The organism is Cytobacillus depressus, from assembly GCF_008923245.1.
GTDB classification, from domain to species: domain Bacteria; phylum Bacillota; class Bacilli; order Bacillales; family Cytobacillaceae; genus Cytobacillus; species Cytobacillus depressus.
Genome location: NZ_WBOS01000017.1, coordinates 1 through 103,356, shown reverse-complemented (window position 1 = coordinate 103,356; position 103,356 = coordinate 1). Strand labels below are relative to the sequence as shown.

The window sequence follows — 103,356 nt, the reverse complement described above, 5'->3', positions numbered from 1 at the left end:
ATGGATTCATGTCCATTTACATATCGTTCAACCGCTTGGATTCTTTGTTCAACTTTTAATTTTGCCATAAAAAAACCCCCGTAAAAATTAGATTAGTGTCTAACTTTTACGGGGCAGTTCAAAGCAGTTGTATGCTTTTTTTTGTCTAGCTCCAGCGCCTACCCCCGACGTACAGGACGTACTAGTGTCGACAATGTGACAGGACGTCGCGCTTTTGTCGACCTAGAGGTCATAAGCCACTCCGCTCAGAAAGGTAAAGAACAACCTTTCCGTTCGGAGCGTCTTATGCTTGTCGGGGGTGACCGAGGCGCTTCCGCATTTCTTACTTGCTTCTAAAGTCATAATATATTAATCTAAATATATCAAATTTTTTGAATATTATTGACCACTTCTGTATTTAAATGATAATATAACGATATTATTACGATAGTTATGTTATTTATCATATGAATTGTGGTTTAGTTTTTTTACCAAGATACATGGTAGTCCACACTGCTATTTATACAGTGTTCATAATTAAAAAAAGGGGGTTTTTCTAAATGAAAAAATCATTAAAAGCATTTTCTTTAGCGGTAGCAGCAGGATTGCTCGTATTGAGCGGATGTGGGAAAGAGGCAACGAAAGATGCTCCATCAGATGTAAAAGAAAAAGAAAAAGAAGTGTTTAAGATTGGTATTACACAATTTGTTGCTCATCCTTCTCTAGATGCAGCAACAGAAGGGTTTAAAAAGGCATTAGAGGATGAAGGATTTAAGGATGGAGATAAGGTTGAATATAATTTTCAAAATGCGCAAGCGGATATGAACAATACGCAAACAATTGCCAATAACTTTGTAGGGGATAAGGTTGATCTAATCTTTGCAAATGCAACACCAAGTGCGGTGAGTGCATTAAATGCTACGAAGGACATTCCAATTTTGTTTACGTCTGTGACCGATCCTGTAGGTGCTGGACTTGTTGAAGCATTTGATAAGCCAGGAAATAATATCACAGGAACAACGGATAATCATCCAGAAGGAACAGCGAAAACGATTAACTTTATTATTGAGGAAGCTGGAGCGAAGACGATTGGTGTGATCTACAATGCAGGCGAACAAAATTCCGAGGTTCAAGTGGCTGAAGTGAAAAAGCTTGCTGAAGCGAAGGGAGCAACGATAGTTGAGGCCTCTGTCTCCACATCTGCAGAAGTGAAACAAGCGGCAGAGTCTTTAGTTGGCAGAGTTGATGCGATTTATGTCCCAACAGATAATACAGTCGTATCTGCTTTAGAGTCCGTGATTTCTGTGGCAAACAATAAAAAGCTTCCATTATTCGTGGGCGAGCTTGACTCAATGAAACGTGGAGCAGTAGCGGCAAGCGGTTTTAGCTATTATGATCTTGGCTATCAAACGGGGAAAATGGCTGCGGAAATTTTAAAAGGAAATAAAAAGCCTTCAGAGATTCCAGTTGAGCTCCCAAGCAGTTTAACATTAATGATTAATAAAAAAGCGGCGGAGGAGCAAGGACTAGAAGTCAAGGAAGAGTGGGGAAAAATTGCAGAATTTTTTGATGGCGAATAATAGAGGGTGTGATTCATAAATGTTCACAGCAGTATTTGGAGCGTTTGAAGCTGGAATCATCTATGCAATTATGGCACTCGGAGTATATTTATCCTTCAGAGTGCTAGATTTTCCAGATTTAACAGTAGACGGAAGCTTTGTTACAGGAGCGGCTGTAGCTGCAACTTTAATAGTCGGTGGAATGAATCCATTTTTTGCGACGATCCTCGCTCTTATTGCAGGATTTGCTGCCGGCTGTATTACTGGAGTACTTCATACATTTGGTAAGATCAATGCACTACTTTCCGGAATATTAATGATGATTGCGCTCTATTCTATTAATCTCCGAATTATGGGGAAATCAAACGTTCCGCTATTAAATACAGAAACCGCAATGACAAATGTGAGAGATGCTTGGGATAAGACAGGATTAGACTCAATTTTTAATAGTATTATATCCGCTATTGGGCTTGGTGACAGCTTACCAAGGACATGGGGAATATTAATTATTATGGCAATCGTAACGGTTATTATCAAATTCTTAACAGATAAGTTTCTACAAACGGAAATTGGTTTAGCAATCCGGGCGACAGGCGATAACAAAAGGATGATTAGAAGTTTATCGGCTAACACTAATTTAACCGTCATTTTAGGACTTGGGATATCGAATGCAATGGTTGCTTTTTCCGGTGCGTTAATTGCTCAGCATGGCGGATTTGCCGATGTTGGGATGGGGATTGGAATGATTATTATTGGCCTAGCCTCCGTTATTATTGGAGAAGCATTGTTTGGGACGAAAACGATTGCGAGAACTACTTTAGCAGTCATTGGGGGAGCCATTATTTATCGAATTGTTGTAACGCTCGCATTAAGAGTTGATTTTCTTGAACCGGGAGATATGAAGCTAATTACAGCAACCATTGTAATTCTTGCCTTAATTATGCCAAAGTTCATCGATTCTGCTAAGGAAAAGAAACGTAAAGCGAGAAAGCAAGCTGAAAGCATGAGCGGTATCTCTTCCGAAAGAAAGGGGGAGGCAGATGCTTGAACTGAAACAAGTTCATAAAGTGTTTAATGAGGGGACACCTGATGAAAAAATTGCGCTAGACCATATTAATCTGACGTTAAATGCCGGGGACTTTGTTACAGTCATCGGTAGTAACGGTGCCGGGAAATCAACATTAATGAATATGATATCTGGGGTCATGATTCCGGATTTCGGGAAAGTTTCAATTGATGGCAAAAATGTCACAATGATGTCTGAATATAAGCGGGCGAAGTTAATCGGCCGAGTCTTTCAAGATCCAATGGCTGGAACTGCACCAAGCATGACGATAGAAGAAAATTTGGCAATGGCTTACTCGAGAAATAAAAGGAGGACTTTAAGAAAAGGAGTGACAAAAAAACGTAAGGAATATTTTCAGGAGGTGCTCGAAACCCTTCATCTCGGCTTAGAAAATCGATTATCGGCAAAAGTCGGATTATTGTCAGGCGGAGAAAGGCAAGCGCTCTCGTTATTAATGGCTACTTTTACAGAGCCGGCTATTTTATTACTAGATGAGCATACGGCGGCGCTTGATCCTGCAAGAGCCGAGCTCATTACCCAACTAACTAGGGATATTGTTGAAAAATACAAGCTTACGACTTTAATGGTCACTCATAATATGCAGCAAGCGTTAGATTTAGGCAATCGTTTAATTATGATGGATAAAGGGCAAATTATTCTCCAAGTTGATGAGGTTGAAAAAGGTAATTTAACAATTGAAAAGCTTTTGAATGAGTTTCAGCGGATACGAGGCTCGAAAATGGCAAGTGACCGGGCGCTTTTATCTTAAAATCTACTATGTATAACTAAATCGTCGTTGCTTTCGTTGAGCAGGCCTAAATGTACGAAGTAATCACCAGCGCAGCGAAATGAAACCATTTTATATATTTATCTAAAGGATTAATTAGGCATTAGCTGCTAATTAATCCTTTTTATTTGGAATAAAACATATGATTGATTAGAGGGAATTTTTAAAGTTTTCACAATTTATTGACTATCAATTATACGAAATGGTATTATATCGTTAAATAAACGTCATACATATTAATGTGATGGATTTGGGGGGATTGAATGAAACCAGGTTTGCATGCTGGTTATTCGATAACGATAGAGACAGAGGTCACACCTGAAATGTTTGCTCAATTTGAAGGGGAAGTTGTCCATCGGACCTATTCAACGGTTACGATGATTTACCATTTGGAATGGGCATCAAGACAAATCATTTTACCTTTTTTAGAGGATGATGAAGAGGGAATGGGTGTGTCTGTTTCGGCAAAGCATCTTGCCCCAGCCCCTCAAGGATCAAAACTAAAAATACAAGCGGCTTTTATCGAAATGAAGGAAAATCAAATCATAACGGATGTGTTTGTTTTTATGGGCTCGAAGCTTATAGGCAAAGGTGAAGTCATTCAGGTGATTCTTCCTAAGAGTAAAATTGACCGATTGCTAGGACGGCAGGAAATAATGAAGGAGGATTTGTCATGAACATGTTCGCAAAAATAAAAGAACATGAGCAGGTTGTTTTTTGTAATGATGATTTGACAGGCTTGAAGGCAATTATTGCGATTCATAGTACAAAGCTCGGCCCTGCATTAGGGGGCTGCAGAATGTTTCCCTACTCAAGTGAGGAGGAAGCACTTGAGGATGTTTTGCGATTATCAAAAGGAATGACCTATAAATGTGCGGCATCAGACGTTGATTTTGGCGGCGGCAAAGCAGTTATTATTGGTGACCCGAATAAAGATAAGACGCCTGAGCTATTTCGGGCATTTGGCCAATTTGTAGAATCATTGAATGGGCGATTTTATACAGGGACAGATATGGGGACTACGCCAGAAGATTTCATTCATGCATTAAAGGAAACGAACTGCATAGTTGGTGTTGATGAAGTGTATGGAGGTAGCGGGGATTCTTCAATTCCAACTGCTCAAGGAGTCCTAAATGGAATTCAGGCCACAAATAAAACTTTAACAGGCTCCGATGATTTAAGCGGCAAAAGCTATGCCATCCAAGGACTTGGAAAAGTAGGATATAAAGTAGCGGAAAGGCTGCTTGAAGAAGGTGCCGACCTATATGTGACAGATATTAATCAGCAAGTAATCGATAAGCTTTTATTAAAAGCAAAATCGCTTGGAGCTTTAATAAAAGTATTATCAAGTAATGAAATTTATCAGGCCAATGCAGAAATATTCATCCCATGTGCAATGGGTGGAATTATTAATGATTTGACAATTCCTGAGCTCACTGTAAAAGCGATTGTTGGCTCTGCTAATAACCAGCTTTTAGAGTTACATCATGGCCAAGTGTTAAAGGAGAAAGGGATCTTATATGCACCTGACTATATTGTAAATGCCGGCGGCCTTATTCAAGTTGCTGACGAGCTTTACACCCCAAATAAAGAAAGAGTCCTGCAAAAAACAAAAGCGATTTACAACTCCTTACTTCATATTTATGACTATGCTTTTGCCAAAGGTTTAACAACTGTCGAGGCCGCCAATCAATTTTGTGAAAAGCGGATTGAGGCAAGAGTTCGAAGAAATAGCTTTTTTTCTCATATGAAACGACCAAAGTGGGCGGTTAGAACGTAATTTTTCCAACATAATCACGATGTCTAATGTGATAATCTCTAAATTCCTAAAGAAAATGCAAAGGGTGAGAGAATGGAGAGACAGTTTCCGATATTACAAATAATGGATCCGAACGGGCGAATAGATAATCTTGAATATGAAGAAATGATTACTGAAGAACTGGCTAAAAACTTTTATCGGCAGCTAGTCAGAATCCGTCTTTTTGATCGGAAGGCTGTAAGTTTACAGCGGCAAGGCCGAATTGGCACATATGCACCATTTGAAGGGCAGGAAGCGGCACAGGTTGGAAGTGCATTCGCTTTAGATGGGGCGGACTGGATGTTTCCTACGTATCGGGATCACGGAGCAGCATTAGCATTTGGACATTCGTTAAGAAATGTTCTTTTATTTTGGAATGGCAGAAACGAAGGCTGCATACCCCCAAGTGGTAAAAGGATCTTTCCTCCTGGTATTCCGATTGCGACACAAATCCCTCATGCGGCTGGTGCAGCTTTAGCAGAAAAGAAAAAAGGGTCAAAGCAGGCAGCCATTGCTTACTTCGGTGATGGGGCGACATCAGAAGGTGATTTCCATGAAGGACTGAACTTTGCAAGTGTATTTAAAGCGCCGGTCGTCTTTTTTAATCAAAATAATCAATATGCGATTTCAGTTCCGATTGAAAAGCAAATGAATTCAAAAACTATTGCCCAAAAAGCATTAGCCTATGATATGCCGAGTGTAAGAATAGATGGGAATGATGTTTTTATCGTTTATTTTGAGACGTTAAAAGCGTTAGAGCGAGCGAGAACTGGCGAAGGACCAACATTGATCGAAGCTGTTACTTGGCGATATGGAGCTCATACGACTTCTGATGATCCGACGAAATATCGTGATCAAACGGAGAGTAATCACAGGAGAAATGAAACAGACCCAATATTGCGATTAGAAAGATGGATGAAAAATGAAGGAATCTATGATGAAAAATGGGTGCTCAATTTGGAGAGGGATGTGTTAAAGGAAATAGAAGAAGCAGTTTTAGAAATGGAAGCGTTTTCACCTGCAAACCCATCCGATATTTTTGATCATGTCTTTGCTGAGCCGACATGGCAAATATCGCAGCAAAAAGAAGAGTATTTAAGATTTATAGGGGGTAAGAATCGATGAGCACGGTAGTCAAGACGAAATCATTGACACTCATTCAAGCGATTACAGATGCCCTTGATACGATGCTAAAGGAAAAGCCGGAAGTATTGCTCTTAGGGGAAGATATCGGAAAAAATGGCGGTGTATTTCGGGCAACAGACGGTCTGCAGGAAAAGTTTGGGGAAGGGCGTGTAATGGATACTCCTTTAAGTGAAGCTGGTTTTGTGGGTGCGGGTATCGGAATGGCAGTGAATGGATTTTTACCGGTGATAGAAATTCAGTTTTTAAGTTTTATATATCCTGCCTATGAGCAAATCATGACACATGCCTCACGTCTTCGCATGAGAACAATGGGACATTTTACTGTGCCAATGGTCATTCGTGCCCCATATGGAGCCGGTGTGAGAGCTCCTGAAATCCATTGTGATAGTCCGGAAGCGATATTTACACATATGCCAGGTATTAAGGTTGTTTGTCCATCCAGTCCATATGATGCAAAAGGTTTGCTAATTGCCGCTATCGAAGATCCAGACCCTGTTTTATTTATGGAGCCGATGCGCTGTTATCGGGCGGGCAGAGAGGAAGTCCCCGAGGAAAAATATACGATTGAAATCGGAAAAGGCAAAATCCTCCTTGAAGGAGAGGATGTCTCCATTATTACTTGGGGAGCGATGGTCCCGATTGTCATGAAAGCTGCTGAAGAAATGATGGATCAAGGGGTGAGTTGTGAAGTAATTGATTTAAGGACTTTATATCCGATTGATAAAGATATCATCGCTTCCTCCGTACAAAAGACGGGACGGACTGTCATCGTTCATGAAGCACATGCAACAGGCGGTGTTGGAAATGATGTTCTAGCAATTATTAATGATACGTCTTTTTTATATCAAAAAGCACCGGCAGAGCGGGTAACTGGATTTGATGCACCAGTTCCATATTTCGGATTTGAGGATCATTACTTACCTACTGAAGCACGAGTAAAATTTGCCATTGAAAAAGTGATGGCATTTTAGGAGTGATGGAATGGAAGTTAAATTACATGATATTGGCGAAGGGTTGACCGAGGCTGAAATTAATTGCTTTTTAGTTAAACCAGGCGACTTTGTTCAAGCAGATGAACCAATTATTGAAATACAAACAGATAAAATGACGGCTGAAATTCCTGCACCTCGCGCAGGGGTGATCCGTGAATTTAAAGTAGAGCCGGGGCAAACGGTTTCTGTCGGAACAACATTATTAATCATAGAGGAGATGCAGGCCAAAAGATCCGGATCCTTAGAGCGAGTTTTCTCCATTCCTAAAAAGTCGGAGTCATTTTTTAGCGTACAGGAACGAAAGAAAAGGATTCTCGCTTCACCATTCACAAGAAAAATAGCGAGAGAGAATGGCGTTCCTATTGAGAACATTATAGGTTCAGGACCAGCTGGACGAATTACAGATGAAGATGTTTTAGGCTATATGAATGAACAGCAGCAAACTGTCGAAAGCAATATTCAAGCTGAATTGATGCTAAACGAGGCAACAGTAGAACACCTCCCTTTGAACAAATATACTTTGCCATTTAGAGGAAGAAGAAAACAAATTGCTAAAAAAATGGTCCAATCTAAATACACGATTCCCCATTGTACTCATTTTGAAGAAATTGATGTAACCGAGATCATTCAGTTTCGAGCAGACATAAAAAAGCTCAACCAAAATGTTTCGGCAACCGCTTTTTTCATGAAAGCTTTATCCATATGCCTGAAAGAGTTCCCTATATTTAATGCACGACTAGATGAAGAGAATGAGGTGATTGTTCTTCAGCCAGAGCTTCATATCGGCGTCGCCGTTGATACAGAGGATGGGCTCATCGTCCCAGTTATCCAAAATGTCGAAAACAAATCCATCCGAAATATTCAAAATGAAATGAAAAGGCTAACGGAAAAAGCGCTAGCAAACCAATTAAGCGTAAAGGATATTTCGGGTGGAACCTTTACCATTAGCAATGTCGGGCCACTTGGTGGAAGCATCGGTGCCACACCGATTATTCAGCATCCAGAAGTTGCACTCATTTCTTTCCATAAAACAAAAAAGATGCCTGTTGTCACAGATGATGATCAAATTATTATTCGCCAAATAATGAATATTTCTATGTCTTTTGATCATCGGGTCGCTGATGGCGCAACGGCAGTTAAGTTTACAAACCGTTTTGCTCAGTTGATGAAAGATCCTAAAATGTTATTGCTGGAGTTGGTTTAGATGGTTGTTGGCGAGCTAGCTCACGAACGTGATCTTATCATCATTGGCGGAGGACCTGGCGGATATAATGCAGCAATTCGTGCCACTCAGCTTGGACAATCTGTTACACTCATCGAAAAAGCTGAGCTAGGGGGAGAATGCCTAAATAAGGGCTGTATTCCATCGAAAATACTGACACATGCCGCAGACAAAGTCGCTTCCTTTCGAGATTTTGATGACTTAGGAATTGAAAGCGATGGGATACGATTCAATATAGAAAAATTACAAGCTTATAAAGATAAAACGATGAGTCAGCTCCGAGAAGGTGTTCGATCTCTATGTAAAGCAAATAAGGTGGAAATCATTAAAGGGTCGGCATTTTTTCTTTCAGAGGATCGGATAGGTGTTGAAAATGGGGAGCAATATGAAGTTTACCGTTTTAAACATGCGATTATTGCTACTGGAAGCACGCCTAAAGCACCGGAAGGAATTGAAATTGATCATAAGCGGATTCTTGATTCTTGGTCCATAACCGAAATAAAAATGGTTCCGGAAAAGCTGCTCATATACGGAAATGATTATATTGCTTTAGAAATCGCGATGGCCTATAATGCCCTTGGCTCACAGGTAGTCCTAATCATCGAAGAAGACGATTTTAAATTTGATTCTTCAATCAATCGTGAGCTCAAGCGAGTATTAAAGAAGAATCAAATTCAAGTAATAAAAGGCAGTATTGTGACGAATGCTTACGTAAGTGAGGAAGAGGTTACTATTCATATAGTTAATAAAACAGGAGAAGAAGCGATAACAGGCACACACTTGTTTGTCTCTAGTTTTTATATTCCAAACACAGACTCAATCGGAATCAATCGAATCGGCATCAAAACGTGTGAAAACGGCTTTATTTTAGTAAACGAGGAGTGCCGGACATCATGTAAACATATTTTTGCGATTGGAGATGTTACTGAAGGCCCTAATCTAGCTGTAAAGGCAATTAAACAAGGAAAAACAGCAGCAGAAGTGATAGCCGGTATTCCTTCTGAAACCGATTTGCGCTTTTTGCCTATCGTTGCACATACTAGGCCTCCCATTGCCTCTGTTGGTCTAACTGAGGCAAAAGCGATTAATCTAGGACATTCTGTAGCATCAGCTATTTTTCCATTAACAAGCAGTGGGTATGCTTCCGTTTTAGGAAAGAAAGATGGCCTGATAAAGGTTATCTTTGATAAGGATGATCACTTTTTACTTGGTATGCATATTTTTGGATTTGGAGCAGTAGAACTAATTTCAAGTGGAGTTTTTTCATTAGAAATGGCAGCGAGGGATGAAGACTTTTCGTTTCCGTTATACCCGCATCCGAGCATAAATGAAGGGATCGCTGAAGCGGTTGAGGCCATAAAAAAACAAGCCATTCATCTTTCACCAGCGATGAAAAAATCTTTAAAAATCTAAGATGTATACTTTAACGCATAAGTGCATTGTAGCTTTAATTTGTGTTCTTGAGAATATTTCCATCATTCATATAATATTAATTCAGAATATTAATAATTTTTGAATTGGGGGAATTCGAATGAAAGAAAAGCAAGCTGTCGGCAAACAAAAAGGAGAGGATTTCTTTCCCGTTAAAGAAGTGGATTACTTAGAAATTTACTCTGGAAATGCGAAGCAATCATGCTATTATTTTTGCTCGGCGTTCGGCTTCAAGCCGGTGGCCTATTCCGGACTTGAAACGGGCAACCGTGAAACCGTTTCCTATGTTCTCCAACAAAGAAAAATTCGCCTTGTCATCACTGGCACATTAACAGATAGCAGCAGAGTTTCTTCTTTCGTGAAAAAGCATGGAGATGGTGTGAAGGATATCGCATTAACAGTTGATGATGTAGAAAAAGCGTATAAAGAAGCTGTTTCAAGAGGCGCCATTGAAATCATGCCACCTTTCGAATTAAAGGATGAGCATGGGACTGTTAAAAAAGCGGTGATTGGCACATATGGAGATACGATCCATACGCTAGTTGAGCGAAATAATTATCAAGGCGTCTTCATGCCAGGGTATGAACCGCTAGAGTTGACTGTTCCATTTGAAGACGCAGGATTTATCGGCATCGACCACGTTGTCGGCAATGTAGAGAGAATGGAAGAATGGGTAAATTATTATGCGAATGTCATGGGCTTTAAAGAGATGACTCATTTCACTGATAAAGATATAAGCACGGAATATTCTGCGCTTATGTCAAAAGTCATGCACAATGGCGGGCGAATTAAATTCCCGATTAATGAGCCGGCAATCGGGAAAAGGAAATCACAAATTGAAGAATATCTTGACTTCTACAACGGACCCGGTGTTCAGCATCTCGCTCTATTAACTGAAGACATCGTTAGTACAGTCAGTATATTGCGTAAAAATGGCATCGAATTTTTAAATACACCAGCTACTTATTATGAAGCCTTATCTGAGCGTGTCGGGAAAATTGATGAAGAGATTGATAAATTGAAAGAATTAAGTATTTTAGTTGATCGTGATGATGAAGGCTATCTTCTGCAAATTTTCACTAAGCCAGTTGTTGACCGGCCGACATTATTTATTGAGGTCATCCAGCGTAAAGGTGCTAGAGGATTCGGAGAGGGGAACTTCAAAGCTTTATTCGAATCGATCGAACGGGAACAGGAAAGAAGGGGAAATCTATAAATATATGGCCAAAATACTGACAAAAAGTGAGCTTGAGCAAATACAATCTTATCCTATTGGCCTCTCACCAGAAAAGTTAAAAGAGAAATACGGTTTAAATATTATTCGGAAAATGTCTGATAATGAAAATATTTATGGCTGTTCCCAAAAGGTGAAAGACGCGATGAAGGAACAGCTGAATTCACTTCATCTCTATCCAGATGGTCACACATCCGCATTAATAAGGCGGCTGGCTAAATTTTATCAAATAAAAGAAGATCAGCTGCTAGCAGGGAATGGGTCAGACGAATTAATCAGGCTGTTAACACGGGCATATATTAATAAAGGTGATGAAGCGATCATGGCTGATATCACCTTTCCCCGGTATGAAACAAATGTTGTAATTGAAGGGGGAAAAGCAATTAAGGTCCCATTAATAAATGGGGTTCATCATTTACCATCCATGCTTGAAAATATAACAGCAAAAACAAAAATGATCTTTATTTGTAATCCTAATAACCCAACTGGAACGATTGTCGGAAAAGAAGAGCTGGCCGAATTTATCAAGAAGGTTCCAGCACATATATTAATGGTTTTAGATGAGGCATATTACGAATATGTGACTTCAGATCAATATTTGCACTCCATTCCCCTTCTTGAATCCCATCCTAATTTAGTTATCTTGCGGACTTTTTCTAAAATATATGGGTTAGCAGGCTTACGGGTCGGATACGGGATGATGAATAAACAAATCGTAAAGGAACTTCATAAGGTGAAGGATGTTTTTAATGTCAATCAAGTTGCACAGGTGGCTGCGATTTACGCACTGGAAGACCAAGATTTCATTCGGGACTGTGCGGAGAAAAATGCTGTAGAAAGAGCTTATGTTTGTGAGCAGTTAAGAAAATTTGGTTTGCCATTTTTCCATTCACAAACGAATTTTATTTATGTGTACAGTCAAATTCCAGTGACAGAGCAATTAATTACTAAAGGGTTTTTAGTCAGACAGATGAAGCTTAATGGCTATGCTGATGCCTTTAGAATGACGTTTGGTAATCGAAAAGATAATGAAGCATTTGTAGAAGCGTTAAGCAAAATTTAAAAAGATCGGGCGGTGTAAAGATGGAGATAACCCCAAGTAATCTTGAGTGGAGAGAGGCATATAAACTTTTAGTCGGTTCCATTTTGCCTCGCCCTATTGCTTTTGTTACAACGATTGATCAAAAAGGTGTTGTCAATGCGGCTCCTTTCAGTTTCTTTACGGCCATATGTGCGGATCCTATGCTCATTTGCTTTTCCCCGATGAGAAGAGGATCCGACAGTGCAAAAAAGGATACACTCAAAAATATTGAAATAACAAAGGAGTTTGTCATTAATATCGTAAGTGAGGACTTCGTAGAACAAATGAATATTTGTGCGACAGAATTTCCTGCTGAAACTGATGAAATGGCTATTGCTGGTCTGACAAAAGTGACAAGTGAAACAGTTAAACCGCCACGGGTGAAAGAATCTAAAGTTCATCTTGAATGTACATTATACGATGTCCTTCATTTTGGTGAACATAAGGGGGCTGGCAGTCTCGTTATTGGAAAGGTTGAACATGTCCATGTAGCAGATGAGCTATATGATAAAGGAAGAATTAACTCTGAAAAACTGAAGCCTATTGGTCGTCTTGCTGGTCAAATGTATACCAAGCCAATGACAGATGTATTTGAATTAGTAAGAAAAACAAATCCAGGGTGATGCTATGAAATTCGTAACCTTCCAAAAAGAGGATGGGTCCATTCGCGCTGGATGGATGAAAAATGACCAATTTGTCATTGATATGCATGAAGCCTCCAATGGGGTGCTGCCGAAAGACATGCTTTCATTTGTGGAAAATCACACATTTTTTTTAAACTATTTGTCTTCCCTTTCTGATAATGAGAAGGGTGTTTACTCTCTTGAAAATGTTTTACTTAATGCCCCGCTGCCAAATCCGAGGAGCTTTCGAGATTTCTATGCATTTGAAGAGCATGTAAAAACCGCCAGAGAGAGCCGTGGTTTAGAAATGATGCCTGAATGGTATGACATTCCTGTCTTTTATTACTCCAACCATCTAGCGATTAAGGGGCCAAATGAGGCGATTGTCCGGCCAAAACAATGCAATTGGCTTGATTATGAATTAGAAATTGCGTGTGTAATTGGCAAAGAAGGGATGAATATTAAAGCTGAAAACGCGGACGAATATATTTTTGGCTACTGTATTTTGAATGACTGGAGTGCAAGAGATATTCAGAGAAAAGAAATGAAGGTAGGTCTTGGGCCTGCGAAGGGCAAGGATTTTGCGACAACCATTGGTCCGTATCTTGTGTCAAAAGATGAATTAGAAGAATATCGGGTTGAGAACGGCTATGACTTAACAATGACTGCGAAGGTGAATAACGTCCTTCTTTCAGAAGGAAATATGCGAGATATTTACTATTCATTTGCTGAAATGATTGAAAGGGCTTCAGATGGGGTGAATTTATATCCTGGTGATTTAATTGGATCTGGTACAGTCGGAAGCGGCTGTATATTAGAGCTTGGGACCGATGTTCATCGCTGGTTAGAACCAGGGGATGAAGTAGAGTTAGAAATAACCGCTCTTGGATCATTAAAAAATACGATCATTTAAAAGTGAGGTGGAATAATGTTTTATCGGCAGATGGGGAAAATCCCTCACAAACGCCACACGATGTTTAAAAAAGAAGATGGCAGTCTTTACAGAGAGCAAGTTATGGGTACAAAAGGTTTTTCAGGAACCCAATCCATTTTGTATCATCATTATTTACCGACGGAAGTTGTACGATCAGAATTAATTGGAAAGTACCTACCTGAATATGAGGACCAAACCTCATTAAAACATCGTCATTTAATGACTGATAAAATTCAGAAAAAAGGGGATGCGCTCCAAGGAAGAGAGTATTTGTTAGGGAATGATGATTTGCTCATTGCGACAGCAAAAATAAATCAGCCGATGAAAAGTTTTTATCGAAATGGCGATGGCGACGAAATGTTTTTTATTCATTATGGAACAGGGCTCTTTGAAACGATGTTCGGAACGATAACGTATCGTCCGGGTGATTATGTCATTATTCCGATTGGAACGATATACCGTTTTATTCCGGATGCGAATGAAGAGACAAAAGCGCTAATTGTCGAATCCTTTAGTCAAATAACATCACCAAGAAGATATCGAAATGAGTTTGGTCAGCTCTTGGAGCATAGTCCGTTCTGTGAGCGGGATGTTCGAGGGCCGGAATTCCTAGAAACATTTGATGAAAAAGGGGAATATGAAGTCATAACGAAGACAAGAGGTTACCTCCATTCTCATATCCTGAATCATCATCCCATAGATGTTGTAGGCTGGGATGGATATTTATATCCGTGGGTCTTTAATATAGAAGATTTTGAGCCCATTACAGGGAGGGTTCATCAGCCGCCTCCTGTGCACCAAACTTTTGAAGGGCATAATTTCGTTGTTTGTTCTTTCGTGCCAAGATTATTTGACTATCATCCCGAAGCCATTCCTGCCCCGTATTACCATAGCAATGTAAACAGTGATGAGCTCCTCTACTATGTAGAAGGGAATTTCATGAGCAGGAAGGGGATTAATAAAGAATCAATCACTCTCCATCCGAGCGGAATTCCGCACGGGCCACATCCGGGTACGACTGAAGCAAGTATCGGGAAGAAAAAAACTTTGGAGCTTGCTGTCATGATCGATACGTTTAAACCGTTGAAAGTGGTTAAACAAACGAAAGCAATTGAAGATGAGAAATATATGTTTACTTGGGTTTAACTATAGAAGAAATTGAAAGCCACGCAGTCATTTACAACAATATTACTTTCACAAACAAATAAAAAATCCCGACTGATCTTTTTAATAGTAAAGATTGTCGGGATTTTTTATTTCCACCGTGTTCATTCCTCCAAATTCTAAATATATAAAGATTAAAAGTAGTGGGCAAATGGAAAAAATCAGACTGGTCGGGTTAAAGGGGGGTGTCTTTTAGGTGTAATTTAATTTCTGCGAATTTTAATATTTCAAATTGGAATTATGTCACTAATTGATTCGAGGGATATACGCTGTACGTAATTCAGCGAATAAATAATTTAATGAATTTTCAATAAGATTATGGAAAAATATTGCATTAAATAGTATGATTCAGCTATGGATATTAGACATCTGATAGGGACTGTGTGTTATTTTTTCTACTGCGGAAGGGATGAAGTGCCTAATATTTACGTTAGCAACCTTTTAATACTTTTTTGTAATATCCATTTGCCTAAACGGAAAAATTAGAAGGAGAAGATGTTATGAATTACAAAAATATGACTCTGGATGATTTAAAGAATCATCTTATTTTTGAAGGCAAGAAAGGCTATCCTTTCTTCATTGCTGGCACGGTTTATTGGCTTGTTATGTTTAGTTTAGGCTTCTTTATTGAAAGCAAGTCACAGCTTGCCCTCTGCTATCTGGTTGGCACGTGCAGCATTTTTCCGCTGGCAATTGCTGTTAGTAAGGTGCTAAAGGTTAATCTTTTAAGCAATAATCCTTTAGGAGTATTAGGCGGTATTGTTGGCGGTATTCAGGCGTTCTTCCTGCCCGTTTGGATAGTGATCTACATCGAACAGTATGAATTGATCCCAATGGCAATCGGAGTATTAGGCGCTTCGCATTTCCTTCCGTATTTATGGGTATACAAAAGTAAAACATATTGTATTTTTACGATAACAATGGCATTGATTTCTTTTATTTTCGGTTATATTTTGATCAGTCAGGCCTTTCTTCTCTTACCTATTTTGCTATCTATTCTTTATCTTTTGACAGCGATTATTTTATGGCAGGAATCAAAAGCATTTATTTTAGTTCAGGAGAAAAATACCTTGGCAAAGTAAACACAAAATCCCTTAATGCATATCGATCATTAAGGGATTTTTCGTTGTGTGCTCGGCATGGGTGCAGGCTCTAGGAGTTTGCATTATAGGATTCAAGCTTAATTTATTTGGTAGAAGAGATAAGATTCGAAGGAGAGGGGACAACTCTCTTCTTTGTTTTTTCATTATGTTGTGGCAGTTTAGTTTATTTGGGCAACAAGCCTATGTTTTGCAAATTTTACATGTTTATGAAGGGAAAGAAAAGAGGTATTTTCTCTATTTTTAAAAGATATAGAAAATTATGAAAATATATTGACAAAAAATCTATGTACAATGTATGATGTATACATTATATGGAGTGGATTTATGATTAATAGTCTGAAAATTACGCCTATTGGGAAAATAAGGATAACAATATGAAATTATCTACGGTGAAATAAAAAATGCGATTTTCAATGGGAGCATTTTAACGAAAACAATGGCATCTATTGACATAGTTGAAGAGAAGTAATAATCGTTATCACAATAATAACGTTTTGGAAAAGGAGATGTAAAATGAAAGCTATAACATTACCATTAACTGTTAATAGAGAAGAAAAAGAGATTACAATTAACAATGTATATTGTATTGGCTACGCTGGGCGCAATATCGAAAAAACAATGGAGCATATTGTCGAGTTGGAAAAAATCGGAGTACCGCGTCCGTTAGAAATCCCAACTCTTTATCCAATTCGCAGAAATAGTCTTAACCAAACGGAGGAAATTGAAGTATTAGGTGGAAAATCAAGTGGTGAAGCAGAACTGGTTTTAGTATTCGGAGATTTAGATGATGAGGTATATATCACTGTAGGTAGCGACCATACGGATCGCTCATTAGAAACGATTGATATTAATCAATCAAAACAAATTTGCGATAAACCGCTGGCTCAAAAGGCATGGAAGCTTAACGAAGTAATTGATCACTGGGACGACCTTACTTTAAATTCACAAGTTTATATAGACGATAAATGGCAATGGCAGGATTATCAAAGAGCGAAGATCAGCGAGATCATTCCTTTGGATGAAATAAAAGCCTTTCTCAATAAGAAGAATATATCTATGAGAAATTGCGTCATTTTCTCAGGAACAGTACCGCTTTTAGAAGGATTTAAATATGGCAGTGGATTTAAAATGACATTTATCGATAAGGTTCGAAATGACGAAATACATGCAGAATATGCAATTACTCGATTAGATATGGAGGTGTAAAAGATGAAAATTTCAATTTATCAAATGGAAATTATCCCCGGTAATCCATCGGAAAATCTCAAGAAAGTCCACGCCTGGATTGAAAAGGAAGTGAAGATATCCGCGCCGGACCTAATTGTACTGCCAGAAATGTGGACAACCTCCTACACTTTGGAGGACATCCATCTTTATGCAGACGATAATGGCCAAACGATAGTACCTTTCCTTAAAACTATCGCCAAAACTTTTAACATCAATATTATTGGAGGTTCATTTGCAAATAAGGTAGATGGAAAGGTCTATAATACAGCGGTTGTAATAAACCGACAGGGAGATACAGTCTATCAATATGATAAAGTTCATTTGGTTCCAATGCTAAACGAGCCTAAGTATTTGGTGGGAGGCCAGAAGGTTCCCGAAGTTTTCAAGCTTGATGGAATTAAGATGGGACTCATCATATGTTACGACTTACGATTTTCGGAAATTATCCGTCCGCTTGCATTGGAAGGAGCCGAAGTTTTGTTTATCGTCGCAGAATGGCCTATAGACCGTCTTAACCATTGGAAAAACATTCAAATTACACGTGCTATTGAAAATCAAATGTTTGTTGTATCATGCAACAACGTTGGCTCGTATCAAACCTATACTTTTGGTGGTAACTCCATGGTCATTAATCCTTGGGGAAATACATTAATACAAGGATCTACTACAGATGAAGAATCGCTATTTATTTCAATTGATGTTGAAGAAACATTGGAAGCTCGAAAAGAAGTACCAGTATTCTCTAGTAGAGTACCCAATTTATATAAACAAGGTTTATAAGATTGAAAATAATAAAGTAAATTTAAGTCGAAAAACCAAAATAATGACAATTTGATAGGGGGAATGTTAATGAATAAAATTGCGGAAGAAAGGGTTCATATTACTGCAAATGATACAGCTCATATTGATCGTAGTAAGCAACAAAAAATTGCAGGAATTTCAAGTGTATTAGGATCAACTATAGAATGGTATGATTTCTTCCTATACGGAACAATGGCTGCTATTATATTTCCACAGTTATTTTTTCCGCAACACGACCCATATGTTGCAACTTTGTTAACTTTTACAACTTATGCTGTTGGTTATGTCGCAAGACCAATAGGGGGAATTTTATTTGGACATTTAGGGGATAAAATTGGTAGAAAAATTTCTTTAGTAGCAACCTTAATTTTAATGGGAGCTGTAACTGTTCTTATAGGTTTATTACCTGGATATGAACAAATAGGATTTTACGCCCCTATTTTAGTTACAGTACTTAGATTTTTACAAGGAATTGCTATTGGAGGGGAATGGCCAGGGTCAGTCCTTATTTCGATGGAGTGGGGAACTAATAAAAATAGAGGTTTTATGGCCGCTTTGCCTCAAATTGGAGTCCCTCTTGGATTAATCCTAGGAACAGCTATAACATCTCTTTTTATTAATATTTCTGGCGATAGTTTCCAAACGTGGGGTTGGAGAGTACCGTTTATTTTTAGCATAATTTTAGTGGTTATTGGATTAGTCATTAGATTCAATTTATTAGAAACTCCTTCATTCCAAAAAGCCCTTAATGAAAAAGAATTACCAAAACTACCCTTTGTTTCTGTATTTAAACATTATCGTAAGCAAGTAATATCCGGAGTATTTTCAAATGTTAGTAGCGATATTGCTTTTGGAGTGTTTGCCTTTTATACTACGACATACGGAATAACATTTTTAGGGCTAGATAAATCAATATTCGTTAACGCAACACTTATAGGTGCAGTAGTAGCAATGTTTACAATCTTTACATCTGGATATTTAAGCGATAAAATAAGTCCTAAAAAAATCCTTGGATTTGGTAATATATTACTTATCTTGTGGGCTTTGCCGTATTTCTATTTACTAAATACTAAAAGTACAGGATTAATTTTCATAGCAGTTATTATAGCATTTTTCATTCATTCCATAATGTGGGCACCTCTGGCTCCGGTTATTGCCTCTAGTTTTCCTGCACATCTTAGATTTAGTGGATCAGCTATAACCTTTATGTTTAGAGGTTTGATTGGAGGAGGACTTGCTCCATTAATTTCTACTTTTCTACTTAAAAAGTTTGATAGTGGCTACGCTATTAGTGGGTATATTATCTTAGCAGCATTAGTAGCATTATTTGCACTGAGGTATGTAGATATTAAATATCAAAAAGAAGATTAATTATTTCTTTAAAAATCAATGACTTAATACAATGGGACATAACTAATTGTTTACAATCAGTTACGTCCCATTGCTTTTTGACTATTGGCGCTTTTCTATTTTTACTATTGTTTGTTATTAAGTAATTCTTTTTTATTCTCTATTACTAGTTCGGAAAAATCAGTAATGTTAAAAGATTCTGTTAAATCAATTGATTTTTCTCGATTTACTTATTATGATTACTTTATACTTAATTAAAAAGTAATTAGCATATTATTGTATGAAATATAAGGTATTAATGAATGATGTGTTAACTTTATAAAGGATATATTTATAAAAGTATTTTCCTCTTAAAGGAATGATTAAATTGGAATTTAGATTTAGTGCTGCTGGAGATTCGTCAATCTTGATGGAACTCGATGTTGGTATCGATGAAGTAACTAATAAACGAATTATTAATTTATCAAATCTTATTGCAAACGAGGCCGAAGAAGGTTTTGGTGAAGTAATTATTGGATATCGGTCTTTACTCGTTCAATACAATCCTTTACGTTTGTCTTATCGACAAGCTATCGAGAAGCTTAAACGTTTGGAAATCACTAAGGACAATAGCTGTTATGAGAAAAGAAGACATATTGAGATTCCTGTTCTTTATGGTGGAGAACAAGGACCTGATCTGGAAAGTGTAGCTATCCATAACAACCTTTCACCAAAAGAAGTTATTTCTATCCATAGTGGAGCCTGTTATCTAGTATATTTTTTAGGCTTTACTCCTGGTTATCCTTTTATGGGGGGAATGTCAAAAAGAATAGCTACTCCTCGATTAGAAAGTCCTCGTATCTCGATTCCTCCAGGAAGTGTAGGCATTGCAAATAATCAAACTGGTATTTATCCTGTTGAAAGTCCGGGTGGATGGAGATTAATAGGCCAAACTCCCATACGTTTGTATGATTCGCAGGCAAACCAGCCATTTTTACTCCATGCAGGGAATAATGTTACTTTTAAGGAAATACAGATCGATGAATTTAAAGAAATAAAAAAACAAGTCGAATACGGAGATTATATTCCTATGATTAAGGTTGAAAACAACAATAGTATAGGTACTAGTTCTAAGAGAGGAGGAATTAATAATTTTTGAAGTAATTAACCCAGGAGTATTTACAACAGTTCAAGATTTGGGGAGGGTCGGATACCAAAAATATGGACTAGCAGTATCTGGATCGGCTGATCATTATTCTCATAGGATGGCGAATATTTTAGTGGGAAACCCTGAGTCTTCAGCAGTGTTAGAGGTAACCCTTATGGGTTTAAAGATGAAAACTCTAAAGCAGACTGTTATAGCGGTGACGGGAGGAGACCTTACTTTTACAGTTAACGGAGTTCCTGGCCCAATGTGGAGTTCTGTGAAGGTAAATGAAGGGGATGTTATTCATTTTGCTGGATGCAGGTCTGGTTGTAGAGCATATATAGGCGTAATTGGAGGGATTTCGGTCCCTAAGATATTAGGAAGCAGGTCCACAGATACAGTTGGAAAGATTGGGGGAATAAAAGGAAGAGCTCTTAAAAAAGGAGATGTTATTCCTTTTAAGGAGCAATCACTTCTCCGTTTTCAAGGGGTAAGGCGTCGTTTACCGGAGAATTTAATACCTACTTACACTAATACATTCCACTTACGAGTAATACTTGGCCCACAAGAGGAAGCCTTTAAGGAAAAAGCGATACATACTTTCTTTTCCTCTACATATAAGGCCACTAAAGATGTTAATCGAATGGGGTGCCGGTTGGAAGGTCCTATAATTGAACATACAGCAGGTGCAGATATCACATCTGAAGGGATCTTTTTCGGGGCAATTCAAGTCCCTAAAAATGGACAGCCTATTGTTTTTTTAGTCGGAAGGCAAAGTATAGGAGGGTACACGAAAATAGGGGGAGTAATTACTGTAGATCTGCCGAAATTAGCCCAAGTAAAACCAGGAGACAGTATAACATTCGAGAGAATTACAGTAGAAGAGGCTCATGCTTTATTAAAAGAAAAAGAACATGATTTTTCTATTTTGAAGAGTTATTCTTATAGTTGATTCTTAAGGAGAGTGTAAAATGAGGACAACAATTGATTTGAATTGTGATATGGGTGAGAGTTTTGGAATTTACAAACTTGGTTTCGACGATGAAGTGATTAAGTTAATATCATCTGTAAATGTTGCCTGCGGTTTTCATGGTGGCGATCCTAACATTATGGATTATACTGTGGCCATGGCAAAAAAATACGGAGTTGGGGTTGGGGCTCACCCAGGATTTCAAGATTTAGCCGGTTTTGGGCGTCGTAATATTGACGTAGCAAGAAAAGACCTAATGAATTCTATTATTTATCAAATTGGTGCACTTGATATATTTTGTCAGAAACATGATACGCCGCTCCGTCATGTGAAGCCCCATGGTAATATGAATAATATGGCAGATTCAGATGAAGAAATGGCCACAAACATAGTGGATGCTGTACTTACAGTTAGACCAGATTTACCCATTATGGTTAAGCCTAACTCTCAATTACATTTGGTAGCAAAAGCAAAAGGATTACCTTTTATTTTAGAATTATTTGCCGACCGAGCTTACAATAACGACTTTTCTCTAGTATCTAGAAAATACGAAGGAGCTGTAATTACTGATCCTGAAAAAGTAGCGGAAAGAGTAATCAAAATGGTGATAGAAGGTAAAGTTACTACCTTTAATGGTGAGGAAGTAGAAGTGCAAGGAGATACTATATGCGTACATGGAGACACTCCTACAGCTCTAGACATGATTAGAATTATCAAACAAAGGCTTGAAAGCATAGATATCAAGATTGCCCCATTTTCGGTTTGACTTCTAATTTAAGAATTTAGTTGAAGTGGCAAAGGTTGGATTTATTCCTATTAAAATAAGAATAAAATTTTTATCTCATAACAAGCTACCTAAAGTTAGATTGACATACGAAAAAAATCAACACAAAAATATTTATTAGCCGTTCTTATACAGGACGGCTTTTCATTTTGCAAACTTATTTTTTAGTGATTGCTTTTTTATAGACTAGTAGCCTTTATGCTATGTACTTAACCTTCAGGAGCTTCTGATTGTTTAAACATCAAAGATTAGAACATCCTATGGCATCTCGCTTCGGTCAAAAATAGGCGATAATTTTGAAGAATGGATCTTCATCCGTATAAGGAGACCTTGGTAAACAATTTATAAATTGAATAGTAAATGTTATCGGCATTTCCTTGTAATGAGGAATGTTTTTTTTGTCTAAAATTAAAAGGGGATTTATAAAACAATAAAAATGTAGTTAAAATCAATAATAATTTATTGTAAAACGATAAAAATTGTACTAAAATCAAATTACCAATAAAAAGGTGAGGTGCTTTTTATGAAACGAGAAACACTCTTTTTAAAGATAGCTGTTTTTCTGATTGGTACTCCAATCCTTGCTTTGTGCATATTCTTAGTTCCTAATATCGCGAAATATTCAGCAGAATTGTATCCAGATATTGCTTATATGAAATATCTCATATTAATCGTCTTATATTCGGCGGCGATACCTTTTTACTTTGCTCTGTATCAGGCTTTAAGACTTTTAAACTATATTGACAAGAACATTGCTTTCTCAGAATTATCTGTATGGTCTCTAAGGAAAATTAAATATTGTGCAATCACTATCAGTATCTTGTATGCGGCAGGAATGCCACTCTTTTATCTCGTTGCGGAGATTGACGACGCCCCAGGTATCATATTAATTGGATTGGCCGTTATATTTGCTTCCATGGTGATTGCCGTCTTCGCTGCAGTTCTCCAAAGACTTTTACAAGAGGCTATTAATATAAAATCAGAAAATGATTTAACGGTCTGAGGTGAAAACAATGGCAATTATAATCAATATTGATGTGATGCTGGCTAAAAGGAAAATGAGCGTTACAGAACTTTCAGAGAGGGTAGGAATCACGATGGCTAATCTTTCAATCTTAAAAAATGGAAAAGCAAAAGCAATTCGATTTTCAACTTTAGAGGCGATTTGTAAGGCTTTAGAATGTCAACCAGGAGATATTTTAGAATATCAAATTGATGATGACAACCAAGATTAATAAAGATGGCCTGATTAACATTGAAAAGGAAGATTTCTATTCCACTTTTTCAATGAATAAAAATCATAAAAGAGGGGTTAATCATGAATTTAACCATTCAAAATGATTCTCAGAAAAAGACTTTGAAGGCACAACTTATGAGAGCAATGAAACAACTTGTTCGTTTTGGTTGGGAGCAGGCGCTATCATGTTTGTTTCCTGTCGTTATTTTTGCCTCTTTGGCGTTGACAAAAATCATGCCACTTCCTTTCCTGCCACGGTATGACTGGCTGCTGATCATCTGCCTTGTAATGCAATGGTGGATGGTGCGTTCGGGACTTGAAACAAGGGATGAACTAAAGGTAATCACTATGTTTCACATCATTGGCTTAGGACTTGAAATTTTTAAGGTACATATGGGCTCCTGGGCTTATCCAGAGGAAGGATATATCAAAATTTTTGGAGTGCCTTTGTATAGCGGGTTCATGTACGCAAGCGTAGCGAGTTACCTTTGCCAGGCGTGGAGAAGGTTGAAAGTTGAACTGGTTAAGTGGCCACCGTTTTTGGTCGTTGTCCCTCTTGCTGCTGCGATTTATTTGAATTTTTTCACCCACCATTATTGGATAGATGTTCGTTGGTGGTTATCTGGACTTGTTATGATTGTCTTTTGGCAATCATGGGTCACATATGAGGTTAGTGGAACTCGTTACCGTATGCCACTTGCTCTTTCATTTGTGCTTATCGGATTTTTTATATGGGTAGCCGAAAATATCGCAACATTCTTTGGAGCTTGGAAATATCCAAACCAAACCTATGCCTGGAGTCTCGTTCATTTAGGAAAGTTAAGTTCATGGCTCTTATTAGTAATTGTTAGCTTCCTTATAGTAGCAACGTTAAAGCAGGTTAAGGGGAAATTCTAGTTCTATTTGCAATCTCTTTAGAAAAATGGTATTCTATATAAGAATTATTTTTGTTCGGTGTAAAGGATAGTATAAGTTGAACTTTTCGTCTTGATGATCACTGAGAGCAAGGATAGTATAACAAATGTGTGTGTTAACACACTAGGAGGCAACAAAAATGGAAAATGGTAAAGTAAAATGGTTTAACAGCGAAAAAGGTTTCGGATTCATCGAGCGTGAAGGTGGAGAAGACGTATTCGTTCATTTCTCAGCTATTCAAGGCGAAGGTTTTAAAACTTTAGAAGAAGGTCAAGCTGTAACTTTCGATGTTGAGCAAGGTCAACGTGGCGCTCAAGCAGCAAACGTTCGTAAAGCTTAATATTAACAAATCAAGCAGGCTCTTTATAGAGTCTGTTTTTATTTTTCTTAAAAACAAGGAAACCCCACTCATAAATGAGTAGGGCACATGTAAACAGTAAATCAAATGGTAAACAAAGTATATCATATAATCACGAATTCTGCTAATTACCATAAATAACGATTGTTTAATTGTGTGTCAGCCCATGTTATAATGGGATACTTAGGATAATTACGACTTTTACTCATAATTGAACGGATGCCTTGCCAAAAAAAGCCTCCGCTAAAGCGTAAATATGGAGGTGTAAAAGAATGAATAAACGATGGACGATCGGAAAGATTAAAGAATTTGTTGAGAACAATTCCGAAAGCAAGTTACTAACAACGGAATATCACGGTTTTTCTCAAAAGTTACTTTTTAAATGTGCATGTGGCAGCAATTTTGAAAAGACATTTACAAAATTTAAAAATAATCATCAACGTAAATGTGACGTGTGCCAACCACCAAAAGCATCACGCTAAAACGTATTGCGAATAAACGAAGTGCCGATTTTTATACTACTTTCTTTTCTAATCACGTTTCTTTTCTCCTAATGGTTAGAAAAAAAGAATCCCGACGAACTCTATGTGTAAGAGTTATCGGGATTTTTATATTTTTGAGGGAATAATAGTGTTACATAAAAAAGTGATTAGATTATAGCTTTTGAGACCATTCCTCTACATTCCAAACCTTTGTAATCCAAGCCTCGTAAAAGTCAGGTTCGTGGCAAACTAAAACAATCGTTCCTTTATAGGCTTTCAGTGCGCGTTTTAATTCTTCCTTTGCCACAACGTCAAGGTGGTTTGTCGGCTCGTCAAAGAGAATCCAGTTGCTATCATTCATCATAAGCTTACATAGGCGGACTTTAGCTTGTTCGCCACCGCTTAATTGATTTAAAGGACGAGAAATATGTTCGTTTTTCAAGCCGCATTTGGCTAAGGCCGCGCGCACTTGATGCTGATCCAACGAAGGGAAGTCATTCCAGACATCATCGATCGGTGTAATATTTCCCGCCTTTACCTCTTGTTCAAAATATGACGGATAGAGGAAATCTCCTCGTTCAACCTTTCCGCTGATTGGCTGAATTTTACCAAGCATTGTCTTGAGAAGTGTTGATTTTCCCACTCCATTACAGCCGACAATTGCGATTTTCTCGCCGCGTTCTATAGTGACAGCCATTTTAGGTAGCAATGGATGAGTATAGCCAATTTCAAAATCTGTCCCTTCGAAAACGTAGCGACTGCTGCCGCGAGACTCTTTAAATTCAAAAGTAGGCTTCATTGCAGTCTCAGGGCGCTCGATTCTTTCCATACGATCAAGCTGCTTTTGACGGCTTTTTGCCCGGCCAGTCGTTGAATAACGTGCTTTGTTTTTCGCAATAAAATCCTCTTGCTTTTTAATAAATTCCTTCTGTTTTTCATACGCATTAATATGCTGATTTTTATTGATTTCGGCTAGTTCAAGGAATTTATCATAGCTTGCTGTGTAGCGAGTAAGCTTAGAGAACTCAAGATGGAAAATCGTATTTGATACTTGGTTCATGAACTCCGTATCATGTGAGATCAGGATAAATGCATATGGATATTCTTTTAAATAATTTGATAACCAGCGAATATGCTCCACATCTAAATAGTTCGTCGGCTCGTCCAGCAGCAAAACTTGAGGCTGTTCTAATAGGAGCTTTGCGAGTAAAACTTTTGTACGCTGGCCGCCACTAAGAGCTGAAACATCTCTGTCTAGCCCAATTGCATCTAATCCAAGTCCACGAGCTGCATCTTCAATTTTGATATCAAGCGTGTAAAAACCACCAGCATCTAATCGATCTTGGATTTTACCCATTTCTTCTAATAATTCTTCTAGTTCCTCAGGTGTTGCGTCCGCCATTTTTGCAGTGACGTCATTGAGTGCTTTTTCTTGTTCGAATAGCGGCAGGAACGCATCTCTTAATACATCACGCATCGTTCTGCCCTGTGTTAAAACGGTATGCTGATCGAGATATCCGTAATGAACGCCAGGTGTCCATTCGACACGTCCTGTATCGTGAATGAGTTGCCCAGTAATAATATTCATTAAAGTGGACTTCCCAACGCCATTTGCTCCGACTAAGCCGACATGATCCTCGGCGAGAAGGCGAAAAGAAACCTCTTTAAATAATGTTCGATCTCCAAATGTATGACTTAATTTTTCTACATTTAATAAGCTCATTCAAAAACCCTACTTTATTGAAATTCTCCATTTAATCATAATACAAGATTTTTTCATATTAAACTAGCATTTTTAGCTATCGGGAAGAGGGAAAATGAATGGTAAAAAAAGAAAAAAGATGGATAGAGAATTGTAAAGAGCGATCTTTTATTAATTCCAAATTAAAAATTCGTATACAATAGACTAGTTCTCTGTTTGTATTTTTTTGCTGTTTAATGGAAGGAAGCAAGAAAGCAGAATATGATCTTGTAAAAATGACAGCAGATATGTTAGAGAAGCTTCGTAAATAGGATGAAATGCAAACCAAAAGGCAGCAAATGAAGCTGCCTTTTTCTATATGTTTGGAAAGGTTAAATTGAAAGTACAAAATCATATTATTGATTTGAATATTATTGTATATAAATAACTGAATATTTCTAATATAATAATTTTTAGTTTTGAATTGATGGCTATAGTTAAAAAATATATTGGTTTAAATGATTAATCTATTTGAACAGATCCAAAAATATAATATATTAAGAAAATTCAATTGACATTATTATTCTATACCTTTATATTTTTATTATAGAGAAATAAGGAAGTAGCTATTTTTGTTTATTTCATTGTTATGGAAATATAGCTATTTATAATAAAGGAGGGGATACAATCAGCAAAAGCTGATATCAAACTTGATTAAGTAAATAGGCGGTTGATCTCATAGGTAAAGATGTAATTTACTACTTAATTAATAGCACTACCAATCATTAAGTAATAATTTTTGTATGCGCTTTCATTTGGTGGCATACTCAGATTTCAAAACTATCTTTACAAAAGAGAGATTCTTCCTTTATTTGTATGGATACCTAGTAAACATCTGGACTTTTGAGCTTAGTCTATTATTGAAAAATGTGCGATCTTTTAGTTATTCGTTTTGTGTTTAATAAACAATTGCAAACAACCTTGAAAATAGGGAGTGTGAAATCTATGCAGGAACAACAATTAGAGAGAGGCCTAAAGAACAGGCATGTCCAACTTATCGCTATTGGCGGGGCGATCGGAACGGGATTATTCCTTGGGGCAGGGAAATCTATTCATTTAACAGGACCGTCAATTTTATTTGCTTATATGATTACAGGCATTATTTGCTTTTTAATCATGCGCGCACTTGGAGAGCTCCTCTTAAGCAATTTGAAGTATCATTCTTTTGTTGACTTTGTACAGGATTATTTAGGTAATATGGCAGCATTTATCACCGGCTGGACCTACTGGTTTTGCTGGATTTCAATCGCAATGGCTGACTTAACAGCGGTTGGTCTTTATTTTCAGTATTGGTTCCCTAATGTACCGCAGTGGATGCCGGCTTTAATTGCGCTTGTCGTGTTGCTCGTTATGAACCTTGCAACTGTAAAGCTTTTTGGCGAAATGGAATTTTGGTTCGCATTAATTAAAATCATCGCGATTCTAGCACTAATTGCTGTCGGGATTTTTATGATTATTACTGGCTTTACCTCGGGTGCAGGCACAGCTAGTCTATCGAATTTATGGAGTCACGGCGGAATGTTCCCGAATGGCATAAATGGCTTCATTCTCTCATTCCAGATGGTAGTGTTTGCGTTTGTTGGTATTGAGCTCGTGGGACTGACAGCAGGTGAAACGAAAGATCCAGAAAAAGTAATTCCAAAAGCTATAAATAGTATCCCAATTCGGATAATTATTTTCTACATTGGTTCACTTATTGTCATTATGAGTGTTTATCCGTGGAACTCGATTAACCCAATGGAAAGTCCGTTCGTTCAAGTTTTCGTAGGGCTAGGTATCGCTGCAGCCGCTGGTATCGTGAACTTTGTAGTCCTTACATCCGCAGCATCGGCAGGTAATAGCGCCGTTTTCAGTACAAGTCGGATGTTATATTCACTTGGCAAAGATAATAATGCACCTGTACCGTTTGCGAAACTTGATTCCCGTAAAATCCCTTCCAATGCATTGCTCTTTTCAACTGGCATCATTCTAATTGCAGTTGCTTTGAACTATATAATGCCAGAAGGAGTATTTACGCTAATTACAAGTGTTTCTACAGTATGCTTCATATTTATTTGGGGAATTACTGTCATCAGCCATTTGAAATACCGTAAAACAAGACCAGATCTTGCAAAAGTAAATAAATTTAAATTGCCGCTTTATCCATTTTCTAATTACTTGATTCTTGCTTTCCTAGCGTTTGTTCTTGTCGTGCTTGCGCTTGCGGATGATACTCGTGTAGCCTTGTTCGTAACTCCTGTTTGGTTTATCATGCTGGTTGCCATTTATAAGATAAAGCAATCGAAGGCAAAACAGGTAAACAAAGGAAATGCAGCTTAAAGCGTTGAATTACAAAAATTAAATATAGTACGGATGATAGTTGTAGGAGAGTGTAATCGTTATTGCCACCGAAGGAGCAAGTTCCAATAATACCCTTGGAATTAATCTCTCAGGTAGAAGAACTACAACTGGACGTTACTCTGGAGAGTGCGTGTATTAAACGCCACCAAAGGGGAAGACTCTTTTAAAGAGTTAAACTTTCAGGTAAAAGGACAGAGAAGGGGGAGAGCGCTACAATACCTTTTTCTGTCCTTTTTTGCGTTCAAAAAAATGAAAGCAAAACGTATTGTTATCCGCAGGCTGCTATATTTCAACCAGCTTACCGTTTACGGAGTTCCGGGGACAACCGGAACTTAATTAACATTCAATTGTTATCACTAGCTTTTAATGTAGTCGTTAAAGTTAAGGATTTTAAGACAATTTTGTAAGGGTATATTGTTATTCATAAGGATTCTCCTTATTGTTAGAAGTCATCAGGTAATATGTCTATCTGGTGGTGTCAGCTTCTACAAAAAGAGAATCCTTTTATTTTGTCTAAAAATCTGTTTTCTTACAAAAGAAGGTTTATGATCATATAATGTTTTTCGTTTACCAGGCTAGTGGGTTATTAGGTAGCACACCAAAAATGAGATGAATCTTCATCGCATCTTCCCCCCATTCCTTGATATGATAGTGGTAAATATGTTTCAAAAGAAGAATGTTAGGGTGGGTTACATATGAAAATTTTGCTTGTGGAAGATGATAAAACAATTGCAGCGGGTTTGGAATATTCACTCCAACAAGATCATTTTACTACCGTTCTTTGCTATGATGCTGAGTCGGCTAAGAAGGTGCTGGCCGAGGAGTTAAAGCGAATTGATTTATGCTTATTTGATTTATCATTACCAGACGGGAGCGGGTATGAATTATGCCAAATTGTTAAAGATCGAAGTGACATTCCTGTCATTTTTTTAACGGCGATTGATGATGAGGTGAATGTTGTGATGGGCCTTGATATGGGGGCTGACGATTATATTACAAAGCCTTTTCGCATTCGTGAGCTATTATCACGGATTAAAACCGTTTTACGAAGATACAAGAAGTCACATCAACCGAAAGCAATGATCGAAATAAAAAATATCCGAGTGAATACGCTTGAAGGCAAGGTGTTCAAAAATGGGGAAGAAGTAATATTGACTGCTTTAGAATATAGGCTCTTACTTATTTTTGCTAACCATATTGGGCAAGTGCTGTCACGAAGTCAGTTGTTAGAACAGATTTGGGATGTAGCGGGAGACTATGTAAATGATAATACATTGACGGTTTACATAAAAAGGCTCCGAGAGAAGTTAGAAGATCATCCGCAACAGCCAACCCTTATTAAAACAGTTCGTGGTTTAGGATATAAGGTTGGTGATTAGCATGCTGCGTAATAGAGAAATTCGTATTTTTTTATTAACAATGTGTGCAATCAGTACAGTGGCAGTCGTAATATCTGCCTTAATTTCACCAGTAGCTACGATGCTTGTATTCATCACCTCTGCGCTGCTAATTGGGTGTAGTTTGATTTTTACAAGGTGGAGATATCGTGAAATCGAAAAACTTTCGAGCTATTTGCGGCGAATTAGTGGCGGTGATTATTCTCTAGACGTACGTGATAATTATGAAGGGGAGCTTAGTATTTTAAAAAATGATATTTACAAAGTGACCATCATGCTATCTGAGCAAAGTTCCATTTTACAACAAGATAAAATCCAGCTCACTAATGCTATTTCTGATATATCTCATCAGCTAAAAACTCCGCTTACCTCCATGATGGTCATGGCAGATTTATTAAATAATTCACAATTACCTGTCGCAAAAAGAACGGAATTTACACATAATATCCGGATTCAGCTTGAGCGGATCGAGTGGTTAGTGTCTTCATTATTAAAGCTTTCAAAAATTGATGCCGGAACCGCTCAATTTAAAAAAGAGCCAATCATGTTAGAAAAACTCATACAAAAAGCACTTGAGCCTGTTCTTATTCCAATGGATATTAAAGAACAAGCTATTTCGATTACAGGTGAAGCTACAGTTTCGTTTCTTGGCGATTTGAATTGGACAAGAGAAGCCTTGCTTAACATATTTAAAAATTGTGTGGAGCACACTGGAGAAGGCGGCGTCATTACAGTGTCGTTTTCAGAAAATGCCTTGTATACGGAAATTATCATTGCTGACAATGGGAAAGGAATACGAAAGGAGGATCTGCCTTATATTTTTAAGCGTTTTTATAAAGGCAAGAATGCCAGTGAAGATAGCGTCGGGATCGGGCTCGCGATGGCCCACAGCATTATCACTAGTCAAAATGGTGTTATCGATGTAAAGAGCGGGAAAGATCAAGGAACAGAATTTCACATTAAATTTTATAAACGAGTGATTTAATTTACAGATCATCTAATTTTTGCTCAAGAGATTGCTTATAAAAGATGTAAAGTGACTAAATTGTCACTTTCCTAGTCACTAGAAAGTCATTTTAGACAGATACACTGTAATCATCAGCAAATTATGGAGGTTTTAAGGATGGAAATTTTAAAAATAGAACATCTGTCTAAAGTGTACGGAAAAGGTGAAACGGCGGTTAAAGCGCTTAATGATGTTTCTTTTTCAGTTAAAAAGGGTGAATTTGTCGCCATAATCGGCCCATCTGGATCGGGGAAATCGACACTGCTGCATATGCTTGGTGGCGTAGACAAACCTACAAGTGGAAAGGTTTTCGTTGATAACACAGACATTTATAGTCTTAATGAAACACAGTTGGCTATTTTTCGCCGACGACAAATTGGTCTTATTTATCAGTTTTACAACCTTATTCCGGTTCTGACGGTTGAAGAAAATATTACGCTCCCATCCTTACTTGATGAACATAAGGTGGACAAAGAGCAGCTTAATAAGCTTGTGAAAACATTAAATCTTGAAGATCGCTTACAACATCTCCCGAACCAACTTTCAGGTGGACAACAACAGCGAGTTTCGATTGGTCGAGCACTCATAAGTAACCCAGCTATTATGCTCGCAGATGAGCCAACTGGTAACCTCGATAGTAGAAATAGCCGTGAAATTATAGATTTGTTAAAAATGTTTAATAAAACATTCAATCAGACGCTAATCGTCATTACCCATGATGAACGGATTGCCTTACAAGCGGATAGAGTCATTGCAATCGAAGATGGAAGGATTGCCAAAGACGAGGTGAATCGTCTGTGAATATCGTTTATAAACTTACCTTAAGGCATTTAAAAGAAAATAAAAGGCGAACTCTTGTTACGATCCTTGGAGTCATTATTTCGGTTGCTATGATCACAGCCGTTACCACACTTGCTGTCTCCTTTTTAGACTTAATGAAAAGGCAAACAATAGCAAATGAAGGTGAATGGCATGTTCTTTATAAAGATTTGAATAAAGATCAGGTTGCAGCGATAAAGAATGATGAGGCAACGAAGAAACTTGTCATTTCTAGGGATCGCGGCTATGCCCTCTTAGAAGGCGGACGAAATGAAAGTAAGCCATATTTGTTTATTAAAGAATATAATCTTGAAGGTTTCAAACAATTTCCAATAGAATTGAGTAAAGGACGGCTCCCACAAGCCGCTAATGAAGTGGTTATTTCAGAACATATAGCGACGAATGCGCAAGTGGAATTTGGTATTGGCGATCAATTGACACTTGACGTGGGTGTAAGGTCATCAGATGAAGATGATGATACGTCATTAGATCAGAATGCCTCCATCGAGTTTGAAGATGGTAAAATTTCTGAGACATTAAAAAATACGAAAACAAGAAACTATACGATTGTAGGATTTATTAAACGTCCTACGTGGGAGCCGACATGGGCACCGGGCTATACGATTATTTCCTATTTGGATGAAAATATAATTGGAGCGAATGATCGTGTAAATGCAACAGTTATTTTAAAGAAAGTAAAAAAGTCATTATTCTCACATGCTGAAAATTTAGCAGACAAAAACGGAATAGCGACGATCAAGTATAATGATCAATTGCTTCGCTACTATGGAGTGACAAAAAATGAGGCTTTAAATAAAACGCTTAATTCTTTATCAGCCATAATAATGACAGTTATTATTATTGGTTCCGTCTCGTTAATTTATAATGCATTCGCAATTTCTGTTTCGGAGCGGTCTCGCCATTTAGGCATGCTTGCGAGTGTAGGTGCAACGAAAAGGCAAAAGCGGAACTCGGTGTTTTTTGAAGGAATGATCATTGGGCTCGTTAGTATTCCTTTAGGGATTATCTGTGGCCTAATTGGAATCGGCATTACTTTTTATTTTATTAATTCGATGATACAAGGTGCGCTAGGAGTGTCTGAAAAATTAATCGTGACTGTCACACCATTCTCCATTATCGTTGCTTGTGTGATTTCGATCTTAACGATTTTTATTTCAACGCTCCTACCAGCGATGAAGGCGTCCAAGATTTCAGCGATTGATGCGATCAGGCAAACAACTGAAATTAAACTCACTAGAAAAGCTGTGAAAACATCGAAGTTGATTCGAACATTATTCGGAATCGAAGCAGAAATTGGCTTAAAAAACTTAAAAAGAAATAAACGCAGGTACAAAGCAACGATATTTTCACTCGTGATTAGTATCGTGCTATTTTTAACCGTCTCCTTTTTTACCGCGAATTTAAAAAAATCACTCGAGCTTTCACAAGTAGGTGTGAATTTTGATATTGAAGTAGCGAATGGAAGCGAACATGTCTTAGATGATGAATTGATACACTCCATTGCTGACCTTAATGATGTAACAGAATACAGTGTTGTAAACGAGTTTTTTTTGAACACATGGGTTGAAGAAGCGTCAGTCGCTGCTGAATTGAAAAAATTGGGAATGTATAAGGCGAATCTAAAGGATGGAAAATATGATTACTATGTTCGCTTAAGTTCATTAAATGATGAGAGCTTGAAGGAATATGCGGTTGCTGTTGGTGCAGACTATGAAACGCTAAAAAACCCAAATCATCTTTCAGCGATTGTCATTGATACGATTCCTTATCAAGACATGGGCACAGGGAAGTTTGTTGAGACGAAAGCTTTAAATATAAAAAAAGGTAAAAGTCTTGATTTAGTTAATCGAGACTGGGAAAGAGAAAAAGAAAAAGAAAAAGATACGTATTTCAATAAAGTGGAAGTTGTTACATTGACAGATCAATTTCCTATGGGGATTATGCCAGCTGGAATAGGTGGATTAAATATCATCGTCTCAGAACAGGTTATGGACAATTTATTGGGTGAATCGGCTAAGAACGAAATAAATAGTTTTCTCTTCCTAAAAAGTACAGATCCAATGAAAACGCAGCAGGAAATTGAGGAAATGAAAGACTATAAGCTGTATGTTCATAATGTGTATCAATATCGCAAGCAAGAAGAGCAGATGATCACAATTATGTCAGTATTTACGTATGGTTTTATCGTATTAATTACGGCTATTTCGATAGCAAATATCTTCAACACAATCTCGACCTCCATTTCACTACGGAAACGAGAATTTGCCATGTTGAAATCTGTTGGCATGACGCCAAAGGGTTTTAATAAAATGATCAATTACGAAAGTATGTTTTATGGAATCCAGTCATTGCTCTTTGGCTTGCCGATTAGTGTTGTAGTGATGTATTTGATATACAAATCATTGATGCACAGCTTTAGATTCGGATTTGCATTTCCATGGCTTAGTATTCTGTATGTTATTGCTGCCGTATTTGTTATTGTGTCTTCTGCAATGCTCTACTCTAGTGCCAAAGTAAAAAAGGAAAATATTATTGATGCTTTAAAGCAGGAGAGTATATAATTTTTAAATCTTTTTTTATCAAATATCGAAATCCACATACAAAAGTAGGTGGTCGTTCAAGTAATAAAAAAGATGTCTACTCAAGTATTGATAAATGCTTGAGTAGACATCTTCTATTTTATAGTGGTCGTTGTACTTTATGTAGCTTCCTCATGTTGCAGGTTTTGGTGCAACGAATTCTCATTTAATAAAACTATCTTTCTTTCTTTCCCTCAATCCCAATTTCATTTAATGGAATGCCTATCGCATTAGCCACTCCTTCTCCATAAGCAGGATCCGCTTGATAGCAATGTTTGATATGGCGAATCTGAATATGTTTTTCAACTCCATTTATATTACGAGCCGTATTTTCAAACAATACTTGTTGTTGTTCTTTGCTCATTAGATTGAAAAGGCGACCAGGCTGCTCAAAATAGTTGTCATCATCTTCTCTGAAATCCCAAGACCCGGCATCCCCTTGGAGAGCAAGAAAAGGTTCTTTATACTTCGGCTGTTCTTTCCATTCTCCATAACTGTTTGGTTCATAGTGAAGGGAACTGCCTTTGTTGCCGTCCACTCTCATGGCTCCATCACGATGGTAGCTATGGAAAGGGCATTTTGGCTGGTTTACAGGAATTTGGTGGTGGTTAACACCTAAACGGTATCGCTGTGCATCTCCGTAAGAGAATAATCTGCCTTGTAACATTTTATCAGGTGAGAAAGCAATTCCAGGTACAACATTCGCTGGTGTAAAGGCAGCTTGTTCAACTTCAGCGAAATAGTTTTCTGGATTGCGATTAAGAACCCATTCTCCAACCTCAATAAGAGGGTAGTCTTTCTTATACCATACCTTTGTTAAATCAAATGGATTATCAGGATGTGTTCTTGCTTGTTCCTCTGTCATGACTTGAATATACATTTTCCATTTCGGGAAGTTTCCATTTTCGATATTTTCATATAGATCCCTTTGATGGCTTTCACGATCTTTTCCAACAAGTACTTCTGATTCTTCGTCAGTTAAATTTTCAATGCCTTGCTGTGAACGCATGTGGAATTTCACCCATACTCGTTCATTTTGATCATTAATCATACTAAATGTATGGCTGCCGAAGCCATGCATTGTACGGTAAGACTTCGGAATCCCGCGGTCACTCATAACGATCGTAATTTGATGTAAAGCTTCCGGAAGTGACGTCCAGAAATCCCAGTTATTATTCGCGCTGCGCATATTCGTACGAGGGTCGCGCTTAACAGCATGGTTCAAATCAGGGAATTGCATAGGGTCTCTAAAGAAGAAGACAGGCGTATTATTACCGACGAGATCCCAGTTACCTTCTTCCGTATAAAATCTCATCGCGAATCCACGAATATCACGCTCCGCATCGGCTGCTCCTCGTTCACCAGCAACAGTAGAGAAGCGAACGAACATCTCAGTTTGTTTCCCAACCTCAGAGAAAATCTTCGCTTTCGTATATTTAGAAATATCATGAGTAACTGTAAAAGTCCCATATGCACCTGATCCCTTGGCGTGCATACGTCTTTCTGGAATTACTTCTCTGTCAAAATGTGCGAGCTTTTCAATCAACCAAACATCTTGGAGAAGTACAGGGCCTCTAGGGCCTGCTGTCATTGAGTTCTGATTATCAGCAACAGGTGCGCCTGCTGCGGTCGTCAATTTCTTTTGATTATCATTGTTATTCACGAAAAATAACCTCCTCATGTGATAATAATTATTATTTAATAACTTAAAAATAATAATAACACTTACTAAAAGAAAATCAATCCTTATTTATAATTAATATAATTAGGTAACCGATATAAAAAGGTACTTTGTGTAATCTACTATTTCCAATTGACAGTAGTTGTCCTAAATATCGACACTACTATATATATTTTCGAACTTGGCTAAAAGAACCTTATTTTTATAAAAAAATGCTATGTAATTTTCTTCATATATTCTGCATGGATTTTCTTCATGTTTATTGTATTTGGGATAAAAGGGGGGAGTTTCGTTCATCATTTTCATGTAAAGGTAACTTATTGAAAATGGACATACTAAGCTAAATGAAATTTGAAAGTAAAAAAAACTGTCCTCGATGTATATACAAAATGAAATAATATGATAAAGTAATATATAAGAATCCTTTATATATCTAGCTTTAGAGGTTGATTAACTGTCTTTTTGGAAAAGACATTTGTTTTTGGCAAAGCGACAAATAGGAAATAATTATGGTATAGGGGGCTTTATTTATGAGTAAAACATTAGATGCATTTCTAAAAGAAAATTTAGAAGATTTAAAAGGGAAGGGTTTATATAATGTCATTGACCCGTTAGAAAGCCCGAATGGTCCAATGATCAAAATAAACGGCAGAGAGCTTATTAATTTATCTTCCAATAACTATTTAGGACTCGCTACTGATAATCGATTAAAGGAAGCGGCGAATACAGCTATTCAAACATATGGCGTTGGTGCTGGAGCGGTCCGAACGATTAACGGAACATTAGACATTCATGTAAAGCTTGAAGAAAAGCTTGCTGAATTTAAACATACAGAGGCTGCAATCGCCTATCAATCTGGCTTCAACTGTAATATGGCTGCAATTTCCGCTGTCATGGATAAAAATGATGCCATTCTTTCTGATGAATTGAACCACGCTTCAATTATTGACGGCTGCCGTTTATCGAAAGCGAAAATCATTCGCGTTAACCATTCCGATATGGAGGATTTACGAGCAAAAGCGAAAGAAGCAAAGGAATCAGGTCTTTACAACAAGATTATGGTCATTACTGACGGTGTTTTCTCAATGGATGGGGATATTGCTAAGCTTCCTGAAATTGTCGAAATTGCGGAGGAGTTCGATTTAATTACATATGTGGATGATGCGCACGGCTCAGGTGTTTTAGGTGACGGCGCCGGAACGGTCAAGCATTTCGGACTTTCTGATAAAATTGATTTCCAAATTGGCACACTTTCAAAAGCCATCGGTGTTGTTGGCGGATATGTAGCCGGTAAACAAGAGTTAATTGACTGGCTAAAGGTACGCAGCCGCCCATTCTTATTCTCCACATCGCTAACTCCAGCAGATGTGGCTGCAAGTATTAAGGCTATTGAAATCTTAATGGAAAGCACTGAATTGAATAAGCAGCTTTGGGAAAATGGAAATTACTTAAAGGCTGGTTTAGAAAAAATTGGATTTGATATTGGTGAAAGTGAAACACCAATTACCCCATGTATCATAGGGGACGAAGTCAAAACTCAAGAATTCAGCAAAAGGCTAAATGAAGAAGGCGTGTATGCAAAGTCTATTGTGTTCCCAACCGTTCCAAAGGGGACAGGACGGGTAAGAAATATGCCGTCTGCAGCACATACGAAAGAAATGCTAGACAAAGCCATTGCGATTTATGAAAAAGTCGGAAAAGAAATGGGCATTATCTAATTTAATAAGTTGAAATTGTGAATAGAGACTACTCGTATTTTTCACAGAGGGAAGGTTTGGAGAATAAATGAAAAAGATTTTTATTACTGGTGCATTAGGACAAATCGGTTCAGAGCTCACGGTAAAGCTTCGAAATATTTATGGAGCAGACAATGTCATTGCTACGGATATTAGAAAAAATGATTCTGAAGCTGCTCTTTCAGGTCCATTTGAAGTTGTCGATGTTACAGATACGAAAACAATGATTGAAATGGCAAAGAAATATCAAGCTGATACCATTATCCATATGGCTGCTTTACTTTCCGCAACGGCTGAAAAAAATCCAGTATTTGCATGGAATTTAAATATGGGTGGTCTCATGAACGCTCTTGAAGCAGCACGTGAATTAAATTGTAAGTTTTTCACGCCAAGTTCAATCGGAGCATTTGGACCAACAACACCGAAGGACAATACTCCGCAGGACACGATTCAGCGTCCAACGACTATGTATGGAGTAAATAAAGTTGCTGGTGAATTACTTGCAGATTATTACAATTATAAATTCGGCGTAGATACAAGAGGCTTAAGATTCCCAGGATTAATCTCTTACGTAACACCTCCTGGTGGCGGCACGACAGATTATGCTGTGGAAATTTACTATGAAGCCATCAAAAACAAGCGCTATACTTCTTATATTGATAAAGGAACGTATATGGATATGATGTATATGCCTGATGCATTAAATGCCATTGTCGATTTAATGGAGGCAGATCCATCAAAACTGAAGCATCGTAATTCCTTTAACGTCACAGCGATGAGCTTTGACCCAGAAGAAATTGCTGCTGAAATTCGTAAACATATTCCTGAATTTGAAATGAGCTATTCTGTTGATCCAGCTCGTCAGCAAATTGCCGACAGCTGGCCGAATTCAATCGATGCAACGGCTGCAAAGGAAGAATGGGGCTTTAAGGCAGAATATGATCTTGCGAAAATGACGAAGGATATGTTGGAAAAGTTAAGTAAATAAAGGGAAAGGGACTGTCCGATAAGTCCTTAAAATAAAGGAAGTGGAGAAAAGCTAAATGCTATTTCTCCACTTCCTTTTGTATTTTATTGACTTTTTCTGCGTTTTCATTATTTCGAAAAGTAACGTCATTAGTTTAAGTTTTTAATAAAAGAAATTAAAGTACTGTTCAGCCTATAAAATAATTAAATTATCAATAATCTCCAATGCTATATTTCATAGCCGCTTATATAGCATTGTTGATACTATTTACATACACGTTTACGCTGTGGAACCGGATGAAATCCAAATACAAGAGATTACCAACGCCGCATCCGAAAGAAGGGTAAAAATTCATAAACTAATTTTGAAATTCCTCTATTGACAACCATTAGTGGTCTAATTGTATTATTAATGTAAGCGTTTTCGCGGGAAACCTACAGTCTAACAGTAAACCTAAATAGAGAATAGTCATATTAACTTGTAATACTAAGTATATTTATTATTACTAACTTCGGAATGCTTAGTTTCCGAAAAAGGCATAAGAAATGATTACATCACTTAATTATCTAGACATCTAATAGAGGATCAGGTACATGTAACTGAGCTTGCAATATGGTCCAATTTTGAGAAGACTTCTGCAAACTTTGTTTGAGGAAATCAATTTAGTGCCCCATAAATAATTGGAAAATACACTAAATTGTTATAGTTCATCTATTTCAAGAGGAGTAACATCTTCAAATTCCATGTAGCTAAAATTAACTATTACTTTACAACGGATTGTCTTGTTCAAAAAAGGAAGGGAATAATTCCAATGGATAAATTAATTAATAAAATGCCTATATATAAAGTTATCTATAACACTATAGCAGAGAAAATCCATAATTCTATATATAAAGTTGGAGATGCTCTACCCTCGGAAAGTGAATTGGAAAAAATGTTTCAGGCAAGTCGTACCCCTGTTAGACAAGCATTAAATAAACTTGAATCCGATGGATTAATTTATCGTTCGCAGGGAAGAGGATCGTTTGTAGCAAATTTCAAACCAATTGGTCATTGGACGACAATGACAGGTTTTAAACATAAGTATATGAAAGATTGGAAAAAAATCTCGGCAAGAACAATTGAGGTTACTAAAACAGTATCTCCTTATTATGCCAGTGTTCTTGAAATTAACAGCCAGGAAGAAATGATTCATCTTAAACGGATTCGTATGGATAACGGTGAACCTGTTATTTATTTGGAACATTATTTACCCCCTCATTTATCAATCGAAATGTTCCAAAAAGATCCAACTTTTATCTCTATTGATCAGTTATTTAAAGATGAAAAAGATATTGAGTTTACTACTATAAATGAGGAATTAGAAGCCATATTAGCAGACACTTATTTAGCAAAACATTTACAAATCAATGAAGGGTACCCGATTTTAAAAAGTACAAGAATTTCTTTTGATCATCAATCTAATCCAATTGATGTAACAGTCATTTATCTTAGATCAGAAAAATGGAAATATGCCATTGAATTTAACAAAGTGATGCAATGAAAAAGCAAAGTAGCTATTATTACTCCTCTAAGTCAGTTTAATGGGGAACCACTAAAACGAGATAAAAAAGGGGGTGAAATATGGTTTAGACCAGTAGTTGTTCTATTAGGTATTCATTTATTTTGATGTTAGTGGAATGAAAAGAAGAGAAACGATGATATTTTTTTATTTTATTTATTCATAGAAGCCAAAAATAATAATCTATTGGGGGTTTTATGAAAGTGGTTAAACTGACGAATGAAACGTTATTTAGTAATGAACTACTAGCGGAAATTAGAGAGAAATTTGCTTTTATTGATGTGGATCCTCTTAAACAAAAGAAGCGATTGTTTTTTGATAATGCTGGAGGATCCTTTAAATTAAAGAGTGCAAATAAAAAATTTACACAGTTTGATATGATTCCTGATCATCCTCAACGCGACCATGAAGCAGCCAGATATTTATCTGAGATTGAGCAAAAGGGGATAGACGATACACGAATCATATTTAATGCAAAAAAGGGCAGTATCGCAACCTACCTTACTGCTTCTAAGGCCATTTTTGAAATTACTGGTGTGATTGCTGAAAATATTGAGGGAACAAACATTGTTACTACTGAATTAGAGCATCCATCTGCTTTTGATGCGGCAAAGTTATATGCAAATAAGTTGGAAAAGGAATTTCGGGTGGCTAAGACAAATCCTGTAACTGGGGGAGTTGATGTTGAAGAAATAACAAAGCTTATTGACAATGAAACTTGTCTTTTGAGTGTGATTTACGCATCAAATATATCAGGTGCTATTTTAGACATCGAGACTATTGTAAAAGAAGCAAGAAAGATAAAGCCGGATCTATATATTATTGTAGATGCTGTACAGCATGCTCCACACGGTATAATTGATATAGAAAAAACTCCTGTGGATGCAATGAACTTTGCGCCATACAAATTCTTCGGAGTAAGAGGTTGTGGCATTGCTTACCTTTCCGAAAGAGCTGCCAATCTCCCGCATCATCGTCTATTTGGAAAGGCTGACGGTGATTTACAACTTGGCAGTCCGATACCGGGTCATTTTGCCTCAATAAGCGAGATTGTAGAATATGTGTGCTGGATAGGAAGTGAATTTTCAGATGCACATGATAAAAGAAGTTTATATGTAGAAGGAATGACTAGGATAGCTCTACATGAAAGATCACTTCTAGAAATAATGCTTAACGGAACAAATAAAATTAGAGGGTTGAGAAATATTTCAGGGGTGACTGTCCATCTTGATTATAAAGATTTGTCCAAAAGGGATTTCATAGTTGCTATAAGTATAGAAGGTCTAGGTTATAAAGAAGCTGTCAGTCAGTATGGAAATGAAAATGTTATAGTGTATGATCGTGTAGCTACAAGCATTTATTCTAAAAGAATGCTAGAGTCATTTGGAATGACCGGTTCAATAAGGGTATCGCCTTTACATTGTAATAGTGTGGAAGAGATAGAAGAATTTTTAGAAATAACACAGAAAATCGTTGAAAGAAATGCAACTGTTTTTCGTTCTTAATAATTATAATTTGCTTAATATTCCGTATATAAAAATTGAAATAAAAGAGAAGAGAGGGATTAATAATGAATTCAATAGAAGAAAAATTTTTAAAACTTGGTGCTGAATATGCACCCGGACAAGAAGTACGACAGAACACAGATGAAATTAAACTGCGTGGCGAGAAGATTTCTGGTACACCGGTTGACTTTTCGCATGGTGATGTTGATGCTTTTGAGCCAATTCCAGGTACATTAGATGACTTCATCGAAGGTGTCCATATCGGTGGAAAGCAAGCCTATACCGAGTATCGAGGAAGTATAATGATCCGGGAAAATTTAGCCGAAAAGCTTTCAAAATTTACGGGTACAACGATTAACGCAGACCAGAATGTTATTATTACTCCAGGAACACAAGGGGCACTGTTCCTTGCAATGGGATCTACTATTGCTAGAGGCGACAAGGTAGCAATTGTTGTGCCAGACTATTTTGCCAATCGAAAATTAGTTGAATTCTTTGAAGGTGAAGTCGTTCCCATTCAGATGGACTATTTCAAAACAGACACATGCGCAGGTTTGGATTTAACTCAGCTGGAGGGCGCTTTTAAAGCCGGTGTCAAACTCTTTTTGTTCTCTAATCCGAATAATCCTACAGGTGTCATCTATTCACCGGATGAAATCCGCGAGATTGCGGATTTAGCACAGCAGTACGGTGCAACAGTCATCGCTGATGAACTATACTCCCGCCAGATTTTTGAGGGACGGCCTTATACACACCTATGTGCGCAGAAAAATATTAATCCCGAAAATGTAATAACCATCATGGGACCATCAAAAACAGAGTCGTTAAGTGGGTACAGGCTTGGTGTAGCATTCGGATCAGCTAAAATTATTGACCGTATGGAGAAACTGCAGGCTATTGTATCTCTTCGTGCAGGTGGCTATAGCCAGGCCGTATTGAAATCTTGGTTTGCTGAGCCGGAAGGATGGATGACCCGACGAATTGCCCAGCACCAAGCAATTCGTGATGATTTGCTTGCGAAGCTGAGCGCTGCTGGGGGATTTAGAGCGAGAGCCACAGAGGCAGGCAGCTATCTCTTTCCGAAAATTCTTGAATTTGGGGTACCAATAAATGAATTCGTTAAGATTCTTCGCCTCCAGGCCGATGTTATTGTAACCCCTGGTACAGAGTTTGGCCCACAGTTCGCTGATAGCTTCCGCATCAACTTTTCGCAAGATCATATAGCGGCAGTTTCTGCCATTGACCGTGTCATTAAAGTTGTGGAGCAGTATCGAAAATGAGTACGTATGGAGCAAAAACTAATCCAATTCCGCAGGGGAAATATGTTCCAGCATCACGGTTTGGAAGTCTTGTCTATACAGCTGGGATGACACCTAGGAACAATGGAGAACTGATTCAAATCGGAAAAGTCAGTGTCGAGCAGTCGGTTTCCACCTATAAAGCAGCAGTTAGGCAAGCGGTGGCCAATGCACTTACTGCAGTTAAGAATATACTTACGGATCAAGAACGGGTGGAGCAGATACTTGCGCTCACCGTTTACATTAATGCGGAAGAGACATTCAAAGCGCATTCCAGTCTAGCAGACTTTGCTTCTGAATACCTATACGAAGAATTGGGGAATGCAGGTATAGGGAGCCGGGCCGCGATAGGTGTTGCGTCATTGCCAGGTGATGCACCGGTTGAAATTCAATTGATTGCAGCCGTTTCTACATGAGGATATTAAAGAAATACAGGATACTCTATGAAATCGAGTTTTCAATGAAGGAAGATAGTTAAATAGTTAAATGTAATATAACAATTAAAGGCGCTCAAGTTTGAGCGCTTAGAACACATAATTGATATTGGCTACTTCTCCCCGGTTAAATAAAAACGCTGTCACAAAACGAAGAAAATAAACTGAATATTTCGAAATTATTTACGCAACACTTGTGATTTTAAAAATTGAGAAAATACAACTATGTTCCATTCTCCAAGATTAGAAAAAATATTCTAAATTACTAGGAGGATTTATAATGAAATGGTGGTTTAAGAGACAATTATATACCCAGATTGCTGTATGCACGATAATAGGAATAATACTAGGGTTAATATTAGGTCCTAAATCAGTAGTTTTAGAACCAATTGGCTATATTTTTATTAGTTTACTTAAGATGTTAATTGTACCGCTAACCATTTGTTGCCTCATTTCTGGGATCACAAAGATGGAAGATATCCGTTCATTGCGTTCAGTGGGAAGCAAAATTGGTGTTTATTTTATCGTTACAGGTATTATAGCTACTGCAATAGGAATCGCAATCGCAAAAATTATAAATCCGGGAAAAGGCACTGTCGGACTTTTGAAAACGGGAGAAACAGTGGATGCTGTGGAATTTAGTTTTCTTAATCAAATTGTAGGCTGGTTTCCAACTAACATCGTTCAAGCGATGGCTGAAACGAACATGCTTCAAATCATTATTGCCTCTATATTTATAGGAATTGGGTTATTATCTTTGGGCGACAAAGCTAAAGGTTTAAATAAGTTAGTTAATGAAGGTGCGGATTTGATGATAAAGATCACAGAATTTGTCATGTATATTGCACCATATGGTATTTTAGCTTTGGTAGCCAATATGACTGGAACATTAGGAAGTAAGATGCTTGCAGAAGTAGGCCGATTCATTGTAGCAGATTATATAGCTCTCCTCATCATATTATTTATTGTTTATCCACTGTTTATTAAATTAATGGGGCGCAAAAATCCACTCACTTTTTATAGGAACATATCACCAGCGATGTTAGTAGCTGCGAGCACTACTTCAAGTAATGCAACATTACCAGTATCCATGAGAGTAGCAGATAAAAATTTAGGAATTCCGGAAAAAATTTATGGTTTTACACTTCCGCTCGGCGCAACAGTTAACATGGATGGAATGGCTGCAGCTCTAGGTGTAATATCCGTTTTTGCAGCTAACTTATATGGTATCCCCATTACATTCGGCTTGATTCTCCAGTTTGTATTTCTTGGTTTAGTACTTTCAATTGGTGCAGCGGGTGTAAAAGGAGCGGGTGTTGTAATGTCTACAGTATTATTATCAACACTGGGGTTTCCACTTACATTGGTCCCAATATTAGCCGGAATATGGCCAATCATTGATATTGGCCATACGACAACAAATATTGTTGGTGATTTAACTGGAACGACAGTTGTCGCATCTCGATTAGAAATGATGGACGAAGAAATATTTAATCAGGTTGAGTCAAAGGTTTCCTAATTTCCCATTTAAGTCTGAACCTACTAAATTTAAATCGAAACTTAAATTAATAAACTTTTGCTTAGGATTGTCAAGCGTGAAGGAGCATGCTCTATACCAGGAGAATCACTTGTTTTTCTTAATTCTCAAAATAAATATCAAGGAAACTTTTCCCCTGAAGGTATGAATTAATATCATTAGTATGTATTAAGATTAGGTATTTGTAAGGAAAATGTAGCATCCTAATAAGATTTAACCTAAAAAGTCGATTCCGATACGATAAGGAATCGACTTTTTAAGTTACTAAAACCCTCAAAACAACTGGATTTCTTAAAAAATTCATAAATAGATTTAATGGCTTCCATATATTTCTTCTACTCCTTCTAATTGTTCCATTATAGTGCCTAAAATGGACTGGAGGAACAGTACCGAGGCCCCTAATAAAAACTCCATTGTTAATAATTTAATTAAGGAAATAAACCTTTAAACATCTTGATAATCTAGTCTAAAAATACAGGGTCGTTATGTATAGTATGTAATCAGGGGTGCATAGGTAAATGGTAAAGAATTATAGGTAGCTGTTGGATCAGGTGTGATAGGAAGAGGAATCGCTTACTTAGGAGCAACGGCGGGATTTCAAGTAATTTTGGTAGATAGAATAGAGGTTAATTAATCTCATAAATTAAAAATGGAATAAGCTATCTAGTAAATCAAGTGAAACTGACCTACTAGATAGCCTATTTTATATAGTAATTTCAAATATTTCCTTAAGAAATTTCTGTTTTTCTGCTTCTGTTAGATTCCATTTCGTTTTTTGATTATTTTTTGTTTCAGTAACGGTTAGGTCATTTAGAGTGATACGGCCTGTTTTTGTCGCAATTGTTACAATATCGCCATGTGTAAAACTGGATTCCGGAGAATGTTGATTATAGAGACAGCCTTCTGTAAAATCCGTTAATTGCTTAGGTGAATCTGAAAAGCGATAGAGTGTTTTCCACCCCAACTCCTCTAACCGCTGTAAATAATAGAAATCTTGCTCTTCTTTTATGACCCGATACGTTCCACTGACATCTGTTCGTTCCTCTCTTGTTAACGGAAGCGGCTGACGGACAGAATCTCCGAATCCGACATCTATAAGAAATGGCTGATCAAGTTGAACGATTATGGCTGCATGTGTATTTGGTTTTGCCCATCCGTTTGGCTTGTTCACCGTACAAGCGATAAGGTAAGAGCGAAATCCAAGGTGAGTTAATAAAAGCTGAAAGAGGCCATTTAATTCATAGCAATACCCGCCGCGATGCATACCGATAATTTTCTCGTAAATCCTTCTTGTATCAAGCAGGATTTCAACTTTTCTTGTTACATCTAAATTTTCAAAAGGGATGTTTTCCATATGATTTCTTTGCAATTCAGATAGAAAGTCGATTGTTGGGTACTGTTCTCCATCAATAGCCAATCGATTTATATATTTTTGAAAGTCCATATTCATCATCCTTCAAAAATGATTTAGAAATTCTCTATTATTTTACTAAGATCAATTTTTCCAGTTTAGGAAGGACCTCTCCTATGATAGAAGCAGATGACAATCCAGCTTCATGTAATTTCGCAATATAATCTTGTGCTGAATCCTTGGGCATTGACACGAGCAACCCTCCAGAGGTAATTGCATCACATAAAATCAATTGGCTTTCGTAAGGAATGTTTTCATACTGTACTTCATTTTCAAGCCATTTATGATTAGCTTTTGACCCGCCCGGAACAATTCCATCTTTCGCAAGTTCATATGTACCATCCAATAATGGAACTTGACTATAATCGATTTCCAAACTAACATGGCTTCCTCTTGCCATTTCACTGCCGTGTCCAAGCAACCCAAAGCCGGTAATATCGGTGACAGCATGTGGCGTAAAGGTCGTTAAAATTTCGGCTGCCATTTTATTTAACATCGCCATTGTTTGCGTAACGGCAATTTCTTGATCGCGGGAAACGACACCTCTTTTAATACCTGTCGTTAAAATCCCTACGCCAAGTGGTTTTGTTAAAACAAGAGCATCTCCTGGTTTTGCACCGACATTTTTCCAGTAGCGCTCTGGATGGACGATACCGGTCACAGACAAGCCGAATTTGGGCTCTTGATCATCGACTGAATGTCCACCAACTGTAACAGCACCAGCTTCTTGCACCTTATCTCCGGCACCTCTTAAAATTTCCGCCAGAATATCAGGACCAAGCTTTTTAACAGGATATCCGACAATATTCAGAACAGTTTTTGGCTGACCACCCATCGCATACACATCACTTAGTGCATTGGCTGCTGCGATTTGTCCAAACATGTATGGATCATCAACAATTGGCGTAAAATAATCAACCGTTTGAATTAATGCAATGGAATCGGTTAATTGATACACACCTGCATCATCTGATGTTTCATGGCCGACTAGCAACTCCGGCACAGAATCTTGCTTTGGTAAAAGACGCAAAACTTGCGTCAAGTCCTCAGGACCAATTTTGCAGCCTCAGCCAGCTTTCGTTGACAACGACGTTAACCGAATTTTTTCCTGCTCGCTCACGATACCACCTCCAAATTCAGTATACCTTTAATTGAAGATAAAATCACAAAATACAATCTGATTTATTGCGGAAAAAAGCGGTTTATACTAAAATGACAAACATATATAGTGTGAAAATTAAATCACCTTACTAGAGGAGGTCGCGCGTTGAAAAAGTATAACGTCAAAATCGAATTTTGCATGATGTGAAACTATGCGCCGAAAGCCGCGCGTGTCGCGGAAGAACTGTTTACTCATTTCCGTCATGGCATTGTAAAGATGGAACTCATCCCTAGCAAAGGCGGGGTGTTTGAAGTGAGCGTCAATGGGGAAAAAATTTATTCAAAAGACGAAACAGGATTATTCCCGAAATCCGGGCAAATTATTGAAATGATTCAGGAAGAACCTTCAGCTTAAGCCTTCTTCTATATGAGGAAGGTTTATTTAATTTTGCATTTTTTAAATGATATAATGTGACCAAGATTGGAGGGAAATCGGTGAAAGAATGGCTCAAAAATATCCCCGCCGTCCATGAACTGCAAAGGGACGAACGTTTTATCCTTTTGGCGGAAAATAACGGGATTCATTTTATACATATGACGGGCGAACTGAAAACAGTGCTTGCGGAAGCTCGGGAAGAGATACTTACTGAAAAATGGGATGGACCAGAACCTGGAACAAATGCATTTTTGGAATTACTTTTTACAAGGTTACAAGAACTGATCGCCAAAAAATATCGTCCTACAATGAAGCGAATTATTAATGCGACTGGAACGATTCTTCATACAAATTTAGGCCGGGCTCGTTTAAGTGAAAATGCGGTGAGGCATATGAATGAGATTGCACTTCATTATTCGAATTTGGAATACAATATAGAAGAAGGCGAGCGCGGGTCAAGGCATCGACATGTAGAAGAGCTCATTAAAGAGCTGACTGGTGCTGAAGCGGCAATGGTTGTAAATAATAATGCGGCAGCGGTCTATTTAATCTTAAAGGCATTTGCTGAAAATAGAGAAGTGATTGTATCAAGAGGCCAGCTTGTCGAAATTGGCGGATCGTTTAGAGTCTCTTCGATTATGGAGGAAAGCGGGGCTTGTTTAGTTGAAGTTGGCACAACGAATAAGACACATTTAGTTGACTATGAAAAGGCAATTACCGAACAGTCTGCGATGATTTTAAAGGTACATACGAGCAATTTTAAAATCATTGGTTTTACGCAATCAGTAGCAACAAAGGAATTAGCCGGTTTAGCGAAAGCGAAAGGCCTTATATTCTACGAAGATCTAGGCAGCGGGGCCCTTTATGATTTTAGCAGTTATGGAATAGGTGAAGAACCGATTGTGAAGGAAGTATTGAAACAGGGAGCGGATATTGTTTCATTCAGCGGGGACAAGCTTTTAGGCGGTCCACAAGCTGGCATTATCGCCGGTAAAAAAGAGCTTATTCAGCTTTTAAAAGAACATCAGCTTGCCCGTGTGTTAAGAGTGGATAAGATGACTCTTGCAGCACTTGAGGGGACATTGATTGATTATTTAAAAGGAGAAAATGGCATAAAGAATATCCCTGTTATCAGAGATATATTACTTTCAAAAGAAGCTTTAATGGAAAGAACTGAAGCTTTTATTGAAAAACTGCGGGACATTACTTCACAATTCACTATGGCAATAAAGGAAAGCTTCGGTCAAATAGGCGGGGGGACGATGCCAGAAGTTGAGCTTCCTTCTGTTGTAGCTGTCATTAAGCATAATCAATGGACAGCAGAACAGGTCGCGAAGAAATTACGAACAGAATTTTCACCAGCAATTATTGTAAGAATTCAGAGAGATGAGGTATTAATAGATTTAAGAACGGTTAGTTTAGAAGAGGAATTATATATTTTAGAGGCATTTCAAGCTTTTTGAAGCATCTTGATCAAAGCGTTTCCCAATATACATGGGGAACGCTTTGATTTTTTTACATATCGTGGCTTGAATTATGTTTCTGCCGTGTATGGTTGCGGTTTTTTACCTTTTTTGAGCCACTTAACGGTTCAGGCTGTCCAGAATTAACTTTTGGAGCATTTCTTCTCATATCTTTACTGTCATTTTTGTTCATTGCTTTCATCCCTCCTACAAATAGCATGGAAGGATGAGATAAATTTATACAGAATATTTTTTGAAAGACTGCACAATTTAACTTTATTCAGCAGAATACTTCACCTTTGTAGGAAGTAAGTTGAGTATCTATTCAGAACGGGTTCAAGCCCAGCTGAATAAAGTTAAGCCTCCGGCGAGCCTTTCGATTTTTCAAGGAAATTATCGAGCCGCTCAGGTAAATCTGAGCGTAAATACGCTAAGGCGAATTTGATTTATATACATTTTCTTAAAGGAGTGAACAGGGGATGCCGTATAATAAGAATAAACAACAAGCATTTCAGGCTGCCCAACAGGGGATGGAGGATGCACAAGAGCTTTATTATGAAATCGTCAAGGACTCAGCTAATTACGGGCATCAGCTAAAACATCTAAAGCAAGAAGTAAATGAGGCATATGAATCAATTGAAAATGCACTTGAAGTTGCATCTGAAACCCAAAGAACACAATTGGAAAAATTCCAAAAAGACTTAAGTAAAATGGTTGTAGAAGTAAACCAATATCAGTAGAAACTACGAAGGAAGCGAAACTTAATTCGCTTCCTTTAGTTATTGATTTTTCTTCCGCTTCTTATTATTTTGTTTTTGCGCTTCAGATAATGGTTCGTTCGCGAACTCCTCGTTATAGCCTGCACCCATGCCTTGTCCCTTTGCTGCGTTCATTCCTGGGATAATGTGATTTGATTTTCTTTTCGCCACTTCACTCACCTCCGCTTACTATCATTTGTAGAGAAATCTCAAAATATGTTACTTTCCAAACGTTTTCATACAAAATTTTCAATTAATAAATTTCGTAATATAATAAGCAAGGTAAACGATAAAGAGTGTATGCGTAATTATTTTCCGAAAAAATGAAGCTATCGCAAGATCTTTTCCATTAATATAAGTATAACTTATCAAAAACAATAACTTTCTTGATATTTACTTATATTGCATATTGTATTAATATTATTCGTGAGGGGAGTAAGATGGACAGAAATGCCATCTTTTCGACAATTACCTATACTATTAAATTTTTAATTTGCAAAAGGGGGATGAACCCATGGTAAAACATGATGTATTTAATGCTCGTAAATCATTTGAGCTAAACGGGAAGCGCTATCATTACTATCAATTAGACGCATTAGAAAAGGCTGGCGTCGGCAATGTATCTAAATTACCTTATTCAATCAAGGTATTATTAGAGTCTGTTCTTCGTCAACATGACGGTCGAGTGATTACAAAAGAGCATGTTGAAAACTTAGCAAAATGGGGCACAGATGAAGTTAAAGAAGTAGACGTGCCATTTAAACCTTCACGTGTTATTCTGCAAGACTTTACAGGGGTTCCAGCAGTTGTGGACTTAGCTTCCCTGCGTAAAGCAATGGCAGATATGGGTGGAGATCCTGATAAAATTAATCCGCTTAAGCCGGTAGATCTTGTTATTGACCACTCTGTTCAAGTTGACCAATTCGGTTCACCTGAAGCACTCGAAGCGAACATGAAGCTTGAATTCGAACGAAATGCAGAACGCTATCAGTTCTTAAGCTGGGCACAAAAAGCGTTTGATAACTATCGTGCTGTACCGCCTGCAACAGGTATTGTTCACCAAGTGAACTTAGAATATCTTGCAAGTGTTGTTTACGCGATTGAGAATGAAGATGGTGAATTTGAAGCATTCCCAGACACTTTAGTAGGGACAGACTCCCATACTACGATGATCAACGGAATCGGTGTTCTTGGCTGGGGTGTTGGTGGAATTGAAGCTGAAGCAGGAATGCTTGGACAGCCTTCATACTTCCCAGTTCCGGAAGTTGTAGGGGTAAAACTGACTGGTGAACTTCCAGACGGCGCAACGGCTACTGACTTAGCTCTAAAAGTTACACAAGTGCTTCGCGCTCATGGCGTTGTTGGGAAATTTGTTGAATTCTTCGGTCCTGGTATAACAGCTCTACCACTTGCTGACCGTGCAACAATTGCAAATATGGCACCAGAATATGGGGCAACTTGCGGATTCTTCCCAGTTGATGAAGAATCACTTGAATATATGCGTTTAACTGGCCGTTCTGAAGAGCAAATTCAATTAGTTGAAACATATTCTAAAGAAAATGGCTTGTTCTTCGATCCATCTTTAGAGCCAGTTTACACAAATGTTGTTGAAATTAATCTATCTGATATCGAAGCTAACCTTTCTGGTCCTAAGCGTCCGCAAGATTTAATTCCTCTTTCAGCAATGAAGATGGAATTCAATAAAGCATTGACAGCTCCACAAGGAAATCAAGGCTTTGGATTAGATGGGAAAGAAATCGATAAAGAAGTAACAGTTACATTCAATAATGGCGATACGACAGAAATGAAAACAGGTGCTGTTGCCATTGCTGCTATTACTAGCTGTACAAACACTTCTAACCCATATGTGTTAGTTGGTGCAGGTCTAGTAGCGAAAAAAGCAGTTGAGCTTGGCATGGAAGTTCCAAAGTTTGTGAAAACTTCATTAGCACCAGGTTCAAAAGTAGTAACAGGTTATCTTCGTGATTCTGGCCTTCAGCCTTACTTAGATCAATTAGGCTTTAACATTGTTGGTTATGGCTGTACAACATGTATCGGTAACTCAGGACCGTTAAAAGATGAAATCGAAAAAGCTATTGCTGAGAACGATCTTCTTGTTACATCTGTCCTTTCTGGAAACCGTAACTTTGAAGGACGTATCCATCCGCTTGTAAAAGCGAACTACTTAGCTTCACCGCCATTAGTTGTCGCTTATGCACTTGCTGGAACAGTGGATATCGATCTTCAAAAAGAAGCAATTGGCAAAGACAAAAACGGAAATGACGTATTCTTTAAAGATATTTGGCCGACAACTGCAGAAGTGAATGAAGTTGTGAAACAAACGGTTACTCCAGAATTATTCCGCAAAGAATATGAGAATGTGTTCGGAGATAATGCTCTATGGAATAAAATTCAAACGAGCAGTGAGCCGCTTTATACGTTTGACGAAACATCAACATATATCCAAAATCCGCCATTCTTCGAAGGATTAAAACCAGATCCAGACGAAGTTAAACCGTTAAATAGCTTACGTGTTGTTGGTAAGTTTGGCGATTCAGTAACGACTGACCATATTTCTCCTGCTGGTGCTATCGGTAAAAATACACCTGCTGGAAAATATTTGATTGAGCATGGAGTAGAGGTTCGTGACTTTAACTCTTACGGTTCACGCCGTGGAAACCATGAAGTGATGATGCGTGGTACATTTGCGAATATCCGTATTCGCAACCAAATTGCTCCTGGCACAGAAGGGGGCTTAACAACGTACTGGCCGACTGGCGAAGTCATGTCTATTTTTGATGCTTGCATGAAGTATAAAGAGGATGGCACAGGTCTTGTTGTCCTTGCAGGTAATGACTACGGAATGGGCTCTTCACGTGACTGGGCAGCAAAGGGAACAAATCTATTAGGAATTAAAACTGTTATCGCTGAAAGCTATGAGCGTATTCACCGTTCAAACCTTGTATTAATGGGTGTACTTCCACTTCAGTTCAAAGACGGTGACAGTGCTGAAACGCTTGGCTTAACAGGTAAAGAGACAATTGATGTACAAGTCGATGAAAATGTAAGACCTCGTGACTTAGTGAAAGTGACTGCTACAGATGAAGAAGGCAACAAGAAGGAATTTGAAGTCCTTGTTCGCTTCGATTCAGAAGTAGAAATCGATTACTACCGTCACGGCGGCATCCTGCAAATGGTTCTTCGTGAAAAATTAGCAAACTAATTCCATAATAAAAAGCGTGTATTTTCAAATTTGAGAGTACACGCTTTTTTGCTTTTTCATAAGCACTTATTTTTACAATATCTCTAGTCTTTTGTATGTTATAGTAAGAAGTTCTAATTGGAGGAGAAGCCATGGGTGCTTGGATGGTTGGGCCATTTTTAATTAAATATGAATGGATCTTGTTATTAATGGCAGGATTATTTTCATATTTTTTTATGAAAAGTAAAACAAAATCGGATCGGACTTTTCAAGAATATTTTTTTAATACGATACTAAATGCAGTCATTTTTGGATTTCTTATCTTTAAATTCAGCACTGTTTTATTTCGGCCGTCGATTCTCTTTGATCAGCCGTTATCTGTTCTCTATATGTCGGGGGGCATAAAGGGGATTTTACTTGGTCTATTCATTGCTATCATTTATATTTCCTTTAAATGCTACAAAGGAAACTGGGCTATCAAAAGCTGGATGACGGTTATTGTTTACGGAATTGTCACATTTTTCATTGCTTTATGGACGTTGCGAACCTTATTTTTTCTATTTATTAGGTTACAATACGAGTAAATAGACATTAAAGGTGTTGACTTGCGAATGATAAAAAAAATTTTTGCAGCATGTATTCTATTTGGAGTAATGGGGGTAGCGGTTGTACAAGCAATGGAAAAAGATGAACCCAAAAGTGATCATCTGACAGGGCTAAACGTCGGATTAACAGCACCAGATTTTGAATTAAAAACATTAGAAGGAAAGACAGTTAAGCTTTCTGATTTTCGAGGAAAAAAGGTCATGTTGAATTTCTGGGCAACTTGGTGTCCTCCATGTAAAGCGGAAATGCCAGCTATGCAAAAGTTTAACGAAGAATCCGGTGATAAAATCGTAATACTGGCAGTTAATATTGATCCTGAGTATGATGTGGCAGGTTTTGCAAAGCAAATGAATATTCATTTCCCAATCCTTTTGGATGAAAAGGATGAAGTAAATAAAACTTACAAAATCTTAACAATCCCAACGACATTTTTCATTAATGAAAAAGGGATGATTGCCCATAAGCATTTAGGTGCGATGACGATAGAAATGATGAGGGAATATTCAAAATAAAGTTTTTTAAGCATCAGTTAAGAACTGATGTTTTTTCTTATCAAAAATTTTCGGAAATTTGTAATAATTATAACGTTTTTTGACCATAATAACGGATAATATAGTATTAAAGGAAGGTGAGACAAAAATGAGAAAACCTAGAAGACGCTCATTCGCCGATCTTGTTTTAGAAAATAAGCACCAAATTTTAAAAGATGAAGCTGCTATGGAGAAAATCGAAGCACGTTTAGAGGAAAAACGCTTAAATAAAGCAGAATAACATTCATTACCATAAATGAACCCCTCCTCAAGTGTACATACTTTAAAATGAGGAGGGATTTTTATGAGTAATCCAAAAGGACACCCAGGGAATTATAACCCTAACCATATTGGTACACAGCCACGCAGTTTTGGAGGAAATAAGGGGAAGAAGATGCAGAGCAATACAGGTGGAACCCCTCAAGTAATCCAAACAAAAGGTGAATAAACAGAAAAGCGGAAGCGGCTTGAACAGCCCCGACAAGCATAAGACAGGCCAGCGAGAAGGTTGCTCTTTAACCTTCTTGATGGAATGGCTTATGACCTCGAGGGGCTAGCCGCTGGAGCTAGACAAAAACTCAAATCATTACATCTTCCATAGGAGGTTATTTATTTATGGCTTATGAAAATAAACCTAAACCAGATGACCGCAGTGATAACGTTGAAAAACTGAACACGATGGTTGAAAACACAATTGAAAATATGAATGATGCTGAAGAAACATTGCAGTTTACGGATGGCGAAGAGCGAGCAAGAATTGCTGCGAAAAATGAGCGCCGTAAGGAAAGTATTGCGGCCATGAAAAGTGAAATTCAAGATGAGACTCAAGCAAGACAGAATGGATATCAGTAAATAATTAATCGCGAAGACCTGGTTTCTAAATCAGGTCTTTAAGTTTTTTTAGACATGAATAAATGTGATATGATAAAGGTGGAATATAGACAAAGAAGTGATGATGGATGGAACAGTTGAGACAGAGAAATTTACATAACGATCAAATCAAGCAATGGGAAGAAGAGCTGCAGAAAAATGGCTTCATTAGAAATGAAGCCTCATTATTAGCCTTGATAAAAAACATAGATCAGAATGAAAATAAAGAACTTATAGCCGATGTGTTGACCCTTGCCGGTCTTTCAAGACTAGCAAAAAATGATCAGGATTCTTTAGGACTTGCATGGATTAGAAAAGCTTATAGCTTAAATTCCAATCAGGAAAAAGCAGGTATATTTATCGAGCAATTAGAGTGGAAAAATAAAGAAAATCTTTTACATATGTTATCCTTTCCTCCTATTCGTGAAACGGATAATAAGCAAGCAAAACTGCAAACCGTTGAACAAATTAAAGAAATTAGCCAGAAATTTCTCGAAAAAGTGGAGGAAGAAAAGGATCAGCTTGAGAAGCTAAAGTTCAAATTAACGGATCATCAACTTCTTGAGCAATATTCCAATATGGAAGAGCTGTTAGACAATGCTCAAGAGGAAGTATTCATTCTTTTAAAAGCGGCAGATGAGTATGTTCAGTCTGTTGTCGGTGTGTTTTATCATTCTGCCTATTATACAGAAATGAAGGAAGCATTAGAGCGGATTGAAGAAATAAAAAATGAATGGAATCTCCTTTTTGCGGATAAAGAAAAGGAAATTGAGCCGGATCTTACCCCGATTGAAGAGCTCGAACAGCTGATTGGTCTTGAAAAGGTGAAAGGGCGAATGAAGGACTTTTACCAGTTTCTTAAATATCAAAAGGAACGGAAAGCACTCGGTTTTCAATCGAAGGATGAAAATAGTTTACATATGGTTTTAACCGGTAATCCGGGAACAGGGAAATCAACGCTAGCAAGATTGTTGGCTAAAATTTATCATGAGCTTGGTGTATTAACAAAAGAACAAGTGGTGGAAGTGGACCGCTCACAGTTGGTTGGAGCATTTGTCGGACAAACAGAGGAAAACGTGCGTGCTGCGGTGCAAAAAGCGATTGGCGGTGTCTTATTCATCGATGAAGCCTATAGTTTGAAGAAAGAAGGACAGACAGGGAGTGACTACGGGCAAACTGTGATCGATACACTTGTGTCGTTAATGACGGGCTCTGAATTTGGCGGGAAATTTGCTGTCATTTTGGCAGGCTACCCAGAAGAAATGCGCCAGTTTTTAGATGCTAACCCTGGACTTCGCAGCCGCTTTCCACAATCGAATTTTATTCACTTGACGAATTATAATAATGAGGAATTAATGCAAATTGCTGATAAACTCGCCATTGAAAATGATTATGTTTTAACAGATGAAGCGAAGCAGGAGCTTGAGAAAAGGATTGAGCTGGAACGGGTCGATGATTCGTTTGGGAACGCTCGCGCTGTTAGAAATATTGTTTTAGATGCTATATTCAAAAAAGGGGCTAAATTCGCCAATGAGCCTTCCATAATGGACTTTTCATTATTGGAAAAAGCTGATTTTGAACGATCAGCTCACAAGGAGCCGATCCAGCCAAAAAATAAATTGCAAAATTTAATTGGGCTTGATTCCGTGAAAAATGAAGTCAATATGTTAATGTCTTTCGTGAAGATGCAGCAAATTAGAAGGGAAAAAGGTTTGCCTGTTGTTCCGATTCAGCTTCATTCCACTTTTATTGGGAATCCAGGTACAGGTAAAACAACAGTTGCAAAAATTTATGCAGAGCTTTTACAAGAGTGCGGCTTTTTAAAGAGAGGGCATTTAATCGTTGCCAGCCGCGCTGATTTTGTTGCTGGCTATGTTGGGCAAACAGCAATCAAAACGAAGAAGAAAGTAAAGGAAGCTCTTGGCGGAGTATTATTTATTGACGAAGCTTATTCGTTATTTTCGCAATCTAAGGGAGATTTCGGCAAAGAGGTGATTGATACACTCGTTGACGAAATGACAAAGCATAATGAGAATTTAGTCGTCATCCTTGCTGGATACCCGAAGGAAATGGAAGAACTGCTCCAAAGTAACCCAGGATTAAAATCAAGATTTAAGAAGTTTTTCTACTTTAATGATTATACGGCTGTAGAGTTGCTGCAAATTATTATTTCATATGCGGCAAACTATCAATACGAATTAACAGAGCATGCGATTAATTTTTTAGGAGAGGCATTACAAAGTATGCGTGTAAACGGAAATGGCCGCTTTGCGACTAATTTAACGGACGAAGCGATCCAGTTCCAAGCATTGAGACTCTTATCAGATGAGCCGAATGAGCAGTCGCTCAAAAATGTTTCTATTCTTGATAAGGCCGATTTTGAAAAGGCTATCAACCGAATGGGGGAATAAGGATGTTAGTGTCAACGAAGGAAATAGAAGTAAGATATGCAGAAACCGACCAAATGGGTGTCGTTTATCATGCAAATTATTTAGTCTGGATGGAAGTAGGACGAACACAGCTGATTAAAGATTTAGGCTTTAATTATGCGGAGATGGAGAAGGATGGCATCATTTCACCGGTATTAGATATTCAAGTTTCTTATAAGAAGCCCCTTCGCTATGGGGAAAAAGCAATCGTAAAAACATGGATTGAAGAGTATGACGGACTTCGAATTTGCTACGGCTATGATATTTATACAGAAGAAGGCGAACTGGCTGTTTCGGGATTGTCCAAGCATGTATGTGTTAAGAAGGAAAGTTTCCGTCCGATATCTGTAAAGAAATATTATCCAAATTGGCATGAAGCCTATGAAAAAGCAAAAAAGCAAACCGTTAATGTGTAAAATTTTATCCAATTATTAGTTTTAAGGAGAGATGCATCTTTGGCATTTGGCATAAAAAAAGAAGAACTGAACGAATGGAAGCGAAAAATCGACCGAGGAGAGATCGCATTTCTAACTCACTATTGGCTAGATGATCGCTTTCCAGGCTGTAAGACCGTCACCAAGGTGGGCTGTAGTGATATGAATAAACTGGTTGAATGGGGAAAGAAGTATGATTTGAGAGCTGAATGGATCCATCAACGGAAGGACGGCTATTCGCATTTTGATCTTATAGGTGAGAGGCAAGCCGAGATTCTTGAAAGAGAAGGATTATTAGAGCAAATTTGGAAAGTAAAAAAGAGATAGCCCATTTTTATACACCTTCTCTTGATTTTTAACGAGGAAAGGCATAATAACTTATATGAAAACCCTTTTCATTCTCCCAAAATTCAGGTGAATGAAAAGGGTTTTTTAGATGTATTTATAGTCGGGCTCTTTCGCCATCTCATTAAATTCCACATGAAGATCATGATTGTCGAAATACCACAGATCTTTTTCTTCAATATAATAGGTAATGCCGTTCTTTATTGTTTCTGCACCGGCAATAACTGGCTCATCTTTCGCTATGCCTAATGAAAAGCCTTGCTGAACGGTACTGCAGCCTCCATAGCGGGCAAAAAAGCGCACATAATCTCCTTTATTTAAAAACATTTCTTCTTCAAACCAAGCTGCCGCTTTATTGCTAATATGTATTTTCAAAATAATTCCTCCTTAAGTCTTCAACAATTAGTTATTTAGCCTATATATGGAATAATCCCACTTAAAATCATTAAAATGTTGAAAAAGAAATGCCAAATGATTGCAGGAAGCAGGCTGCCAGATCGAATGGTAACACCAGCATAGAAAATTCCGCCAATTGCAAAGCCAAGACATACGAACCAAGAGTAACCAAAGGCAAGGTGAGAAAGTCCAAAGCCAATTCCCGAAAATAAAACAGCGGCTTTTTCACCAGCTAAATCAACGAATCTCGTTAATACGATCCCTCTCCATAGAATCTCCTCCAATATGCCATTAACAATTGAGAAAAATATGATAAATAATAAAAAGGATGGGTCCATTAGATTCATATTTGAAATAGAAATGAAAGGAATAAAAACTACAAAATTAATAAAAAAAGCAATAAGTAAAAACAATTTTATTGAAACCGTATGAAATCCCTTCCATATGAAAGGAAATGAAATCTTAGCTTGCCAGTTTGGCTTTTTTACATAATGACTCCAATTACGATTAAACTTTTTAATGACGTACGCCATAAAAAAGATGGGAATTAATAATAAACCACGATTTAATATCATTAGTGAGCTAATATTAAGTGGTAGTTTATCAATAAGCCTGTCCCCGTATAATAATACTAAATAACCGAGTGAATACGCAATCATCGCCCATACAAAAACTCGGGTCTGAATTGAGGCAATCGACATAAAAATGATCATTGCTAATAGTACAGTAAAAGTGATATAGAATTGCTTATTTTGAGTTAGGATCATGATGACAACAAATAAGAATAGCTGCACATATCTTAAGACGTCTGTTTGCCTTCGCAAAACCGTCATTACTGTCATCCTCTCGCTTAACATTTCATGAATGTTTATCCAATAAAATTACAGATTCCCCATCATATGGTGCTGAATTTCCTGATATTTTTCTGTGGCGTTTTTTAAACCGAAATTGCCAGCTTCATTGAGCGGAACGACACGATAATTTTTCAAATTTTGATGAGATACAAAGGTAGGAAAAAAGGCTGGATTGGCTAACTGAATGGTTACTCCATTTTCATCCCTTATTTTTGTGACCTCAATGGTAGTCATGCCGCCAATGTCTTTGTAATCCCTATTTTGTCCGGAAAGAAAGTTTCCTAATGAATAAACAATGAGGGCATCGCGACCGTCCTCAGTCTTCATCCATTCCATTGGCTGTAGTACATGTGGATGATGACCGAATAAAACGTCCACTCCTTCATTAATTAAAAATTTCCCTAATACTTTTTGTTCTTCTGCCGGGTACCGCTGATACTCATTTCCCCAATGAAGACTCATGACAACAACGTCCGCTTTTTCTTTGGCGTGATGAATCTCGGCCTTCATTGCCTCCTTATTAATTAGATTAACAAGATAATCTTTCCCTTTGGGAATGGGAATCCCATTCGTCCCATAAGTGTAGGAAAGATATGCTACTTTAATGCCTTTTCTAGATAATATAACGAGTGATTGCTGTTCCTCGTGATTTCGATAGGTACCGACATGTGGAAGGCGAATTTTATCCATATAGTCAATCGACGCAATCAACCCTTTCTCACCTTTATCAAGCGAATGATTGTTGGCTGTTGAAACAATATCCACTCCAGCATTGATTAAAGCATCTCCCACTTCTTGTGGACTATTAAAAAGTGGATAGCTGGAAATGCCAAATTCTGTTCCGCCTAAAATCGTTTCCTGATTGGCAAGCAGAAGATCGGGCTCTTGGAGTTTTTTTGCGACATGCTTGAACATCGGATTAAAATCATATCCAGTTCCTGTTCTAGCATCATTATACACCCAATCATGAATAAGAATATCACCAATAGCCCCAAGTGAAATCGTTTCTTCAAAATATTTTGGGCTAACACTTGCTTGCTTTGCCGCATGTACATGGATTGGCAGATGGACCATTTCTTTGTTTTGTGTTTCATTATACATTCTAATAATAAGGGTAGTTGATAAAATAATTAGTCCAAAACAAAAAAGCACTGAAAGAATAATGGATGATTTGCTCTTCATATAGTTCTCCTTATCAAAAGATCTAAATATACTATAATACAAAATTAGGAATCTTTCGACATATATTCCACGAGATTAGTTAAGAGCATTTCTTTAAAAATTAAAATGGAGAAGGGGTATAATAGGACAAAGAGGTGATTACAATGATTAAATTAACAGCTAGTGCCGCTAATATTCTTGCTGATGCGATTCAAAAAGAACAGAAAGATGAAGCGGAAAAACTGTTCGTCCGCTTATCTATGGGGATTGGCTGAGGGGGCCCTCAGTTAAAGCTGTCTCTGGAGGAGCAGCCTTTAAGTCATGATAAAGAGTTTGAAGTAGATGGGATTCATCTATTAATTCACGAAAGAGATTATGTGTATTTTGATCGGACGAAGCTTGATTATGTTAATGATGTTTTTGGGATAGGCAAGTTTCAATTAATAAAATTGTGAAGCTGCTATCCAGACAGTTAGGCTCTCCCGACTGTTTGGATAGCTTTTTTGTTTCTGAAAGCTATTCCTTATGGTAGGCAAGGAACGAGATTGAAATACCTGTAAAACCGTTAGTTAGGTGTGAGAAATGAATTCTTCTTCCTTTACCTAAAACCAGCTAATAAAAAGCTTCATATGTTAATTAATGCAATAAATGTTTTTTCATTTTTTTATGAACTTTAGATTCGATTTTGTCTAAATGTTTTTCCTTAAGGTAATTTATAGGTTGAGGATTAAACCACATAATCTCTCCATTATGATAAAGACCTTTTAAATTTTTTCCTTTATGATTTAATACAAACTGATATCTTTCAGAGAATTGGTTTTTAAATAATGTTTTTTCGATATTAAAATTAGACAACATAATAAACAACCTCCAATTTTTAATGCTTATATATATTCATTTAATGTTTTTTTATAAGTTATTATCTTGTTCCTTGTTTCAAATGATAGACTCCTTAAATGAGATAAATATAATAAGAACATTAAAAATTGATGAGATGATCACGTAATAACAACAATAAAAAAAGGTGCATTAGATCAGAAGTGAGAAAAAGTAGGCAATGAAAAATTAGAGTAAATAAAAGTAGGTAAGAGAAGGAAGCAACTTTGAATAGTTAGATAATAAACACATAGACTTACGAACGAATAAGAAGTTTGATATTCTATATAATAAGCCAATATTTATAATAATTGTCATTTGTTGATAAAAAAGATTGGCTTTCATGGAATGACGATCAAATTCCAAATGTGTACAACAATTAACATCGAAGAGTGAATTACGTCCAAAAGGGGGACATGCTTATGATTCCAGCAAAAATCGATCCCATATCTACCACTACATTCAGAGAAAAAGGCGTGGAATCCATCGTCGATTGGTTCGATCTACATCAACAATCGTTTTATACACTTGGTTGGTGCTATCTGAGTAATCAGCAGCAAATGGAAGAGCTTTTTTACCGGTCCATTATTCAAGTCCAAAAGGAATGGCCTCGATTGAAAGGGAACTCACCATTCGAAACGTGGGTTACATCCATTTTCATACATAATTGTCGAGAGCTTTCTCGTGATAGAAGTTTACAAGCTTCGGAGGAAAGCGAAACACGTAAGGATTTATTTAAAGCATTTGATCAATTGCAACAGGACGAGAAAGATGCGATGGTCCTAACATATGTACAAGGATTCTCTCGGGAGGAAGCGGCACATCTTCTCCATGTTTCAGCAGAAAAGTTGAAAGAGCTTTTGTTTTCCGGAATTCAGTCAATAAGAAATGAAATGTGGTCCGGATCAACCTTTCATGGCTGCAGGGAGTATCAAAAGGATTATCTCGATTACTTAGAAAGAAAGATGGATCGGTCGAAAAAGATTGATTTAGAAGTACATATTTATCATTGTCAAGAATGTCAGGAGGATCTGGCTACCTTTCAGGATGTTATGATTACGATGTTAAATCTTACTGATAGGATTGAAGTGCATATGCCATCTGGCTTCATAGAGAACGTCAAAGATAGGCTGATAGCAAAGGAGAAGCAAAAACAACAGAAGCGTAAGAAACTTAAAAAAATCGGCCTTGCATTTGCTAGTGTTTTCGTATTATTGGTGGGGATCGGTTTCTTTACAGGGGCGTTTACGTACCTCTACTATGGATGGACAGAAGAAGATCAGGAATTGCGTGCCTTTCTTCAGCATGGTCTCGGTCAAAGGCTGAACTTGGAAGCGGAAAGCGATGGAGTGAAAGTGAAGATTAAGAGCGTCATTGCTGATGATTTGCAGACGCTTGTTTATTATGAAATCGAGGATTTAAATGAAGACAATCAATTTATGTTAGGCTTTAGTGATGGAATTTATGTATGGAATGAGTTTGAAATCATGAACAATGAAACATATCCGAACTATTATCCTCCTGACATAGAATCAGAATTAAATAATAAAGAAAAGAATGTGTTTCAAGGAAAGATGGCTTTGTTGCCACTTAAAACAGATAAGGGGACAATCGAACTCAAGATTACGAAGCTTCAGAAATTGATTCGTGATCCCTCTGGGCGTCATGGTTATGGGGATTACGAGAACATTGAAAATAAAACAGGGGATTGGAGCTTCGAAATACCTGTAACCAAACAGTCTTCCACTGAATACGCATTAGACGAAGAAACAGTAATAGAGGGGTTTACGGTTCGATTTGATAAATTAATTATGGCTCCTACAGCGACGGTACTTCAATATGGTGTAAATAATGAACAGCCTGAGAAGCGGATCGTAAATTTTAATTTTAATTTTAACAATCTAGAGATGAACAATCAAAAAGTGAAAGCCCATATGTACGGCAACTCTTTTATTGGTTCCCAATATAATGTGAATTGGAAAACCATTCAAATGCATTTTGATCCTTTTTTTGGAGAAAAACCAAAAGAAGTGAACGTTCACTTTGAAGCTGTTTATTTAAACTTTGAAGACGCATTTATCATAGAATTGGGCGATATTCAGGAATATCCGTTTGACTTTGAATATGCGGGCAGTACCATCTCCATAGACAGACAGGAAGTTGGACAATCTACCAAGATTGTATTAAGCAATCATGACATTGAGAATCGCGCATATGAGACGCTTGATTTCAATATTGTAAATGAGCATGGAGAGCAACCTAATACTTCAATGGAGTGGGACTTTGAAGGTGTGCTTGTTGATAAAAACGGGGTAGAATACGATATGAACAAAGCCCCATTCTCATATGAAGAAATCGAACAGCCTCGTTATTTCCAAACTGTTCAAAGCATTCGGTTCGACAATAACGATGCGACCTCCGTGAAACTTGTTATTAGTGGATACAGTACAACGAAATATTTAGATGATGTTGTAAAGATTTCTTTGGAATAACAGGTGAAGGCAAGAAGAGCTTCAGCAAGCATTATTCTAATTGATGCCTGACCCCAGTGCAGTAATACTTTAATACGCTGAGGGTCAGGTACTTTCTGTTAAGAGATGTTTTTAGAAAAAATATTACCCCATCAACTTGGCCGCAATTGTTTTGGCTTTGACAACGTCCTTAGTGCCATGGACCAACATACGACCGTCACGGAAAAGAACAATCCGGTGGCCGTTAAAAATGCATGCTACAAGGTGCATATTGCAAATGAGTCCGGTTACGATTGGATGAATGGCTTCAGCAAGCTGCCTTAATTCCACTTTCCGATCTTTAGGCCATGTCAATTGCACCGTATCCCGACCACATAAGACAGCCGTTCTTGTCTGATTTTCCTTAGATAGAAATGGAAATATTGCATCTTTCGAACAGCTCGGACAATCAGACCGCCGAAGCGAAGATACATCTATCGCGGCTTGATCGCCCGTCCATAGATCAAAAGATTTCAAGTTGGAATCCACTTCTTCACCGACAAGATATTTGAATACATTCGTTACTTGATGAGCCGCCACCATTTGGATGATCGGACCGATGACTCCTGCTGTATCACATGTAAGTGTTTGTGGCGGCAGTGTGTTCAACAAACAATGAAGACAAGGACGCTCCCCGAATCCAATTGGATAAGTCAGTCCATAACTCGCAACAACCGCTCCCATAAAAAATGGAATGTCCAGCTTCCTTGAAGCATCATTCATTAATAGTCTCGTTTCTATATTATCGGTTGCATCTACAATCAACGTTTTTCCGCAGACAAGCTCTTCCGCATTGTCTGCTGTGACATCAGCCACAATCGTTTCAACATCAACCGTGCTGTTAATTTCACTTAGCCGCTTCTTAGCCGCAACAGCCTTAGGGAGCTGGTCAATGACATCCTTCTCAGTATAAAGCTGCTGCCTTTGCAAATTGCTCCAGTCAAGTATATCCCGGTCAACAATCGTAAGCTTCCCGACGCCGGCGCGTATAAGCATCTCTGCACTTGCCGAGCCAAGCGCCCCTGCGCCAATGATTAAAATATGAGCTTGGCTAATTTTCTTTTGGCCTTTTTCTCCAATCGGCTCAAATAATTCCTGCCTTGAATACCGGCTGTTCACGACGGAAGCAATCCTTCAAGCGGACTGCTTGCCACAGCATAATCCCTTTCCTCGATCCGGCCAGCTTCAAAACCTAAACGGCCGGCTTCGATGGCGAGCTTCATAGCTTTAGCCATTTTTATGGGATTTTTCGCACCGGACACTGCGGTATTCAATAGAACCGCATCAGCTCCAAGCTCCATGGCATATGCTGCATCCTTTGGTGAGCCAATGCCAGCATCGATAATAACAGGAACGGAAGATTGTTCAATAATAAAATTCAAATGTAGCGGATTTAAAATACCTTTTCCGGAACCAATCGGTGATGCACCCGGCATGACGGCATGAACACCAAGCTCTTCAAGCCTCCTTGCCAAGACAACATCGTCCGATGTATAGGTGAGCACAGTGAACCCTTCTGCTAACAGCATTTCAGACGCTCTCAACGTTTCTACAGGGTCAGGTAAAAGCGTCCGGTCGCAGCCGATAATTTCTACCTTTATCATGTCACACAGCCCTGATGCTTTGGCCAGTTTCGCCGTCCGTACCGCTTCTTCAGCTGTCTTGGCTCCTGCCGTATTTGGAAGTAACGTATATTTCGATAAATCTAGCATTTCAAGGAAGTTTGGCTGTGACGGCTCGAATACGTCCATCCTTCTTACGGCAAATGTAAGAATTTCAGCATCGGACACACGGACTGCTTCCTTTTGTATTTCAAAAGATGGATACTTTCCTGTCCCTAGTAAAAGTCTTGATTGAAATGTTTTATCGCCTATTTTTAACATGCTCATCTTCATCCTCCTCCTACAAAATGGATCATCTCAACTTGGTCACGTTCGCGAATGGGGCGATCATATTGGTCTTTTTGAACAATTTCCTTATTTACTTCAACAATCACGATCCGTTTGGAGAGCTCCAAATGCTCAAGTAATTGCTGAACGGTTGAGACATCTTCGGGTAGTTTATAAGCTTGACCATTTAGTGTAATACTCATTAAAATTCAGCTCCTTTCAACCTTTTGAAATGCAGATAATTTGTTGACAAGCCTCATGATATTCCTTTACAGCCAAAACGGGATCATCGCTTTCAAAGATCGTTGACATGACAGCGATCCCATTTACCCCGATATTGTGCAGCATGTCGATATGTTCCGGTTTGATCCCTCCAATTGCATACAAATCAACCGTCATTTTTTTCGAGATTTCTTGAAGTTCCAAAAGCCCGCGGGGTTCTACGCCATTTTTGCAGTTCGTTTCAAATACATGTCCATATAACAGCCAATCGGCTCCTGCATACGAAGCGCGTTCAGCCTCCATAGCGGAATGTACTGACTGTCCCGCAAGTAACTGGGGAAAATCGCCTTTCACCTGCGAAATGGCAAGCCCATGGCCTGGAAGCTGCACTCGTTGAATATTCGAAACAACAGCTATATCCACCCTGTCATTCACAATTAATTTATCCTTACTGACATTTGCTTCAGTCAATGCAGTGATCAACTCTATGAATTCATTGGCTGTTTTCGTCCGTTCTCTAATAATGAAATAATCTACGAACGGTTCTGTATCAATCATAATTTTAGTTAGATGATCCACCTTGAACCGATCATTCGTCACGGCCAGCAGCTTCAATCACATTCCCCCTATTTAACAAATAAAAAAACCACTTTCCTAAGCAAGGAAAGTGGTACTTTAAATAAAATATAAAGTAACATAACACTTCCCTACGCAGGCTCAAACCTGATCAGGTTATAAGGGTATCAGAGTACACTCTTCTCTCAGTCCTTTAAAAGGATTCCCCTAGTGATTTCACATATAGAATTTTCTGACTATAGGCATCATATCATAGAAGCTAAAATTATGGAAGCATACGAAACAATCAAACTCTCAAACAGTGCAAGCTTACCCTTCCTTTGCTTCAGCGTATAATCGATCGTAGAGATCCGCCATTTTAAAGTCTAGACCCGTTAGGCCCATTGCTCTCCAAGAAGTGAGTTTTACGGTGATCAACTTATAATCAATAGAAATAAATGGGTGGTGCTGCGCCTTTTCCGATGCATTTGCAATTTCCTTTACAAATGAAATACCTTGCAAATAATCACGAAAGCGATACTTGCGGACGATCCACTTTTCATCCTCGAGCTTCCATTGACTCAACGCTGAAAGCTTTTCCAGTATTTCCGCTGGCGATAATCTTTCCATTTTTCAATCCCCCTATAAAAATAATTAATAAGGAATATTAAATTTATTATATAACTACTCGAGTGAAGGAGCATCATAAGTCGGATGATTGGACGTCTAATTCGTGCCTAATAATACTTTAATACGCTGGGGGACCAGCTAATAAAACTAATACCATTATGTAGATAATAAAAATTGACACGACACCAATTAGTGTCCTATAATTAGGACGCTAAAAAAATGCTAATGGAAATGTAAGACCAAAACAGAACCTGTTATTTTAGTTCAGCTTTTAAAGCTAACGAATTGGCAAAAACAATACAAATTTAGTTGCAATTACATTTTTTAAAAAGGAAGATTGGGAAATGAGCTTTTTTCAAGATACATTATCAATATTTAAAAAGAGAGAATTATTATTTTTAGAAAGCTATAAAGAATCGGAAGATGTATATACCTTTCTATTTGAAAAAGAGAAAGATTTAACCTGGAAATCGGGGCAACATGGTTTGTTTAGAATCACTCATAAGAAAATAAAAAATCCTATCCGACCATTCACTGTGGCATCTGTACCAACAGAGAATGTTTTAAAAATAACAATGGGTATTAGTGATGACCCGAGTGAATTTAAGAAAGCGATGTTAGAATTAAAACAGGGTATGAAAGTTAGTATGAGTGGGCCTGTAGGGGGTTTTTATTTAAAAGATAACAATCCTTCAATCCTAATTGCTGGTGGAATCGGAATTACACCATTTCGGGCGATATTAAAACAAATAGAGGCAGAAGGGAAAGGCGGCGAGAAACAAATACATCTACTCTATATTGATAGCAAAAAGTCATATATATATAAGGATGAACTTGATGAAATAGCAGACAATCCTTCAATAAGTGTAACTTACCTTGATTCAAGGAATGATCTACATCAGGAGATAGATAAGTTTACCACCTTATATAAAAACAATGGTAATTACTTTATTGCAGGACCGAAGGCAATGGTAGATTCTATTTCTACTTATTTACAAAATAATAATATTTCAAAACGGAATATCAAAAAGGATGCCTTTTTTGGATATTAGAAAAGCCTAGGGAGAATACGCAGGCGGCACGCCTAGTTCGGTTCACCAATGTTAAGGAAAAAGGCGAAGTGCATACATTCTTTATTTTTCTCAAGCCGAGCAATCCAAAACTCGAGTATCAAGGATTGAAAAATACATGCAGAAAATTCTCAATGGACAGGGATTAAATGATTAGTATAAGAGCAAAAAATTAGGTAGAAGTCATGCATACAAATGATTATTAATTCACATAAAAAACGAATCAGCGCTTCGGCTCTGATTTTTTTTGATATAACATGTCCTTTTCTTTGAATTGTGGGTCCATTCCCTCAGTACGGTAAAGCTTTACTGTGCTGGGTGGGGAATGGCCAACTAGTCAATCTATGGGGGGCAGTACCCCTATAAGAGCTTATTATTCTAAAAAATAGGACGCCATCCAAAATTCGTCGGATGGCGTCTCGATATTGCGAATAGTTTTATTAAGGATTGGTCGACCAAAGTCCAGCATGTTTTAACACAACACGTGGATGAAGTTTTAGCTGTGCAACCATTAAATCTGCTAAATCTTCTGCTTGCATTACTTTTTCAGGATTGCCGTCTGTTAAGTTGAGCTGGGCAGCCATATCTGTGGCAACCGTACTTGGTGTTAACGTTGTTACGCGAATATTTTTCTTACGCACTTCAAGCATCAATGACTCACTTAGTCCAATCACTGCAGCTTTTGAAGCGGAGTATGCACTTGTAATTGGTGCACCTTTTTGACCAGCTGTTGATGAAATATTAATGATGTCGCCTGTATTGCGTTCGATCATTTCCGGTAATACCGCACGTGTTGTGTAGTACACACCTTTTACGTTCACGTCGATAATATTCGTCCATTCTTCAGGAGTTAAGTCCATGAAGCTACCGAATTTTGAAATGCCGGCATTGTTTACTAAAATATCGATTGCACCCAGCTCGCCACGAATGGATTCCACAGCCGTAGTAATAGATTCTAAATCCGCTACATTTGCGCAAGCGACCGCTACCTTCACATCATACTGTTTAAGTTCCTCTGCTACTTTTTGTAAATTTTCAAGCGTACGTCCAACAAGGCCTACGTGAATCCCTTCTTGCGCAAAAGCAATGGCCGTTGAACGTCCAATTCCACGCCCCGCTCCGGTAATTAACGCTACTTTTCCTGCGATTGTTTGCATGTTTTTCGCTCCTTTAGATGTTTTATTTTAGACGAAAAAAAGTGTAATAAGTCAGGAAAGTTTAATAAAATCGTTCTAATGATATAATTATTAACGCTGTTTTCCTCATTATTGTTTGCCGTCTAAAATAGATAAGGATATGTCTTTAAGACTACCTTCATTCTACTTTCGGTTTTCTACATTGTGAAGAATGCACTTTTTTGTGCGGAGGTTACCTAAAGGTAACTTATGATATGAAAGGGAGTAGGCTCTATGTCGGATAAATTAAGAGAAGAGATAAAAGAAAGAATAATAAATCAAGATTATCATTGTGAAAAGGAACTTACCTTATCGATTATTAGTGGGAAATGGAAAGTTGTTATTTTGTGGCATTTAGGTGTAGAAGGACCACATCGCTTCAGCGAACTTCAAAGGCTTTTTCCGAAAATATCTCATAAGATATTAACGAACCAATTACGTGAACTAATGGAAGATGGAATTGTTCATAGAGAAGTGTTTCCAGAAGTTCCTCCGAAAGTCGAATATTCAATGACTGAACTTGGAATGACATTATTACCAATCGTTGAGATGATGTATGAATGGGGAAAAAAGAGAATAGACCAAATGAAACAAGAAAACAATTATTTTGAATAAGAATAATAATTTGGGGTCTAGTCCCCCTAGTCCGGTAAAGTTTTACCGGACTAGGGGATTGGCACGATAATATATAATGTACCATTCTAAATAAATAATTTAAAAAAGAAGAAGGAGCGGTTTTTTTGGTAAAAAAGTTAATTTTAAATGATACTTTGATTCATTTATGTAGTTATGAAGAAGAAATAGTTGATGGATTATATAAAATTTCAGTTGATTTTAAAGTAACAAGTAATGATTACCATGATATTTCGACTTTGCTTTACAACGGAACATTTGATGTTAAGATCCCTGAGAGAGACTTAATATTTAGAGGAACCATTCATACTTATTCTACTTCTATTACTAATTTATATATCAAAGATCAAATAGGGGAGTATAAATTGGTTTTAATGGAAGTAAGTCAGTAGGAAAAGAGGTGAGGTGTAATGAGGCTAAGTATATTAGATCAATCCCCAATTTCTACAAATCAAACTTCCTATGACGCATTGAATGGTTCGATGAAGTTAGCGCAAGCTGGGGAAGTACTAGGATATACAAGATATTGGATTGCCGAACATCATGATTTACCTGGACTCGCATGCTCTTCGCCTGAAGTGATGTTAAGCTACATCGGAGCAAACACGAATCGTATTCGGATTGGCTCAGGAGCTGTTTTATTGCCGCATTATCGGCCATATAAAGTAGCAGAAGTGTTTAATACGCTAGCTACGCTATTCCCAAAACGAATTGACATAGGGATAGGACGAGCACCTGGGGGATCGGCTGAAGCGACGAATGCTTTGTCTAATAACTATTTACAAAAGGTTTGGAACTTACCTGCATTAGTGAAAGATTTACTCCATTTTATAAACGATGATTTTCCAAGGGATCACGAGTATTCGAAGATTTCTGCGTCTCCGATACCTGAAAATCCGCCAGTACCATGGCTTCTTGGTACAAGTAAAAAAAGTGCTTTACTAGCGGCAGAAAATGGTATGCCGTATGCATTCGGTCATTTTATGAGCGACAATGATGGGGTAGCTATAATAAGGGAATATATAGATGCCTTTAAACCGAGAAAAGAAGAACAAACTCCACAAGTCATTGTTACTGTTTCGGCCATTTGTGGAGAAACAACGGAAAAGGCAGAAGAGATCGCAGCAAGCTTTCTCATCTGGACTTTGCAAAAAGAAAAAGGCGAAGGGAAATATGGCGTTCCTTCTATTAAAGAAGCCATGCAATATAAGCTAACTGAAAAAGAAAAGGAATCGTTAGAAAAAATTAGACAGAACATGATCATCGGTAATCCTCATGAAATGAAACAGAAATTATTTGAATTGCAAACTAAGTATCGAGCAGACGAAATCATGATCAACACAATCACATACTCTCTGACAGATCGAATTCAATCATATAAACTAATTGCAAAAGAAGTATTTTGATAATTAGTGCCTGACCCGCAGTGCAGTAGTACTTTAATTCGCTGGGGGCCAGGCACCTATTTAGATTGTCGCCCTTCGGATGAACCCATAGGAAATGACCATGTAAATGAATGTGAATGGTGTAAGCCAAAGTGCTAGTTGAATGGCCGTATGACTGGCAACCCATGCAAAAATAGGCGCCCAAGCTTCGTTATAATTAATTAGAATCAGCGCAATGCTTCCGATGAGAAGGGCGGTGAAGGATAAAATCAACATGCCTTTTCCTCCAAAGCGGCGAAAGAAGCTGGAAATCGTCATTCCTGAGAAAAATAAGAAAGTTAATAAGATGATATAGATCATGATTTGTTCTAAAGATGTACCATCATTTAAATAAGGTAAGTGGAAAAAATGTAATTCACTTCCCCAACCAGCTGTGTGCACTTCGATTTGTGCAAGTAGATAAATGATAAACCCAATCACAATACTAGCAGTTAGACCCATCAATGAAGTACCAATAAAAAAATCGATTCTTCGAATGGACATGCCAAGCGCATAGGGAAAGGTTTGGGCCACTACCATTAAGCCTATTAAGAATACATTGATAAATATCGAAAGGACACCGCCTGTATAAATCTCTGTATCTGTAAGGGTGAGGCTAATGACGTAATTAACAAAAAAGCTAGAGAATAGAATAATAGAAGGAACAATCAGCCACGACAATTTATCTCTTGTGTGTATTTTTAAGACACTTTTCATTATGCAATCTCTCCTTTTTTTGTTGTTAAGTGAACGATCAATTGCTGCAGTGAGACAGGGGTGACTTCTAAACCATTTGCTGCTGCTTGTTGTCGTTCTGAATGATTGTCGCTTTGCAGGACAGTAGCTGAGAGCAATCCACCAAACGATTCACGATGTATAGTTTCTTTTCCCGCGAGAAAGGCTTCGACTTTTTGTCCATTACCTACAACTGTATACGCCATTCCTCTTAATAAATCCGCATCTTGATCAATGATGAGCTGTCCGTTATGAATGACTAAAATATGTTCAAGTAATTTACTGACTTCATCGATTAAATGAGTGGAAAGAATAATTGTCCGTGGGTGTTCAGCGTAATCTTCCATCAATCTGTCGTAAAATAGTCCGCGTGCCACAGCATCGAGACCTAAATAAGGCTCATCGAAAATAGTAAGCGGTGCTCGACTAGCAAGCCCGATAATAATCCCGACAGCGGAAAGCATTCCACGGGAGAGCTTCTTTATTTTTCTTTTTAACGGTAAATTAAAATCTTTAATTAAAGAAAGGGAGAATGTATTGTCCCAATTAGGAAAAAGTTCTTTTGAGACTTCTAATACATCAATCACACGAAAATGATCAGGGTATTTTTGTCCCTCTTTAATAAAACAAATTTGGTTAAGCACTTTGGCATTTTCATAAGGGTTCTCACCATACACCTTCAAAACGCCTGCAGTCGGAAAAATTTGCGCAGTGATCATATTCATAAGCGTTGTTTTGCCTGCTCCATTCCTTCCAAGCAGTCCATATATTTTATTTTCCTCAATCGAAAAGCTAACATTTTGCACAGCTTTAAATGTGCCATATTCTTTTTCTAGCTGAGTAATTTCAATCACATTTTTCATCATTTTTTCTCCCCTCTCCGAATCATTTCAGTCAACTGTTCAGTAGAAATCCCCAGTTTATCTGCTTCCTGAATCATTGTGACGACATATTGCTCAAAAAATAACTCTTTTCGTTTTTCCATTACTTTTGCGCGTGCCCCATTTGCTACAAACATCCCAATCCCCCGCTTTTTATATAAAATACCTTCGTCCACCAACAAATTGACTCCTTTTGCGGCTGTAGCAGGATTGATTTTATAAAATGCTGCAAACTGATTTGTTGAAGGAACCTGATCTTCCTCTAATAGGACGCCATCAATAATGTCATCTTCAATGCGTTCTGCAATTTGTATAAAAATGGGACGCCCATCATCGATTAGCTGCTTCATCTTTTATCCTCACCACCATGTTGGTTAGTTACTTATGTAATTAACTATATGACGGAGTGGGTATAATTGTTCCTCCCAAAAATGAAAATAGACTTATATAATTCAAATAATTCGAGCCTGGCTCCCAGTGCAGTAATGCTTTATAACGCTCGGAGTCAGGCATCTTTTTTTAAAAAGTGTCCTTTTCTCGACTTAATAAATATATAAAAGGTGAATCGACTTTTGAAAGGGAGAGAAACGATGGCAAAGTATCGCGTGGTTTACACTCGGTTTTGGGATGATCCGAAAGTGGTTGAGGAAATGACACCGGAGGGTAAGTATATCTTTTGCGGCGGAAAACCGGTTGAAGATTGTGTGGGAAGTGAGTTAGAGAAGGTAGAGGACGTAAAGTTCATAAGCTATGTAGCCGAGCAAATAAGAAGTGGTAAGATGCTGGACTTATACGAGTCGTATGTTGACTCTTCTTTTGAGTTCTCCAAAATCGGGTCAGATGATAACGCGATTCGGGTCGGTTTTAGACGTTACGTCCACGATACGGGGACAAAAAGAAAAACAAAAAGAAAAAGAAAAGAAAAACAACTACTAAGTCGTCGGTGTGGTCAGGTGTTTGATTTTTATCAACAAAACTGTGGCATCCTTTCGCCATTTATCGCTGAAGAAATAGGAGATGCAGTAGACGAGTTTGGAGCGCCTCTTGTGATGGAAGCTATGAAAATATCTTTATCTATCGGCAAACGAAATTGGCTATACATACGGGATTTTGAAAAGATGGCGAGACGAACAGGTGAAAACATTGGAAGATTTATGGGCGTTGGAGAGGGAGTTTGAACAGCAGAAAAAGCTCCAGCCATGAGGGGAAAGTACCCAAAATGTACCGGCATTTTTCAGCATAATCCTTCAGAGGGGGAAGATTGACATGACTGTCGAAAAAGCGCTGCTTGGCTGTATGCTGAAAGAGAATTTTCACATAGGGGATAGTGTCGTCCAGCCTGAACATTTTAAAGACCGGCGTCATCAAGCACTTTGATGACCATTTGTCCATTTCAACGGCATTTGCTGAGATTTATGAAGTCCCATGGCAAGAAGGGAAGCAAATAAAAGGGATTCCTGTGGGGATTAAGCGTTTGGATCAAATGATGACCGGTTTTCAAGCAGGGGAGTTGACGGTCATTGGGGTGGAAACACGCACTTGCAAGTGACGGAAATTTCACTGGAATTAAAAGTACTCGCCAAGGAAATGACTTGCCCTGTTCTTTTACTTGCCCAATTAAATTGATCGGTGGAGCAAAGGAAAAATAAACGGCCTTTAATGTTGGACATCCGTTAATCGGGGAGTGTCGACCAAGATGCAGACGTTATCATTTTTCTCTACCGCGATACGTACTATGATCAAGCTTCTGACCAGAAGCAGCTGGAGTTGATCATATTAAAAAATCGCAACAGCCCTGTTGTTACCGTTTTTGTTAGAAATAATCAATTTACGGAGAGAATTGACGATGTCAATGATTGAAACCCTTTATGATGGCGCTTTTCGCTATGAGGAGCATGTCCTTGCTCATTATATATTATGCTTAGTTCAAGAGGGGGAAATTTCATTGGATGATAGGGATTCAGTTTTATTTGAAGTTCAGCCTGATATAGAGAAACTGACAAAAATGATTGAAATCAATTTTCTGCGTTTTTGCAAGATTAATATGTATGCACTGAAGGTGGAAGATCGGAACTGGGCATTGAATTGTCGGTAATCGCTTTCTGAGTTTCCGGGAATGGTGAAAGGAACAAAGCGAATTTCCTTGTTTGGTTGGGTATTTTGATACGTGCCCCGTTAAGATTTTTAACGCAATGGGGGCATAATAATAACCTTCGTTTTAGGTTCAAAATGGACACCGTGGAAATCAATTAAGTTCAAAGTAAGTGAAGCTTTATGTTACTTTTTCATATCGGGCGCAATCCTGGAATAAGCGCTCTTTTTTCATTATAGGGCCAAAACCAAAAATAATACTAATTAAACAAAAAAAAGATTAATTTCCTAAGCGAACATATGAACAAGATCTCGTTTCCCCACCTCTATATATTTTCAAACCCATTTTCTTCTGCAGTTTCTTGAAAATGTTTAAGGAGCTTCTTCATTGGAATGGTTGTTTTTCCAATGCTGAATCATGTTCGGAAGTATGGAGAAGCCAGGCTCTTGAACAAAATTGATATATTATGTATCTTAATTTGCGAAGCCGGATATGAAAATTAAGGAAAGGAACATTAGTCTGAATATTAATAATTATTCGATTTATTATTGACCAGAAGCGCATTGTATGGGGTTTCTGGAAGTATGGGCTTACCTATTCCTAATACAGATTGTAAAATTGTAGATATAGATGATGGGATTACTGAAATGGATATTCATGAACCAGGAGAATTAATCGTGAAAGGTCCACAGGTGATGCAGGGCTATTGGAATCGAGAAGAAGATACAGCACATACTTTAAAAAATGGATGGCTTTATACAGGAGATATTGCTTATATGGATAAGGAAGGCTATTGCTTCATCGTCAGCCGCAAAAAAGATGTGATCATTGCAGGAGGGTACAATATTTATCCTCGAGATGTAGAAGAAATGATATACGCGCACCCCGATGTACAAGAAGTAGTAGTAGCGGGAATTCCTCATGAATACCGTGGTGAAACGGTAAAGGCTTATATTGTCCTCAAAGAAGGAGCCCAAATCGCTGAAGAAGAGATTGTATCCTTCTGCAGTAAAAGGTTAGCCAAATATAAGATCCCCACAGCTGTAGAATTCCGAAAGGCGCTCCCAAAAACAACAGTAGGTAAAATTTTGCGCCGTAAATTAATCGAAGAGGAAAGCAAGGGAGGAACCCTCCATAGCCAATCTTCAAACAAACGTTTATCTCTATAAATGTTTCGGGGGTATGCCAGGAATCTAATCTAAAAGTTTGTAATGTTATGAAAGATAATTTGATATAGGTATCTGGTGATGACCAATACGGATTTCGCCCCTATTAACTATTGGTGTCATCTATTGCAGTTTGTAGCGAAGAGGAGTTTTACGTAAAGATTTAGAAAGAATGCGAATTTCCTATCAAGATATTAAAGTTCAAGCGGATATAGAAAGAAATGAAAAGGCAGCGAATCGAATCGAAAAGATTCACCTCCATTTTGTGATATTAGGAGAAGACTTGAATGAGACGAAGATAGGCTTTAGTTGTCACTAGGAAAAATTGTGCCATGGTGCAATCTGTGAAAGATAGTATTGAAATTACGGCGTCTTTTAAAATAGAAGAGATATAATGAAAACATGGGGTGTATTTTGGGGCAAGATCTTGAAATTATTAGTGAAGAAGATTTTATGAAGTTGTTGTAAATAATTTGAAAATGATGAACAAAGGGTGCCTGACCTCAAGTGGGGGATAGGTACCTTTTTTTACATTTTATTTAGCTGTTTCAATAACCCGTTTCATTGCTTGAATTTGTCCTAAATGTAATGATTCATGGAATAGAGCAAAGTTTGCGAGTTCGCCAAATGTTTCTTGTCCGAGAAACGGCTTCGCAAGTCGTTCGTTTAAGTTTTCAGCTGGAATTTCCTTAATCCGTTTTAATTGTTCTTTTAGCTGTTCAGACAATTCACTCACCGAAGGAACTTCCCCTTGCCAGTCCGCTGGTTTCGTCCCATCGCCAAATAGCTCTACATAGTTCGCCGGCAGGTGGTTTGATTTATTTGGAAAGCCAAACATAAATTGCTCAGCCACCGTTAGCACATGGCCAATATGCCAATGTAACGTATTGTTAAACCCTTCCGGTTGAATATCAAGAATGCTTTCATCTAATGCGTCCACATTTTTTAGAAAATATCTTCTTGCAAACTCAAAATGTTTAAACACTAATTCACTCATCTGATAAAGCCTCCCTATAATATGATATTAATCCTATTTTATCTCAAAGTTTGGAAGCCCCATAAGGAGTAATAATCCTGTATGGGGCTTTGTTGTTTATTTCAGGTTCTTTAGTTGTAATCAGAAATGTATCAAATGGCTAGAGTGCCAGACCCTCACCACAGTTATGCTTAAAACACCAGGGAACGGGCACCTTTTTTAGGATTCTTTTTTCCACATAGATCGTTGCGGTCATATAACACTTCTCCATTAACCATCGTTAGTTCAATTTTGACATCCTTCAATTTTTCTTGATCAACATGTAAAATACTTTCACTTAAAATCGTAAAGTCAGCCAGTTTACCGACTTCAATGCTTCCTTTTATATTTTCCTCGAAGCTTGCATATGCACCATTCCATGTATAGGCACGAATTGCTTCTAATACGGAAATGCATTGATTTTCGCCGACACCTTGACCGTCCGTTGATTTTCGGTTTACAGCTGCATGAATACCGAGCATCGGATCTAGGAATATTACAGGAGCATCTGAAGCAAACGCGGCAACAATGCCTTTATCAATATAATCACGGGCCGGATACATATATTGCACACGATCACCGTAATACTCGAGATAACGTTCACCGTTTACATACATAAATGCTGGATTAGGAATCGGAACGACGCCAAGCTTTTTCATCCGATCTTGTAAATCAGGCGAAGCAATGCCCGCATGCTCGATGCGATGACGATGATCTTCCCTCGGATGTTCGCTTAAAGCCGCTTCAATGCAATCTAATATCATCTCTATGGCGCGGTCACCTTGGGCATGCGCCGTAATTTGAAATCCTTTTTTATGTGCTGTGCCTAAAATACGATTTAATTCGTCCTGGCTATAATAAATAATTCCGTAATCATCTTGATTATGAGAGTAAGGCTGACGGGTAGCAATGGTCGGCCCGACACTGCTGCCGTCAGTAAAAAGCTTCGCAGGGCCAATTCTAAAGCGATCATCTCCAAGACCAGTAATCGGTCCAGCACTTACCATTTTTTCAACAAATTCATGTGAATTTGTCAAAGAGCCGATTAGTGCATACACTCGCACCTTTACTTCTCCAGCATTAATGGCCTGCTGCATAATTCTTAAGGAATCTGCTCCATCTCCATAAGCACCAGCATCATGAACACTTGTAATCCCCGCTTGAATGAATTCATCTGATGCAAGCTTCATCCCTTTGCGAATTTCATCTTCTGCATAGGCAGCATATTCAAATAACTGCATATGCGCATTTTCAATCAGCTTGCCTGTTAGCTGGCCATTCGAATCCCGTTCAATGATCCCACCATCTGGATTAGATGATTGTTCTGTAATACCTGCTATTTCAAGTGCTTTACTGTTGGCTATCGAAGTGTGGTTACATGTGCGGATGATGACAATTGGATGGTCAGTTGAAATCGCATCTAGTTCATCCTTTGACGGAAAACGATTTTCCTTTAATGAAGATTCTTTAAAGCCCCAAGCACGTACCCATTTTCCTTTGGGCGTTTCTTGACATTTTTTTCGCAAATCAATGAAAATATCATCAAGGGACTTTATATGTGGAGCAATACAGCTTACACCTAATAAATTGGTTCCATAAATCGTTAAATGCAGGTGGGCATCATTGAATCCCGGAAGAAGGCTTTTTCCATTTACATTAATAATCTCAGTGTCCGCCGTTCGATACGATAAAACCTCTTCAGTGGACCCAACGGCTAGAATTCGATTACCTTGTACGGCCACTCCTTCTGCGATGCTGTTATGTTGATCGACGGTTATTACCTCGCCATTAATAAAAATCTTATCTGCTTTCATTATATCTATCCCTTCTGTAGAAAATTAGAACTATGAAAATAATTCCTAGATTACTACTTTGTAAAAAGCGAAACATCATTGATTGATTTCGTGTTATTCTAATAGTTAAACTTTATATAAATTATTAGATAATACCTTTAGACAATATGTAAAATGATAATCGTTATGAAGTTTATATTATGTAAAAAGGTGATGGCATACAGGGGGATTCAGGGCAAAATATTAGCAGCCAAATGCTTAAAAACACCAGGGGATAGGCAGCCTTTTTGAAACTGTATGATTGTTAATAATTATACATACTTTGTGATGCAGTGTTACAATACTACCGGAGAAGTTTAGTCCTTATACAATTATTGGTAAAAACTAGGAGGGGAACTAATATGTCAAAGATAAATAAGGAGTTGTCTCTAGAACAACGTGAAGAACTACTCGGAACTTTGAAAGCCCGTTTTGAGAAAAACATGCACCGCCATGAAGGTCTTGAATGGGGGAAAGTACAAGCTAAGGTCGAAGCTAATACTGAAAAACTGTGGTCGCTCAATGAAATGGAGGAAACTGGCGGTGAACCGGATGTTGTCGGCCATGATAAAGAGACGGACGAATATATTTTTTATGATTGTTCAGTGGAAAGTCCTAAAGGTCGCAGAAGTGTTTGTTACGACCTTGAAGCGCTGCAGTCAAGAAAAAAACACAAACCAGAAAATAACGCTATTGAAATGGCAACTGCCATGGGCATTGAACTTTTAACGGAAGAACAATACCGGGAGCTGCAGAAACTTGAAAATTTCGATATGAAAACGTCGAGCTGGGTGCAAACACCTGCTAATATTAGAAAACTTGGTGGAGCCATCTTTTGTGATCGTCGATACGACACTGTCTTTGTGTACCACAATGGAGCAGAATCCTACTACGCTGGAAGGGGGTTCCGTGGATCGCTAAGGGTCTAAATTTAGGATAAGGTGCCTGATTTCCTCTATAGTAATGCTTTAAAACAAATTACAGCAGTGCTTTAAAACATCGGGGGACAAGCGCCCGTTTTATGGAAATATTAGTAGTCCATTATTCTGTAACTACGCAATATTGAAGTATTAAAAATAATTATCTATAGAATCTATATACATCTAACCAGCCCTAATTCCTTTTGAGGAGTTAGGGTTAAAATTTTTTAGGGGGTTTTCATAAAATGATATGAAACTACTAGGTGCACAAATTTCGAAAGTATCGTATAAAAGTGGACTAATTCTTAAGAAAAGGCACTTATTGCTTAGAAAATAAAGTGTTAAGATTCAAATTATACAGAACATTGAAGTGGACTACCTTGAAAAGACGAACATTGAAGGGAGAAATGCTGATGAATATGATTGATGTGGCAATTATTATTACCTACTTCTGTGTGATCGCTATAGTAGGAGTAATAGGGATGAAACGAGCGAAAACCTCAGAGGATTATACGGTGGCAGGGAGAAATTTGAACTTCTTTATGTTTACTGCTTGTCTTTCTGCACTTACGCTTGGAGGAGCAGCAACGATTGGAACGGCAAAACTTGGGTATCAATTCGGATTGTCGGGAATGTGGTTTGTTTTTTCACAAGGTTTGGGGTTAATCATTATTAGTCTTTTTTTAGCAAAGAAAATCTTTAATTTACGTGTTATAACCATTGGTGAAATGTTGGAAAATCGCTTTAATGTTGAGGCGCGATTAATCAGTTCTCTTGTTTCTGCCACCTATACTACGATGTTAACAGTGACGCAGGTGATTGCCATTGGAAGCGTTTTGAATGTTTGGGTCGGTTGGAATAGTACCGTTTCAATTTTGGTTGCGGGCGGTATCGTTATGTTTTACACCGTTTTAGGTGGAATGTGGTCCGTAACGATGACGGATATTGTTCAGTTTGCGGTTATGACTATTGGTATTTTCTTTATAATGCTGCCGCTAAGTCTTCAAAAGGTAGGAGGTTTTTCTGGATTGCAAGCTAGTCTTCCTGTGGGGCATTTTAATCTAACAGCAACAGGTGGACTGGATATTTTAAAAAGTATCATGCTCTACACATTAGGGATCGTAGTTGGCCAAGATGTCTGGCAGCGTGTGTTTACGGCAAAAAGCCTAAAAGTTTCAAGAATCGGTATGATTGCCTCCGGCGGTTATTCCGTTCTGTATGCCGTTACCGTCGCGATTATCGGGATGTGCGCTCTCGTTGTCGTGCCAGATTTGGCTGTACCTCAAAATGCCTTTGCGACCATTGCGATGCAAGCCTTACCAGTGGGTGCTCTAGGCTTAGTATTGGCAGGCGTCCTTTCAGCTCTCATGTCAACGTCATCAGGAACATTGCTTGCTTCTTCTACTTTAATTGTAAATGATGTTATAAAAAGGTTATTTATGCAAAATATGAGTGAAAAGCGCTTTTTACAGATTTCAAGAATGACAACATTGGCAATAGGTATTTTTTCAATCGTCTGTGCATTATGGATTCAAGATGTGCTTGCAGCTCTAGATATTGCTTTTGCTGTACTATCGGGAGCATTATTCTTTCCAATTATCCTAGGGTTCTTCTGGAAACGTGTCTCTGCACGGGCAGTCTTTTACTCGATTATTGCGAGCACGGTTGTAATTGGAATCAGCTTAGCCAAGTACGGCACTACATCAATCATTCCTATTTTATATGGATTAATTACGAGTATCATTATCATTCTCATTCTTACAATTGTAGAAGCATTAAGGAAATCAGCCTCTGATCATATTCAAATGTAATATTAAAAAATTATAAAAGGAGAAGGTGAATCACAATGACACAACCTCTTGATCAAATTAAGGTTCTTGACTTTACGAGAGTACTAGCCGGTCCTTATTGTACGATGCTGCTTGCAGATATGGGAGCGGAAGTGATCAAAATAGAAAAGCCCGGTATAGGAGATGACACGAGGGGATTTGGTCCTTATCAAAACGATGAAAGCGGTTACTTCATGTTTTTGAACAGGGGGAAAAAGAGCATTGAGCTTGATTTGAAAAGCCCGGAATCAATCACAGTAATTAAGGAAATGGTGAAGGAAGCAGATGTAATAGTGGAAAACTTCCGTCCAGGTGTCATGAAAAAACTTGGCTTAGATTATGAAAGCTTAAAGGAAGTGAATCCTCATATTGTTTTTGCTTCGATTTCCGGATTTGGGCAGTATGGACCTTATAGCCAAAGACCAGCATATGATTTAGTTGCCCAAGCAATGGGTGGGTTAGCAAGTATTAACGGACATCCAGATCAACCACCAACACGTGTAGGTTCTTCACTCGGTGATATGAGTGCTGCCTTGTATGCGGCATATGGAATCATGACGGCTTTATTTCATCGCGAGCGTACAGGTGAAGGTCAATATATTGATGTGGCAATGGTTGATTCAATCTTTTCACTGTTAGAAAGCAATGTGATGCGATACACAATAGAGAAAATTGCCCCTAAGAGAATTGGCAGTCGTCACCCAATTAGTTCACCGTTTGATATTTTTAAAGCACAAGATGGCTATATTGTCATAGCAGTGGCTAATGATCCCTTATTTAAGCGATTATGTTTAATCATGAATCAACCGGAACTTGAGAAGGATGAAAGGTTCTGTCGGGATGCATTACGAACGGAACATGTAGACGAATTGAAAGTAATTATTGAGAAATGGCTCCAAGCTTATACGGTGGCAGAAGCGGTTGAATTAATTAACGATGGCGGTGTTCCGAGTTCGCCAATCTTAAATATTCAAGAGATTTGTGAGGATGAGCATATAGCCGTTCGGGAAATGCTCGTTGAACTAGACCACCCAGTTGCAGGCAAAACGAAAATACTAGGGAACCCGGTGAAATTTTCGAAAACACCACCAGTCATTCAAAAACCAAGCCCATCATTAGGGGAACATACAGAGGAAATTCTCAATAAATATAAAAATATGACTTTAAAAAACTAGGGGGAATAGGATATGAATTTTGAACTGACAGAAGATCAGCAAAGTATTCAAAAAATGGTGCGTGATTTTAGTAGAGATGTCCTCCAGCCAAAGGCGGCGGAACTGGATGAGGAAAATCGCTTTCCAACTGAGCATATCCCGAAATTGGCGGAATTAGGGTTAATGGGCATTGCTTACCCAGAGGAAGATGGAGGTGTAGGAGCAGATTCGATTGCGGAGGCGATTGCTGTCGAGGAGATTACATATGCCTGTGCTGCAACAGGCTCCATCCTTACTGCCCATTATTTAGGGATAGATGGTCTTTATCTTGCTGCGAATGATGAGCAACGGAAAAAATATTTAGTACCTGGTTGTACAGGGGAGAAATTATTTGCCTTTTGCTTAACTGAGCCGAATGGCGGGACCGATGTATCGGCGATGAAAACGACTGCCAAACTTGTTGGCGATGAATACGTATTAAACGGCTCGAAAATTTTTATTACAAATGGTGCCTACGCAGATACATTAGTTGTTTATGCAAAAACCGATGTGGAGAAGGGTTCGAAGGGAATTAGTGCCTTTATCGTAGAAAAGGGGACTCCGGGATTATCATACGGAGCTGGAGACGATAAAATGGGAATTCGCGGTGCAAGGACACATGAAATTATTTTTGAAAACTGCCGCATTCCAAAGGAGAATCTTGTCGGCAAAGAAGGAGATGGGTTTAAAATTGCGATGACGGTTGTAGACCGAGGACGGATTGGAATTGCATCAATGGCCATTGGTCTGTCACAGGCGGCGTTAGATGCAGCTGTTTCTTTTTCTAAAGAGCGTGTTGCCTTTAATCAACCCATTTCACAGTTCCAAGGCTTGCAATGGATGTTTGCTGAAATGGCGACAGATCTAGAGGTAGGCCGCCTGTATACGTATTATGCCGCCAGCCTGAAGGATAAAAAAGGCTACAGATTGTCAAAGGAAGCTTCAATTGCCAAGTTATTTACTTCCGAAGCTTCTAATCGCATTATTCACAAAGCAGTGCAAATTCATGGTGGATCTGGTTACGTGAGGGAATATCCGGTGGAACGTTTTTATCGTGATCAACGGATTTTGGAAATCTTCGAGGGAACCTCTCAGGTGCAAAAGATGGTCATCGCTAATGCAGTCTTAAAATGACGGAATCTTAGGTAAAAAGAGGAAAGAGCAAGGATAATGGCGAATACAATTTTAGGTAGTTCATTCTGCACTTTTTGGAATTAAGGGAGAGGAATTTAATGTTTCGAACGATCCAGTCGCCAATTGGAAAGGATCTTTCCTGTAAAAGCTGGGAAACCGAAGCTTTATTACGGTTATTTCTAAATAGCCTTGATCCTCGGGTTGCCGAAAATAGTGATGAATTAATTGTTTACGGCGGAAGAGGAAAAGCCGCCAGAAATAGAAAGGCAATGGAAGCTATTATCCATGAGCTAAAGCAGTTAGATAGTGACCATACTTTATTAATTCAATCCGGAAAGCCTGTAGCGACTTTCCGGACTTTTCCGTTTTCACCTCGTGTTATTGCTTCTACGGCCATGGTTGTTCCGAACTGGGCGAATGATGAATATTTTTCGATGCTCGAAAGTAAGGGTTTAACGATGTATGGCCAGGCAACTGCAGCCTCCTGGTCATATATAGGAGTGCAAGGTGTATTGCAAGCGATATTTGAAACGATGAGTGAGATTGCAAGCCGGTATTACGAAGGGACGCTTAAAGGAAAATTGGTGTTGACCTCGGGTTTAGGCGGTATGGGGTCAGCACAGCCTTTATCTGTTACGATGCATGGCGGAGTCTGTATTGTAGTTGAAATCGATGAAGCAAAAATAGATAAGCGTTTAGTTAATAATTATTGTGATGTAAAGGTTCATACACTTGATGAGGCGTTAACGTTGGCAAATGAAGCAATCAAGGCGGAAAGGGCGCTTGCAATTGCGCTTCATGGCAATGCAGCTGATATCTACTGTGAATTAATTCAAAATGGTGTAACGCCGGATATTGTTACTGATCAAACCGCGGTTCATGATTTATTAAATGGCTATGTCCCAAGTGGATTAACATTAGAACAGGCGAACTTTCTAAGAGGAAAGAAACCGGAAAAATATTTAGAAATGGCTGCAGAAACAGTTACAGCACATGTAGAAGCAATGTGTCAATTCCAGGAACGGGGATCAATCGTTTTTGATTATGGCAATAATATTCGCGGTCAGGCATATAAAGCGGGTTATGAGAAAGCTTTTTCCTTCCCAGGCTTTATCGCTGAATACTTACGTCCGCTCTATTGTGAAGGAAGAGGACCTTGCCGCTGGATAGCACTGTCAGGAAACCCAGGAGATATATACAAAATCGATGAAGCGATTTTATCCACTTTTCCAAGTGACGAACGGATTTGCCGTTGGATTAAATTTGTCCAGGAAAGAATTTATTTCTATGGACTCCCGGCCCGTACTTGTTGGTTGGATTATCGTGAGCGGAGCCAAATTGGGGAACTAATTAATAACATGGTGGCAAAGGGCGAGCTCCAGGCACCTATTGCGATTACGAGGGACCATTCAGAGGGCAGTACAATGGCTGCACCGACAAGAGAAACAGAAGGAATGCCGGACGGTAGTGATGCAATAGCGGATTGGCCTATTCTTAATGCCTTGACTAATGCTGTTTCTGGGGCAACGATGGTCAGCATCCAGCATGGAGGAGGCGTTGGAATTGGAAACTCGATTCATTCTGGTATGACAGCTGTAGCGGATGGAAGCTTAGATGCTTTAAAAAGATTAAAAAATTTACTAACCATTGATCCAGGATTAAATATTATTAGGCATGCAGATGCTGGCTATATCGCCGCTAACAACAGGGCTCGTGAACTAGGATTAAAAAGACCTTTGTAACAGTTATTTTGTGAAGAAGGGTTGTATGGTAATGAAGAACAACATATTAATCGTTACGGAAGATAAGAGCCTTTTTACAATCGTTCAGCATGTAAACGAACTACTCGGTTCTCCATTTTTTCTTAAAAAGGCAAAAGATAACGAGAAACCCTCCCGTGCTTCAATAGTTCTTTTAGATTTAGATCATATAACCGAAAAACAAATGGCTGTTTTTAACGGATTTTCCTATTTGGTTGCGATCAAAGAGTATTTTCAACATGATGAAATAAGAAAGCTTTTTAAAAAGGGTGCCTTTGATTGCTTAAAAAAACCTGTAACCGAGGAGGATTTTTATAAGCTTTTTCAGGATATTACGAAAACCCAGCAGCATTCCTTATTTTCATCTGGAAAGAGTGAACAGGAGGAACTAGCCAAGGACGATTTGAAAATGAGCTTGGCTTATGATTTGATTTTCGGCAATGTAAAACATTCCAAGAAAATATGGGATCGTAGTCAATTTGCAGGATTGTCTACAATACCAAATACATGCTTGACGATTTGTATCGATGATTTTTACCGGCTGATGAAGAACAAAAGTGAAATATGGCGTCAATCTATAAGGAATGAGATTATTGATTCGGTTCATGTGTATTTTGCCGAGAATAGAGTGGAGGAAAAGATTGTTATCATTAATGGTCCGGAAAAAGTTGTCGTGTTGTTATCGTTGCCAGTGCAAAATAATGTCTTAGAGTATAGAAATATATCAATCAGTTGTGCAGAGAAAATGAAACAAATCATTAAGGAGTGTACAGGGCATTCCGTCACAATTGGAGTGGGCAATTATTACGAGGATGCAAGAAACCTTCATTTATCTTATCAAGAATCATTGCAAGCCTTGGAGAATAAATTTTTTACTGGGAGTAACACTGTCATTCATATTAATGATGTAGATCCGTTTACGAATGAAATGTACCTTTTGCAGATGAATGAAATAATGATCATGGCTAATCAGTTAACGATGGGGGATGTGGAAAGCGTAAAAAGCAGTTTAAACAGGGTTATTAACATGATTTCTTCCCAAATAAATATTAGTCCAAAATTATTTAAGATCCAAACATTAGATTTGCTTTCCACCTTGTCACAAGCAGCGATCAACGGGGGAGCTCACGTAAAAGAGGTTCTAACGACGCAATTGCACTATGCGAAGGAATTATTAGCCCTCGAAAATTTAGATCAAATATGCCAATGGCTTCATGAGGTTATCGATCAACTTTTAGATCTCATCCTAAGTAATCATAATGAAAGTAGTATCAAGTCAGTCCAAAAAGCGTTATTTTATATTAATAATCATTTTACAGAAGAAATCTCCTTAGAGAGTGTTGCTAACCAAGTACATTTAAGTACCAACTATTTTAGCCATATTTTCAAAAAGACTACTGGTTCTTCCTTCATTGAATATCTTACCCATTTGCGAATGGATAAAGCCCAATCATTGCTAATGGATTTAACTTGCACCATCTATCAAATATCATGCGATGTGGGCTATAGTAATCCACGATATTTTAGCAGGGTGTTTAAATCTTATTTTGGCGTGACCCCGAGTGAATTTAGAAATTCAATGTTAGTCACAAATATAGCAAAGAAAGTTAAAACAAGCTAAAAGGTACATGGTATGCTATGTGCCTTATTTTTGTGCTTGATTAAGAGACGAAGAATGCATGGGATGATAAGTATTCTGTTTATTTGAAGTTCCGTAGGTACAGGCTTAAATGCAGTGATCTGCACCTTTTTCAAAAGAAGGTGATTTTTTATTGATTAGCGAATATTATAAATACGATTCAACCTTTATTTAGGGGAGGAAGCAATAAAGATGGATAAAATGGCATTAATACTTGTTGACATTCAAAATGATTATTTTCCAGGCGGTAAAATGACTCTCCATGAAACAGAGAAAGCCGCGAAAAATGCACGAGTAATCTTAGATTATTTTCGTGAAAACAATTTACCGCTTTTTCACATTCAACATATTTTCGAGGATAACCAAGCACCATTTTTTACGGCGGGCACAGAAGGAGTGCATATTCACCAAAGTGTTGCACCGTTGGAAAACGAAACGGTGATTGTAAAGCATTTCCCGAACAGTTTTCTACATACATCTTTAGAAGCTGAATTAAAAAGCATAGGTATTGAACATGTGATTATCGTTGGTATGATGAGCCATATGTGCATCGATGCAACAAGTCGTGCAGCGGTTGACCTTGGGTTCAAGTGTACGGTCATTGAAGATGCATGTACATGCCCTGATATCACCTTTAACAATCAAACTATTGATGCAAAAAATGTCCATTACGCCTTCATGGGAGCGCTTGGAAGCTTATACGCAACGATCAAGACAACTGATGATTTTCTTGTTAAAGCGACCAATTAAATTTCATTTTTGTTTACACCAAAAGTTGTACTTATCATAATTGATGAAGTGTAAAGGAAATCTTCCGCAATAGGGCGCTTCCATGAAGTAACGGAAAAGCCCAATTACGGGGACTTGGGTATTGTTTTCAAGCTGGTGAAATTGAAAAAATAAGCTGAGGACAAAGTAAGAGGCCAAAGCTTTAATAAATGAAAGCCATCTGTATTTTACTGAAAAGAAATTCAATCGCTTGGCCAAAATGGATCTGATGCAGTTTAGCGTCATCTATTATGAAAATGAATACTTGTTCGAGGCGAATCTAATCAGATGTCGTCTTTTTTTCTTTGAATAAAACCTTAGCCCCCTTCCACAAAAAGTGAAAAGGGGATTTTATGGATATATGTGTTCATAATTTTTAAAACCTCTCGTACTTTGTTTCCTCCGATTAATCATTAGTAAGGAATGCTAAACAAAGAGTATAGTGTTCATACACCAGAATCGCTTTTCTTCATTAAACGAGTTTAATAGCAGGCTGTTTCATCTCATTTATAGCATGGTCGATTATAACAGAGGCCGAATCGCGCTTGTAAATATATTTTTGAGCAGACTTCATCCTGTTTGAAATTTCTTCGTTTTGCAGAATGGTTTGAACATGGTTAACGACTTCAAGAGTAGTGTGAGATATGAAAGCAGCCCCATTCTCTGCAAAAAATGCAGCATTCTCTAATTCTTGTCCGGGAATTGGACTATGCAAGATTAAAGGAACTTGCATTGCTGCCGCCTCCGTTAAGGTAATCCCACCTGGCTTGGTAATTAAACAATGGCTTATCGCAAATAATTCATGAATGTCTTCTATATATCCTAATAAACGAAATGATTCCGGAAATAAAAATGCAATAGGCATTAAGCTACTAAAAAGTGAATCGTTCTTCCCGCAAATAACAACAATTTGGTAAGTACGAAAGTGAATGAGCAGCTCGCATAATTCTTTCACGTTTTTTAAAACGCCAAAAGCTCCAGCAAGGATAGTAATAACTTTCCTTTGAGGGCATAAATGAAATTTTTCATAGATTACTTGCTTATCAGCTGGAGTTTCAAATTGTGAACGTATTGGAATGCCGCTAACAGTAATACGTTTCTCACTAACTTGGTGGCTCAATAGACAGCTTTTCACAGCTTCCGTACTAACGAAATAATGGTGGATAAATGGGTTCATCCAATAGGGATGCAAACAATAATCGGTAACAACAGTATAAGTTGGAATCGACATTCTTGATTTTTTTTTAAGTGATGAAGCAGCATGAAGCGGAAACGTCAATAGGATAAAGCTTGGTTGGTGCATAAAAACTAGCTCTAACAGTCTTTTACGTCCGAAATAACTAGAAAATTGGACAAGACCATTTGAATTTAATTTATTTGTACCGTAATAAAACCATTTATAGAAGGAGGAATGGGTCGAAAAGCTTTTCATTAATAATGATTGTGTAAAGGTAGAAATGGCTGGATAGGACTCACCGAATAAATCAGAGACGATCGGTTCGATATTTCTTTCCCTTAAATTATTTGCAAGTACACTAGTAGCTTGAACATGTCCGCTGCCATATTTAGCGGTAAGAATCAAAGCTGTTGGCCGTTTCATCATGGAAAACCTCCTTCGTTTCCTTTAGTTTATCAAGTGAATTTTTAGGCAATATGAAGGAACAACTTAGGATTGTTAATTTTTCGAAAATAATCGTTAGAATCTTTTTACAATTAATTAACACTACATCAAGATTGAATTTATATTCCTCTTATAAAATGAACATAAAGATATTTACTACGAGGAGGGATTGTGTGAAAATTTCGGTTGCTGGAACAGGATATGTTGGGTTAGTGACAGGTGTTTGTTTAGCAGAAATGGGTTTCGAAGTTACATGCATCGATATTCAAGAAAAGAGAATAAAAATGTTGCAAACTGGGTGCGCCCCCTTCTACGAGCCAGAGCTTGAACCGCTTTTACACAAAAATCTTTCTAACGGCCGTCTCTCTTTTACAACCAATCCTAAAAAAGCTTATTCTAATGCGGACATCATATTTATTGCTGTCGGAACACCAGAGAACAAGGATGGAACAGTTAATGTGGATTTTATCTTTAACGTTGCTCTTGAAATAGCCCTCCATGCGAAAAAAGACGTTATTATTTGTACGAAAAGCACGGTTCCAATTGGTACGAATGATCGAATGAACATGTTAATTCAGCGAAAGAAACCTCCAAAAATTAGAATGGATGTCGCTTCAACACCTGAATTCCTTCGTAAAGGCACAGCCATCCATGATTTTTTTTACGGGGACAGGATTGTCATTGGGGCGAATACAAATGAAGCAGCTTTGCTTATTGAACAAGTATTTTCTCCGCTTCAAATCCCCATCATCCGAACGGATATAAGAAGTGCAGAAATGATTAAATATGCAGCCAATGCTTTTTTAGCGACAAAAATTAGTTTTATGAATGAAATTGCTGCTATTTGTGAAAAGGTTGGGGCCAATGTGGAAACAGTAGCTTACGGAATGGAGAAAGATAAGCGTATTGGTCATTCATTTCTGCAAGAAGGTATTGGCTATGGGGGTTCTTGTTTGCCTAAAGATGCCAATGCACTTGTACAAATAGCGGATGAAATGGAAAACCCATTTGAATTGCTTAAGGCTGTTATTCAAGTAAATAATCGTCAACGTTTACTCCCAGTTATGAAAGCGAAAGAATTGGTCGGCTCATTAGTTGGAAAAAGAGTTGCTCTTTTAGGTCTTGCATTTAAACCAGGTATAGATGATATTCACGAAGCCGCCTCCTTAACAATCATAAATGCTTTGTTTCATGAAGGGGCCAATGTGATTGGCTATGATCCAATTGCAGTCCGAAACGTAGAAAAGCTTGTCGGAGATGCAATTGAGTATACAACCGATTTAATCAGTGCTTTGTTTAATGCAGAAGTAGCCATTATCGTAACGGATTGGGATGAAATTAAGCAGTTTCCTTTAGAATTATTCGAAATTTATATGAAGGAAGCTGTCATTATCGACGGACGAAACTGCTATTCTCTTGAAAAAATTCAAAACTACGACATTACCTACGTATCTATTGGTAGACCAAGCGTAAAAAAGGATACTTTATTAAATGCAGCTATGATCCATTAATGTCAATGATAGCAAATGGATGAGAGAGGACATCAAAGAATGAAGCGTATAGATGAATTATATGAGTTTGAATGTCGCCTAGTTCATAAAATTAATCGTCACTTTAATAAAAGAATTTTAAATCTATTCTTTCGATATGGAACACATTTGGGAGGGGCTACGCTTTTAATATCTAGCCTTTTTTTACTTCTCATCTTATTAAATGGACAATATAGAATGACGGTCATTTCATGTATGCTTTCTTTAACGATCAGCCACATTCCCGTGCACTTCGTTAAAAAAATGTATCCGCGAAAAAGGCCGTATCTCGCATTGGAACATGTTCAGTATCCAAGTAATCCTTTAAAGGACTATTCATTTCCTTCTGGACATACGACAGCGATATTATCAGTTATCACTCCTTTTATTCTTATGGATAGTAGTTTAGCTTTCATCCTGCTTCCTACTGGTTTTTTTGTCGGATTATCAAGAATTTATCTTGGCTTACATTATCCATCTGATGTCATGGCAGGGGGAATGCTCGGAATCATATGTGGCTGGATTAGCTACTATTTAATATGGACATTTTGAAGGAGGAGCAATGAAAATTGCCTTTTTTACAGATACCTTTTATTTAATGGGGTAGCACGAACCTTATTGAGGTTTACTGAATATTTAACTCGAGAACATATTTCATTCAAGGTTTTTGCACCAAGCACTGTATCTAGTGAATATGTGACGCCTCCGTTTAATATAGAGATTTTGGGAGCCTATTTTGCAAAGAAGTTTCACATTCCATAAGTAGGCTCTTATCATACTGATTTCGATGATTACTTACAATACTATGATTTACAATATCTCGCAAAATATCTTTGATAATATATGAATTGGTTTCATCGTCCGTTACAAAAAATCTTTGTCCCGTCATCTGAATCAATAGACAAATTGAAGAGAAAGGGGTTTACGAATATGGAAATGTGGTCAAGAGGGGTAGATTGTGAACTATTTCATCCTTTCTATGATAAGCTAGTTGTTCGGAAAAAATATCAAATTCGCAAAAAATATATTCTCATTTATGTTGGGAGACTAGCACCTGAGAAGGATGTTCACACACTCCTAGAAATAGCCAAAGCCTTGCCTTCTCACATCAATGAAAATTTACAATGGTTAATTGTTGGTGATGGTCCAAGCAGGGATCAGCTTCAGAACGAGGCACTAGAAAATATGAAGTTTACTGGATTTCTTCAAGGAAAAGAATTAGCTGAAATCTATGCAGCTGCTGACCTTTTTGTCTTTCCCTCTCCAACTGAAACATTTGACAATGTTGTGCTCGAATCATTAGCAAGTGGTACACCTGTTATCGGTGCAAATTCAGGAGGTGTCAAATGTATGATTCAGGAAGGGATCACTGGCCGTTTATGCCCACCAGGAAATATTCCTCAATTTACCCAAGCCATCGTTGAATTACTGTATAATCATTCATTAAGAAGTCAGATGGGGGCTGAAGGAAGAAAGTATGCACTCACACAAAGATGGGATACAATTTTTGAACAATTGCTGCAGTCCTACTCCTCTGTGATTGACAAAGAAAACAAACAGAAATATGCTTAGCCACACAGTGAATTACCAGAACATGAAAAAGATTGCTGCACACTTAGCCAAGCTATGATTAGTGTGCAGCAATCTTTTTTAATGGACAAATGTTACAGCTCCCTCATTTTACTTGGATTGGGCTGGAACTTCGGTTTGATTAGTGGCACCGCCTAAATCATTGATTCTACAGAGCCGCAAGCACGCACAAAAACTCAAGGAACACTTGATGTCTGTAATGCTTTAGCTTGAGCTTCTGGGGGGAGCTCTGTCAGGAATGATCGTAGGGAGTACAAGTTATACGATACTATCTTTAAGTGGAGGACTTTTATGATTAGTTCTTATTCCAGTTGTTATTTGGTAACGTAGGAATAAAAGTAATGAAGTTTTAAAATAAGTTAAGAGAAGAAAAAGGAGTTACATATGAAATACGAATGGAGAAAACACGAAAAACCATTGTATTTGCCAAAAGCCAAACCAGAGTAATCACCGTTCCAAAACAAAAGTTTTTGATGATCAATGGTCAGGGGAACCCGAAATAGATTTCGTCTCTTTTTTTCTATGCAATGAGAGTACAGGAAATACATTCGTTTCGTATTCTTAGCATTTCTATATATTCATTATTCCTTCTTTAGTTAATTGACTTGAATGTTGTTTTTTAATAATAATGACAAATAAGCTTGCTAATAAACAGAAAACTCCTGCCATGAAGAATGCCCAAGTGTAGGTATTAAAAAATTTATAGATTAGCCCCCCTCCATAAGCAGCTGTTGCTGCACCTGCCTGATGGAAGGCAAATATCCAACCATAAACGATTGCACTTTTATTAATGCCGAAGATTTGTCTTGAGATACTAATCGTTGGAGGAACAGTGGCAATCCAATCTAATCCATAAAACACAGTAAAGATAATTAGCATAGTAATGGAACCTTCATTTAATGCATAAGGAAGAAGTACAAGAGAACCCCCTCTTAAACTGTAGTACCAAAATAACAGCCATCGATTATCGAAACGATCTGACAGCCAACCAGATAGAGTTGTTCCTACTAGATTAAAAATGCCCATAAACGAAAGAAACGAAGCTGCTGTAACTAAAGGTATTCCAAAACTTATACAGTAAGAAACAAAATGCGTACCAATTAAACCGCTCGTTGAAAGCCCGCAAATAAAGAAACTGCCGGCTAATAACCAAAATTCCTTCACCTTCACAGCTTCGAATAAACCTTTGAAGGCTATAACAATAGGATTTTCCTTTTGTCCTTCTTGGCTCTTTCGTACTTCTTGTTCGAGTCCATAGGGGAGAGTTCCAACTTCCTTTGGTGAGTTTTTCATAAATAGAAAAATGATGATAAGCATAATGCAACTAAGGATCATAATTAATCCAATCGCTGGGCGCCACGAATAATTTACTATGATGGCCGCTAAGACAGGAAGGAGAATTAACTGACCTGTCGCTGTACTTGCTGTTAATATTCCTACGGCAAGCCCTCTTCTTTTCTCAAACCAATGATTCGCCACATATGGACTTAATACGGTTAAAAAAAGACTTGCTCCTAGCCCAATAATAAAGCCCCAAATGATGATTAGCTGCCAAGATTGATTCATAATGAAGGTTAGCAGGATACCTGTCAGCAAAGTTGCCATAGAAATGATCATCATTTTCTTTAAGCCAATTACATTAAGTAATGCTGCCATAAATGGACCTGAGAGACCAAATAAAAACATACTAGTGCCAAAAGCAAGAGCAATAACAGATCGATCCCAGCCAAATTCCTTTTCGAAAGAATCTATGAAAACCCCTGATGATGATATGACAATTCCGGCTACAATAATGGAAAAAAATGTGATGGCAAGGATAAACCAGCTATAGTGTATACGTTTCAAAACTCAACCCCCTCCGTTGTCTAATATTCTCTTGTTTTTTCTTAATATTAACTCGCAAATAATTATTAGTAAAATTGAAGTTTGTGAAGTTATCCATTGATTTTTCTGATACTATAGAAGTAAGAGTAAAAAAGTGGGTGAAATGATGGAAATACGCCATTTTGTTACGTTTAAAAAGGTTATTGAAACGGGCAGCTTCACACAAGCGGCAGAACATTTAGGTTACACTCAATCCACAGTGACTTCTCATATTCAGGCGCTCGAAGAACATTTAGGCGGACCTCTGTTTGACCGGATGGGTCGAAAGGTTAGGTTGACTGATATCGGCAAGAAGTTATTGCCCTATACGCAAGAGATTTTAGATACCTACGGAAAAATCGAAAGCATTACTAGTGATGGAGAGAATATTAGGGGGGAGTTAAAGATTGCGGCTCCGGAATCTTTAACGGTATACCGCCTAGAACCAATATTAAGAGAATATAGAAAGAAGTTTCCTCATGTAAGCATCAATTTAAGTAACGCCACATGCGGAGATAATAAGAGAGCAATATTTAATGGTAGTGCAGATATTGCATTTGTGATGTTGCCACAGTTGCAGGATTCAGATTTAATCGTCCATTCGTTGATGGACGAACCAATTGTCCTTGTTGGAGGCCCTGACTGTTCGCTGAATATATTAGATAAGAGCTACGAAAATCAAAAGATTAGCGAATGTTTGATTGTAAAGAACGAGAAAGAATGCAGTTATCGAACGATGTTTGAAGAATTCCTTGGAGAACGGGGAATTGTACCTTCCCATACGATGGAGCCTTGGAGTATAGAAGCGATGAAACGTTGTGTAATGAGTGGGCTTGGTATTGCTTATTTACCTTTAATGACAGTAAACGATGAAATAAAAGAAGGAAAGTTAAAAATAATTCCCTGCGTTGGTGGCTTTAAACCGATTTTCTCCCAACTCGTTTATCACAAAAACAAGTGGGTTTCCCCAGCTTTATCCATGTTTATCGACATTACTTTGAAACATGCAAAAAACTGGTCATGTGAGAAGACTACTTGTTGAGTGAGCATGATATACCCCCATTAGGTAGATAGAAAAAAATCTGTTTACCTAAAGGGGAGCTTTTATAATAAACGGTGTTTCGTGACTGTAATCCTATTAGATTAGTCTTCTTATTATCATTGATAAGCGGCGTAGACCGTCTTCTAACTCTGAAAGAGAAGCAAAGGAATAGGAGATGCGTAGATGTTGATCAGCCTGATGATCATAGACATTTCCCGGATTGAGTAAAATGCCTTCTGCCAGTGCTGTTTCAAATAGTTCTCTTATCGAAATGGACGTTAATAAACGTAACCAAATATAAAATCCACCATTTGGTTTTTCCCATGTTGCGATATCAGAAAAATACTTATTTAATATATTCAAGGTAAAATCTCTACGTATTTTCAGTTGATTTCTTATTTCATTAAGATGTTGTTCATACAGCCCACTGGCAAACCATTCTACTGCTGCCCATTGTGATAAAGAACTTGAACCATAATCAGTTTGCATTTTTATATCTGCCAAGTGCTCAATAACCGGCTCTGGACCAACTACCCAGCCAATTCTAAAGCCGGGACTTAACGTTTTAGATAAGCTGCCCAAATATAGGACAAGTCCATTTTTGTCGGAAGCTTTAAGAGGATTTGGCGGTTTCTCATCAAACCATAATTCCCGGTAAACATCATCCTCAATGATTGGTAATTGTTCTTGTTGGCATACGTTTAACAAATGATTACGCCTTTCAACAGTCATTAAAGTTCCCGTTGGATTCTGAAATGAAGGAATCGTATAAAGTAAAGCAGCTTTATTTGGCTTTTTATTTCGTGGAATATCATTCACCTTAATCCCTTCTTTATCCAATGGGATACCCACCAAGCGCATACCTGCTGACTGGAAAACATGAAGGGAATACAGGTATGATGGTTTTTCCGTTAATACAGTCGAACCCCTATGTAATAAACCAACGCTAATAAGGTGTAATGCTTGCAGGGAGCCTGAAACAATTAGAATGGAAGATGGCGAAGCCTCAATGCCAATGGTTTTTAAATAGTTACTTATTTCCTTCCTTAATGGCAGCAACCCTTTTGGTTCTTCATAACCATAAGAAATATCTTTCATAGCCATCTTTTCAAAAATTTGTTTCATTGACCTGCCAGCCAAGAGATCAGGTGATAATTCGCCGGTTCCTAAACGGATCATGTTAGGACTGAATTCAGCTTGATTAATCTCTTGAATGGTCGGAAGATTAGGTTTATGAATGCTGGAACTAACATATGAACTCCAATCCGGAGGAGATGCTGTAGCCAAAAGATTCCATGTATTATTAATCACCTTCGTGCCACTGCCGCTTTTTCCTTCAATCAGTCCTTCAGCCGTTAATTCATCATAAGCAGTAACGATTGTGCTCCTATTTACTTCCAAAACCTTTGCTAATGTGCGTTGAGGGGGAAGTTTATAGCCGATCGTCCATTCACCATTCGATATTTTTTCTTTCACAAAATCAGTAATTTGCTTATGCAATGGTACAGGTGAGGACTTATTAGGCTTCCAATTAACTGAAAACATAAACGGTGCTCCTTTTTAATCATTCTCTATACAATTATATTACTTGGTTGGTTTTGAATCCATCCAAATGGTTGGAGACATAGTAAAAGAAACTAACTAAAATAAGACTAGTTAATAAAAGAAAAGGAGAACTTCGGATGTTAGAGCCAATGATTCATGGATTTATTCTTGCACTAGGACTTATTCTGCCTCTCGGTGTTCAAAATGTTTTTGTGTTTAACCAAGGGGCCCTTCAACCACGTTTTATTCAAGCATTACCAGTCGTGATTACAGCCTCATTTTGTGATGCATTTTTAATCACGGTGTCAGTATTAGGTGTTTCATTACTGATCTTAAGTTCATTTTGGATTAAAACGATTCTTTTAGGGGCAGGCTTTATCTTTTTAATTTATATGGGATGGACAACATGGAATAGTAAACCGGGCAATGAAAGAGAAGAGATACTGAAGAAATTTCCATTAAAAAAACAAGTATTGTTTGCAGCATCTGTTTCCTTACTTAACCCACATGCAATTATGGACACGGTGGGTGTAATTGGTTCAAGCTCGTTAAAATACCAGGGAGAAGAAAAAATAGTATTTGCAGTTTCCTGTATTTTGGTTTCGTGCCTCTGGTTTTTAGGGCTTGCTTTAGTTGGACGAATCACTGGGAAACTCGATAAATCAGGAAACTTTATGTTGGTATTAAATAAAATATCAGCTTTAGTCATGTGGGGAGCCGCGGTTTACCTTGGGTTATCTCTATTTTAGGCTTTGAGAAAATAGGTTGCATGCTAGACGAAGAAGTGAATGTAAAAAGTAATTCCAACAATTAGCTATGTAAGACTAATCATTCTTTCGCTTATTCGACATATGTCCCATTAATGGAGTAGCATGATAAACTTTTTATTAATCATAAAAAAGTAAAAATGTTATTCCATTAATGGAGTGTCTATGAGTTCATTTTTACTAGCTTTATATCATTCTGCAATAATATACTATAAGTCTTTTCAATTTAAGATGTATGATAACTTGAGAATAACTTGAATGGAGTTTTCCTCATGAACATGACATCTTTTTTAATTTACTGTTTTATTGTTACTTTTACACCGGGACCTACTAATATCGTCATATTATCGACAGTGCATCATTTTGGGGCAAAAAAGGCAATGGAATATACGTATGGAGCAACGATTGCTTTTGGTTTATTACTTGGAATTTCTGCTATGTTGAATACGGTGCTTATAACGGTCATACCAAAAATTTTAATGGGTATGCAAATGATCGGAACCATCTATATGTTATATCTCGCCTATCAAATTTACAAAATGGATACATCAGAAACACCAACAGAAAACAAAACGGGTACCTTTCTATCAGGCTTCCTTATGCAGTTTTTAAATCCAAAAGTAGTACTATTTACAATGACTGTTATTCCTAGTTTTATTTTTCCCTATTATTCTGATACGCCTGCTGTAACAATAGGTGTGATCGTCATTACGATCATTGGATTTTTAGCATTTATTACATGGGTTCTTTTCGGTGCAATCTTCAAGCAGTTTTTACAGAAGCATAAAAAGATTGTTAATGTCACAATGGCATTATGTTTAGTTTATGCTACAATCATGATCTGGATGTAGGGGTAGCGTTTTAAGAGGTGAATTAGGTGGATAAATTTATCTATAAAAAAGCGGCAGGTATTACTGCTTTGTCTGCAAGTATGACTGATTTTACGTATAAAAAGCATGCTCACCAGGAGTATGCCATAGGGGTAACATTGCGTGGCATTCAACATTATCACTTGGACGGCAGTTTGCAATTATCTTATCCAAATGGTGTGATGCTTTTTAATCCTGAACAGGCACATGACCCGAAGGGCTCATGATGAGACAGGCCTTGATTATGTGATGCTGTATATCGAGCCAACATTGCTTTTAGAGGTTTTAGAGAAAAAGAATATCGTACGATTTTCAGCCCCTATTGTGTATGATTATCGACTTGAGCAAAGAATCTTAAGCCTTTCCCATGCAATATTAAGTGAAAAAGATGAGGCATTGTGCAGTGAATTACTCTTATCCCTTACAGATAGCTTGATTCAAACAGATTTTTCGACAGACGATAAGAAAGATCACGCTCTAATTAGAAAGGCAAAAGAAATGCTTCATGCCAACTTTGACAATGTACTTAAACTTGACGAGATATGTAAAGAGCTTCATCTATCAAAATTTCAGTTGATCCGATTTTTCAAGGCTCATACGGGTATTACACCCTATCAATACTTTCTTAACTGTAGGATAGAACGAGCAAAGCAGGTAATAGAGAAAAATAGAGATATTTATGCAGCAGTAGTCCAATGTGGTTTTGTTGATTTGACCCATTTAAATAAACATTTTAAAAGTGTATATGGAACGACAGCGTATGAATATTTGTCGCATTTAAGTTGAGTTTTTCAGACTAGCTTGACATGAAGGGAACAGCAGGGGATGCTGCTGGAAGGAACTATTGTCAAGCTTAGTTTATTATTTGGATCATTCGGATAATTATGTAAAATGGAATTATCCAGACGAGATTTCCTAATCATTGAATGTAAGGGGGAAGAGCTTATGGGCAAACCTAGTATTATTTTCTTTGAAAGGACATTTCCAAGTGCCAATATGATCCTTATTAAGGACCAGATTCCGATCCTGATTGATACTGGCTTTGGGAGTGATGCAGGAGAAACGGAACAATTAATTAGAGATGCAGGCGTTTTACCAGAAGAATTACACCTTATTGTAAATACGCACTATCATAGTGACCATGTAGGGGGCAATTTTCATCTGCAAAATAAATATGGTACTACGATTGCTGCTCATAAATGGGATGCCGATTTAATTAATTTTTGTGATCCTGAAGCCTGTAGTGCAGAATGGCTAGATCAGCCTGTAGAATCTTATCGAGTCGGTACAAAGCTTTCAGATAACGATGAGATTCAGACAGGGAGCAGAACCTTGAAAGTCTTGCACACACCGGGACATACGTTGGGGCATATTTCTTTATATGAACCTGAAGAAGAAATATTAATTTGCGGGGATCTTTTTCACAAAAATGATATCGGATGGTTGAATATCTTTCGAGAGGGTGTTGCATCTATTCAACGATCGATAGAAAGTTTGGATCAATTGTCTAAGCTTCGGATTCAGCTGGCGTATTCAGGACATGGGCCTCAAATGGAAAATCCTAAAACTTGCATTGATTCAGCGAGGAATCGGTTTGATAAGTGGCTCAAAAGCCCAGAAAAGGTTTCATGGCATGCCTGCAAGAGGATTTTCGCCTTCACATTAATCATGAAAAACGGAATGACTAATGAAGAAATTAGTCCCTATCTGCTACAATGTGGATGGTTCCAAGATTTTGCACGCTACTCTTTCCAGCTTCAGCCAGAAGAATTTATTCCAATCCTGCTTGATGAAATGATTCGTTCCGGAGCAGCAAGCTGGCATAATCATCATTTAATCGCCACCGCACCATACCGAGTACCACAAAAGAAATGGATGAACAAGAACATAAAGCCGAGAGATTGGAAACCTCAAGATTTTCTCGCATAACTAGATAAGTAGAGGAAAGACGTCTGAATTACTCTTTTGAATTATCATAATATTACAACCGTTGTTAATCATACATTTTAAAACTTTCAGGAGGTGATCGATATGTCATTAAAGGCAGGAGATATTCTTACGTTTGAACGGAATTTTACAGGAAGGGATGTCGAATTATTTACAGAGGTTTCACGTGATGAAGGGAATCATCATATCACCCCGGATGAACAGGGAAGACTTGTCATTCAAGGATTATTAACCGCAACACTGCCAACAAAAGTAGGCGGGGATCATAATGTACTGGCTCGTACAATGAATTTTGAGTTTTTAAGACCTGTATTTACGGGAGACACAATCAATTGTGAAGTTACAATCGAACAATATGAAAGGCAGGAAAACAATCGAACTTCGATTGCAACATCCTTTTCATGTAAAAATCAGCATAAAAAAGAAGTACTTAAAGGGAATTTTTCAGGGGTAATCCTTTAAATTATTTCTCCTTTATCAATTATGGGGTGCTTAGTGGAGTAATGAAAAAAGCCCAATTTCTTAAGATGAACTGCACCCCAATTATTAGACACAAAATCTAATAATTGGGGTGTATTTTTATGTCTAAATTTACTTTAGAAGAAATAAATGAAGCTGTTGAACATTATTTTAATGGTAAAGAAACTG

The 103,356-nt window shown here is 37.9% G+C and carries 99 protein-coding genes, 7 pseudogenes and 3 riboswitches; of the genes and pseudogenes, 81 read left to right on the top strand and 25 right to left on the bottom strand.

Features of this window, described 5'->3' with window-relative positions; genetic code table 11:
• Positions 1-539 precede the first annotated feature (539 nt).
• The 18 genes from F7731_RS21855 (at position 540) to F7731_RS21770 (ending at position 19,518) form a co-directional block, all read left to right on the top strand.
• Positions 540-1,559: an ABC transporter substrate-binding protein gene (locus F7731_RS21855; protein ID WP_151536917.1), complete on the top strand. Its 1,020-nt coding sequence runs from the start codon at positions 540-542 to the stop codon at positions 1,557-1,559.
• Positions 1,560-1,578: 19 nt separating this feature from the next.
• Entirely contained in the window at positions 1,579-2,586 is a 1,008-nt protein-coding gene (locus tag F7731_RS21850) for an ABC transporter permease (protein ID WP_151536916.1), read from the top strand.
• Positions 2,579-3,373: an ABC transporter ATP-binding protein gene (locus tag F7731_RS21845; protein ID WP_151536915.1), complete on the top strand. Its 795-nt coding sequence runs from the start codon at positions 2,579-2,581 to the stop codon at positions 3,371-3,373. The genes F7731_RS21850 and F7731_RS21845 overlap by 8 nt, the downstream gene beginning before the upstream one ends.
• Positions 3,374-3,654: 281 nt before the next feature.
• Positions 3,655-4,068 carry a thioesterase family protein gene (locus tag F7731_RS21840; protein ID WP_151536914.1) on the top strand — a complete coding sequence of 138 codons (414 nt, stop codon included), beginning with the start codon at positions 3,655-3,657 and terminating at the stop codon, positions 4,066-4,068.
• The gene (locus F7731_RS21835) at positions 4,065-5,171 is read left to right on the top strand and encodes a Leu/Phe/Val dehydrogenase (RefSeq protein WP_151536913.1); all 1,107 of its coding nucleotides are present in this window, start codon (positions 4,065-4,067) and stop codon (positions 5,169-5,171) included. The genes F7731_RS21840 and F7731_RS21835 overlap by 4 nt, the downstream gene beginning before the upstream one ends.
• A 72-nt stretch (positions 5,172-5,243) precedes the next feature.
• Positions 5,244-6,314, top strand: coding sequence for a pyruvate dehydrogenase (acetyl-transferring) E1 component subunit alpha (gene pdhA, locus F7731_RS21830; RefSeq protein WP_151536912.1), 1,071 nt, complete (start codon positions 5,244-5,246; stop codon positions 6,312-6,314).
• Positions 6,311-7,306 (top strand): alpha-ketoacid dehydrogenase subunit beta, encoded by a 996-nt coding sequence (locus F7731_RS21825; protein ID WP_151536911.1) that lies wholly within the window; start codon positions 6,311-6,313, stop codon positions 7,304-7,306. Before pdhA ends, F7731_RS21825 begins: the two co-directional genes overlap by 4 nt.
• A 10-nt stretch (positions 7,307-7,316) precedes the next feature.
• Entirely contained in the window at positions 7,317-8,531 is a 1,215-nt protein-coding gene (locus F7731_RS21820; RefSeq protein WP_151536910.1) for a dihydrolipoamide acetyltransferase family protein, read from the top strand.
• A complete protein-coding gene (gene lpdA, locus F7731_RS21815) occupies positions 8,532-9,962 on the top strand; it encodes a dihydrolipoyl dehydrogenase (RefSeq protein ID WP_151536909.1) in 1,431 nt (476 codons plus the stop codon).
• Between the two features lie 118 nt (positions 9,963-10,080).
• Positions 10,081-11,196 carry a 4-hydroxyphenylpyruvate dioxygenase gene (gene hppD / locus F7731_RS21810; RefSeq protein WP_151536908.1) on the top strand — a complete coding sequence of 372 codons (1,116 nt, stop codon included), beginning with the start codon at positions 10,081-10,083 and terminating at the stop codon, positions 11,194-11,196.
• A gap of 4 nt (positions 11,197-11,200) precedes the next feature.
• The gene (gene hisC / locus F7731_RS21805) at positions 11,201-12,277 is read left to right on the top strand and encodes a histidinol-phosphate transaminase (protein ID WP_151536907.1); all 1,077 of its coding nucleotides are present in this window, start codon (positions 11,201-11,203) and stop codon (positions 12,275-12,277) included.
• Between the two features lie 20 nt (positions 12,278-12,297).
• A complete protein-coding gene (locus tag F7731_RS21800) occupies positions 12,298-12,918 on the top strand; it encodes a flavin reductase family protein (protein ID WP_151536906.1) in 621 nt (206 codons plus the stop codon).
• A gap of 4 nt (positions 12,919-12,922) precedes the next feature.
• Positions 12,923-13,831: a fumarylacetoacetate hydrolase family protein gene (locus F7731_RS21795; protein WP_151536905.1), complete on the top strand. Its 909-nt coding sequence runs from the start codon at positions 12,923-12,925 to the stop codon at positions 13,829-13,831.
• A 15-nt stretch (positions 13,832-13,846) separates the two neighbouring features.
• Positions 13,847-14,998: a homogentisate 1,2-dioxygenase gene (locus tag F7731_RS21790; RefSeq protein WP_151536904.1), complete on the top strand. Its 1,152-nt coding sequence runs from the start codon at positions 13,847-13,849 to the stop codon at positions 14,996-14,998.
• A gap of 518 nt (positions 14,999-15,516) precedes the next feature.
• The gene (locus F7731_RS21785; RefSeq protein ID WP_151536903.1) at positions 15,517-16,098 is read left to right on the top strand and encodes a DUF7010 family protein; all 582 of its coding nucleotides are present in this window, start codon (positions 15,517-15,519) and stop codon (positions 16,096-16,098) included.
• A gap of 534 nt (positions 16,099-16,632) precedes the next feature.
• Entirely contained in the window at positions 16,633-17,325 is a 693-nt protein-coding gene (locus F7731_RS21780; RefSeq protein WP_151536902.1) for a DUF2848 family protein, read from the top strand.
• A gap of 3 nt (positions 17,326-17,328) precedes the next feature.
• Positions 17,329-18,126, top strand: a complete 798-nt coding sequence (locus F7731_RS21775; protein WP_151536901.1) for a carbon-nitrogen family hydrolase — start codon at positions 17,329-17,331, stop codon at positions 18,124-18,126.
• Positions 18,127-18,195: 69 nt separating this feature from the next.
• Positions 18,196-19,518, top strand: coding sequence for an MFS transporter (locus tag F7731_RS21770; RefSeq protein ID WP_151536900.1), 1,323 nt, complete (start codon positions 18,196-18,198; stop codon positions 19,516-19,518).
• Positions 19,519-19,622: 104 nt separating this feature from the next.
• On the opposite strand, the gene F7731_RS27375 is transcribed toward F7731_RS21770, so the two are convergent.
• The gene (locus tag F7731_RS27375; RefSeq protein ID WP_425482037.1) at positions 19,623-19,685 is read right to left on the bottom strand and encodes an FbpB family small basic protein; all 63 of its coding nucleotides are present in this window, start codon (positions 19,683-19,685) and stop codon (positions 19,623-19,625) included.
• Between the two features lie 179 nt (positions 19,686-19,864).
• On the opposite strand from F7731_RS27375, the gene pxpB reads away from it, so the two are divergent.
• The 8 genes from pxpB (at position 19,865) to F7731_RS21725 (ending at position 25,369) form a co-directional block, all read left to right on the top strand.
• Complete coding sequence (pxpB, locus tag F7731_RS21760) at positions 19,865-20,635, top strand: 5-oxoprolinase subunit PxpB (protein WP_246197382.1); 771 nt, start codon at positions 19,865-19,867, stop codon at positions 20,633-20,635.
• A 37-nt stretch (positions 20,636-20,672) separates the two neighbouring features.
• Positions 20,673-21,575: a 5-oxoprolinase subunit C family protein gene (locus F7731_RS21755; protein ID WP_246197381.1), complete on the top strand. Its 903-nt coding sequence runs from the start codon at positions 20,673-20,675 to the stop codon at positions 21,573-21,575.
• Positions 21,576-21,594: 19 nt separating this feature from the next.
• Positions 21,595-22,359 (top strand): LamB/YcsF family protein, encoded by a 765-nt coding sequence (locus F7731_RS21750; RefSeq protein WP_151536897.1) that lies wholly within the window; start codon positions 21,595-21,597, stop codon positions 22,357-22,359.
• 541 nt (positions 22,360-22,900) lie between these two features.
• Complete coding sequence (locus tag F7731_RS21745) at positions 22,901-23,380, top strand: DUF2975 domain-containing protein (protein WP_151536896.1); 480 nt, start codon at positions 22,901-22,903, stop codon at positions 23,378-23,380.
• A gap of 10 nt (positions 23,381-23,390) precedes the next feature.
• A complete protein-coding gene (locus F7731_RS21740; RefSeq protein WP_151536895.1) occupies positions 23,391-23,612 on the top strand; it encodes a helix-turn-helix domain-containing protein in 222 nt (73 codons plus the stop codon).
• 137 nt (positions 23,613-23,749) lie between these two features.
• Positions 23,750-24,511, top strand: coding sequence for a DUF817 domain-containing protein (locus F7731_RS21735; RefSeq protein ID WP_151536926.1), 762 nt, complete (start codon positions 23,750-23,752; stop codon positions 24,509-24,511).
• A gap of 157 nt (positions 24,512-24,668) precedes the next feature.
• Positions 24,669-24,869, top strand: coding sequence for a cold-shock protein (locus tag F7731_RS21730; RefSeq protein WP_026574136.1), 201 nt, complete (start codon positions 24,669-24,671; stop codon positions 24,867-24,869).
• Positions 24,870-25,159: 290 nt separating this feature from the next.
• On the top strand, positions 25,160-25,369 hold the full coding sequence (locus tag F7731_RS21725; RefSeq protein ID WP_120032050.1) for a hypothetical protein: 210 nt from the start codon (positions 25,160-25,162) through the stop codon (positions 25,367-25,369).
• 172 nt (positions 25,370-25,541) lie between these two features.
• On the opposite strand, the gene F7731_RS21720 is transcribed toward F7731_RS21725, so the two are convergent.
• Entirely contained in the window at positions 25,542-27,092 is a 1,551-nt protein-coding gene (locus F7731_RS21720; protein ID WP_151536894.1) for an ABC-F family ATP-binding cassette domain-containing protein, read from the bottom strand.
• A 963-nt stretch (positions 27,093-28,055) separates the two neighbouring features.
• Here F7731_RS21720 and F7731_RS21715 point away from each other — a divergent pair.
• From F7731_RS21715 to F7731_RS21695, 5 genes are all read left to right on the top strand, one after another.
• The gene (locus tag F7731_RS21715) at positions 28,056-29,429 is read left to right on the top strand and encodes an amino acid permease (protein ID WP_151536893.1); all 1,374 of its coding nucleotides are present in this window, start codon (positions 28,056-28,058) and stop codon (positions 29,427-29,429) included.
• Positions 29,430-29,462: 33 nt separating this feature from the next.
• Positions 29,463-29,564: riboswitch (glycine riboswitch) on the top strand.
• Positions 29,565-29,655: riboswitch (glycine riboswitch) on the top strand.
• A 490-nt stretch (positions 29,656-30,145) separates the two neighbouring features.
• The gene (locus tag F7731_RS21710) at positions 30,146-30,829 is read left to right on the top strand and encodes a response regulator transcription factor (protein ID WP_151536892.1); all 684 of its coding nucleotides are present in this window, start codon (positions 30,146-30,148) and stop codon (positions 30,827-30,829) included.
• Position 30,830: 1 nt separating this feature from the next.
• Positions 30,831-31,832 carry a sensor histidine kinase gene (locus F7731_RS21705; protein WP_151536891.1) on the top strand — a complete coding sequence of 334 codons (1,002 nt, stop codon included), beginning with the start codon at positions 30,831-30,833 and terminating at the stop codon, positions 31,830-31,832.
• A 138-nt stretch (positions 31,833-31,970) separates the two neighbouring features.
• The gene (locus tag F7731_RS21700; RefSeq protein ID WP_151536890.1) at positions 31,971-32,654 is read left to right on the top strand and encodes an ABC transporter ATP-binding protein; all 684 of its coding nucleotides are present in this window, start codon (positions 31,971-31,973) and stop codon (positions 32,652-32,654) included.
• Positions 32,651-35,254, top strand: a complete 2,604-nt coding sequence (locus F7731_RS21695; protein WP_151536889.1) for an ABC transporter permease — start codon at positions 32,651-32,653, stop codon at positions 35,252-35,254. The genes F7731_RS21700 and F7731_RS21695 overlap by 4 nt, the downstream gene beginning before the upstream one ends.
• Before the next feature lie 193 nt (positions 35,255-35,447).
• Here the strand turns inward: F7731_RS21695 and F7731_RS21690 are convergent, their stop codons facing one another.
• Positions 35,448-36,935, bottom strand: coding sequence for a catalase (locus F7731_RS21690; RefSeq protein WP_151536888.1), 1,488 nt, complete (start codon positions 36,933-36,935; stop codon positions 35,448-35,450).
• 548 nt (positions 36,936-37,483) lie between these two features.
• On the opposite strand from F7731_RS21690, the gene F7731_RS21685 reads away from it, so the two are divergent.
• The 8 genes from F7731_RS21685 (at position 37,484) to F7731_RS21650 (ending at position 46,625) form a co-directional block, all read left to right on the top strand.
• Complete coding sequence (locus F7731_RS21685) at positions 37,484-38,671, top strand: glycine C-acetyltransferase (protein WP_151536887.1); 1,188 nt, start codon at positions 37,484-37,486, stop codon at positions 38,669-38,671.
• Positions 38,672-38,738: 67 nt separating this feature from the next.
• Entirely contained in the window at positions 38,739-39,677 is a 939-nt protein-coding gene (locus F7731_RS21680) for an L-threonine 3-dehydrogenase (RefSeq protein ID WP_151536886.1), read from the top strand.
• A 790-nt stretch (positions 39,678-40,467) separates the two neighbouring features.
• Positions 40,468-41,199 carry a GntR family transcriptional regulator gene (locus tag F7731_RS21675; RefSeq protein ID WP_151536885.1) on the top strand — a complete coding sequence of 244 codons (732 nt, stop codon included), beginning with the start codon at positions 40,468-40,470 and terminating at the stop codon, positions 41,197-41,199.
• Between the two features lie 215 nt (positions 41,200-41,414).
• Entirely contained in the window at positions 41,415-42,722 is a 1,308-nt protein-coding gene (locus F7731_RS21670) for an aminotransferase class V-fold PLP-dependent enzyme (RefSeq protein WP_151536884.1), read from the top strand.
• A gap of 65 nt (positions 42,723-42,787) precedes the next feature.
• On the top strand, positions 42,788-44,002 hold the full coding sequence (locus F7731_RS21665) for a pyridoxal phosphate-dependent aminotransferase (RefSeq protein WP_151536883.1): 1,215 nt from the start codon (positions 42,788-42,790) through the stop codon (positions 44,000-44,002).
• The gene (locus F7731_RS21660) at positions 43,999-44,436 is read left to right on the top strand and encodes a RidA family protein (protein WP_151536882.1); all 438 of its coding nucleotides are present in this window, start codon (positions 43,999-44,001) and stop codon (positions 44,434-44,436) included. Before F7731_RS21665 ends, F7731_RS21660 begins: the two co-directional genes overlap by 4 nt.
• Positions 44,437-44,734: 298 nt before the next feature.
• On the top strand, positions 44,735-45,973 hold the full coding sequence (locus F7731_RS21655; protein ID WP_151536881.1) for a dicarboxylate/amino acid:cation symporter: 1,239 nt from the start codon (positions 44,735-44,737) through the stop codon (positions 45,971-45,973).
• Between the two features lie 571 nt (positions 45,974-46,544).
• The gene (locus F7731_RS21650) at positions 46,545-46,625 is read left to right on the top strand and encodes a hypothetical protein (RefSeq protein WP_151536925.1); all 81 of its coding nucleotides are present in this window, start codon (positions 46,545-46,547) and stop codon (positions 46,623-46,625) included.
• Between the two features lie 69 nt (positions 46,626-46,694).
• Here F7731_RS21650 and F7731_RS21645 read toward each other — a convergent pair whose 3' ends face one another.
• Positions 46,695-47,435, bottom strand: coding sequence for an arylamine N-acetyltransferase family protein (locus F7731_RS21645; RefSeq protein ID WP_151536880.1), 741 nt, complete (start codon positions 47,433-47,435; stop codon positions 46,695-46,697).
• Positions 47,436-47,472: 37 nt separating this feature from the next.
• A complete protein-coding gene (gene selD / locus F7731_RS21640; RefSeq protein WP_151536879.1) occupies positions 47,473-48,522 on the bottom strand; it encodes a selenide, water dikinase SelD in 1,050 nt (349 codons plus the stop codon).
• Between the two features lie 201 nt (positions 48,523-48,723).
• Here selD and F7731_RS27205 point away from each other — a divergent pair.
• A pseudogene (locus tag F7731_RS27205) lies at positions 48,724-48,918 on the top strand (Rdx family protein); the annotation flags it as partial.
• 80 nt (positions 48,919-48,998) lie between these two features.
• Complete coding sequence (gene selA, locus F7731_RS21630) at positions 48,999-50,402, top strand: L-seryl-tRNA(Sec) selenium transferase (protein ID WP_151536878.1); 1,404 nt, start codon at positions 48,999-49,001, stop codon at positions 50,400-50,402.
• A gap of 52 nt (positions 50,403-50,454) precedes the next feature.
• On the opposite strand, the gene F7731_RS21625 is transcribed toward selA, so the two are convergent.
• Positions 50,455-50,595: a small acid-soluble spore protein P gene (locus F7731_RS21625; RefSeq protein ID WP_151536877.1), complete on the bottom strand. Its 141-nt coding sequence runs from the start codon at positions 50,593-50,595 to the stop codon at positions 50,455-50,457.
• Between the two features lie 286 nt (positions 50,596-50,881).
• Between F7731_RS21625 and F7731_RS21620 the strand changes: the two genes are divergently transcribed.
• Complete coding sequence (locus tag F7731_RS21620; RefSeq protein WP_151536876.1) at positions 50,882-51,142, top strand: hypothetical protein; 261 nt, start codon at positions 50,882-50,884, stop codon at positions 51,140-51,142.
• 39 nt (positions 51,143-51,181) lie between these two features.
• Here F7731_RS21620 and sspO read toward each other — a convergent pair whose 3' ends face one another.
• Positions 51,182-51,331, bottom strand: a complete 150-nt coding sequence (gene sspO / locus F7731_RS21615) for a small acid-soluble spore protein O (protein WP_151536875.1) — start codon at positions 51,329-51,331, stop codon at positions 51,182-51,184.
• Positions 51,332-51,674: 343 nt separating this feature from the next.
• Between sspO and acnA the strand changes: the two genes are divergently transcribed.
• The 9 genes from acnA to F7731_RS21570 all read left to right on the top strand — a co-directional run bounded on the left by acnA (position 51,675) and on the right by F7731_RS21570 (position 59,558).
• Positions 51,675-54,383: an aconitate hydratase AcnA gene (gene acnA / locus F7731_RS21610; RefSeq protein WP_151536874.1), complete on the top strand. Its 2,709-nt coding sequence runs from the start codon at positions 51,675-51,677 to the stop codon at positions 54,381-54,383.
• A gap of 131 nt (positions 54,384-54,514) precedes the next feature.
• The gene (locus F7731_RS21605) at positions 54,515-54,946 is read left to right on the top strand and encodes a hypothetical protein (RefSeq protein WP_151536873.1); all 432 of its coding nucleotides are present in this window, start codon (positions 54,515-54,517) and stop codon (positions 54,944-54,946) included.
• 27 nt (positions 54,947-54,973) lie between these two features.
• Entirely contained in the window at positions 54,974-55,480 is a 507-nt protein-coding gene (locus F7731_RS21600; RefSeq protein WP_151536872.1) for a peroxiredoxin family protein, read from the top strand.
• Between the two features lie 127 nt (positions 55,481-55,607).
• Positions 55,608-55,739 carry an FbpB family small basic protein gene (locus tag F7731_RS21595; RefSeq protein WP_170289773.1) on the top strand — a complete coding sequence of 44 codons (132 nt, stop codon included), beginning with the start codon at positions 55,608-55,610 and terminating at the stop codon, positions 55,737-55,739.
• Positions 55,740-55,802: 63 nt separating this feature from the next.
• Positions 55,803-55,946, top strand: coding sequence for an acid-soluble spore protein N (locus F7731_RS21590; protein WP_151536871.1), 144 nt, complete (start codon positions 55,803-55,805; stop codon positions 55,944-55,946).
• Between the two features lie 167 nt (positions 55,947-56,113).
• Positions 56,114-56,350 carry a small acid-soluble spore protein Tlp gene (gene tlp, locus F7731_RS21585; RefSeq protein WP_151536870.1) on the top strand — a complete coding sequence of 79 codons (237 nt, stop codon included), beginning with the start codon at positions 56,114-56,116 and terminating at the stop codon, positions 56,348-56,350.
• Between the two features lie 107 nt (positions 56,351-56,457).
• Complete coding sequence (locus F7731_RS21580) at positions 56,458-58,779, top strand: AAA family ATPase (RefSeq protein ID WP_151536869.1); 2,322 nt, start codon at positions 56,458-56,460, stop codon at positions 58,777-58,779.
• 2 nt (positions 58,780-58,781) lie between these two features.
• The gene (locus F7731_RS21575) at positions 58,782-59,213 is read left to right on the top strand and encodes an acyl-CoA thioesterase (RefSeq protein WP_151536868.1); all 432 of its coding nucleotides are present in this window, start codon (positions 58,782-58,784) and stop codon (positions 59,211-59,213) included.
• Positions 59,214-59,252: 39 nt separating this feature from the next.
• Positions 59,253-59,558: a hypothetical protein gene (locus tag F7731_RS21570; protein WP_151536867.1), complete on the top strand. Its 306-nt coding sequence runs from the start codon at positions 59,253-59,255 to the stop codon at positions 59,556-59,558.
• A 105-nt stretch (positions 59,559-59,663) separates the two neighbouring features.
• Here the strand turns inward: F7731_RS21570 and F7731_RS21565 are convergent, their stop codons facing one another.
• The 4 genes from F7731_RS21565 to F7731_RS21550 form a co-directional block, all read right to left on the bottom strand.
• Positions 59,664-59,951, bottom strand: coding sequence for a HesB/YadR/YfhF family protein (locus F7731_RS21565; RefSeq protein WP_151536866.1), 288 nt, complete (start codon positions 59,949-59,951; stop codon positions 59,664-59,666).
• 35 nt (positions 59,952-59,986) lie between these two features.
• A complete protein-coding gene (locus F7731_RS21560; RefSeq protein WP_170289772.1) occupies positions 59,987-60,805 on the bottom strand; it encodes a CPBP family intramembrane glutamic endopeptidase in 819 nt (272 codons plus the stop codon).
• A gap of 48 nt (positions 60,806-60,853) precedes the next feature.
• Positions 60,854-62,008 (bottom strand): CapA family protein, encoded by a 1,155-nt coding sequence (locus F7731_RS21555; protein WP_151536864.1) that lies wholly within the window; start codon positions 62,006-62,008, stop codon positions 60,854-60,856.
• A gap of 615 nt (positions 62,009-62,623) precedes the next feature.
• Positions 62,624-62,845 (bottom strand): DUF5342 family protein, encoded by a 222-nt coding sequence (locus F7731_RS21550; RefSeq protein ID WP_151536863.1) that lies wholly within the window; start codon positions 62,843-62,845, stop codon positions 62,624-62,626.
• Between the two features lie 440 nt (positions 62,846-63,285).
• Here F7731_RS21550 and F7731_RS21545 point away from each other — a divergent pair, with 440 nt between their 5' ends.
• The gene (locus tag F7731_RS21545) at positions 63,286-65,355 is read left to right on the top strand and encodes a DUF4179 domain-containing protein (protein ID WP_246197380.1); all 2,070 of its coding nucleotides are present in this window, start codon (positions 63,286-63,288) and stop codon (positions 65,353-65,355) included.
• Positions 65,356-65,478: 123 nt separating this feature from the next.
• Here F7731_RS21545 and F7731_RS21540 read toward each other — a convergent pair whose 3' ends face one another.
• The 5 genes from F7731_RS21540 to F7731_RS21520 form a co-directional block, all read right to left on the bottom strand.
• On the bottom strand, positions 65,479-66,492 hold the full coding sequence (locus F7731_RS21540; protein WP_151536861.1) for a ThiF family adenylyltransferase: 1,014 nt from the start codon (positions 66,490-66,492) through the stop codon (positions 65,479-65,481).
• Positions 66,489-67,256 carry a thiazole synthase gene (locus F7731_RS21535; protein ID WP_151536922.1) on the bottom strand — a complete coding sequence of 256 codons (768 nt, stop codon included), beginning with the start codon at positions 67,254-67,256 and terminating at the stop codon, positions 66,489-66,491. The genes F7731_RS21540 and F7731_RS21535 overlap by 4 nt, the downstream gene beginning before the upstream one ends.
• 8 nt (positions 67,257-67,264) lie before the next feature.
• Complete coding sequence (gene thiS / locus F7731_RS21530) at positions 67,265-67,465, bottom strand: sulfur carrier protein ThiS (protein WP_151536860.1); 201 nt, start codon at positions 67,463-67,465, stop codon at positions 67,265-67,267.
• Positions 67,466-67,481: 16 nt separating this feature from the next.
• Positions 67,482-68,099: a thiamine phosphate synthase gene (locus F7731_RS21525; protein ID WP_151536859.1), complete on the bottom strand. Its 618-nt coding sequence runs from the start codon at positions 68,097-68,099 to the stop codon at positions 67,482-67,484.
• Positions 68,100-68,171: 72 nt separating this feature from the next.
• A riboswitch (TPP riboswitch) is annotated at positions 68,172-68,279 on the bottom strand.
• 90 nt (positions 68,280-68,369) lie between these two features.
• A complete protein-coding gene (locus F7731_RS21520) occupies positions 68,370-68,669 on the bottom strand; it encodes a 4a-hydroxytetrahydrobiopterin dehydratase (RefSeq protein ID WP_151536858.1) in 300 nt (99 codons plus the stop codon).
• Between the two features lie 344 nt (positions 68,670-69,013).
• Between F7731_RS21520 and F7731_RS21515 the strand changes: the two genes are divergently transcribed.
• Together F7731_RS21515 and F7731_RS21510 are read left to right on the top strand one after the other, a co-directional pair.
• On the top strand, positions 69,014-69,721 hold the full coding sequence (locus F7731_RS21515) for an FAD-dependent oxidoreductase (protein WP_151536857.1): 708 nt from the start codon (positions 69,014-69,016) through the stop codon (positions 69,719-69,721).
• A gap of 61 nt (positions 69,722-69,782) precedes the next feature.
• Positions 69,783-69,896 (top strand): annotated as a pseudogene (locus tag F7731_RS21510) (YdeI/OmpD-associated family protein); the annotation flags it as partial.
• 283 nt (positions 69,897-70,179) lie between these two features.
• On the opposite strand, the gene F7731_RS21505 reads toward F7731_RS21510, so the two are convergent.
• Positions 70,180-70,896 (bottom strand): 3-ketoacyl-ACP reductase, encoded by a 717-nt coding sequence (locus tag F7731_RS21505; protein WP_151536856.1) that lies wholly within the window; start codon positions 70,894-70,896, stop codon positions 70,180-70,182.
• A 252-nt stretch (positions 70,897-71,148) separates the two neighbouring features.
• On the opposite strand from F7731_RS21505, the gene F7731_RS21500 reads away from it, so the two are divergent.
• The 3 genes from F7731_RS21500 to F7731_RS21490 all read left to right on the top strand — a co-directional run bounded on the left by F7731_RS21500 (position 71,149) and on the right by F7731_RS21490 (position 72,953).
• Entirely contained in the window at positions 71,149-71,529 is a 381-nt protein-coding gene (locus F7731_RS21500; protein WP_151536855.1) for a winged helix-turn-helix transcriptional regulator, read from the top strand.
• Positions 71,530-71,654: 125 nt separating this feature from the next.
• Positions 71,655-71,939: a DUF3219 family protein gene (locus tag F7731_RS21495; RefSeq protein WP_151536854.1), complete on the top strand. Its 285-nt coding sequence runs from the start codon at positions 71,655-71,657 to the stop codon at positions 71,937-71,939.
• 18 nt (positions 71,940-71,957) lie between these two features.
• Positions 71,958-72,953: an LLM class flavin-dependent oxidoreductase gene (locus F7731_RS21490; RefSeq protein WP_151536853.1), complete on the top strand. Its 996-nt coding sequence runs from the start codon at positions 71,958-71,960 to the stop codon at positions 72,951-72,953.
• Between the two features lie 60 nt (positions 72,954-73,013).
• On the opposite strand, the gene F7731_RS21485 is transcribed toward F7731_RS21490, so the two are convergent.
• From F7731_RS21485 to F7731_RS21475, 3 genes are read right to left on the bottom strand one after another with little or no spacing between them, the layout of a single operon-like run.
• Positions 73,014-73,688 (bottom strand): hypothetical protein, encoded by a 675-nt coding sequence (locus F7731_RS21485; protein WP_151536852.1) that lies wholly within the window; start codon positions 73,686-73,688, stop codon positions 73,014-73,016.
• Positions 73,688-74,569 carry an ABC transporter ATP-binding protein gene (locus F7731_RS21480; protein WP_212031230.1) on the bottom strand — a complete coding sequence of 294 codons (882 nt, stop codon included), beginning with the start codon at positions 74,567-74,569 and terminating at the stop codon, positions 73,688-73,690. Before F7731_RS21480 ends, F7731_RS21485 begins: the two co-directional genes overlap by 1 nt.
• Positions 74,569-74,937, bottom strand: a complete 369-nt coding sequence (locus tag F7731_RS21475; protein WP_151536850.1) for a GntR family transcriptional regulator — start codon at positions 74,935-74,937, stop codon at positions 74,569-74,571. The genes F7731_RS21480 and F7731_RS21475 overlap by 1 nt, the downstream gene beginning before the upstream one ends.
• A 240-nt stretch (positions 74,938-75,177) precedes the next feature.
• Between F7731_RS21475 and F7731_RS21470 the strand changes: the two genes are divergently transcribed.
• The 7 genes and pseudogenes from F7731_RS21470 to F7731_RS26960 all read left to right on the top strand — a co-directional run.
• Positions 75,178-75,765 carry a DnaD domain-containing protein gene (locus tag F7731_RS21470; RefSeq protein ID WP_151536849.1) on the top strand — a complete coding sequence of 196 codons (588 nt, stop codon included), beginning with the start codon at positions 75,178-75,180 and terminating at the stop codon, positions 75,763-75,765.
• Positions 75,766-75,971: 206 nt separating this feature from the next.
• On the top strand, positions 75,972-76,136 hold the full coding sequence (locus F7731_RS27370; RefSeq protein ID WP_425482036.1) for a hypothetical protein: 165 nt from the start codon (positions 75,972-75,974) through the stop codon (positions 76,134-76,136).
• Positions 76,108-76,236 carry a hypothetical protein gene (locus F7731_RS27130; protein ID WP_281352586.1) on the top strand — a complete coding sequence of 43 codons (129 nt, stop codon included), beginning with the start codon at positions 76,108-76,110 and terminating at the stop codon, positions 76,234-76,236. The genes F7731_RS27370 and F7731_RS27130 overlap by 29 nt, the downstream gene beginning before the upstream one ends.
• Positions 76,175-76,447, top strand: a pseudogene (locus F7731_RS27365) (DnaB-like helicase C-terminal domain-containing protein). Before F7731_RS27130 ends, F7731_RS27365 begins: the two are co-directional and overlap by 62 nt.
• Positions 76,434-76,682, top strand: a complete 249-nt coding sequence (locus tag F7731_RS21455; RefSeq protein ID WP_151536848.1) for a hypothetical protein — start codon at positions 76,434-76,436, stop codon at positions 76,680-76,682. The pseudogene F7731_RS27365 and the gene F7731_RS21455 overlap by 14 nt, the downstream one beginning before the upstream one ends.
• A gap of 569 nt (positions 76,683-77,251) precedes the next feature.
• Positions 77,252-77,848 (top strand): annotated as a pseudogene (locus F7731_RS21450) (AMP-binding enzyme); the annotation flags it as partial.
• Between the two features lie 68 nt (positions 77,849-77,916).
• Positions 77,917-78,240, top strand: a pseudogene (locus F7731_RS26960) (OsmC family protein); the annotation flags it as partial.
• A 140-nt stretch (positions 78,241-78,380) separates the two neighbouring features.
• Here the strand turns inward: F7731_RS26960 and F7731_RS21440 are convergent.
• Together F7731_RS21440 and F7731_RS21435 are read right to left on the bottom strand one after the other, a co-directional pair.
• Positions 78,381-78,842: a DinB family protein gene (locus tag F7731_RS21440; protein ID WP_151536846.1), complete on the bottom strand. Its 462-nt coding sequence runs from the start codon at positions 78,840-78,842 to the stop codon at positions 78,381-78,383.
• Positions 78,843-79,012: 170 nt separating this feature from the next.
• Positions 79,013-80,674 carry an amidohydrolase gene (locus F7731_RS21435; protein ID WP_151536845.1) on the bottom strand — a complete coding sequence of 554 codons (1,662 nt, stop codon included), beginning with the start codon at positions 80,672-80,674 and terminating at the stop codon, positions 79,013-79,015.
• 380 nt (positions 80,675-81,054) lie between these two features.
• Between F7731_RS21435 and F7731_RS21430 the strand changes: the two genes are divergently transcribed.
• The 7 genes from F7731_RS21430 (at position 81,055) to F7731_RS21400 (ending at position 89,917) form a co-directional block, all read left to right on the top strand.
• Positions 81,055-81,621 carry a DUF4256 domain-containing protein gene (locus tag F7731_RS21430; RefSeq protein WP_151536844.1) on the top strand — a complete coding sequence of 189 codons (567 nt, stop codon included), beginning with the start codon at positions 81,055-81,057 and terminating at the stop codon, positions 81,619-81,621.
• 404 nt (positions 81,622-82,025) lie between these two features.
• The gene (locus F7731_RS21425; protein WP_246197378.1) at positions 82,026-83,423 is read left to right on the top strand and encodes a sodium:solute symporter family protein; all 1,398 of its coding nucleotides are present in this window, start codon (positions 82,026-82,028) and stop codon (positions 83,421-83,423) included.
• 35 nt (positions 83,424-83,458) lie between these two features.
• Positions 83,459-84,616, top strand: coding sequence for a CaiB/BaiF CoA transferase family protein (locus tag F7731_RS21420; protein ID WP_151536843.1), 1,158 nt, complete (start codon positions 83,459-83,461; stop codon positions 84,614-84,616).
• Between the two features lie 12 nt (positions 84,617-84,628).
• Positions 84,629-85,768 carry an acyl-CoA dehydrogenase family protein gene (locus F7731_RS21415; protein WP_151536842.1) on the top strand — a complete coding sequence of 380 codons (1,140 nt, stop codon included), beginning with the start codon at positions 84,629-84,631 and terminating at the stop codon, positions 85,766-85,768.
• A 98-nt stretch (positions 85,769-85,866) separates the two neighbouring features.
• Positions 85,867-87,510 (top strand): urocanate hydratase, encoded by a 1,644-nt coding sequence (gene hutU, locus F7731_RS21410; RefSeq protein ID WP_151536841.1) that lies wholly within the window; start codon positions 85,867-85,869, stop codon positions 87,508-87,510.
• Between the two features lie 31 nt (positions 87,511-87,541).
• Complete coding sequence (locus F7731_RS21405) at positions 87,542-89,149, top strand: helix-turn-helix domain-containing protein (protein ID WP_170289770.1); 1,608 nt, start codon at positions 87,542-87,544, stop codon at positions 89,147-89,149.
• A gap of 210 nt (positions 89,150-89,359) precedes the next feature.
• Positions 89,360-89,917: a cysteine hydrolase family protein gene (locus tag F7731_RS21400; RefSeq protein WP_151536839.1), complete on the top strand. Its 558-nt coding sequence runs from the start codon at positions 89,360-89,362 to the stop codon at positions 89,915-89,917.
• Positions 89,918-90,407: 490 nt separating this feature from the next.
• On the opposite strand, the gene F7731_RS21395 is transcribed toward F7731_RS21400, so the two are convergent.
• Positions 90,408-91,538, bottom strand: coding sequence for an MGDG synthase family glycosyltransferase (locus tag F7731_RS21395; RefSeq protein ID WP_246197376.1), 1,131 nt, complete (start codon positions 91,536-91,538; stop codon positions 90,408-90,410).
• 191 nt (positions 91,539-91,729) lie between these two features.
• On the opposite strand from F7731_RS21395, the gene F7731_RS21390 reads away from it, so the two are divergent.
• The 4 genes and pseudogenes from F7731_RS21390 to F7731_RS26955 form a co-directional block, all read left to right on the top strand.
• A complete protein-coding gene (locus F7731_RS21390) occupies positions 91,730-93,067 on the top strand; it encodes a UDP-glucose dehydrogenase family protein (protein WP_151536838.1) in 1,338 nt (445 codons plus the stop codon).
• Positions 93,068-93,106: 39 nt separating this feature from the next.
• Positions 93,107-93,637, top strand: coding sequence for a phosphatase PAP2 family protein (locus F7731_RS21385; protein ID WP_151536837.1), 531 nt, complete (start codon positions 93,107-93,109; stop codon positions 93,635-93,637).
• 378 nt (positions 93,638-94,015) lie between these two features.
• A complete protein-coding gene (locus tag F7731_RS27360; protein ID WP_425482035.1) occupies positions 94,016-94,657 on the top strand; it encodes a glycosyltransferase in 642 nt (213 codons plus the stop codon).
• A 99-nt stretch (positions 94,658-94,756) separates the two neighbouring features.
• Positions 94,757-94,970, top strand: a pseudogene (locus tag F7731_RS26955) (MFS transporter); the annotation flags it as partial.
• A gap of 275 nt (positions 94,971-95,245) precedes the next feature.
• Here the strand turns inward: F7731_RS26955 and F7731_RS21370 are convergent.
• A complete protein-coding gene (locus tag F7731_RS21370; RefSeq protein WP_151536836.1) occupies positions 95,246-96,520 on the bottom strand; it encodes an MFS transporter in 1,275 nt (424 codons plus the stop codon).
• A 145-nt stretch (positions 96,521-96,665) separates the two neighbouring features.
• Between F7731_RS21370 and F7731_RS21365 the strand changes: the two genes are divergently transcribed.
• On the top strand, positions 96,666-97,580 hold the full coding sequence (locus F7731_RS21365; RefSeq protein WP_246197374.1) for a LysR family transcriptional regulator: 915 nt from the start codon (positions 96,666-96,668) through the stop codon (positions 97,578-97,580).
• A gap of 96 nt (positions 97,581-97,676) precedes the next feature.
• On the opposite strand, the gene pdxR is transcribed toward F7731_RS21365, so the two are convergent.
• Entirely contained in the window at positions 97,677-99,125 is a 1,449-nt protein-coding gene (pdxR, locus tag F7731_RS21360) for a MocR-like pyridoxine biosynthesis transcription factor PdxR (RefSeq protein WP_151536834.1), read from the bottom strand.
• Positions 99,126-99,262: 137 nt separating this feature from the next.
• Here pdxR and F7731_RS21355 point away from each other — a divergent pair, with 137 nt between their 5' ends.
• The 5 genes and pseudogenes from F7731_RS21355 (at position 99,263) to F7731_RS21335 (ending at position 103,170) form a co-directional block, all read left to right on the top strand.
• The gene (locus F7731_RS21355; protein WP_151536833.1) at positions 99,263-99,874 is read left to right on the top strand and encodes a LysE/ArgO family amino acid transporter; all 612 of its coding nucleotides are present in this window, start codon (positions 99,263-99,265) and stop codon (positions 99,872-99,874) included.
• 290 nt (positions 99,875-100,164) lie between these two features.
• Positions 100,165-100,743 carry a LysE family translocator gene (locus tag F7731_RS21350; RefSeq protein ID WP_151536832.1) on the top strand — a complete coding sequence of 193 codons (579 nt, stop codon included), beginning with the start codon at positions 100,165-100,167 and terminating at the stop codon, positions 100,741-100,743.
• Positions 100,744-100,769: 26 nt separating this feature from the next.
• Positions 100,770-101,547, top strand: a pseudogene (locus tag F7731_RS21345) (helix-turn-helix domain-containing protein).
• 159 nt (positions 101,548-101,706) lie between these two features.
• Positions 101,707-102,690, top strand: coding sequence for an MBL fold metallo-hydrolase (locus tag F7731_RS21340; RefSeq protein ID WP_151536831.1), 984 nt, complete (start codon positions 101,707-101,709; stop codon positions 102,688-102,690).
• 102 nt (positions 102,691-102,792) lie between these two features.
• A complete protein-coding gene (locus F7731_RS21335; RefSeq protein WP_151536830.1) occupies positions 102,793-103,170 on the top strand; it encodes a hotdog domain-containing protein in 378 nt (125 codons plus the stop codon).
• Positions 103,171-103,356 lie beyond the last annotated feature (186 nt).

Excerpts from the sequence above, each read along its gene's own strand:
- F7731_RS21855 (WP_151536917.1), top strand. The coding sequence starts at position 540 with ATGAAAAAATCATTAAAAGCATTTTCTTTAGCGGTAGCAGCAGGATTG.
- F7731_RS21850 (WP_151536916.1), top strand. The coding sequence starts at position 1,579 with ATGTTCACAGCAGTATTTGGAGCGTTTGAAGCTGGAATCATCTATGCA.
- F7731_RS21845 (WP_151536915.1), top strand. The coding sequence starts at position 2,579 with ATGCTTGAACTGAAACAAGTTCATAAAGTGTTTAATGAGGGGACACCT.
- F7731_RS21840 (WP_151536914.1), top strand. The coding sequence starts at position 3,655 with ATGAAACCAGGTTTGCATGCTGGTTATTCGATAACGATAGAGACAGAG.
- F7731_RS21835 (WP_151536913.1), top strand. The coding sequence starts at position 4,065 with ATGAACATGTTCGCAAAAATAAAAGAACATGAGCAGGTTGTTTTTTGT.
- pdhA (WP_151536912.1), top strand. The coding sequence starts at position 5,244 with ATGGAGAGACAGTTTCCGATATTACAAATAATGGATCCGAACGGGCGA.
- F7731_RS21825 (WP_151536911.1), top strand. The coding sequence starts at position 6,311 with ATGAGCACGGTAGTCAAGACGAAATCATTGACACTCATTCAAGCGATT.
- F7731_RS21820 (WP_151536910.1), top strand. The coding sequence starts at position 7,317 with ATGGAAGTTAAATTACATGATATTGGCGAAGGGTTGACCGAGGCTGAA.
- lpdA (WP_151536909.1), top strand. The coding sequence starts at position 8,532 with ATGGTTGTTGGCGAGCTAGCTCACGAACGTGATCTTATCATCATTGGC.
- hppD (WP_151536908.1), top strand. The coding sequence starts at position 10,081 with ATGAAAGAAAAGCAAGCTGTCGGCAAACAAAAAGGAGAGGATTTCTTT.
- hisC (WP_151536907.1), top strand. The coding sequence starts at position 11,201 with ATGGCCAAAATACTGACAAAAAGTGAGCTTGAGCAAATACAATCTTAT.
- F7731_RS21800 (WP_151536906.1), top strand. The coding sequence starts at position 12,298 with ATGGAGATAACCCCAAGTAATCTTGAGTGGAGAGAGGCATATAAACTT.
- F7731_RS21795 (WP_151536905.1), top strand. The coding sequence starts at position 12,923 with ATGAAATTCGTAACCTTCCAAAAAGAGGATGGGTCCATTCGCGCTGGA.
- F7731_RS21790 (WP_151536904.1), top strand. The coding sequence starts at position 13,847 with ATGTTTTATCGGCAGATGGGGAAAATCCCTCACAAACGCCACACGATG.
- F7731_RS21785 (WP_151536903.1), top strand. The coding sequence starts at position 15,517 with ATGAATTACAAAAATATGACTCTGGATGATTTAAAGAATCATCTTATT.
- F7731_RS21780 (WP_151536902.1), top strand. The coding sequence starts at position 16,633 with ATGAAAGCTATAACATTACCATTAACTGTTAATAGAGAAGAAAAAGAG.
- F7731_RS21775 (WP_151536901.1), top strand. The coding sequence starts at position 17,329 with ATGAAAATTTCAATTTATCAAATGGAAATTATCCCCGGTAATCCATCG.
- F7731_RS21770 (WP_151536900.1), top strand. The coding sequence starts at position 18,196 with ATGAATAAAATTGCGGAAGAAAGGGTTCATATTACTGCAAATGATACA.
- F7731_RS21750 (WP_151536897.1), top strand. The coding sequence starts at position 21,595 with ATGAGGACAACAATTGATTTGAATTGTGATATGGGTGAGAGTTTTGGA.
- F7731_RS21745 (WP_151536896.1), top strand. The coding sequence starts at position 22,901 with ATGAAACGAGAAACACTCTTTTTAAAGATAGCTGTTTTTCTGATTGGT.
- F7731_RS21740 (WP_151536895.1), top strand. The coding sequence starts at position 23,391 with ATGGCAATTATAATCAATATTGATGTGATGCTGGCTAAAAGGAAAATG.
- F7731_RS21735 (WP_151536926.1), top strand. The coding sequence starts at position 23,750 with ATGAGAGCAATGAAACAACTTGTTCGTTTTGGTTGGGAGCAGGCGCTA.
- F7731_RS21730 (WP_026574136.1), top strand. The coding sequence starts at position 24,669 with ATGGAAAATGGTAAAGTAAAATGGTTTAACAGCGAAAAAGGTTTCGGA.
- F7731_RS21725 (WP_120032050.1), top strand. The coding sequence starts at position 25,160 with ATGAATAAACGATGGACGATCGGAAAGATTAAAGAATTTGTTGAGAAC.
- F7731_RS21720 (WP_151536894.1), bottom strand. The coding sequence starts at position 27,092 with ATGAGCTTATTAAATGTAGAAAAATTAAGTCATACATTTGGAGATCGA.
- F7731_RS21715 (WP_151536893.1), top strand. The coding sequence starts at position 28,056 with ATGCAGGAACAACAATTAGAGAGAGGCCTAAAGAACAGGCATGTCCAA.
- F7731_RS21710 (WP_151536892.1), top strand. The coding sequence starts at position 30,146 with ATGAAAATTTTGCTTGTGGAAGATGATAAAACAATTGCAGCGGGTTTG.
- F7731_RS21705 (WP_151536891.1), top strand. The coding sequence starts at position 30,831 with ATGCTGCGTAATAGAGAAATTCGTATTTTTTTATTAACAATGTGTGCA.
- F7731_RS21700 (WP_151536890.1), top strand. The coding sequence starts at position 31,971 with ATGGAAATTTTAAAAATAGAACATCTGTCTAAAGTGTACGGAAAAGGT.
- F7731_RS21685 (WP_151536887.1), top strand. The coding sequence starts at position 37,484 with ATGAGTAAAACATTAGATGCATTTCTAAAAGAAAATTTAGAAGATTTA.
- F7731_RS21680 (WP_151536886.1), top strand. The coding sequence starts at position 38,739 with ATGAAAAAGATTTTTATTACTGGTGCATTAGGACAAATCGGTTCAGAG.
- F7731_RS21675 (WP_151536885.1), top strand. The coding sequence starts at position 40,468 with ATGGATAAATTAATTAATAAAATGCCTATATATAAAGTTATCTATAAC.
- F7731_RS21670 (WP_151536884.1), top strand. The coding sequence starts at position 41,415 with ATGAAAGTGGTTAAACTGACGAATGAAACGTTATTTAGTAATGAACTA.
- F7731_RS21665 (WP_151536883.1), top strand. The coding sequence starts at position 42,788 with ATGAATTCAATAGAAGAAAAATTTTTAAAACTTGGTGCTGAATATGCA.
- F7731_RS21660 (WP_151536882.1), top strand. The coding sequence starts at position 43,999 with ATGAGTACGTATGGAGCAAAAACTAATCCAATTCCGCAGGGGAAATAT.
- F7731_RS21655 (WP_151536881.1), top strand. The coding sequence starts at position 44,735 with ATGAAATGGTGGTTTAAGAGACAATTATATACCCAGATTGCTGTATGC.
- F7731_RS21645 (WP_151536880.1), bottom strand. The coding sequence starts at position 47,435 with ATGGACTTTCAAAAATATATAAATCGATTGGCTATTGATGGAGAACAG.
- F7731_RS21625 (WP_151536877.1), bottom strand. The coding sequence starts at position 50,595 with ATGAACAAAAATGACAGTAAAGATATGAGAAGAAATGCTCCAAAAGTT.
- F7731_RS21620 (WP_151536876.1), top strand. The coding sequence starts at position 50,882 with ATGCCGTATAATAAGAATAAACAACAAGCATTTCAGGCTGCCCAACAG.
- acnA (WP_151536874.1), top strand. The coding sequence starts at position 51,675 with ATGGTAAAACATGATGTATTTAATGCTCGTAAATCATTTGAGCTAAAC.
- F7731_RS21605 (WP_151536873.1), top strand. The coding sequence starts at position 54,515 with ATGGGTGCTTGGATGGTTGGGCCATTTTTAATTAAATATGAATGGATC.
- F7731_RS21600 (WP_151536872.1), top strand. The coding sequence starts at position 54,974 with ATGATAAAAAAAATTTTTGCAGCATGTATTCTATTTGGAGTAATGGGG.
- F7731_RS21595 (WP_170289773.1), top strand. The coding sequence starts at position 55,608 with ATGAGAAAACCTAGAAGACGCTCATTCGCCGATCTTGTTTTAGAAAAT.
- F7731_RS21590 (WP_151536871.1), top strand. The coding sequence starts at position 55,803 with ATGAGTAATCCAAAAGGACACCCAGGGAATTATAACCCTAACCATATT.
- tlp (WP_151536870.1), top strand. The coding sequence starts at position 56,114 with ATGGCTTATGAAAATAAACCTAAACCAGATGACCGCAGTGATAACGTT.
- F7731_RS21580 (WP_151536869.1), top strand. The coding sequence starts at position 56,458 with ATGGAACAGTTGAGACAGAGAAATTTACATAACGATCAAATCAAGCAA.
- F7731_RS21575 (WP_151536868.1), top strand. The coding sequence starts at position 58,782 with ATGTTAGTGTCAACGAAGGAAATAGAAGTAAGATATGCAGAAACCGAC.
- F7731_RS21560 (WP_170289772.1), bottom strand. The coding sequence starts at position 60,805 with ATGACGGTTTTGCGAAGGCAAACAGACGTCTTAAGATATGTGCAGCTA.
- F7731_RS21555 (WP_151536864.1), bottom strand. The coding sequence starts at position 62,008 with ATGAAGAGCAAATCATCCATTATTCTTTCAGTGCTTTTTTGTTTTGGA.
- F7731_RS21550 (WP_151536863.1), bottom strand. The coding sequence starts at position 62,845 with ATGTTGTCTAATTTTAATATCGAAAAAACATTATTTAAAAACCAATTC.
- F7731_RS21545 (WP_246197380.1), top strand. The coding sequence starts at position 63,286 with ATGATTCCAGCAAAAATCGATCCCATATCTACCACTACATTCAGAGAA.
- F7731_RS21535 (WP_151536922.1), bottom strand. The coding sequence starts at position 67,256 with ATGTTAAAAATAGGCGATAAAACATTTCAATCAAGACTTTTACTAGGG.
- thiS (WP_151536860.1), bottom strand. The coding sequence starts at position 67,465 with ATGAGTATTACACTAAATGGTCAAGCTTATAAACTACCCGAAGATGTC.
- F7731_RS21520 (WP_151536858.1), bottom strand. The coding sequence starts at position 68,669 with ATGGAAAGATTATCGCCAGCGGAAATACTGGAAAAGCTTTCAGCGTTG.
- F7731_RS21515 (WP_151536857.1), top strand. The coding sequence starts at position 69,014 with ATGAGCTTTTTTCAAGATACATTATCAATATTTAAAAAGAGAGAATTA.
- F7731_RS21505 (WP_151536856.1), bottom strand. The coding sequence starts at position 70,896 with ATGCAAACAATCGCAGGAAAAGTAGCGTTAATTACCGGAGCGGGGCGT.
- F7731_RS21500 (WP_151536855.1), top strand. The coding sequence starts at position 71,149 with ATGTCGGATAAATTAAGAGAAGAGATAAAAGAAAGAATAATAAATCAA.
- F7731_RS21490 (WP_151536853.1), top strand. The coding sequence starts at position 71,958 with ATGAGGCTAAGTATATTAGATCAATCCCCAATTTCTACAAATCAAACT.
- F7731_RS21485 (WP_151536852.1), bottom strand. The coding sequence starts at position 73,688 with ATGAAAAGTGTCTTAAAAATACACACAAGAGATAAATTGTCGTGGCTG.
- F7731_RS21480 (WP_212031230.1), bottom strand. The coding sequence starts at position 74,569 with ATGAAAAATGTGATTGAAATTACTCAGCTAGAAAAAGAATATGGCACA.
- F7731_RS21475 (WP_151536850.1), bottom strand. The coding sequence starts at position 74,937 with ATGAAGCAGCTAATCGATGATGGGCGTCCCATTTTTATACAAATTGCA.
- F7731_RS21470 (WP_151536849.1), top strand. The coding sequence starts at position 75,178 with ATGGCAAAGTATCGCGTGGTTTACACTCGGTTTTGGGATGATCCGAAA.
- F7731_RS21455 (WP_151536848.1), top strand. The coding sequence starts at position 76,434 with ATGTCAATGATTGAAACCCTTTATGATGGCGCTTTTCGCTATGAGGAG.
- F7731_RS21440 (WP_151536846.1), bottom strand. The coding sequence starts at position 78,842 with ATGAGTGAATTAGTGTTTAAACATTTTGAGTTTGCAAGAAGATATTTT.
- F7731_RS21435 (WP_151536845.1), bottom strand. The coding sequence starts at position 80,674 with ATGAAAGCAGATAAGATTTTTATTAATGGCGAGGTAATAACCGTCGAT.
- F7731_RS21430 (WP_151536844.1), top strand. The coding sequence starts at position 81,055 with ATGTCAAAGATAAATAAGGAGTTGTCTCTAGAACAACGTGAAGAACTA.
- F7731_RS21425 (WP_246197378.1), top strand. The coding sequence starts at position 82,026 with ATGAATATGATTGATGTGGCAATTATTATTACCTACTTCTGTGTGATC.
- F7731_RS21420 (WP_151536843.1), top strand. The coding sequence starts at position 83,459 with ATGACACAACCTCTTGATCAAATTAAGGTTCTTGACTTTACGAGAGTA.
- F7731_RS21415 (WP_151536842.1), top strand. The coding sequence starts at position 84,629 with ATGAATTTTGAACTGACAGAAGATCAGCAAAGTATTCAAAAAATGGTG.
- hutU (WP_151536841.1), top strand. The coding sequence starts at position 85,867 with ATGTTTCGAACGATCCAGTCGCCAATTGGAAAGGATCTTTCCTGTAAA.
- F7731_RS21405 (WP_170289770.1), top strand. The coding sequence starts at position 87,542 with ATGAAGAACAACATATTAATCGTTACGGAAGATAAGAGCCTTTTTACA.
- F7731_RS21400 (WP_151536839.1), top strand. The coding sequence starts at position 89,360 with ATGGATAAAATGGCATTAATACTTGTTGACATTCAAAATGATTATTTT.
- F7731_RS21395 (WP_246197376.1), bottom strand. The coding sequence starts at position 91,538 with ATGATGAAACGGCCAACAGCTTTGATTCTTACCGCTAAATATGGCAGC.
- F7731_RS21385 (WP_151536837.1), top strand. The coding sequence starts at position 93,107 with ATGAAGCGTATAGATGAATTATATGAGTTTGAATGTCGCCTAGTTCAT.
- F7731_RS27360 (WP_425482035.1), top strand. The coding sequence starts at position 94,016 with ATGGAAATGTGGTCAAGAGGGGTAGATTGTGAACTATTTCATCCTTTC.
- F7731_RS21365 (WP_246197374.1), top strand. The coding sequence starts at position 96,666 with ATGGAAATACGCCATTTTGTTACGTTTAAAAAGGTTATTGAAACGGGC.
- pdxR (WP_151536834.1), bottom strand. The coding sequence starts at position 99,125 with ATGTTTTCAGTTAATTGGAAGCCTAATAAGTCCTCACCTGTACCATTG.
- F7731_RS21355 (WP_151536833.1), top strand. The coding sequence starts at position 99,263 with ATGTTAGAGCCAATGATTCATGGATTTATTCTTGCACTAGGACTTATT.
- F7731_RS21350 (WP_151536832.1), top strand. The coding sequence starts at position 100,165 with ATGAACATGACATCTTTTTTAATTTACTGTTTTATTGTTACTTTTACA.
- F7731_RS21340 (WP_151536831.1), top strand. The coding sequence starts at position 101,707 with ATGGGCAAACCTAGTATTATTTTCTTTGAAAGGACATTTCCAAGTGCC.
- F7731_RS21335 (WP_151536830.1), top strand. The coding sequence starts at position 102,793 with ATGTCATTAAAGGCAGGAGATATTCTTACGTTTGAACGGAATTTTACA.